96 protein-coding genes and 1 pseudogene (1 of these 97 running past the window's edge) are annotated in these 115343 nt (G+C 45.9%); 60 read left to right on the top strand and 37 right to left on the bottom strand.

Annotation, left to right across the window (positions count from 1 at the left end):
• The 3 genes from H8K55_RS08545 to H8K55_RS08555 all read left to right on the top strand — a co-directional run.
• A partial coding sequence (locus tag H8K55_RS08545) for a hypothetical protein (RefSeq protein WP_222612412.1) occupies positions 1 to 594 on the top strand: 594 nt, incomplete at its 5' end.
• A gap of 9 nt (positions 595 to 603) precedes the next feature.
• Positions 604 to 1086 (top strand): hypothetical protein, encoded by a 483-nt coding sequence (locus tag H8K55_RS08550; protein WP_186941675.1) that lies wholly within the window; start codon positions 604 to 606, stop codon positions 1084 to 1086.
• Positions 1087 to 1192: 106 nt separating this feature from the next.
• The gene (locus H8K55_RS08555; protein ID WP_186941676.1) at positions 1193 to 1540 is read left to right on the top strand and encodes a hypothetical protein; all 348 of its coding nucleotides are present in this window, start codon (positions 1193 to 1195) and stop codon (positions 1538 to 1540) included.
• A gap of 219 nt (positions 1541 to 1759) precedes the next feature.
• Here H8K55_RS08555 and H8K55_RS08560 read toward each other — a convergent pair whose 3' ends face one another.
• Positions 1760 to 2671, bottom strand: coding sequence for a DMT family transporter (locus tag H8K55_RS08560; RefSeq protein ID WP_186941677.1), 912 nt, complete (start codon positions 2669 to 2671; stop codon positions 1760 to 1762).
• A gap of 12 nt (positions 2672 to 2683) precedes the next feature.
• Positions 2684 to 3757 carry an MBL fold metallo-hydrolase gene (locus tag H8K55_RS08565; RefSeq protein WP_186941678.1) on the bottom strand — a complete coding sequence of 358 codons (1074 nt, stop codon included), beginning with the start codon at positions 3755 to 3757 and terminating at the stop codon, positions 2684 to 2686.
• 399 nt (positions 3758 to 4156) lie between these two features.
• On the opposite strand from H8K55_RS08565, the gene H8K55_RS08570 reads away from it, so the two are divergent.
• The 23 genes from H8K55_RS08570 to H8K55_RS08680 all read left to right on the top strand — a co-directional run bounded on the left by H8K55_RS08570 (position 4157) and on the right by H8K55_RS08680 (position 28468).
• A complete protein-coding gene (locus H8K55_RS08570; protein ID WP_186941679.1) occupies positions 4157 to 4561 on the top strand; it encodes a MerR family transcriptional regulator in 405 nt (134 codons plus the stop codon).
• Positions 4562 to 4843: 282 nt separating this feature from the next.
• Positions 4844 to 6028 carry an isovaleryl-CoA dehydrogenase gene (locus tag H8K55_RS08575; protein WP_186941680.1) on the top strand — a complete coding sequence of 395 codons (1185 nt, stop codon included), beginning with the start codon at positions 4844 to 4846 and terminating at the stop codon, positions 6026 to 6028.
• Between the two features lie 210 nt (positions 6029 to 6238).
• Entirely contained in the window at positions 6239 to 8005 is a 1767-nt protein-coding gene (aceK, locus tag H8K55_RS08580; RefSeq protein ID WP_186941681.1) for a bifunctional isocitrate dehydrogenase kinase/phosphatase, read from the top strand.
• A 156-nt stretch (positions 8006 to 8161) separates the two neighbouring features.
• Positions 8162 to 9343, top strand: coding sequence for an acetyl-CoA C-acetyltransferase (locus H8K55_RS08585; RefSeq protein WP_186941682.1), 1182 nt, complete (start codon positions 8162 to 8164; stop codon positions 9341 to 9343).
• A gap of 253 nt (positions 9344 to 9596) precedes the next feature.
• Entirely contained in the window at positions 9597 to 10265 is a 669-nt protein-coding gene (locus H8K55_RS08590; RefSeq protein ID WP_186941683.1) for an SDR family oxidoreductase, read from the top strand.
• Between the two features lie 137 nt (positions 10266 to 10402).
• The gene (locus H8K55_RS08595; RefSeq protein WP_186941684.1) at positions 10403 to 11536 is read left to right on the top strand and encodes an acyl-CoA dehydrogenase family protein; all 1134 of its coding nucleotides are present in this window, start codon (positions 10403 to 10405) and stop codon (positions 11534 to 11536) included.
• Between the two features lie 141 nt (positions 11537 to 11677).
• Positions 11678 to 12283, top strand: a complete 606-nt coding sequence (locus H8K55_RS08600) for a 2-hydroxychromene-2-carboxylate isomerase (protein ID WP_186941685.1) — start codon at positions 11678 to 11680, stop codon at positions 12281 to 12283.
• Between the two features lie 163 nt (positions 12284 to 12446).
• The gene (locus tag H8K55_RS08605; protein WP_186941686.1) at positions 12447 to 12845 is read left to right on the top strand and encodes a rhodanese-like domain-containing protein; all 399 of its coding nucleotides are present in this window, start codon (positions 12447 to 12449) and stop codon (positions 12843 to 12845) included.
• Positions 12846 to 12850: 5 nt separating this feature from the next.
• Positions 12851 to 13147 (top strand): DUF7660 family protein, encoded by a 297-nt coding sequence (locus tag H8K55_RS08610; RefSeq protein WP_186941687.1) that lies wholly within the window; start codon positions 12851 to 12853, stop codon positions 13145 to 13147.
• A gap of 187 nt (positions 13148 to 13334) precedes the next feature.
• Positions 13335 to 13712, top strand: coding sequence for a YchJ family protein (locus H8K55_RS08615; protein WP_186941688.1), 378 nt, complete (start codon positions 13335 to 13337; stop codon positions 13710 to 13712).
• 163 nt (positions 13713 to 13875) lie between these two features.
• The gene (locus H8K55_RS08620; protein WP_186941689.1) at positions 13876 to 15498 is read left to right on the top strand and encodes a carboxyl transferase domain-containing protein; all 1623 of its coding nucleotides are present in this window, start codon (positions 13876 to 13878) and stop codon (positions 15496 to 15498) included.
• Positions 15499 to 15664: 166 nt separating this feature from the next.
• Positions 15665 to 16447, top strand: coding sequence for an enoyl-CoA hydratase/isomerase family protein (locus H8K55_RS08625; protein ID WP_186941690.1), 783 nt, complete (start codon positions 15665 to 15667; stop codon positions 16445 to 16447).
• 361 nt (positions 16448 to 16808) lie between these two features.
• Complete coding sequence (locus tag H8K55_RS08630; protein WP_186941691.1) at positions 16809 to 17111, top strand: CPCC family cysteine-rich protein; 303 nt, start codon at positions 16809 to 16811, stop codon at positions 17109 to 17111.
• 86 nt (positions 17112 to 17197) lie between these two features.
• On the top strand, positions 17198 to 18565 hold the full coding sequence (gene bioA / locus H8K55_RS08635) for an adenosylmethionine--8-amino-7-oxononanoate transaminase (protein WP_222612413.1): 1368 nt from the start codon (positions 17198 to 17200) through the stop codon (positions 18563 to 18565).
• Entirely contained in the window at positions 18562 to 19746 is a 1185-nt protein-coding gene (gene bioF / locus H8K55_RS08640) for an 8-amino-7-oxononanoate synthase (RefSeq protein ID WP_186941692.1), read from the top strand. The genes bioA and bioF overlap by 4 nt, the downstream gene beginning before the upstream one ends.
• A 233-nt stretch (positions 19747 to 19979) precedes the next feature.
• A complete protein-coding gene (gene bioD, locus H8K55_RS08645; RefSeq protein WP_186941693.1) occupies positions 19980 to 20666 on the top strand; it encodes a dethiobiotin synthase in 687 nt (228 codons plus the stop codon).
• Between the two features lie 11 nt (positions 20667 to 20677).
• A complete protein-coding gene (gene bioB / locus H8K55_RS08650; RefSeq protein WP_186941694.1) occupies positions 20678 to 21727 on the top strand; it encodes a biotin synthase BioB in 1050 nt (349 codons plus the stop codon).
• A gap of 214 nt (positions 21728 to 21941) precedes the next feature.
• Positions 21942 to 23936: an acetyl/propionyl/methylcrotonyl-CoA carboxylase subunit alpha gene (locus H8K55_RS08655; RefSeq protein ID WP_186941695.1), complete on the top strand. Its 1995-nt coding sequence runs from the start codon at positions 21942 to 21944 to the stop codon at positions 23934 to 23936.
• A gap of 190 nt (positions 23937 to 24126) precedes the next feature.
• Positions 24127 to 24555, top strand: coding sequence for an endonuclease domain-containing protein (locus H8K55_RS08660; RefSeq protein ID WP_222612414.1), 429 nt, complete (start codon positions 24127 to 24129; stop codon positions 24553 to 24555).
• Positions 24556 to 24595: 40 nt separating this feature from the next.
• Positions 24596 to 25525 (top strand): 2-hydroxyacid dehydrogenase, encoded by a 930-nt coding sequence (locus H8K55_RS08665; protein WP_186941696.1) that lies wholly within the window; start codon positions 24596 to 24598, stop codon positions 25523 to 25525.
• A gap of 2 nt (positions 25526 to 25527) precedes the next feature.
• On the top strand, positions 25528 to 26460 hold the full coding sequence (locus H8K55_RS08670; RefSeq protein ID WP_186941697.1) for a hydroxymethylglutaryl-CoA lyase: 933 nt from the start codon (positions 25528 to 25530) through the stop codon (positions 26458 to 26460).
• Between the two features lie 8 nt (positions 26461 to 26468).
• Positions 26469 to 27524, top strand: a complete 1056-nt coding sequence (locus tag H8K55_RS08675) for an acyltransferase family protein (RefSeq protein WP_186941698.1) — start codon at positions 26469 to 26471, stop codon at positions 27522 to 27524.
• 152 nt (positions 27525 to 27676) lie between these two features.
• Positions 27677 to 28468 (top strand): TIGR00266 family protein, encoded by a 792-nt coding sequence (locus tag H8K55_RS08680; RefSeq protein ID WP_186941699.1) that lies wholly within the window; start codon positions 27677 to 27679, stop codon positions 28466 to 28468.
• Between the two features lie 86 nt (positions 28469 to 28554).
• On the opposite strand, the gene H8K55_RS08685 is transcribed toward H8K55_RS08680, so the two are convergent.
• The 9 genes from H8K55_RS08685 to H8K55_RS08725 form a co-directional block, all read right to left on the bottom strand.
• A complete protein-coding gene (locus tag H8K55_RS08685; protein WP_186941700.1) occupies positions 28555 to 39516 on the bottom strand; it encodes an Ig-like domain-containing protein in 10962 nt (3653 codons plus the stop codon).
• Between the two features lie 144 nt (positions 39517 to 39660).
• Entirely contained in the window at positions 39661 to 40236 is a 576-nt protein-coding gene (locus tag H8K55_RS08690) for a hypothetical protein (protein ID WP_186941701.1), read from the bottom strand.
• A gap of 74 nt (positions 40237 to 40310) precedes the next feature.
• Positions 40311 to 40832 carry a phage tail protein gene (locus H8K55_RS08695; RefSeq protein ID WP_186941702.1) on the bottom strand — a complete coding sequence of 174 codons (522 nt, stop codon included), beginning with the start codon at positions 40830 to 40832 and terminating at the stop codon, positions 40311 to 40313.
• Positions 40833 to 40841: 9 nt separating this feature from the next.
• Complete coding sequence (locus H8K55_RS08700) at positions 40842 to 41369, bottom strand: phage tail protein (protein WP_186941703.1); 528 nt, start codon at positions 41367 to 41369, stop codon at positions 40842 to 40844.
• Between the two features lie 12 nt (positions 41370 to 41381).
• The gene (locus H8K55_RS08705) at positions 41382 to 41897 is read right to left on the bottom strand and encodes a phage tail protein (RefSeq protein WP_186941704.1); all 516 of its coding nucleotides are present in this window, start codon (positions 41895 to 41897) and stop codon (positions 41382 to 41384) included.
• Between the two features lie 2 nt (positions 41898 to 41899).
• On the bottom strand, positions 41900 to 42484 hold the full coding sequence (locus H8K55_RS08710) for a GNAT family N-acetyltransferase (RefSeq protein WP_186941705.1): 585 nt from the start codon (positions 42482 to 42484) through the stop codon (positions 41900 to 41902).
• A complete protein-coding gene (locus tag H8K55_RS08715; protein WP_186941706.1) occupies positions 42485 to 42958 on the bottom strand; it encodes a DUF6916 family protein in 474 nt (157 codons plus the stop codon). It abuts the gene before it with no gap.
• An 18-nt stretch (positions 42959 to 42976) separates the two neighbouring features.
• Positions 42977 to 43285 (bottom strand): DUF6916 family protein, encoded by a 309-nt coding sequence (locus tag H8K55_RS08720; protein WP_186941707.1) that lies wholly within the window; start codon positions 43283 to 43285, stop codon positions 42977 to 42979.
• Between the two features lie 471 nt (positions 43286 to 43756).
• Positions 43757 to 44074, bottom strand: coding sequence for a DUF6916 family protein (locus H8K55_RS08725; RefSeq protein ID WP_186941708.1), 318 nt, complete (start codon positions 44072 to 44074; stop codon positions 43757 to 43759).
• Positions 44075 to 44465: 391 nt separating this feature from the next.
• On the opposite strand from H8K55_RS08725, the gene H8K55_RS08730 reads away from it, so the two are divergent.
• The 13 genes from H8K55_RS08730 to H8K55_RS08790 all read left to right on the top strand — a co-directional run bounded on the left by H8K55_RS08730 (position 44466) and on the right by H8K55_RS08790 (position 71946).
• The gene (locus H8K55_RS08730) at positions 44466 to 45179 is read left to right on the top strand and encodes an aspartyl/asparaginyl beta-hydroxylase domain-containing protein (RefSeq protein ID WP_186941709.1); all 714 of its coding nucleotides are present in this window, start codon (positions 44466 to 44468) and stop codon (positions 45177 to 45179) included.
• Positions 45180 to 45542: 363 nt separating this feature from the next.
• On the top strand, positions 45543 to 46220 hold the full coding sequence (locus H8K55_RS08735) for a phage tail protein (RefSeq protein WP_186941710.1): 678 nt from the start codon (positions 45543 to 45545) through the stop codon (positions 46218 to 46220).
• Positions 46221 to 46454: 234 nt separating this feature from the next.
• Positions 46455 to 48611: a peptidase domain-containing ABC transporter gene (locus H8K55_RS08740; protein WP_186941711.1), complete on the top strand. Its 2157-nt coding sequence runs from the start codon at positions 46455 to 46457 to the stop codon at positions 48609 to 48611.
• A gap of 70 nt (positions 48612 to 48681) precedes the next feature.
• Positions 48682 to 50112, top strand: a complete 1431-nt coding sequence (locus H8K55_RS08745; protein ID WP_186941712.1) for an HlyD family type I secretion periplasmic adaptor subunit — start codon at positions 48682 to 48684, stop codon at positions 50110 to 50112.
• A 49-nt stretch (positions 50113 to 50161) separates the two neighbouring features.
• Complete coding sequence (locus H8K55_RS08750; RefSeq protein WP_186941713.1) at positions 50162 to 50698, top strand: DUF4124 domain-containing protein; 537 nt, start codon at positions 50162 to 50164, stop codon at positions 50696 to 50698.
• A 283-nt stretch (positions 50699 to 50981) separates the two neighbouring features.
• A complete protein-coding gene (locus H8K55_RS08755) occupies positions 50982 to 51461 on the top strand; it encodes a CC0125/CC1285 family lipoprotein (protein WP_186941714.1) in 480 nt (159 codons plus the stop codon).
• Between the two features lie 103 nt (positions 51462 to 51564).
• Positions 51565 to 52953 carry a hypothetical protein gene (locus H8K55_RS08760; RefSeq protein ID WP_186941715.1) on the top strand — a complete coding sequence of 463 codons (1389 nt, stop codon included), beginning with the start codon at positions 51565 to 51567 and terminating at the stop codon, positions 52951 to 52953.
• Between the two features lie 60 nt (positions 52954 to 53013).
• Positions 53014 to 53625 carry a hypothetical protein gene (locus H8K55_RS08765; RefSeq protein WP_186941716.1) on the top strand — a complete coding sequence of 204 codons (612 nt, stop codon included), beginning with the start codon at positions 53014 to 53016 and terminating at the stop codon, positions 53623 to 53625.
• Between the two features lie 122 nt (positions 53626 to 53747).
• Positions 53748 to 53996, top strand: a complete 249-nt coding sequence (locus tag H8K55_RS08770; RefSeq protein WP_186941717.1) for a hypothetical protein — start codon at positions 53748 to 53750, stop codon at positions 53994 to 53996.
• Positions 53997 to 54301: 305 nt separating this feature from the next.
• Positions 54302 to 55285, top strand: a complete 984-nt coding sequence (locus H8K55_RS08775) for a hypothetical protein (RefSeq protein WP_186941718.1) — start codon at positions 54302 to 54304, stop codon at positions 55283 to 55285.
• A 48-nt stretch (positions 55286 to 55333) separates the two neighbouring features.
• Positions 55334 to 68578, top strand: a complete 13245-nt coding sequence (locus H8K55_RS08780; protein WP_186941719.1) for a calcium-binding protein — start codon at positions 55334 to 55336, stop codon at positions 68576 to 68578.
• Positions 68579 to 68859: 281 nt separating this feature from the next.
• A complete protein-coding gene (locus H8K55_RS08785) occupies positions 68860 to 71016 on the top strand; it encodes a DUF4214 domain-containing protein (protein ID WP_186941720.1) in 2157 nt (718 codons plus the stop codon).
• Between the two features lie 312 nt (positions 71017 to 71328).
• On the top strand, positions 71329 to 71946 hold the full coding sequence (locus tag H8K55_RS08790) for a DUF4124 domain-containing protein (RefSeq protein WP_186941721.1): 618 nt from the start codon (positions 71329 to 71331) through the stop codon (positions 71944 to 71946).
• A 53-nt stretch (positions 71947 to 71999) separates the two neighbouring features.
• On the opposite strand, the gene gshA is transcribed toward H8K55_RS08790, so the two are convergent.
• Entirely contained in the window at positions 72000 to 73622 is a 1623-nt protein-coding gene (gshA, locus tag H8K55_RS08795) for a glutamate--cysteine ligase (RefSeq protein WP_186941722.1), read from the bottom strand.
• A gap of 333 nt (positions 73623 to 73955) precedes the next feature.
• On the opposite strand from gshA, the gene H8K55_RS08800 reads away from it, so the two are divergent.
• Positions 73956 to 75233, top strand: a complete 1278-nt coding sequence (locus tag H8K55_RS08800; RefSeq protein ID WP_186941723.1) for an Hsp70 family protein — start codon at positions 73956 to 73958, stop codon at positions 75231 to 75233.
• Positions 75234 to 75385: 152 nt separating this feature from the next.
• Entirely contained in the window at positions 75386 to 77617 is a 2232-nt protein-coding gene (locus H8K55_RS08805) for a bifunctional diguanylate cyclase/phosphodiesterase (RefSeq protein ID WP_186941724.1), read from the top strand.
• 75 nt (positions 77618 to 77692) lie between these two features.
• Here H8K55_RS08805 and queC read toward each other — a convergent pair whose 3' ends face one another.
• The 3 genes from queC to H8K55_RS08820 are packed head-to-tail and all read right to left on the bottom strand — an operon-like array spanning position 77693 to position 80333.
• Positions 77693 to 78400: a 7-cyano-7-deazaguanine synthase QueC gene (gene queC, locus H8K55_RS08810; RefSeq protein ID WP_186941725.1), complete on the bottom strand. Its 708-nt coding sequence runs from the start codon at positions 78398 to 78400 to the stop codon at positions 77693 to 77695.
• Positions 78401 to 78457: 57 nt separating this feature from the next.
• Entirely contained in the window at positions 78458 to 79222 is a 765-nt protein-coding gene (locus H8K55_RS08815) for a DUF3108 domain-containing protein (RefSeq protein ID WP_222612415.1), read from the bottom strand.
• Positions 79212 to 80333, bottom strand: coding sequence for a DUF3108 domain-containing protein (locus tag H8K55_RS08820; RefSeq protein ID WP_186941727.1), 1122 nt, complete (start codon positions 80331 to 80333; stop codon positions 79212 to 79214). The genes H8K55_RS08815 and H8K55_RS08820 overlap by 11 nt, the downstream gene beginning before the upstream one ends.
• A 122-nt stretch (positions 80334 to 80455) precedes the next feature.
• Between H8K55_RS08820 and H8K55_RS08825 the strand changes: the two genes are divergently transcribed.
• Positions 80456 to 81316, top strand: coding sequence for a PhaM family polyhydroxyalkanoate granule multifunctional regulatory protein (locus tag H8K55_RS08825; protein WP_186941728.1), 861 nt, complete (start codon positions 80456 to 80458; stop codon positions 81314 to 81316).
• 120 nt (positions 81317 to 81436) lie between these two features.
• Here the strand turns inward: H8K55_RS08825 and H8K55_RS08830 are convergent, their stop codons facing one another.
• Entirely contained in the window at positions 81437 to 81997 is a 561-nt protein-coding gene (locus H8K55_RS08830) for a glutathione peroxidase (RefSeq protein ID WP_186941729.1), read from the bottom strand.
• Between the two features lie 188 nt (positions 81998 to 82185).
• On the opposite strand from H8K55_RS08830, the gene rfaE2 reads away from it, so the two are divergent.
• Positions 82186 to 82677, top strand: coding sequence for a D-glycero-beta-D-manno-heptose 1-phosphate adenylyltransferase (gene rfaE2, locus H8K55_RS08835; protein ID WP_186941730.1), 492 nt, complete (start codon positions 82186 to 82188; stop codon positions 82675 to 82677).
• Between the two features lie 109 nt (positions 82678 to 82786).
• Entirely contained in the window at positions 82787 to 83545 is a 759-nt protein-coding gene (locus tag H8K55_RS08840; protein ID WP_186941731.1) for a response regulator, read from the top strand.
• Between the two features lie 28 nt (positions 83546 to 83573).
• Here the strand turns inward: H8K55_RS08840 and H8K55_RS08845 are convergent, their stop codons facing one another.
• The 10 genes from H8K55_RS08845 to H8K55_RS08890 form a co-directional block, all read right to left on the bottom strand.
• Positions 83574 to 84662: a protein-glutamate methylesterase/protein-glutamine glutaminase gene (locus H8K55_RS08845; protein WP_230408541.1), complete on the bottom strand. Its 1089-nt coding sequence runs from the start codon at positions 84660 to 84662 to the stop codon at positions 83574 to 83576.
• Positions 84662 to 85153 (bottom strand): chemotaxis protein CheD, encoded by a 492-nt coding sequence (locus H8K55_RS08850; RefSeq protein ID WP_186941732.1) that lies wholly within the window; start codon positions 85151 to 85153, stop codon positions 84662 to 84664. The genes H8K55_RS08845 and H8K55_RS08850 overlap by 1 nt, the downstream gene beginning before the upstream one ends.
• A 43-nt stretch (positions 85154 to 85196) precedes the next feature.
• Positions 85197 to 86030: a CheR family methyltransferase gene (locus tag H8K55_RS08855; protein ID WP_186941733.1), complete on the bottom strand. Its 834-nt coding sequence runs from the start codon at positions 86028 to 86030 to the stop codon at positions 85197 to 85199.
• Positions 86020 to 86595 (bottom strand): chemotaxis protein CheW, encoded by a 576-nt coding sequence (locus H8K55_RS08860; RefSeq protein ID WP_186941734.1) that lies wholly within the window; start codon positions 86593 to 86595, stop codon positions 86020 to 86022. The genes H8K55_RS08855 and H8K55_RS08860 overlap by 11 nt, the downstream gene beginning before the upstream one ends.
• A 9-nt stretch (positions 86596 to 86604) precedes the next feature.
• Positions 86605 to 89787 carry a methyl-accepting chemotaxis protein gene (locus tag H8K55_RS22290; protein ID WP_186941735.1) on the bottom strand — a complete coding sequence of 1061 codons (3183 nt, stop codon included), beginning with the start codon at positions 89785 to 89787 and terminating at the stop codon, positions 86605 to 86607.
• Between the two features lie 204 nt (positions 89788 to 89991).
• A complete protein-coding gene (locus H8K55_RS08870; RefSeq protein WP_186941736.1) occupies positions 89992 to 92199 on the bottom strand; it encodes a chemotaxis protein CheA in 2208 nt (735 codons plus the stop codon).
• 35 nt (positions 92200 to 92234) lie between these two features.
• Entirely contained in the window at positions 92235 to 92516 is a 282-nt protein-coding gene (locus tag H8K55_RS08875; protein WP_186941737.1) for an STAS domain-containing protein, read from the bottom strand.
• A 10-nt stretch (positions 92517 to 92526) separates the two neighbouring features.
• Positions 92527 to 92895 carry a response regulator gene (locus tag H8K55_RS08880; protein ID WP_186941738.1) on the bottom strand — a complete coding sequence of 123 codons (369 nt, stop codon included), beginning with the start codon at positions 92893 to 92895 and terminating at the stop codon, positions 92527 to 92529.
• Positions 92896 to 93648: 753 nt separating this feature from the next.
• Positions 93649 to 94119: a tRNA (uridine(34)/cytosine(34)/5-carboxymethylaminomethyluridine(34)-2'-O)-methyltransferase TrmL gene (trmL, locus tag H8K55_RS08885; protein WP_186941739.1), complete on the bottom strand. Its 471-nt coding sequence runs from the start codon at positions 94117 to 94119 to the stop codon at positions 93649 to 93651.
• A gap of 132 nt (positions 94120 to 94251) precedes the next feature.
• Complete coding sequence (locus tag H8K55_RS08890) at positions 94252 to 94962, bottom strand: ComF family protein (RefSeq protein ID WP_186941740.1); 711 nt, start codon at positions 94960 to 94962, stop codon at positions 94252 to 94254.
• 162 nt (positions 94963 to 95124) lie between these two features.
• Between H8K55_RS08890 and H8K55_RS08895 the strand changes: the two genes are divergently transcribed.
• The 7 genes from H8K55_RS08895 (at position 95125) to H8K55_RS08920 (ending at position 101029) form a co-directional block, all read left to right on the top strand.
• Positions 95125 to 96036: a methyltransferase domain-containing protein gene (locus H8K55_RS08895; RefSeq protein ID WP_186941741.1), complete on the top strand. Its 912-nt coding sequence runs from the start codon at positions 95125 to 95127 to the stop codon at positions 96034 to 96036.
• Between the two features lie 217 nt (positions 96037 to 96253).
• On the top strand, positions 96254 to 97444 hold the full coding sequence (gene coxB, locus H8K55_RS08900) for a cytochrome c oxidase subunit II (RefSeq protein ID WP_186941742.1): 1191 nt from the start codon (positions 96254 to 96256) through the stop codon (positions 97442 to 97444).
• 17 nt (positions 97445 to 97461) lie between these two features.
• Positions 97462 to 99075 (top strand): cytochrome c oxidase subunit I, encoded by a 1614-nt coding sequence (gene ctaD, locus H8K55_RS08905; protein ID WP_186941743.1) that lies wholly within the window; start codon positions 97462 to 97464, stop codon positions 99073 to 99075.
• A gap of 41 nt (positions 99076 to 99116) precedes the next feature.
• Positions 99117 to 99221 carry a cytochrome oxidase small assembly protein gene (locus H8K55_RS21585; RefSeq protein ID WP_222612416.1) on the top strand — a complete coding sequence of 35 codons (105 nt, stop codon included), beginning with the start codon at positions 99117 to 99119 and terminating at the stop codon, positions 99219 to 99221.
• Positions 99222 to 99238: 17 nt separating this feature from the next.
• Positions 99239 to 99877, top strand: a complete 639-nt coding sequence (locus tag H8K55_RS08910) for a cytochrome c oxidase assembly protein (RefSeq protein WP_186941744.1) — start codon at positions 99239 to 99241, stop codon at positions 99875 to 99877.
• 12 nt (positions 99878 to 99889) lie between these two features.
• A complete protein-coding gene (locus H8K55_RS08915; RefSeq protein WP_186941745.1) occupies positions 99890 to 100120 on the top strand; it encodes a DUF2970 domain-containing protein in 231 nt (76 codons plus the stop codon).
• 48 nt (positions 100121 to 100168) lie between these two features.
• A complete protein-coding gene (locus H8K55_RS08920; RefSeq protein WP_186941746.1) occupies positions 100169 to 101029 on the top strand; it encodes a cytochrome c oxidase subunit 3 in 861 nt (286 codons plus the stop codon).
• Between the two features lie 97 nt (positions 101030 to 101126).
• Here H8K55_RS08920 and H8K55_RS08925 read toward each other — a convergent pair whose 3' ends face one another.
• Positions 101127 to 101327, bottom strand: a complete 201-nt coding sequence (locus H8K55_RS08925; protein WP_186941747.1) for a twin transmembrane helix small protein — start codon at positions 101325 to 101327, stop codon at positions 101127 to 101129.
• 32 nt (positions 101328 to 101359) lie between these two features.
• Here H8K55_RS08925 and H8K55_RS08930 point away from each other — a divergent pair, with 32 nt between their 5' ends.
• The 5 genes from H8K55_RS08930 (at position 101360) to H8K55_RS08950 (ending at position 105243) form a co-directional block, all read left to right on the top strand.
• Complete coding sequence (locus H8K55_RS08930) at positions 101360 to 102079, top strand: SURF1 family protein (protein ID WP_186941748.1); 720 nt, start codon at positions 101360 to 101362, stop codon at positions 102077 to 102079.
• Positions 102060 to 102659 carry an SCO family protein gene (locus tag H8K55_RS08935; protein ID WP_329605013.1) on the top strand — a complete coding sequence of 200 codons (600 nt, stop codon included), beginning with the start codon at positions 102060 to 102062 and terminating at the stop codon, positions 102657 to 102659. The genes H8K55_RS08930 and H8K55_RS08935 overlap by 20 nt, the downstream gene beginning before the upstream one ends.
• 9 nt (positions 102660 to 102668) lie before the next feature.
• Complete coding sequence (locus H8K55_RS08940) at positions 102669 to 103733, top strand: COX15/CtaA family protein (protein ID WP_186941750.1); 1065 nt, start codon at positions 102669 to 102671, stop codon at positions 103731 to 103733.
• Positions 103734 to 103742: 9 nt separating this feature from the next.
• Complete coding sequence (gene cyoE, locus H8K55_RS08945) at positions 103743 to 104627, top strand: heme o synthase (protein ID WP_186941751.1); 885 nt, start codon at positions 103743 to 103745, stop codon at positions 104625 to 104627.
• Between the two features lie 73 nt (positions 104628 to 104700).
• A complete protein-coding gene (locus tag H8K55_RS08950) occupies positions 104701 to 105243 on the top strand; it encodes an SCO family protein (RefSeq protein ID WP_230408549.1) in 543 nt (180 codons plus the stop codon).
• Between the two features lie 130 nt (positions 105244 to 105373).
• On the opposite strand, the gene rpoH is transcribed toward H8K55_RS08950, so the two are convergent.
• From rpoH to ftsY, 4 genes are all read right to left on the bottom strand, one after another.
• Positions 105374 to 106273 carry an RNA polymerase sigma factor RpoH gene (gene rpoH, locus H8K55_RS08955; RefSeq protein WP_186941753.1) on the bottom strand — a complete coding sequence of 300 codons (900 nt, stop codon included), beginning with the start codon at positions 106271 to 106273 and terminating at the stop codon, positions 105374 to 105376.
• A 262-nt stretch (positions 106274 to 106535) separates the two neighbouring features.
• Entirely contained in the window at positions 106536 to 107453 is a 918-nt protein-coding gene (locus H8K55_RS08960) for a cell division protein FtsX (RefSeq protein WP_186941754.1), read from the bottom strand.
• A 27-nt stretch (positions 107454 to 107480) separates the two neighbouring features.
• A complete protein-coding gene (locus H8K55_RS08965) occupies positions 107481 to 108179 on the bottom strand; it encodes a cell division ATP-binding protein FtsE (protein WP_186941755.1) in 699 nt (232 codons plus the stop codon).
• 32 nt (positions 108180 to 108211) lie between these two features.
• The gene (gene ftsY / locus H8K55_RS08970; protein ID WP_186941756.1) at positions 108212 to 109324 is read right to left on the bottom strand and encodes a signal recognition particle-docking protein FtsY; all 1113 of its coding nucleotides are present in this window, start codon (positions 109322 to 109324) and stop codon (positions 108212 to 108214) included.
• A gap of 170 nt (positions 109325 to 109494) precedes the next feature.
• On the opposite strand from ftsY, the gene rsmD reads away from it, so the two are divergent.
• The 3 genes from rsmD (at position 109495) to H8K55_RS08985 (ending at position 111147) form a co-directional block, all read left to right on the top strand.
• Positions 109495 to 110166, top strand: coding sequence for a 16S rRNA (guanine(966)-N(2))-methyltransferase RsmD (gene rsmD, locus H8K55_RS08975; protein WP_186941757.1), 672 nt, complete (start codon positions 109495 to 109497; stop codon positions 110164 to 110166).
• Positions 110167 to 110268: 102 nt separating this feature from the next.
• Entirely contained in the window at positions 110269 to 110757 is a 489-nt protein-coding gene (coaD, locus tag H8K55_RS08980; protein ID WP_186917029.1) for a pantetheine-phosphate adenylyltransferase, read from the top strand.
• A gap of 129 nt (positions 110758 to 110886) precedes the next feature.
• On the top strand, positions 110887 to 111147 hold the full coding sequence (locus H8K55_RS08985) for a YfhL family 4Fe-4S dicluster ferredoxin (RefSeq protein WP_186941758.1): 261 nt from the start codon (positions 110887 to 110889) through the stop codon (positions 111145 to 111147).
• Between the two features lie 12 nt (positions 111148 to 111159).
• Here the strand turns inward: H8K55_RS08985 and H8K55_RS08990 are convergent, their stop codons facing one another.
• Positions 111160 to 112293, bottom strand: a complete 1134-nt coding sequence (locus H8K55_RS08990) for a GGDEF domain-containing protein (RefSeq protein ID WP_230408542.1) — start codon at positions 112291 to 112293, stop codon at positions 111160 to 111162.
• A gap of 240 nt (positions 112294 to 112533) precedes the next feature.
• On the opposite strand from H8K55_RS08990, the gene H8K55_RS08995 reads away from it, so the two are divergent.
• Positions 112534 to 113403, top strand: a complete 870-nt coding sequence (locus H8K55_RS08995; RefSeq protein ID WP_186941759.1) for a hypothetical protein — start codon at positions 112534 to 112536, stop codon at positions 113401 to 113403.
• 239 nt (positions 113404 to 113642) lie between these two features.
• Here H8K55_RS08995 and H8K55_RS09000 read toward each other — a convergent pair whose 3' ends face one another.
• From H8K55_RS09000 to H8K55_RS09015, 5 genes and pseudogenes are all read right to left on the bottom strand, one after another.
• A complete protein-coding gene (locus tag H8K55_RS09000; RefSeq protein ID WP_186941760.1) occupies positions 113643 to 114209 on the bottom strand; it encodes a type II secretion system protein in 567 nt (188 codons plus the stop codon).
• Positions 114199 to 114633: a type II secretion system protein gene (locus tag H8K55_RS09005; protein ID WP_186941761.1), complete on the bottom strand. Its 435-nt coding sequence runs from the start codon at positions 114631 to 114633 to the stop codon at positions 114199 to 114201. Before H8K55_RS09005 ends, H8K55_RS09000 begins: the two co-directional genes overlap by 11 nt.
• 5 nt (positions 114634 to 114638) lie before the next feature.
• Positions 114639 to 115013, bottom strand: coding sequence for a hypothetical protein (locus H8K55_RS09010; RefSeq protein ID WP_408057964.1), 375 nt, complete (start codon positions 115011 to 115013; stop codon positions 114639 to 114641).
• 24 nt (positions 115014 to 115037) lie between these two features.
• Positions 115038 to 115142 (bottom strand): annotated as a pseudogene (locus H8K55_RS22295) (pilus assembly FimT family protein); the annotation flags it as partial.
• Positions 115143 to 115150: 8 nt separating this feature from the next.
• On the bottom strand, positions 115151 to 115343 hold the final stretch of the coding sequence (locus H8K55_RS09015) for a cohesin domain-containing protein (protein ID WP_222612417.1). 2201 nt of this gene lie beyond the right edge of the window; only the last 193 of its 2394 coding nucleotides appear in the window; the start codon falls outside the window, past its right edge — the gene reads right to left on this strand; it ends in the stop codon at positions 115151 to 115153.

A 115343-nucleotide genomic window follows, 5' to 3' on the forward strand; every position in this document is an offset into this window, starting at 1 on the left:
CCAATTGATCCGGTGAAGGGGCCGAGTCATACGGGCGAAACAAAATCACGTCCGCGAAGTCGGCCAGTGCTTGAAGGAAAGCCGATAGATAGACCGGACGCGGATTCTGGCGTTCTTGTGAATCCGGTCAGCAAGCCCGAGGGAAATAATATTATTGCGACGCCGATCCAGCCGCATGTTGGGCTTGGTATAGTAATGTCTGAGAAAAATGAAAGTGGAGAGGTTCTCGCAAAAGTGAATAAAGGAAGAAGTCCAAATTCAGAAATCAATGCCACTATTGCTGAACTAAACGGATATCAACAAAGTATTGAAAATGGACGTCTTGGGATTATTAAGCCTGGCAAAGCCTCAGCGCGAGGTGTGGACTATGCAACATATGACCCAGAAGAGGGAATTGTCTATATTACCGACTCAAAATATAGAGCTTCTGGTGGTAGCTTTCCTCGTACTATTCCACAGAAGAAAGTGAAGTCGTGGACTGAAGAAGTTCAAAATACGGTTCAGAACTGGCCTGACAGTCCATATAAATCGAAAATATTGGAGACGATTAAGAATGGTAACGTCAGACCCGAAATATTTAAGTGGCCGAAATAGGGGAAACTCATGAATTGGAATGACATTTTAAACTTGCGTGTTTGGACGCCACTTTCGGCTATTGGCGATTATGGAGATCCTATTATTGACGGTATTTTTGAAATTGAAACTAATACTTATGTGAAAACACAGACACATAACAGAAATTTTGAGCTAGGAGATCCAAATGCACCGTTCATTACGAAAGTCTTCTGGGCAACTAACTTAGACGCTCTAAAAAGGCATTTATTTGGAGACCCAGCCTTAGGAAAGGATGCTCCTAAAAATGTACCACCTAGTAACTTACTGAATGGCACAACTGGAAAATATGTTGATATATTGAATCAAACACGACAAGAGGGGAAGGTTGCCATTGAGCGTGCTGTCTATTCAAATAGTGGTGAATTTCTCTATAAAGCAATAAGTATCGGACGAGTAAATTATTGTTTTCTAAATCCACAAGAAGATGAGCAGGAACAAGTTTTTTTAGTCGATTTAGCTCTTGTTAGATAGCAATCTTATCAGTAGTCGGATACGTATTATGGACCTTATCTTTCATCCACCGTCAAGATTTGGGAAGCTTATTGCAGGAATGCCTAGGTCTAATGCGAGAGCTGTCATGAATCTCGAATTTAGAGAATTTAAGAAAACTGAAGATTCAATCAATACGACTGATGCATTCAGATCAGTGGGAGTTCATATTTACCACGACGCGAACGATCAAGTGGATGGTGTTGAAGTATTTAGGCACAGTCAAGTTTTTTTGAGTGGGGTGCAACTTGTTCGCAGAGTTTTATCTGAAGTTGTCAGTGAGTTGAGCACCATTGGATTAATACCAAAGCTTGAGGACTGGGGATATAGTTTTCTTGATGATACGCTTAGGATTGGATCAGAAGATTTTGGAATTGATCCAGATCCAGTGGTTAGTTCCATATACGTTGCTCTGAAAACACCGAAAGACTTCTAAGCCGTTATTGAAAGAGCTTGAGGAAGCTGGAATTCTTTTTAAAGTGGGAAAATAAATATAAATGCTAGTTATCGAAAACAGTGATAAGTTTGAATATTGGCTCGCGGATAAGGGTGTTTTTCTTTGAATGTGTCGATAGTAGGTCAACACGCCCTAGATACTGAAAAAATATTCGCTCTTAAATTGGTACCGCGGCAGATCAGCGTGGGATAATTTACGCTATGTACTCTGGCTTGACGATACCCGATTCGTCAATGACACACCTGCTATCACCAGCAATCCACCCAGCACCATAGAAATCAACACAGGTTCGTTCAGCATGATGCTGCTGAGTGCAACGCCGAATACTGGTACCAAATTATTGAACACTGCCGTGCGTGCAGGGCCTATGGCTTTGACGCCTTCGTAGTACCAGACAAAACCGATCACCGTGCCGAAAATGCCGAGGAAAATGATTGCGCTGATGACTTGCCAAGTCAGTTTGCTGGTATCTAATAGAGGCAATTGATTGAGTGCGCCCATGCTGAGTAAGAGTAATCCCCACAGAGAAGCATAAGTAGTTGCTGCAATCGGTGTCAAACCCTTGAGCGCGTGCTTGCCGAGTATGGTGTAAGCGGTCCAGGAGCCAACTGCACCTAGCATGAATAATTCACCCACACCCATAGAGCTGGAAATGTCATGAACAACGGCGAATACATCGCCACGCGTCAGCACGATAGTTGCGCCGACGAAGGCGATAGCAATGCCTAACCATTTAAGTCCACCTAAACGCTCGCGAAATAAGGCTGCCATGCTCAATGCAGTGACGATGGGACTGAGTGAAACAAATAGCGCGCTACGACCTGCGGGCATGCGCTCTAAGGCCGCGAGAAAACAAATGTTGTACAGAAAAATACCAGTTGCACCGAGGCCAAAGGTCGCATGTTTTTGTTGTCTCGTGAGTTTAGGCAAGCCACCTTCTACACGCCATGCGAGCAACAATAAAAACACGCAGGCGACCAGAAAACGTCCAGTGGCTGCGATCATGTGTGGAATTTCAGTCGACACGATGCGACCCGCGATAAACGTACCACCCCAGAATAGAGCGACACAAACGAGCTTCAGGTAAACCGATAAAGGTGGCTTGTTCATAGTGTTGCCAGATCAGTTAGTCGAACTGCGAACAAAGCGATAGACATCATCAGCATCTAAACGGCGCTTCAATTTGCCTTCAAACCACAGGTGGTGGCAATGTGCCAACGCCTCGCCCAGTGCGAACGTCAGCTGATGTGCATCGAGCGGGCGTTTGAACATGATCGGTACGATATCGTGCGCCGACAAAGGTGTGGTGCAGGCATCCAACACTTCTTGCAAACGTTCCGCGTGATGATCTCGCAATTGTTGGATGCGTGTATGGAGGCCGGTGAAAGGCTTGCCATGCGATGGCAGCACTAAGACATCTGCTGGCAGATCCGCGTACTTGCTTAAAGAATCCAGATATTGCTTTACTGGGTTGGCTTCTGGTTCTGCAGCAAATACCGAGACATTGGTTGAAATACGCGGCAACACCATATCGCCTGAGATCAGGCAATTTAACGCTGCGCAATACAGAGATACGTGTTCGGGCGAATGTCCAAAACCGGTAATGATGCGCCACGCATGTTGGCCTATCGTGATGTCCTGTCCATCTTGCAAGCGGTGATAGGAAGTTGGTACGGTCGGTACTAAGCGTGTGTAATAAGTTTTGCGTTCTTGAATTTTTTCCTGCATGTCGGCAGTGACCATGCCATGTTTGCGGAAGTGCGGGAACATCGCTGAGCCATCGACCCCCGGCAAGCCAGCTGACATCATGCGTGCAAAGGCGTATTCACCCGTGCTCATGTAGAGCGGTGCATTCCACAAAGTGCACAGCCAATCTGCGCTGCCGACATGGTCTGGATGGCAGTGGGTGGCGATCACACGCACGATCGGCAAACCTTTGAGATGCGAGGCAAATAAAATTTCCCAAGCATCGCGCGTGGCATCGCTATTGATGCCGCAATCGACCACAGTCCAACCGTGCGCGGGACCCGCATCGGTTTGGTAGATGTCTTCGATCAACCATAAGTTGATGTGATTGAGCGCAAACGGCAAGCCCATTCTGATCCACAACACGCCGGGGGCAATTTCTATGGTTTGACCCGCCTCTGGTAGTTTGTCATTGAGAGGGTAATGCAATGCTTGTTCTTGATGATTCATGGCTATGTGTATGTGGCGCAACAGTGTATTGAACCCAGATTTTCCATTAGGCGCACCTACGGTGCTATTTGCGTGCTGACAGCGCATTTTCGGCCATTTTTGTTGCTCTTCGTTGCCAATAGCAAGCTATTGGCGCCTCATTCGCATCAAAACTGTCTCGAAAAGTGCATCTGTCATCATCGCAAATCCTAATGGAAAATCTGGGTTGATGCAGAGTTTTAGGCGCATAATGTAAATTGACGTTTACGTTAACTGCGTTTCAGGTAAGATTCTAAGTTCAAAACGCAATTGATGTTGGTCTTATCGCGATTTTTGCGAGAATTCACCGAGATTTTTTGGGTGTTTTTAAGATAACTTTCTTGTGTCGCATACAGAAAAAACTTTGAAAAAATTCTAGCAATGGCAACTTATACAATTACCGAATTGGCAAAAGAGTTCGATATTACGCCCCGTGCAATTCGCTTTTACGAAGATCAGGGCTTGATCAGTCCTAGCCGTGAAGGTCCCAGTGGACGCAATCGCGTGTACTCAGCACGTGAGCGCACACACCTGAAATTGACTTTACGTGGCAAGCGTTTGGGTTTGAGCTTGTCCGAAATCAAACACCTGGTGACGATGTATGACTCACCCAAAGACACCGAAGTTCAGCTTAAAAGTTTCTTGGACGTATTGGCGAAGCACCGTGCTTCTTTGGAGCAACAGCGTGAAGACATTGAAGTCATGCTAGACGAAATCACCGCGCACGAAGAAGAAAGCCAGCGCTTGTTGGGAATTGTTAATAAGACAAAATCGAGCTCGCAATAAGTAATTACAAATAGTTTGAATTGACGTTTACGTTAACGTCAATTAGAAGTATCATTTTTTGTGTTTGAAATTATCAATATTAATCGCTTTAACTTATCGCAATAAATAGTACTGCGGGTGTAATCTAAAACCCCTCAACGCCGAGGCACCGAGACGCTGAGTAAAACCTTAAAAGAGAGGTTTTCTCTGTTTTCGATTTTTCCGCGTCTCTGCGCCTCGGCGTTGAGAGGTTTTAAAATGCATTAAATCTGCGCTCTATTTTTTCTACAAATCGAGGACACTATGCTGCACTTACTAGGTTTAACTTTTGATCATGGCGAAGACATCGCCGCTTTGCGCGAAGCTGTTCAGCAATTTGCTGCGGCCGAAATCGCACCACTCGCTGCGGAAATGGACAGAACCGATCAATTCCCTATGCATCTTTGGAAAAAAATCGGCGACATGGGTTTGCATGGTATGACGGTCTCCGAAGAATACGGTGGCGCGAATATGGGTTACCTCGCGCACATCATCGCGATGGAAGAAATCTCCCGTGCTTCTGCTTCCGTTGGTTTGTCATACGGCGCGCATTCTAATCTATGCGTGAATCAAATTAACCGTAATGGCAATGCAGAACAAAAAGCGAAATATTTACCAAAATTGATTTCCGGCGATCACGTCGGTGCTCTCGCGATGTCTGAGCCAAATGCCGGTTCTGACGTAGTTAGTATGAAGTTACGCGCTGATTTAAAAGGCGATCGCTATGTTTTGAACGGTTCCAAAATGTGGATCACGAATGGTCCTGATGCGGATACTTTGGTGGTGTACGCGAAGACTGATCTGGAAGCTGGACCACGTGGCATGACAGCGTTCATCATCGAAAAAGGCTATAAAGGTTTCAGCATTGCGCAGAAACTCGACAAGCTAGGTATGCGCGGTTCCCACACCGGTGAATTGGTTTTCCAAGATTGCGAAGTGCCAGTAGAAAACGTATTGGGTGGCGTAGGCAAGGGTGTGAATGTATTGATGTCTGGTCTCGACTTTGAACGTACCGTCTTGTCCGGCGGCCCACTCGGCATCATGCAAGCTTGTATGGATGAAGTGGTTCCCTACATCCATGACCGTAAACAATTCGGTCAAGCCATCGGTGAATTCCAATTAATGCAAGGCAAACTCGCGGATATGTATTCCACCATGATGGCATGCAAGGCTTACGTCTATGCAGTTGGTCAAGCTTGTGACCGTGCGAAAACACCAGAGGCAGTACGTGCTTTGCGCAAAGACGCGGCTGGTGCGATTTTGTATTCAGCAGAAAAAGCGACTTGGATGGCGGGTGAAGCGATTCAGACTTTGGGTGGTAATGGTTACATCAACGAATATCCAGTTGGCCGCTTGTGGCGTGATGCGAAGTTGTATGAGATTGGTGCCGGTACGAGCGAAATTCGCCGTATGCTGATAGGTCGCGAGCTGTTCGCTGAGACACTTTGATATCGATATATCCGATTCTCCGATGCATTCCGTTGTTGCCCCGTCCTCGCAATATCGACATATTGCTGCGGGTGGCGCCTAGGACTGCATTCGGATAATCGAATATCTCGACATCAAAGCCTAAATGAATACGTGTAGTACGTTAAAAAGAATCGCCGAACCGGTGATGTCGCTAGTTTGTATTGAGAGATTTTGAAACGGTTGACGCGCATGCCCCAAATCGCCTTCCCTAAATTATTGTCTTCGCAAATTGCATTCGACATTGCAAGGACGATACTCGACGGCTTCGATAAGCACTATCGAGTATTTCGGGCGACGACGCAGGCGGCAAAGCAGCGTTTTGAACGTGGTGATTGGAAAGCGGCGCAAGATGATGCGCGTGAGCGGATTGCTTATTACGATACGCGCGTTAAGGAATGCGTACTAATTCTGGAGGATGAATACGAAAGTGAAGATCTGACCGATGAGGTGTGGCGTGAAGTGAAGCTGCATTACATGGGTTTGCTGATTGATCATCTGCGTCCCGAGTTGGCAGAGACATTTTTTAACACCGTCTGCACCAAGCTCTTGCATCGTACTTATTTTCACAATGACTTTATTTTTGTGCGTCCGGCGACAGCCACAGATTACATAGAACGTGAAGATACGCCAGCGACTTATCGCGTGTATTACCCCTCCGCTGATGGCCTGAGTTTTAGTCTGAAGCGCATAGTCACGAACTTTCAATTGCAAACACCGTTTGCGCATCTGGATGTGGATATTGCCAAAGTCGAAGCGCGTTTATTGGAACAGTTTGGCGATACGCGCTTTGAGCCGAATCACCAATTACAGGTGTTGGCGAATTTGTTCTTCCGCAATAAGACCGCTTACATCATCGGCAAGAGCATCAACGGCAATCAAGAAATGCCGTTCGTGATTCCTATCATTCATAATAAAAATCGTGAATTAATTTTGGATACTGTGCTGTTTGATAACATGCACATCACGGTCTTGTTCTCATTTACGCGTGCCTACTTTATGGTTGATATGGATGTGCCTTCGGCTTACGTCCAATTTATCCGCAGCATCTTACCGCGCAAGCCGCGTAGTGAAATCTACACCATGCTGGGTTTGCAAAAGCATGGCAAGAATTTGTTCTACCGTGACTTCTTACACCATCTAAAGTATTCGTCAGACATGATAGAAGCGGCACCCGGTATTCGTGGCCTGGTGATGCTGGTGTTTGCACTGCCGTCTTTCCCGTATGTGTTTAAGTTAATCAAAGACAGCTTCCCTCCACCGAAGGAAACCAGCAAAGCTTTAATCAAAGAAAAATATTTGCTGGTGAAAAACCATGATCGCGTAGGTCGCCTCGCAGATACTTTGGAATATTCTGACGTGGCGTTTCCACGCGCTCGTTTTTCCGAAGATTTACTCGCAGAAATTCGTCGTTATGCGCCGTCGATACTTGAGGTGAATGAAGACGAAGTCATCATTAAACATCTGTACATAGAACGTCGCATGACGCCTCTCAATATTTGGCTGACTGAGGCGGAGCAAAGAGGTGATGACGCCGCGCTGGAACACGCGATAGTTGAATACGGCAATGCGATCAAAGAGCTGGTTGGTGCAAATATTTTCCCCGGCGATATGCTGTATAAAAACTTCGGCGTAACGCGTCATAAACGTGTCGTTTTCTATGACTACGATGAGATAGAAACCATTGTTGATTGTAATTTCAGAACGATACCTTTACCACGCAATGAAGAAGATGAAATGTCGGCAGAACCTTGGTATCCAATAGGGAAGTACGATGTATTTCCTGAACAGTTTGGTACCTTCTTATTGGGCAATGCCAAGGTCAAAGAATATTTTATGAAACACCACGCCGACTTGCTGACAGCGCAATATTGGCAAGAGCGTAAAGAAAGAATTGTGAGAGGGAAAGTGGATGATGTTTTTCCTTATCCGCAGAATATAAGATTTATGAACATGTAAATTCGTTAAAACCCCTCAACGCCGAGGCGCCGAGACGCTGAGTAAAACCTTAGAAGAGAGGTTTTCTCTGTTTTCGATTTTCTCTGCGCCTCTGCGTCTCAGCGTTGAGGGGTTTAAAAAGTATTTTCGATAAACAACAAGTAACTGGAGAAAACCATGAATGATCCTATCGCAATCGTCGGCGCAGCTCGTACTCCTATGGGTGCGTTTCAAAGTGATTTCGCTTCTTTAACTGCGAGTCAACTCGGTGCAGTTGCCATCAAAGCGGCAGTTGAACGTGCCGGTGTGAAACCAGAACTCGTCGAAGAAGTGCTATTTGGTAACTGCTTGATGGCAGGTCAAGGACAAGCGCCAGCGCGCCAAGCTTTGTTGGCAGCAGGTTTGCCGTTTTCTACTGGTGCCGTCACTTTGTCTAAGATGTGTGGTTCCGCGATGAAGGCGACCATGATGGCTTACGATTCACTCTTGGCTGGTAGTAACGAGGTCTTGGTGACTGGCGGTATGGAGTCAATGACGAATGCCCCTTACATCATCCCGAAAGCTCGTGGCGGTTATCGTATTGGTCACGGCACGATCATGGATCATATGATGCTTGATGGTTTGGAAGATGCTTATGACAAAGGTCGTTCTATGGGCACTTTCGCAGAAGACTGTTCCGCTAAGTATGGTTTCACACGCGAAGCGCAAGATGCATTCGCCATCGCCTCAGTCACCCGCGCACAAAACGCAGCCAGCAGCGGCGCATTTTCTTGGGAAATCGCTCCGGTAACGGTTTCAGGTCGTAGTGGCGATGTCGTGATCGACAAGGACGAAGGTCCATTGAAAGCCAAGCTCGACAAGATTCCAAACTTGAAACCAGCCTTCAAAAAAGACGGCACGATTACAGCAGCATCATCTTCTTCGATTAACGACGGCGCAGCAGCATTAGTCTTGATGCGCGAATCAAAAGCCAAAGAATTAGGCTTGACCCCGATTGCAAAAATCCTCGGCCATGCAACCCATGCGCAAGAACCAGGTTGGTTCACCACTGCGCCAGTTGGCTCTATCGAAAAACTCTACAAAAAAATCGGTTGGACGACAGCGGACGTGGATTTGTTTGAAGTCAATGAAGCCTTCGCAGCAGTACCGATGGCAGCTATGCACGACCTCGGCATTTCGCACGATAAGATGAACGTACACGGTGGTGCATGTGCATTGGGTCATCCAATCGGCGCATCCGGTGCACGTATCATCGTGACCTTGATCGGTGCCTTGAAAGCACGTGGCGGTAAGCGTGGCGTGGCTTCTCTGTGTATCGGCGGTGGTGAAGCGACTGCGATGGCGATTGAGTTGGTGTAATTGCCCTTAGTTTTTTAGGGCGAAGTTATGCAAGACGGTATATGTCGGCTTCCCCTCCCCTTCAAGGGGAGGGCTAGGGTGGGGATGGGTGTTCGTTGATAAAGCTGCAAAGTTAATCGACCGAAACCCATCCCCATCCCAACCTTCCCCTTGAAGGGGAAGGAGTGAACAGGGCGTCACGACCTGCAGAAAATGAATAAAGAACAGCGTGTAATTTGCGCTTTTGGTAGAAGTAGATAACGGAGCAAAAGCAATGCCCACAGCCTTAATCATCGGAGCCTCGCGTGGTATTGGCCTCGAATTTGCGCGACAGTACAAAGCGGCAGGCTGGCGTGTAATCGCCACCGCACGCAAATCCGACGACCTCGCACAATTGACTGCTAATGGTTGTGAAGCCCTGCCTTTGGACGTGAATAGCTTGAACGATTGCGCGGGTTTGGCATGGCGTCTTGATGATGAAAAAATCGATGTCGCGATTTTAAACGCCGGTGTGTTTGGCACCAGAACTAGCGGTTTGCAGGCGCCAGAGCAAGGTGAATTTGATCAGGTGATGCACACCAATGTGCTAGCGGCGATGCGCTTGTTACCTTTGGTATTGCCTATGGTCGAAAATGCAAGTGGCAAGTTAGCGGTGTTGTCGTCCGGTATGGGTTCGATAAGCCTGCGTGAGAACGCCGTAGCATGGCTGTATCGCGCCAGCAAAGCGGCATTGAATTCCGTATTGAAAGATGTGTCGCTCAGTACGCAAAAGGCGACATGCATTGCCTTTCATCCGGGATGGGTGCAAACCGATATGGGCGGCGCAGGTGCAGAGATTAGCGTCGACGTCAGCGTGGCTGGAATGCGCGAAGTAATTGCGGAAAGTAGTCGTGCGCAGAATGGGCAATTTTTGAATTATGACGGAGAGTGCTTGGATTGGTGAGCGAAAACCCCTCAACGCCGAGACGCAGAGGCGCTGAGGAACACCTTAAAGAAGAGGTTTCTCTGTTTTCGATTTTCTCTGCGCCTCCGCGTCTCGGCGTTGAGGGGTTTAAAAAAATTTTTAGAAACGAGTAAGACATGCAACTAACATCAGAACACGAAATGATCCGCGACGCTGTGCGCAGCTTTGTGCAAGAGCGCATCACGCCAAATGCTGCACGTTGGGACAAAGAACATCACTTCCCCGCTGAAGAACTTAAAGAGTTAGCCGCGATGGGCGCGTATGGTGTGGCGGTGCCAGAAGAGCTCGGCGGCGCAGGTATGGATTATTTGTCGCTGGCTTTGGTGTTGGAAGAGATCGCTGCAGGTGACGGTGGCACCTCAACTGTGGTGTCAGTGAATAACTGCCCGGTATGCAGCATCGGTATGATGTATGCCAATGCAGAACAAAAAGAACAATGGCTGCGCCCATTAGCGCAAGGCGAGATGCTAGGTGCGTTTTGCTTAACTGAACCGCATGCAGGCAGTGATGCTTCTGATTTGCGTACGACTGCCAAGCGTGACGGCGATGAATACGTCTTGAACGGCGTGAAGCAATTCATCACCAGCGGCAAGCATGCTGACGTGGCGATCGTGATGGCAGTGACCGATAAAGCCGCAGGTAAAAAAGGCATCAGCGCATTTTGGGTTGATACCAAAACGCCGGGTTATATCGTCGCCAGCCTCGAACATAAAATGGGGCAACACTCATCCGATACCGCACAAATCCTGTTTGAAAATTGCCGCATCCCCGCTGCGAATTTGATAGGTGAAGAAGGTCAAGGCTACAAAATTGCTTTGTCTGGCTTAGAAGGTGGTCGTATCGGTATTGCTTCCCAATCCGTTGGTATGGCACGCGCCGCATTTGAAGCAGCATTAGCTTATGCGAAAGACCGCCGTACATTCGGTAAAGCGATTTTTGAACATCAGGCAGTGCAATTTCGCTTAGCGGATATGGCCACCCAAATCGAAGCTGCACGCCAATTGATCTGGCATGCAGCGAGCATGAAAGATGCTGGCAAACCATGTCTGAAAGAAGCGGCGATGGCAAAATTGTTTGCTTCTGAAATGGCGGAGAAAGTTTGCTCAGACGCGATACAAATTCACGGCGGTTATGGTTATGTCAGCGATTTCCCGGTTGAGCGTATTTATCGCGATGTGCGTGTGTGTCAGATTTATGAAGGTAGTTCGGATATTCAGAAAATTTTGATTGGCCGTGGCTTGTTGGATTAGTTTTGTCGTAAAACCTCTCGACGCCGAGACGCAGAGGCGCGGAGTAAAACCTTAAAACAGAGGTTTTCTCTCATCTCGATGTTCTCAGCGTCTCGGCGTTGAGGGGTTCTAAATCAATCGTATTTTTACTTGAGAACGAATATGAGCAATCGCATCGAATACTGGTTTGACTACGTTTCACCGTACGCCTATTTGACCACGCAAGTGATAGAAGAACTCGCGGCAAAATATGGACGCGAGATTGAGTGGAAACCTATGCTGTTAGGTGTCGTATTCAAGTCGACTAATTCCAGTCCATTAACGATGCGGCCACCTGTGATGGCGAATTATCACAAACATGATATGGAACGCTCAGCGCGTTACGCAGACTTGCCATTTGTGTTGCCGGAACCGTTTCCCATCAATACACAAAATACAGCAAGAGTCTGTTTGTGGATGAAAGAAGTCGCTCCCGAACGCGTCGGCGAATTCACGCGCGGTGTGACCAAAGCCTATTTTTCAGAGCCTTCAGGTTTGAATGATATCGCATGGTTATCCAATTATGTAATGCAGATGGGACTCGATGGCACTGCCGCAGCGGCGGCTTGCAATGATGAGCGTTACAAAGATCAACTACGTTCGGCCTGCGAAGAAGCAGTTAGCAAAGGTGTGTTTGGTGCGCCTTGGGTGATTGTGGATGGCGAGCCATTTTGGGGTAATGATCGCTTACCGCAATTAGAAAAGTGGTTAGCGAACGGCGGGTTTTGATTGAAAAATAAAACCCCTCAACGCCGAGGCGCTGAGTCGCAGAGAAATCTAAAACAGAGAAACCTCTCTTTTAAGGTTTTCCTCCGCGTCTCAGCGTCTCGGCGTTGAGGGGTGTTTAGAAATTGTGATAGATCCGCAGAGCTTGAAATTACTGAGATACAGAATGAAAAAAGGCTACAAACAATTAGTCGATGAAGCGACAGCGCAGATCAAAACTTATAGTGTGGCTGAGGCGCAAGCGAAATTGGGTGATCCGAATGTGCAATTTGTTGACGTGCGTGATATTCGTGAACTCGAACGTGAAGGTATCATTCCCGGCGCATTTCACGCACCACGCGGCATGATCGAATTTTGGGTTGATCCTGATTCGCCTTATTTCAAACCGGTGTTTGGCGAAGCTAAAGAATTTATTTTGTTTTGTGCAGCGGGTTGGCGTAGTGCGTTGACGACTAAGACTGTGCAGGATATGGGTTTGGAAAATGTGGCGCATATTGATGGTGGCTTTGGTGCTTGGAAAGCGGCGGGTGCGCTTACGGCGGTGAAAGAAAGTAAGAAGGTATAAGAATAATGGATGAAAAACTTCAGGAATTGCTGGGATTAGTTGATAGTGAAGAGTCGTTTGTGCGTTTCATTGAAGGCTTGTCTCAAGATTGGTACGACGCCGAAAGAAAAGAAGCTGAATCGCCGAGTTCGCCATATGGGCGTGGTCATAATGGATGGGAAAATGGAACGATCGGTGGATTTTTAGACTCCGCATCGGCTTGGGCTCAATCATCTAAGAATGACGCAGAGCTTTACAAGAAATCAGAAAATCCATGGCGTCGAGCTGCAGAGATCATTTATATGGGAAAAATTTACGAGTGAATCGAGTCAGCGTAGTCTGATTTGGTTTTAACTCCTTCCCCTTCAAGGGGAAGGTTGGGATGGGGATGGGTTTCAATCAATTTGCTAAGTACACTACTTGCTCAGCCAAAACCCATCCCCACCCTAGCCCTCCCCTTGAAGGGGAGGGAATGTACAGGTGCTGCACAGTTAGTGAAATAGGTAAAGTGTGAGTAAAACAATCTGCCCTTGTGGCTCAAACAAAGAATTTGCCAACTGCTGCGAGCGCTACATCAGCGGTAGAGATGCAGCGCCAACAGCAGAAGCCTTGATGCGTTCGCGTTACACTGCTTACACGCTCGATGACGAAGCCTATTTGCGTGCAACTTGGGATGAGCGCACTTGCCCCAAAGAACGCATCGTCGATGGTGGTGCGACGAAGTGGTTAGGTTTGGAAGTGAAGAAACACGAAGCACAAGAAAAAGAAGCGACAGTCGAATTCGTCGCACGTTACAAAATTGGTGGTAAAGCACATCGCCTACATGAGAAAAGTCGTTTCGTGCAGTTTGATGGAAAATGGTTTTATGTTGATGGAATTTATGAATAAAAACCTCTCAACACGGAGGCACAGAGACACAGAGAAAAAACGGAGAAGAGCGATTTCTTTTAAAGATATTTGATTTTCTCTTGTCTTTCTCAGTGTCTCCGTGTCTCTGTGTTGAGAGGTTTAAAAAATTGAGCAATTGCGTAGTAAGTAATCTGGAAAAATTATGACAACCCTAGAATCCAAATTAAACCCTCGCTCTGAGGACTTCAAAGCCAACACTGCAGCGATGCAATTAGTGGTTGACGACCTCAAACAAAAAGTCACTAAGATCGCTTTGGGTGGCGGCGAAGAAGCGCGCCAAAAGCATTTAGGTCGCGGCAAACTCTTGCCACGTGATCGCGTGCAAAACTTGCTCGATCCCGGCACACCCTTCCTTGAATTCTCGCAGCTCGCGGCCTTCAATATGTACAAAGAGAAGAACGATCTCGATGCAGCACCGAGCGCAGGCGTGATTACCGGTATCGGTCGCGTCGCTGGGCAAGAGTGTGTGATTGTCTGTAATGATGCGACGGTGAAGGGCGGTACCTATTATCCAATGACGGTGAAAAAGCACTTGCGTGCGCAAGAAATCGCCGAACAAAATAATCTGCCATGTATCTACCTGGTCGATAGCGGTGGTGCGAATTTGCCGAATCAAGATGATGTGTTCCCCGATCGTGATCACTTCGGACGTATTTTCTATAATCAAGCGAATATGTCGGCCAAAGGTATCCCGCAAATCGCTGTGGTAATGGGCTCCTGTACTGCTGGTGGTGCGTATGTGCCAGCGATGAGTGATGAGTCGATTATCGTCAAAAACCAAGGCACAATTTTTCTCGGTGGTCCTCCGTTGGTGAAAGCCGCAACAGGTGAGGTCGTGAGTGCCGAAGACCTTGGTGGTGGCGATGTACATACGCGTTTATCTGGCGTGGTCGATCATTTAGCGCAGAACGATACGCATGCCTTAGCGATGGCGCGTCAAATCGTGTCGAATCTAAATCGTCAAAAACCGCAAACCGTGGTGATGAAGGCGGTGGAAGAGCCGAAGTATCCAGCCAGTGAATTGTATGGCGTGATTCCGGTCGATACGCGTAAGCCATTTGATGTGCGTGAAGTGATTGCACGCGTGGTCGACGGCAGCCATTTTGACGAATTCAAAGCGCGTTATGGCACGACTTTGGTGTGCGGTTTTGCGCATATTCACGGTATGCCAGTCGGCATCATTGCCAATAACGGTATTTTGTTTTCCGAATCTGCATTGAAGGGCACGCATTTTATTGAGCTGTGCAGCCAGCGCAAAATTCCTCTCGTATTTTTGCAAAACATCACCGGCTTCATGGTGGGACGTAAATACGAAAACGAAGGTATTGCACGCAATGGCGCCAAGATGGTGACGGCGGTTGCAACTGCGAATGTGCCGAAGTTCACGGTGATTATCGGTGGCAGTTTCGGTGCTGGTAACTACGGCATGTGTGGTCGTGCTTATTCCCCACGCTTCATGTGGATGTGGCCGAATGCACGTATTTCTGTCATGGGCGGCGAACAAGCCGCAAGCGTATTAGCAACCGTGCGCCGCGATGGTATTGAAGGTAAAGGCGGTAGTTGGAGTGCGGAAGAAGAAGCTGCGTTCAAGCAACCGATCAAGGATCAATACGAACATCAAGGCCATCCTTACTATGCGTCTGCACGCTTGTGGGACGATGGTGTGATTGATCCTGCTGATACGCGTATGGTGTTGGGATTGGGATTATCGGCTGCGTTAAATGCACCGATACCAGATGCTAAATTTGGGATATTCCGCATGTAACGGTCGTCGCGCTAAATCCAATTCTCGGGCGCATTGCGGCGTCGCAAATCCTCGCAATATCGACATATTGCTCCGGTTTGCTTCTTGCACTGCATCCCGATAATTGAATTTTTCGCAGTGACCTTACCTCCAGAGAAGTTGTAGAAAATCGTAAGAAGGAAGTCTCATGTACCAAACCCTAACACTAAGCCGCGAGAACAAAGTCGCAACTGTGACTTTAAATCGCCCTGACGTGCGCAATGCGTTTAACGAAACGACGATTGCGGAGATCACGCAGGTGTTTAATGAATTGAGTAAGGATAGCAGTATCCGTGCAATTGTACTGGCAGCCAACGGCCCAGCATTTTGCGCGGGCGCTGATCTCAATTGGATGAAGAAAATGGCGGACTATACGCATGCCGAAAACCTTGCAGACGCAGGGCAATTGGCGGCGATGTTAGCGGCGATTTATACCTGCGCTAAACCTGTGGTGGCGCAAGTTCAAGGTGATTGCTATGCCGGCGGTATGGGCTTGGTCGCAGCTTGTGACGTGATTGTTTCGGTAGACACGGCGCAGTTTTGTTTGAGCGAAGTCAAGCTTGGTTTGATTCCGGCCACGATTTCACCGTATGTGATCAAGGCCATGGGCGAAAATGCCGCACGTCGTTATTTCTTAACTGCCGAACGCTTCGATGCCGTGCAAGCTTTGCGTATCGGATTTGTGCATGAGGTCGTGACCGCCGAGGTTTTGAGCGCGAAGGTTGCGGAGATTGTTAAGGCTTTAGTGACAAATAGCCCGAATGCAGTAGCGCAAGCCAAAGTATTGGTGCGCGATGTAGGTGGTCGTGAAATTACCCCTGAGTTGATTGCGAGTACCGTCGAAGGTATCGCTGTGATTCGTGCTTCAGAGGAGGGGCGTGAGGGCGTGCGTTCTTTCCTTGAGAAGCGTAAGCCGAGCTGGTTGGGGTGATCAAGTATAATGGCGGGTTTTGGTAAGATTGCAATTTTTGGGATTTTTACTCCCTTCTCCCGCAAGCGGGAGAAGAGCAGGGGATGAGGGGCGTTTAGAATACTGCTCTCGTAAATAGAGACTGTTTTTGAAGAATTAGCAGTTCAAATAAGCATTGCAGCTATCTCAAATACCCTCACCCTAACCCTCTCCCGCTTGCGGGAGAGGGGATTAAGAGCAAAATCGTAGGGCGGGTGCAACCCGCGCCGCCTAACGGTCGAACAACCGCGCGGGTTGCACCCGCCCTACAAAAAATGCGAAAAGTGGATCTCGTATCAGGTTCAATTTTTTATCAAGAATATTATGTGTATGAGCCAATAAAATGAAGTTGTATGAATTCGAAATTGGTACGCAACCCGTTCAATGCGGATGCTGTGATTATTATTCACTAGCAGAGCGAGGAAAATGCTTGGTGTGCCCTGTTTGCTTTTGGGAAGATGATTTCGACTGTGTTACTGATGAGGAAATTTATCTAGATAATCAGTCAGATATCAACCGAGATTTAACTCTTAGAGAAGCAAGAAATAATTTCAAAAAATACGGTGCATGGCTCAATGAATTTCGCGGAGTAGTTATAAGCAAAGAAGAACGAGATTCTTTGAAGTATGAGTCTAGAAACATATAACAAGTCAAATAACTACGCGCCTTCGGCGCCGGCCGCAGCAAAGCTGCGCCGGTAATTGAGGCGTTGAACTAAATTTTAGAATCGAATTGAACGCAGTGAATACATCAGGTAGTACATCCGATTGGGTAAATCGTAGTCTGCAAAGCGTGTGGCATCCGTGCACGCAAATGCAGCATCACGAGACTATGCCTTTGATTCCGGTGAGTCATGGCCGTGGTGCCTGGTTGGTGGATATGGATGGTAAACGCTATTTAGATGGCATCAGTTCATGGTGGGTTAACTTATTTGGTCACGCCAATCCGCGCATCAATGCGGCATTAAAACAGCAACTGGATCAATTGGAACATGCGATGCTGGCAGGTTTTACGCACGAGCCTGTCATTCGTTTATCAGAAAAACTTTCGACATTGACCGGCGGCGTACTCGGTCATTGTTTCTATGCTTCAGATGGTGCTTCGGCGACGGAAATTGCTTTGAAGATGAGTTTTCATTTTTGGCGTAATCAAGGTCAAACTGAAAAACAAGAATTCATTTGCCTCAAAGGTAGTTATCACGGCGAGACTATAGGTGCGTTGGCAGTAACGGATGTGGCTTTGTTCCGTGATGCCTACGGTCCAATGATACGTAATGCCCATGTAGTGATGTCACCTGATGCACGTCAGGCAGCCGAAGGTGAATCCGCTATCGATGTCGCGCGTCGTGCGGCTGCAGATATGGAACGTTGTTTGCAAGAGCGTACAGGCAAAATTGCCGCAGTGATTTTAGAACCTTTGGTGCAATGTGCGACTGGCTTCGCTATGCACGATCCAGAATATTTGCGTTTGGTGCGCGCCTTGTGTGATCAATATCAGGTGCATTTGATTGCCGATGAGATTGCGGTCGGATGTGGACGTAGTGGTACTTTCTTCGCCTGCGAAAATGCACAAATCTGGCCTGATTTCATTTGTCTGTCGAAGGGTATCAGTGGTGGTTATCTGCCCTTGTCTTTGGTGATGACGCGCGATGATATTTATCAAGGTTTTTATCATACGGATGTACGTCGTGGTTTCTTGCATTCACATTCTTATACCGGTAATCCTTTGGCTTGTCGCGCCGCATTGGCGACTTTAGAAATTTTTGAAAGCGATGACGTGCTGCTGCAAAATCGTGTGAAGGCAGCAGCCATCACGCAAGCTTTGCAACCGCTGGCGCAACACGCTCAAGTTAAACACTTCCGCCAACAGGGCATGATGTGGGCTTTTGATGCGGTGTTTGATAATGAAAAAGATGAATCTGCGGCTAAGACTTTTTCACGCCGCTTCTTCACTCAAGCTTTGCAAGAAGAATTATTGTTGCGGCCTATCGGTAACACCGTGTATTTGATGCCGCCGTATATTTTGAATCAAGAAGAGATTAGTTTAGTCGGTGAACGCATGCTGAAAGTCTTCAATCAGGTGATGGGAGAAACAGTGTGATTTTGCTCGATCAAATTCAAAACGAATTAGCAGTATTAGATAGCAAGAGTTTGCGTCGTCGCCGTCGTCATGCCGAGAGCCCCAGTGCACCGCGTGTCAAAGTCGATGGACAAGCCATGCTGGCGTTTTGCAGTAATGATTATCTCGGCCTGGCTGCACATCCTAAGATCATTGCGGCCTTGCAAGAAGGTGCGGATTTGTATGGCGTTGGTAGCGGTGCTTCGCATTTAATTAGTGGCCATAGTCGCGCTCATGCCATCCTGGAAGATAGGCTCGCTGAGTTCGTATCGCCGCATTTAGTCGATGCTCGCGCCTTGTATTTTTGCACTGGTTATATGGCGAACCTTGCGGTGTTGGCAGGCTTGGCTGCAGTGTCGGGTAAAGAAACAGAATTGTTTTCGGAATCGCTGAACCATGCTTCACTGATTGATGGTGCAAAACTCTCACGAGCGAAATTGCAGGTGTATCCGCATGGTGATGTGGCGAGTCTGCGAGCAATGTTGCAAGCATCGACAGCCGCCACAAAAATTGTCGTCAGCGATAGCGTATTTAGTATGGATGGCAATCTCGCGCCTGTACCTGAATTGCTCGCTTTGTGTGAAGAATTTAATGCATGGTTGGTCATCGACGATGCGCATGGTTTTGGCGCCTTGGGTGCATATGGTCGCGGCGTGTTAGAACATTTTGATTTGCATTCGCCTAACATCGTCTATATGGGAACCCTAGGCAAGTCCGCTGGCGTTGGCGGGGCCTTCGTTGCGGCGCATAAAGATGTGATTGAGTGGTTAGTGAATAAGGCGCGCCCTTACATTTATACCACCGCAGCACCACCAGCTTTAGCGCATGCTTTGTTGACGAGTTTGGACATCATTCAAGGTGAAGAAGGGCAAGCACGCCGCGCCCATCTGCAAATCTTGATTGCACAGTTGCGACGTGATTTAAAATTGAAGCGATGGACCTTGATGCCATCGGATACTGCTGTACAGCCTATCGTCATTGGCGATAACGCAGAAAGTTTACTAGCGGCTGCGAGCTTGTATGAACAAGGTTTTTGGGTGCCAGCGATACGTCCGCCGACGGTGCCTGTGGGAACTGCACGATTGCGAATTACTTTGTCGGCTGCGCATACAAGTGAAGATCTGGCTATGTTGATTGATGCTGTGAATGGTTTGGAAGTTTGATGTTGAATCTGAAAAAAATTGCAATGCAGAGGTGCAGAGTGAGGTTATTGACCCCTTCCCCTTCAAGGGGAAGGTTGGGATGGGGATGGGTTTTAGTCGATTATGTATGAGTATGACTATCCTACCGAACTGAAACCCATCCCCACCCTAGCCCTCCCCTTGAAGGGGAGGGAACGTAAAGATTGAATAGCACAGGTTGAAATCCGATGCAGTTTTAAGAAATTAGAAATCAGATGAACGAAAGAACAAACGACTATTTTATCACCGGCACTGATACCGAAATCGGCAAGACCTTCATCACGTCAGCATTGTTGCGTGCCTTAGGTGAAGCAGGTAAAAGCACTCTGGGCTTAAAACCAATCGCGTCTGGTGCAGATGAAATCAACGGTGTTTTGCATAATGAAGACGTAGATAGTTTGGTCGCTGCATCGACGGTAAAAGCACCACAAGAAATCGTCGTGCCTTATTTGATGCGAACGCCAGCGGCACCACATATCGTCGCAGCGATGGAAAATGTGAAGATGAACGTGCAGCACATTGCTAGTTGCTATCAACAGGCACAACATTTAGCAGATGTGGTCTTAGTCGAAGGTGTAGGTGGATTTTGCGTGCCCTTAGACGATGAAACGAGTACGGTAGATTTAGCGCAGGCATTGTCTTTGCCGGTGATTTTAGTAGTCGGCATGCGTTTGGGTTGCATTAATCATGCACTCTTGACGGCACAGGCTATCGCCGCGAGTGGATTGCGGTTGGCGGGATGGGTAGCGAATACCGTCGATACAGAAATGAAATTTTTTGAAGAGAATGTGCAGGCACTCAAGCAACGTTTAGACGCACCTTGTCTGGGTGTGATGCCACGTTTGGCAGCGGTTGATATCGTGCAAGCGAGCCAGTATTTAGATTTGAATTTATTGAAGTAAAGGGAATGAACATGGAACACATAGAACACGTGGCCGATAAAGATAGAGGTCAAGTTCAAGGCATACAATTTCACGCACCAGTGAAAGCCATAGAGGCAGAAACCTGGCCGATCGATGATGTAATGGCATTGTTCGATTTGCCTTTCAATGATTTGCTGTTCAAAGCGCAGGTTTTGCACCGCGAAAATTTCCCGAATGCGGATGTGGAATTAGCGACTTTGTTGTCGATTAAAACCGGTGGCTGCGAAGAAGACTGTGGCTATTGCCCACAAGCGGCACGCTACGATACTGGTGTTGAAGCTAAGAAATTGATGGATGTGCGCGAAGTCTTAAATGCCGCCAAAGCCGCACGTGAAAGTGGTGCTACGCGTTTCTGCATGGGTGCTGCATGGCGCTCGCCGAAAGATCGTGACATGGAAAAAGTCGAAACCATGGTGCGTGAAGTCAAAGCCATGGGTTTAGAAACTTGCGCGACTTTGGGTATGCTCAAAGAAGAACAAGCACAGCGTTTGAAAGACGCCGGGCTCGATTACTACAACCACAATCTCGATACTGCGCCAGAGTTCTACGACAACGTGATTTCCACGCGTGATTATCAAGACCGTCTCGATACGCTAGGTCACGTGCGTACCGCAGGGCTCAAAGTCTGCTGTGGGGGCATCGTCGGCATGGGCGAGACCCGCCGTCAACGCGCTGGCTTAATCGCGCAATTAGCGAACCTCAATCCTTATCCAGAATCGGTACCCGTCAATCATTTGGTACAAGTTGAAGGCACGCCTTTACATGGTCTAGATCCATTAGATCCTTTGGAATTCGTACGTACGATCGCCGTGGCCCGCATCACCATGCCGAAAGCACGCGTACGTCTATCCGCAGGCCGTCGTCAAATGGGTGAAGCAGTGCAAGCGATGTGTTTCTTGGCTGGCGCGAACTCGATTTTCTATGGCGATAAATTATTGACGACAGATAATCCAGAAGCAGAAGACGACAAAGTCTTGTTAGAAAAATTGGGTTTGAAAACGCGTGGTGTGGTGGAGAAGAAGGCCGGTGGTTGTAGTTGATTTTTTGGATCAAAACCCCTCAACACCGAGACGCGGAGACGCCGAGCAAAACCTTAGAAGAGAGGTTGGTGTGGAGTGGGAATCTTATTATCGACTTCGGAAGCGAAAATTTGTTGATTTTGCTTCCTCTGTTTTCGCAGTCCTCAGCGTCTCTGCGCCTCTGCGTTGAGGGGTTTAAAGATTTCAAGATTTTACAAATAGAAAGACAAAAATCATGTTTAGCAAAATCCTCATTGCCAATCGTGGCGAAATTGCTTGCCGTGTTGCTGCTACTGCCCGTCGTATGGGTATTAAAACAGTAGCGGTATATTCCGAAGCGGATGCCAATGCCAAGCACGTGGCGGTGTGTGATGAAGCGGTCTTGATTGGCCCTGCGCCAGCGAAAGAAAGTTATCTGCGCGCCGATAAAATTATCGAAGTCGCGTTGGCGACGGGCGCACAAGCGATCCATCCTGGCTATGGTTTCTTGTCCGAAAACAGTGAATTTGCGAATGCTTGTGCCAAAGCGGGGATCGCTTTCATAGGCCCACCAGCTTCAGCGATTGAAGCCATGGGTAGCAAATCTGCCGCGAAATCCTTGATGGAAAAGGCCAATGTACCTTTGGTGCCTGGCTATCACGGTGATAATCAAGATCCTGATTTCTTGCAAAATGAAGCGGATAGGATCGGTTATCCAGTGCTCTTGAAAGCCAGTGCTGGCGGCGGTGGTAAAGGCATGCGCGTGATTGAGAAGTCCGCAGATTTTAAAGATGGTTTGGCCTCGTGCAAACGCGAAGCGATCAATTCTTTTGGCGATGATAAAGTGCTGGCAGAAAAATATCTGCAACGTCCACGTCATATTGAAATTCAAGTATTTGCCGACACACATGGTAATTGCGTGTATTTGTTTGAACGTGATTGTTCAGTGCAGCGTCGTCATCAAAAAGTATTAGAAGAAGCACCAGCACCAGGCATGACACCAGAGCGTCGTGCAGCGATGGGCGAAGCGGCGGTTGCAGCGGCGAAAGCGGTTGGTTATGTCGGTGCAGGTACAGTTGAGTTTATCGCCAATCAAGATGGTTCTTTTTACTTCATGGAAATGAACACGCGTTTGCAGGTCGAACATCCAGTGACAGAAATGATCACGGGTACTGATCTGGTCGAATGGCAACTCCGTGTCGCAGCCGGTGAACAACTGCCTTTGCAACAATCTGAATTGCAAATTCACGGACATGCCATCGAAGCACGTGTGTATGCCGAAAATCCAGAAAAAGGTTTCTTACCGTCGATAGGCACTTTGCGTCATGCACGCACACCAGATGCGGTGAATTTTGAACTCGGTGGTTCGCCAAACCCGGCGGCTTTCCGCATCGATAGTGGCGTGCGTGAAGGTGATACGATTTCGCCTTTCTATGATCCTATGATCGCGAAAATGATCGTCTGGGGTAAGGACAGAACTGAAGCATTGGCACGTATGGCGCAGGCCTTGTCGCAATACCAAATCGTCGGCTTGAATTCGAATATCGCTTTCTTGTCACGTTTGATTACAAGTCCAGCGTTTTCCACTGCGGATTTGGATACGGGGTTAATTGAACGTAATCAAACCGCTTTGTTTCCGACACCTGCGCCAGCAAGCTTGAACGCCCTATCTTTTGCCGCAGTGTCATTGATGAGTGCAGAAAATACTGGTGGCAGCGACCCTTGGCAAAGCAATCAAGGCTGGCGTATGAATACGCAAATGCAACGTGGTTTGCAATTTGTGGAAGAACATCAAACGCATGCCGTGCAAGTGACTTATGTGCAGGATGCTTGGACGATTGCTGCAAATGGTGTCAGTCATGCTGTGCGATTGGTGCGACAACAAGGTAATGATTTTGTATTGGCAATCGCTGATCAAACGGTCACAGGAACAGTGGTGCGTGATGGCGAACACTTCCATGTATTTAGTCAGGGTGTGCATACCGATTTACATTACAACGACGTGTTGGCCCATGCCGGTGAAGCGGAAGCCGAAGGTGGCCGTTTGACCGCACCGATGCCAGGTAAGATTGTTGCTGTGTTAGTCAAGAACGGCCAAGAAGTTAAAAAAGGCGAGGCTCTATTGATCATGGAAGCGATGAAGATGGAACACACGATTTCCGCTCCGCATGATGGTGTGGTGGAGGAAGTGTTGTATGCGGTCGGTGATCAAGTGACCGAAGGTGCGCCTTTGTTGAACTTTAAGCAGTAAGTACTTTAGAACCCCTCGCCCGCAAGCGGGAGAGGGGCAGGGGTGAGGGTAGCTCAGATTAGCTGCATAGAATTAAAGTTAGATTAATTTTTTGAATGATATAAGAATTTCATATGATGTCCTTATCCAATCACCCTCACCCCCAACCCCTCTCCCGCTTGCGGGCGAGGGGAGTAACAGTGGAATTACTATGATGTTCATTTCTCCCCACCATCCGCAAAAGATCCCAGAAGATCTGAAAGCGTATGCGCGAGAAATGCGCAAGAAAATGCCAGATGCAGAGGAACTGCTTTGGTATTTAATTAGAAACAGAAAGGTAGCGGGAGCAAAGTTTCGCAGGCAGCATCCCGTAGGTCGTTATATTCTTGATTTTTATTGTGTTGAAAAAAAGCTAGCTGTAGAGCTGGATGGTGGTCAACATAGCGAGCAACAGACATATGATCAGACACGTGATGCTTACTTGAGCCAACAGGGCATTCATGTTTTGCGTTTCTGGAATAACCAAATGCTCTTGGAAACTGAGGTCGTCCTTGAGGCAATATACTTAAACCTATCGGATAATAACCCCTCTCTCGCAAGCGATGAGTTTCAAATGTTGGGCAGGGGTGAGGGTGGTTGAGTAAAGCTTCAATGATTTCTCTAAATTGGTAGATTGAAAAATGAACATAATTTATTACGCAGCAGGTGCCAATCCCGAAGTCTGGTTGAACGCTTTTCACCACTATTTACCCGAGGCGAACATCAGAATCTGGGAAGAGGGCGACAACGCACCAGCCGATTATGCGCTGGTGTGGAAACCACCAGCTGCTATGCTGCGTGGACGTACTGATCTGAAAGCGATCTTCAATCTTGGCGCAGGTGTCGATGCGATTTTGCAGTTGGGTGACGCGCTGCCAGCGGGTGTACCATTGATCCGTGTCGATGATGCGGGCATGGGTGTGCAGATGGCGGAATATGTTAGTCACGCAGTGTTGCGCCACTTCCGCCGTTTTGATGAATATGATGTTTTACAGGCTAACAAGCAATGGCGACCATTGCCGCCACATCGTAAAGAAGATTTTAGTGTGGGCATTTTGGGCCTCGGTGTTTTAGGCAATTGCATTATTGATGGTTTGCGTAGTTTTGGTTTCCCTTTGCTGGGTTGGAGTCGTTCTGCAAAACAAATTGAAAGTGTGCAGTGCTTTCATGGTGAAGATGGCCTCGATGCTTTCTTAAGTCAAACCAAAGTTTTGGTCTTGATTTTGCCGCTCACCACAGAGACGGAAAACCTGATGGATAAAACCAAGCTGGCAAAGTTAAAACAAGGTGCTTATGTCGTGAATGTCGCCCGTGGCGCACATATTGTGGAAGAAGATTTGTTAGCGCTGATTCAGCAAGGCCATATCGCTGGCGCCACGCTTGATGTGTTTCGCGAAGAACCTTTGCCACTCACTCATCCATTTTGGAGTGAAAAGCGTATCCATATCACACCGCATATTTCAGCATTAACTGTGCGTGAAGAGAGCGCGAAACAAATCGCTAATAAGATTGCGGCTTTACAGCGTGGTGAGTCAGTCATTGGCGTAGTTGATCAAAGTAAGGGATATTGAAAATGAATACGCAAGCGAACATACAAGCAAGCTTACCTAAGCAAGTCAAAATAGTCGAAGTCGGTCCACGTGATGGTTTGCAAAACGAGAAAGAAACGATCTCCGCCGAAGTCAAAATCGAGTTGGTGAATCGTTTAACGAATGCAGGGTTTGTCAATATAGAAGCTGCCTCGTTTGTCTCACCGAAGTGGGTGCCTCAAATGGCGACTTCGACAGAGGTCATGGCTGGTATTAGTCGTAAGCACGGTGTGATTTATTCTGCCTTAACACCTAACATGAAAGGCTTTGAATCTGCCTTGTTGGCAAGTGCTGATGAAGTGGTCATTTTTAGTTCAGCATCAGAAGCTTTTGCACAAAAAAATATCAACTGCTCGATTGCAGAGTCCATAGAGCGTTTTCGCGATGTGGCAGAAGCTGCGCAGCAAAATCAAATCCGCTTACGAGGCAGTATCTCTTGTGCGTTCGGTTGTCCATATCAAGGCGACGTTAGCCCAGAACAAGTCGCCGAAGTGGTCAAACTCATGCGTGATCTCGGCTGTGACGAAATCGATATCGCAGACACGATAGGTGTCGGCACGCCACGTCATGTGCAAACTGTGATGCAGCGCGTTGCGCAAGAATTTCCTATCGCGCAAATTTCTGGTCACTTCCACGATACTTACGGTCAGGCCTTAGCGAATATCTATGCCAGCATGGAAGTCGGTGTCAGTATTTTTCATTCCTCGGTAGCAGGTCTCGGTGGTTGCCCGTATGCCAAAGGCGCGACAGGCAATGTCGCTACCGAAGACGTGCTATTCATGATGCAAGGATTAGGTATTGAAACTGGAATTGATCTCAACGCCGTGGTCGATGCTGGTCAATTCATTTCACAACATCTGGGACGTAAAGCCGTCAGTCGTGCCGGTAACGCCATCGCTGCGAAACGTCTTGCATAAAATTTGATGTGCTGAAGTTTCTTTCTTCCTCTCCTACGCTGGGCGAACTCGCGGTCGGCAAAGACAATAATTTCAATTTATTGCGCTTGCTGGCGGCGTTCGCCGTCTTATTCAGTCATAGCTTTGCCATGCTCGGTCAACCTGAGCCTTTTGCCGCTAGCGTCGGCAAAAATTTGGGGGCGATGGCGGTCGACGTATTTTTTGTCACTAGCGGCTTCTTAGTTTGCGCGAGTTTGATGCGTAGTCGTAATGCCTTGGATTATTTGCGCGCCCGCGTACTTAGAATTTTTCCGGCGCTGTGGGTGATGCTAGTGCTTACCGTATTTGTCTTGGGCGCTTATGTTAGCCGACTTGATTTCGTGAGCTATTTGCGTGACGCGCAGACTTGGCACTATTTATTGAAAAATGCGCTGTTGATGGGTGACATAGAATTCTACTTGCGAGGTGTATTTGAACGTAATCATTTGAACGGGATAGTCAATGGCTCTTTGTGGAGTATGGTGTACGAACTCAATATGTATCTTATGTTGTTGCTCAGTTATTCAGTCTATTGCTACGTCGCGAAAATTCGGTCGCAAGTCATTGCATTGACGGTTGCTCTTGTGGTGTTAGTGGGCGCATGGTTCTTGTTGGATCGCTACTATTTATTGGTACATGCCCAGTTGTTGCGCTTCGTTTGGTTCTTTTTTATTGGTAGTTTCCTTTACTTGATCCGTCATCGTGTGCCGATGTCGGGCAGAATTATGACTGGCATAATCGCAGCTAGCATAATTGCCTTGAGTATCAGTGGGCATGCATTTCTGATCGTGTATTACCTGACCTTACCGTATGTGCTTTTTTATTTAGCCTACGTGCCAACAGGAAAAATCCGTGCATTTAATCGCCTTGGTGATTATTCCTATGGCGTGTATTTATATGCCTTCCCTTTGCAACAAGCTTTGGTCGCTAGTTATTCTGACTGGACGGTTTCTATGCTGGTGATTGGCGCTGGCGTCTTAACATTGATGTGTGCTATCTGCTCCTGGCATTGGATCGAGCGCCCTATACTAGCCCTCCGCAAGTAATCTTATTTGCCTACTTCGCTCGGTATTCACAGAAAATTTTTACCGGAAAAATTTTCTAATTTGTTGGAAAATTCTGGTTAAAATGCACAGCACTTTCTGCAATTTAAATCAATTCAGCAGAACTCTTTCAATCAAAAACAGAGGGAATCATCATGGCAATGGATGTAATCGATTATCAAATTTTTGGCGACGACATGCAATTCGTAGAGATCGAACTCGATCCGCGTGAAGCTGTGGTTGGTGAAGCTGGCTCTATGTTTTACATGGAAGACCAGATCCAGATGGAAACCATTTTTGGTGATGGTTCCGCTTCACAAGGTGGTTTGTTAGGTTCGTTGATGGGCGCCGGCAAACGCTTGTTGACTGGAGAATCTTTGTTCACCACGGTGTACACAAATCAAGGTTCGATTAAACGTAAAGTCGCGTTTGGTGCGCCCTATCCAGGCAGAATTATTCCTGTCCATTTGGATCAAGTAGGTGGCACTTTATTGTGCCAAAAAGATGCATTTCTGTGTGCTGCGAAAGGCGTGTCTTTGGGCATTGCATTTCAAAAACGTCTAGGTGCAGGTTTCTTTGGTGGCGAGGGTTTTATTCTGCAAAAACTCGAAGGTGATGGACTGGCGTTTGTACACGCAGGTGGTGCTTTGATAGAAAAGAATTTACAGCCAGGTGAAACATTGCGCGTCGATACTGGTTGCGTCGTCGCGTTCACTAGCAATGTCGATTTCGATATTCAATTTGTTGGTGGTGTGAAAACTGCTTTGTTTGGCGGTGAGGGTATTTTCTTTACGACTTTACGTGGTCCAGGCAAAGTGTGGTTGCAATCTCTGCCATTAGCACGCATGGCAAACCGCATAGTCGGCGCATCGAAAATTGGCGGTAGTCGCGGTGGAGAAGAAGGTTCGGTGCTCGGTGGATTAGGCAATCTGTTTGAGCGGGACTAAGATCTTCCAATAAAATTCTTTTTTTCGAATGAACAAATGGCCAGTCAAAAAAGACTGGCCATTTTTATTTCAGATGAGAAAATGAATCAAATTAGAAAAGATGAAGCGACTATTTCTGTTTGTACTCCAGTCAAAGTCAGGTCCAAAGACGTAAGAACCAGCGCTTGTACGTCAGTCACAGTATGGGCAGCATGTAAGGCATTGAGTGAGGCTTCAAACGCCTCGTCAGTCGCATCCACTTTGCTCAATAATAATTTCGCGGCATAGTAGGCCGCATCCTGATCCGATGCAGTTTGTGGATTACTATTGACGCCAAATTTCTGTACGAACTCCAGACCCAGATCAATTCGGTTCAGTAGGGCATTTTGACGCACGCTGGCAGCCAGATATTCAGCATCAGTTAAAGCATGTGTCTTATGTGCTGATACCAGATCGGCAGTGATACTCGCTAAGGCGAATTCGGCCAACATATCAGGGCGCGATTGTCCCTGATTGAGTTTACCAGCCCAGTAGCCAATGCCGCTGGCATCGCCCTGATTGCCTAAACCTTGCTGATACATGGTTTCGACAAACTGTTGGTTGCTCATGCTGGCATAGTCCGTCATAAAGCGGGCATTGCCAGCAAATGCACGAGAAATATCCGTCATGGTCTTGCCGTGCGCCATTTCGTCGAGCCAGTAATTTAAGCCACCTTGATCAGGTGCACGGTGATACATCAGCGTGTAGAGCGCAGCGATTTTCTCGCTATTGCTACGCGTGCCTATCTGACTCTCAATGAAATGCGGCGCGCTGATATCTACCGTACCGACAAGGGCACCGGAAGCACTCACAATATCGCTGGTAGTCTTGTTCAAATCTAAGGCTAGGCTTCCATCGCCGCTGAGGTGGTCTACCAAAACAAGATATTCACTATTTGATAGTTTCTCGATACCAGAGATCACCCCATTCGCATTGCCGCTCTTGATAAGTTTGAAATCACTGATGTCGACATGACTGACCGCATCCGAAAAAGTTACCTTGAAGTTCAGGCTCTCTGCGTTGCGTGGTGCGACTGTCGCCAGCACAGCTTTATCGAGATTAAGAGCTGTTGATTGCAAGAAGCCCGGTACACCAGGATCGACAATGCGGCCGTTGGCCAGGCCATCCAGATCAAATCGATCGCCGTCGGTCAGCGTGAAGGTAATCAGCGTATTGTTACCAGATGTCGTGATGCTATCGGCGATATTGACCAGATTGCCATTCACGTCTTTTTTCCAATAACCATTGATTGGCTTCGTGTCATTAATGAGCAGAGAAACCGTGGTCGATCCGCCAACCGCAAGGCCTTCGAAATTGAGTGACAGCCAGCCATATGGGAAGTCAATACCGGATGCTTGTACATTTGTATTGGTCTTCACATCCGATTGTGATGAGTGCGTGCTATTCCAGACCGTCACATAGGTAGGGTGTTGGCTTTGATCGCCGAATAGTAAAGAACTGACGTCGTTTTGCAAACTATCTTGTATGCTATCACCATTCCCATCGCCTGTGCCTTGACCGTTGCGGTTGGGAACTTGTGACTCAATGAAATCGGACACTTTATCCAGATCGACGTCTTTGCTGTACAGAGAACTATTCGCACTGCTTGCGAGGCTTCGTCCCGACAAATCTTTGATGCCATGTTGCGGTATTAAGTTAAGTTGCAGATTACCATTGCCGCTGATATTGCGAATGGTAACTAGATAACTGCTTGTATCGACGCTGGTAATGCTGTCCAAGCTTGCATTGATATTGCCGGTTTTGATCAAAGAGAAATCCGTTAAATCGATACCTGTTACAGGCTCACTAAAGCGAATCAGATAAGAGATTTTGTCATCGACACTTTGACTATTTTCAACATTAAATGACAGTATCGTTGGCGCGACAGTATCGATTGCTTCGATATTGAATGTACGCTCAAAACTTAATCCCCCTGCATCTGTACTACGAATTGTTATTGGGTAAGTGCCCGCCGCTAGTGTGGCGGGATTAATCGCACGTAGATGATTATCGACAATGCCAAACACGTTGACATACTCAGCACCTCTTACTATCGAGTAGCGATGGCTGTCAGCAGGATTGATGTCCAGCGTGCTCAAGTCGCCTATTGTGAAGTTATCGCCGGCTGATTGCGCCACCGTATAGCTGCTGAGATTGATGTCCGTCGGCGCAAGATTGACAGCAGTGGCCGCAACGTGCGTGTTGTTGTCGGTGGTGAGCGCGTAGCCATCATTGACCGACAGGGTAAATGTTGTACTCTCAGATTGACCGACTGCAACGCGCCCTTTAGCAGGTTGAAAAACTAAGGCGCGCAGCGCAGTTTGTATATTGGCAGGTGTGGTCGTTGCATGCGTATAAGTCGCGCCGCCGTCCGTCGTCACGAACCCTGATGCATTTAGGGAAGCATTTGTGAAAAGCCCCTTGGCCGCATTGTCGATATTGATCGTGACAGTGGACACGGCACCGGCGTCAGGATCAGTAATGACAATCTGACTAAATGGTGAGATCGTTGTATTGGCTAAAATCGCTTGATTGTTGAGGCTGCCACTGATTACAGGTACTGTGTTGACCGTATTGAGTACAAAATTGGGTGAGTTGATGACGACCGTTCCGGCGTTACCTGCGGCATCATTGACACCGCTGGTGTCGAGTGTAATCAAATTGCTGGTGTCGGCAATGCCAAAGCTTGGCGTATATGTTGCGGTCCAGGTGAGTCCGCCATTATTGGAAGAGACAGGGCTCAAGCTACCATTCGGAATGCTTAAGTCGGCATTACTAAATCCAGAGACCGCCTCACTGAAAGTAAAGGTAATCAGGCTAGTGTCGCCGATGATTAAGTAATCGTCGCTGATCGTGATGGTGGCCGTTGGTGCTCGGGTGTCGATGGCATAGTTGGTCGAATTGAGGCTGCCTGTACCTGCATTGCCGGGGATATCCTTCAGACCAGTGAGGTCTAAGCTCAATAGATTACTGGTATCGTCGATATTCGTTGTAGGGGTAAGCGTTGCGGTCCAATGTATTCCACCATCTGAGGTTCTCAAACCACTCAAAATTCCATTCGCTACTTCCACATCTGCGGTCGTAAAGGCAGTTACTGCTTCGTTAAAGGTGAACCCTACCGTCGCCGTCTCACCAGTTTTTAAGGCTGTATCAGAAATCGTGATCGCTGATGCCAGCGTAGGGCGTATCGTATCTATCGAGTAGTTGGTGGAATTACTGAGGGTATTTCCCGCATTGCCAGCTAGGTCGTTGACAGTCGCAGTATTGAGCGTGATTAGATTGCTGCTGTTGCTGACGTTCGCTGATGGCGTGAAGCTTGCGGTCCACGTCGTACCACCATCGGAGCTCGATACCGCGGTTAAACTACCATTAGCAATGCTGAGATCCGCATTGCTAAAGTCGGTCACTGGCTCAGAGAAGCTAATCGTTACCAAGGCCGTGTCACCGATAATCAAGTTGTTATCAGACAAGGTAATCGTTGCTGTTGGACGCAGGGTATCTATCGTGTAGTTGCCCGAGGTACTGCTGTCTATTCCGGCATTGCCTGCAAGATCTTGGATGCCAGCCTTGTTGAGCGTGATGAGATTGCTGGTATCTGTCACATTGGCATTTGCAGTTAAGGTCGCAGTCCAAGTAATGCCACCATTGCCTGACACTGGATTTGAGATTGTCGCATTCTCTACCGTGAGATCGGCACTGGTGAAATCGGTAATGGCTTCCGTAAATGTGAACGTGACAGTTGCCGTGTCGCCAATCTTTAAAGCTGTATCAGAAATCGTGATGGCCGATGCCAGATTGGGACGCACTGTTTCGATACCATAATTGGGCGAAAATGCGAGGTTGGTACCCGTATTTCCAGCCGTATCGGTAATGCCAGTCAGATTGATCGTGATCTTGTTACTGCTGTCAATGATATTCGCCGTGGCAATTAGGTTTGCAGTCCAAGTGATACCACCATCTGTAGAAACGAGATTGGAAATCTGCGCATTCTCCACAGTGAGGTCGGCTGTCGTGAAATCAGTAACTGCTTCCGTAAATGTAAATACGACGGTTGCGCTATCACCGATCTTCAATGCGGTATCAGAAATCGTGACGGCGGATGCCAGTGTTGGTCGCACATTATCAATGGCATAGTTGGGCGAACTGACCGTACCGACGCCAGCATTGCCGGCAATGTCGGCGAGACCTGCCAAGTTCAGCGTGATGAGGTTGGTGCTGTCAGTGACGTTCGCATTGGCAGTGAAAACGCCTGTCCAGGTGAGACCGCCATTGGCTGAAGCCAAATTAGAAACGACACCATTTTCAACACTCAGATCGGCGGTCGTGAAACCTGTGATGACTTCCGTAAAAGCGAACGTGACTGTCGCTGTTTCGCCAATTTTGAGCATTGTGTCTGACATCGTGATGGCAGAGGCGAGTGTCGGTGCTGTGGTATCGATTTTGTAAGCTTGTGAAGTCGTTGGCCCGGCATTGCCCGCAGTATCGAACAGGCGAATTTTTAAAGTGTTATTGCCACTCAGAATTTGTCCCGGGAGAGACCAGGTGTTAAGTCCTACGGTCGTGTTGGCGGTATTCCATGTGCTGCCATTGTTGAGGGAAACTTGTAATATTTCACCACTGAGCATGGCGTTATTGAGTTTTCCTGAAATAGTTTGTGTAGCAATATTGGTGATGAAATCACTGCTGGAATTGCCGCTATCTGCAGAGAGCGCCAGACTGGTGTTGGCGCCGGTTGGTGCGACTGTGTCTAGCGTATAGCTTTGGCTGTAGACTGGACCGACATTGCGGTAAGTATCAACGACGCGTACTTTGAAATTAGTCGTGCCATTCGACAAAGTAGCGCCGCTGAGCTGCCAGGTATTTTGACCAATCGTCGCATTTGCTGTGCTCCAGGACGTCCCATTATTCGTCGAGACTTCGACGGATTCTCCCGTCACCAAATTAGCACTGAGCGTGCCCATAATCGTTTGGTTGGCCGTGTTGGTGATGTAGTCACTCGACGATGTTCCTGTATCGGCTGAGAAACTCGTGGCGGTGATGCTGGTTGTCGGGGCGACACCTGTGACCGTGATAGGGTTGCTGAGCAAATCAGCAATGGTGACGCCTGATTCTGCACCAGCATTCCAATCTTCTAGCATGCTGATATTGTAGATCGTGTTATCAGTCGCTGCGCTACCGTTTTTATTCATTCTTAACGCCAACGCCGCTTTATCCGCCGCACTCATCGTGATGGTGAAGCTGGTATTGGACGTGACATCGACATTTGGGGTGTCGGTCAAGGTATAGCCAGTCGCACCTTGTCCGAATAAACGTATATGGTTGGCCAGGATATCGTTGGTAGCGCCGTTTGAGCTCAGGAAGTTATTTCCACTTACTAGCAAAACACCAGTGATGATGTTGTAAGTCGCTGACGTTACCGTTGGTGCAAGGACGTTCGATACGGTGATGGGATTGGCAGTCAGATCTGCAATCACGATAGCGCCGTCTGCGCCACCATTCCAGTCTTCTAAAGCAATTAGATTATAGTCACTCAAACTGGTCGAGCGGAGACCATTACTATTCATAATGAGATTCGCATTTGCTCTGTCAGTCGCACTTAAGGTGAGCGCAAATGAAGTCCCTGATGTAATCTCGACGTTGCTGGTGTTGGTCAAGGTATAGGATGCGCCACCTTCACCTTGCAGGCGAAACTTGTTGGCAGTGATGTCATTGTTAGCGCCACTGAGTTTGCTAAAGCCGGTACCAGTGACGGTAAGGATGCCAGTGATTGCATCGTAGCTGGAGGACGTGATAGTCGGCACTGGCACATTGCTAACACTGACGGCGGCCGTTGTGACGGCAATATTCGTGTTGCCGATGACGCTATTCCAATCGTCGGCGGCTGCTAGATTGTAGCTAGTGTTGCCAGTGGATGTGAAACCATTTTTGTTGAAAATAGTTTCGACCTGTGCACGATCCGTCGTATTTAAAGTGATGGAGAAACCGTTCGTATCGGTGACTTCGACATCGTCACTAGTAAGCGTATAAACAGTACCGCCTTCACCTCTCAAGCTTAATTTACTGACTGTGATGTCATTGTTGACGCCGGAGATGCCCACCAGATTATTGCCACTCACGCTCAATACATGGGTACTTGCATTGTAACTAGCTGAGCTTATCGTTGGCGTTGGAAGATTCGTTACCGTGACAGTATTGCTGACGGTATCGGCTGCAGAACCTATAGTGCTATCCCAGTTAATGGTGGCCGCCAGATTGAAGCTAGTGCCATCTACTGCGGTGTTACCATTTTTATTGAGTAAGCCGTTGATCGCCAATTTATCCGTGGTGTTGAGGCTCACTGAAAAACTGGTCGTGCTGCTAGCAGTCACGTTATTGCTAGTCAGGGTATAGCTGTCGCCGTTTTGCCCACTCAGGCTGAGTTTGCTGACGACGATGGTATCACCACTAACCATACCTTTTCCTGTCACTACTAAGATGCCCGTTGTTGCATCGTAGCTGGCAGTATGAATGGCTGGTTGATCCAGGGTGTAGATTTGACCGCTACTATAGCCGCCAGCGATCTGATTGCTGGCAGCATCAAGGATATTCGTATTCGCAGAATTTAAATCCAGACGTAAAGTGCCATCGCCGCTAATGCCGTTGACCGTCACTACATAAGAACTTCCACTTCCTGTAATGCCGGAAATACTACCGGTTGTAGTACCGGTTTTGGTTAAGGTGAAATCGCTGACGTCGACGCCTGTCACATTTTCACTAAACGACACAGCATAACTGACCGTGCTTGCATTAGTAGTGGCAACATTGGGTGTTTGGCGTGCTACATTGCTGATTGTAGGCAGCAATGTGTCGCCACTGATAGTCACATTGATGACACTTGCTAAGTTGTCTTCAAGCGCCGCATTCGTAAAGGTATTGGCAGCAATACTAATGGCACCACTTAAGGATTGCGTATCGGCAGTCGGTGTAAAGGTGGCGGTATAGATTTGGCTATTGCCGCCGTCAACGGTGACGGTGCTGAGGGTGCCGCCAGTCAGGGTGATATCGGCATTTGAAAATCCTAGAGGCGCTTCACTGAAAGTAAAAGTAATCGTCGCGCTCTCACCAGCTTTAAACGTATTGCTGCTACTGGTAATGCTGACCGTAGGATTGGTTATCACGCTTAAGGTCACACTGGCAATATTTGAATCTAGTGCGCCGTCGTTCAGCGTTATATTGACTACGCGATCACCCTGTGTGCCGGTCGCATCAAAGGTGATGTTTTGCAATAAGCTCGATACTCTGGCAGGCGTTGCTTGTGCAGTCAAATTGAGTATAAGGCTATCGCTGCCGCTGCCATTACCGTTGTTTGCAATCGTGCCGATGATCTGGCCGCCAACGCTAATGTTACTGGCGACATTGGTGCCGTTAGAAAGTGTTACGCCTGCACCGCTGAGGATGGACAAGACATCGCCACTGGCACGTCCTGAGGCTAGTGCGATCGTTAATGTGCCACCATTAAAATTTGCATTGTCAGTATCGCTCACACTTGCCAGTGTGCCCTGATCAATCAAAACAGCATTCCCAATGGCTGCCACGGTTTGATTGTCTGCTGCGGATAAGTTACTGATGACAGGGGCTTCGTTGACATTCGTCACGGTAATCGCGATGGCTTGAGTATCGGTCAATACTCCATCAGATGTCGTGACGACGAGATCATAGATGTTATCGCCGCCGCTATCGGCAGGGCTTTCAAAATTCGGTGCATTCTTAAAAGTGAGTACGCCAGTTGTGCTGTTGATTTCAAATAATGCGGCATCCGTGCCTGAGATACTGTAGCTGAGCGTTGTCGATGCATCAACATCAGCCGCTACTACTGTCGTGACTGCTGTTTGATTTTCTGCCACGCTGACGGATGCACTTGCGCCACCGCCGTTACTGCTGATGACGGGCGCTTCGTTGACGTTAGTCACCGTGATCGCAACGGCCTGTGTATCGCTCAATACGCCATCGGATACGCTGATTGTGAGATCGTAGGTATTGTCACTACCATTGTCAGCAGGGCTTTCAAAATTCGGCGCGTTTTTAAATGTCAGCACGCCGCTGGAACTATTAATGCTAAACAATGCCGCATCGGTGCCAGAAATACTGTAAGTGAGCGTGCTGCCTGCATCCACATCAGCAGCAACAGCGGTCGTGGTCGCTGTTTGATTTTCTGCGACGCTGAAAGCTGCGCTTGCACCACCACCATTGCTGTTGATCACAGGGGCTTCGTTAACATTGGTGACTGTAATGGCGATGGCTTGTGTATCTGTTAGCGCACCATCGGATGCTGTGACAATCACGTCGTAGACGTTATTGCCGCCGTTATCCGCTGGGCTTTCAAAATTCGGTGCATTCTTAAAGGTGAGTACGCCAGTAGTGCTGTTGATATCAAACAATGCCGCATCTGTACCGGAGACGCTGTAAGTTAAAGTCGTTCCTGCATCCACATCCGCGGCTACAACCGTAGTAATTGCGGTTTGATTTTCTGCTACGCTGATGGATGCACTGGCGCCACCACCGTTGCTGCTGATCACCGGAGCTTCATTGACATTTTGCACCGTAATGGTTAATACCTGGCTGTCTGAGAGCGTACCATCCGAGGCTGTTACCGTGACGTTGTAAACATTGTCGTGATTGGCATCAGCAGGCGCTTCAAAGTTCGGAGTGCTGATAAAAGTCAGTTGTCCGGTTGACGTATTCAAATTGAACAGCGCCGCATCCGTTCCTGATTTACTGTAAGTGATGGTTGGTGCAAAATCAGGATCTGTTGCATGCACCGTCGTGACAGCAGTCTGATTTTCGTCAGGGTTAATCGAGGCGCTGACACCGCCGCCATTGCTGTCAATGACTGGCGCATCGTTAATAGAAAGCGCAGTTTCATTGGTAAATGTATTCGCACGTCCCGTCCGGATTCCATCACTTGGTGTGATCGTGAAGGTGGTCAATACTGAGGCACCGGGAGTTACCTGATTCGCCGTCGGGTGGAAAATCAGATTGTGCAAATTGGATGACAAGCTCGCAAATGACGCGCCACCAACGTTAAGAACGTAATTGCCAGCGACACCTGTCAGTCCCGTTCCAGTCAACGTGCCGTTTGCTGAATTGTAAGTAATCGTGAGACTACCATTGACGCTATCAATGTCACTGACTGTGAGTCCGGCAAATGGCGCCGCAGTTGCATTGTCGTTGAGACTGCCGTTATTGACATAGCTTCCTGCAATTGTCGGTGGCATATCCGCAGCCAATGAATAGGCTGCGCTATAGGTGACCGTAGAAATGGTACCGTCAGTGATAAAGCCATTTTCTTGTGTTGTTGTACTGGTAGCCCAGGCACCTGTCACATCGCCGTCCGCGCCCAATGTGGGAGCGACGACTAACTTCGTAGGATCGTTGACGATACGGCTGGTAGTACCAGCTGAAGGATTAAAACCACTGACAGAATAGCCGTCAAAAACACTGGAGTCAGCACCACCAACGACGAAATAATCTCCAGATAAAGACAATTTTACTGACTTGATATAAGCAACTGAAACGACAGCTGAGATGACAAGGCTGAGACTGCCATCCAGCGCTAGCGATTGCACATAATAAGAGCTAGCGGTATTTCCAACCCCGGAACCAATGTCATTGCCGAATAAATCAAAGCCACCGCCATACATAGCGGTAACAACAGGCGATGTTTGATAAAAGGCGGTGTTATAGGTTCCCGTCAGAGTGTTCGACGAGTTCCATAACATGACTTGACTATGGGTGTACACATCGTTCGTACTGACTGGAATCGCCAGATTACCATTCGCATCTACCGCTGCACCTTGAATATTTGGTGTAGTGCTGGTGAATGTCGTCGCGATGGTGGAACCTACTTTCGTGCCACTACTGTTGTAGCGTTGAAAGTCTAATTCCTGATAATTATTTTTAGTCCAGAGCAAAATAAAGCCACCATCAGCAGTGGCAATTGCATAGGAATTTGGGTTGACGGACGAAGTGTAAGTCGCTGGCGCGCTAATATTTTGGCTAACGCCAGAATTATTGTACATCTGTACGCCATAGCCATCGTTGGAATAGCTGGTGACGACAAAGCCATTAGTCAGCGCGACAATATTTGCTCCGTCGTTAGTCTGCGTAAAGGAATTATCGTGAGTGTTACCACCATTATTATTGATGACCGTGGCGACTGTTCCGCTGAGAAAACTGGTGCTGACATTGCCGAGACTATCAACTGAGGCGATTTGCAAATAATCCAGATTCGCCATGCCGTAGTAATCTTCATGGGTATTGGCCAGTAGCACTACCCGTGTACCGTTCGACAGTTCTACCGCACCTTGCACATTGAGTGGCGCGGTCGCCGGTGTCGCTGATAAAAAATCGTGACCAGTGGCGACGGTGACATTCGAAGTGGCTGAAATTGCGGCCGCTAACAACGCATCGTAAGATTGTAATTGTGCGGCTACCGGTGTCACCGCGTCCGATAGAGAATTCTGAATCAAGTGACCGTTCGCATCAGCAGTGACTTCTAAATCCCAATCGCCACCCAAGCGACTCGCGCCAGTGGCGTCGTTGGATGCAGATACATTCAAATGCGTTAGTTGCGCCAAATTCTCAACAAAACTTAAGCCATCGCTACCTTGAGCGAGATCGCAGGCATAGATGAAAAGATTGCTATTGGTATTCAGGGCCGCACCGATTTGATCGAGTGCAGTTTGGTTCTCACTCCAGTTCAGTGTGTTGATATTCAAGTAGGAGGAGCCTAGCTGTAAACTTGCTTCGCTTCCATGTGAGAAAAGATGAACCGCATCAAAAGCAAGGTCAGTGCCATTGGTGTTGTTAGCTTTCAATGCATTCAATATGGTTTGCAGACCATTTGCGCTGCCATCTAGCAATACAACTTGCATTGTCGGTATGAGTCCAGCGACGATAGTTTCATAATTGCTCAATCGGATGTCGACGAAGGCAATTTGATGATTCTTAGTCGTTTTATTTGATGTTGCTGGGCTAAATTCTTGATTCATTTTTTGTCCAATACCGACGAGATATGCTAGTGTTAGCGCTCAATTTTAATTTTTGTATGCTTAGTTTTGTTTGCTTAGTGATGCGATTTCGTTATCGATACGAAGCTAATTAATTGCACCCATCATTTGGCAACTGTTCCATTGTTAGTGCCTGCTTGAAACCTTCAGATGAAGCCCACCAAATGAATTACTGTCCGGTACCGAGAATAGATGTAAATCGCCATCGACAACCGTGGCATCGTTCGCATTCTTTGCGATACGGCGCTCAAGCTCTATCGTATTAGTGGCGGTCTTAATGCCAATGTTGTACTGCGTGCCGCTCAAGTCCAATTTATCGGGATTGGAAATAATCGCTGAGGCCGAGAAGCCAACAAAATTGCTAGGTGAAATATTTGCCGGATTATTAAACGCAAAGGCATATTTCGCTTCCTTATTGCCTGTGAATCGGATAGAACAATCATCCGCAGAAATCGTGACGGGATAAGTCACACCCGTGGTCAATGGATTTCCTGCACCTGCTGTGAAGGCCGTGTCCACCGTGCCGGTATAAGTCCCTTTGATCGCCACGAATAAATCTTTGACCGCGCCGCTGCAACTGAGTCCTGGCGTTGAGGGCGTGCCGCTAGTAGCAACACTTCCCGAAGATGAACTACCACCGCATGCGCTCAGCCCCGTTACCAGTAAAGTGAGTGCGATTGTTTTTAAAGTTAAGTGATTCATAGTCTTATAAAAAAGTTTTACGATGAGGGGCGATAGGGTTAATTCGAGCAGGTCACAATCTCAAGATTTTGTGATTAACGAGGTGGAAATATGCCTTGTAAAGCGATGATAAAAGTCAGCGTCAAATACGGTTGCATATTATTGTGAGGCTGACTGCCGCCGCTAACCGCTAGTGTAGAGGCATGCATGGTGTCTGGAGATCCACTCGCCGGACCATACAAAGGCGTTCCTTTTGCCCCAACCGCAAGGGCAGTGCCAGAGGGTGAGTTCGTCGTACCTACGGTATGGGTGGTGTAGAGGCGATGATTGTGGCTGGGTATTTCTGAACTTAACAGAGTCACAGATTCGGTGCCGCCGACTTCTCCTAAGTCGTGCAAAGAAAGCCCTGGACCTTGCCCTGGATGCATGATCGCACTGCCTTGTAAATTAGGTAGCGCAAACGTGGACTCTCCATCTCCACCATAAGTGGTTCCTAATAATGCAAACAGCGCAGTATTTTGTGAAATCGGCAGTAATTGCCCATCACAAAATGCCCAACCTGTTGGCGCAAAATTGAAGGGAACCATACGAATTTCTGCTATAAATGGATTTGACACGACAGCTCCTTAATTTTGCGAAGGAAAAACACCAAATAATGAAATAATGAAGCTGATACAAACATAGGGCATCATATTTGTATGTGGTTGGCTTCCTCCCGTACTGTCAATTGCAGCAGCATTCATGAGCACCGTGGGTGACGGCGATGCGGTTGCAAATGCTTTGATAGATCCACTTGCTGGCATATTTGCCACGGGTGTTTGATGGGTGGCATTCCCTTGCGGTGCTGCGCCTGTAGCGGCTTTCCCAGTTAAAGTGTGTGTGTGGTTGGGAATTTGATTAACGGTTAATGTGATTTCTTCCGCACCACCGGTCTCAGCCAAGACATAGCCACTGCCGAAATGAATCGGCAGACGGCCACGCATATCAGGTAGCGCAAAGGTTGATTCACCATCTCCGCCATAAGTGGTTCCAATCAAATTGAACAAAGTTTCATTTTCTGAAATCGGAAGTAATTGACCTTCACAGAACATCCAGCCTGCGGGGGCGAAATTACCACCAAAGAGCCTGATTTCTCCAACATACGGTTGCGACATAGTATGGTTTCCTTAGTTTGCTGATGGGAATATGCCTTGCAGAGCAATGCAAATATTGAGTGTCAAGAATGGCTGCAAATTGAGATGTGCCTGTGAACCACCTACGCTGGTGACAGAGTTCTGCATGGCGACCGTACTTTCATAGACGTTACCAGGTGTGGTATCCGAAAAATTTGGTGTTGATGCTTTGGCGATCAATGCGTTATCGCCGATCAGTAAATTGGCGGCATCATTTGATGCCCTCACTAGGTGTGTATGTCCAGGTATTTGATTGATAGCGAGAGTGTTACTTGCAGAGCCGGCTGATTCGCCCAAGCTATGTCCGTTTCCCACGTGGATAGGTGTGCGTCCTTGCAAATTAGGTAGAGCAAAGGTGGTGCGTCCATCGCCACCATAAGTTGTACCCAATAAAGAGAACAAACCTTGATTTTGGTTAATCGGCAAAAACTGACCATTGCAAAATGCCCAACCGCGTGGAGCAAAAGAAAAGGTGAAGATGCGAATTTCGGATAAAAAAGGTGAGCTCATGATTAGCTTCTTTCGAGTTCTGTAGTTGTATGTTGAGTCTGGTGATGTTGATCGTCACTCGTTGGAGTGGGATCCTTCACAATCAAAAGATAGGGGCCATGCTGTTCCACTTCTATGAACCCCAAGCGTTGGTATAAACGACGCGCTGGATTATCTAGTTCCACATGGGCGGTCAAACATTTTTGAGCTGCCTTCGCTTCATCGATCAATTTGCTTAATAGGTAGCTGCCTATCCCACGTTGACAATGCGTAGCCAAAATTAAGATATCGATGATCAGTATTTCTTGTTGCCCACGCTCCACGTAGAGTCTGCCTATAGCTTCATCGTCTAATACAATGAGATCGTATGTGGCATCTGGATAGTGCGTTTGATAATGCTGATGCTGCGCATTAAATTGCATTTGTAAAAATTGTGCGCTTTGTTCCGGTGTGAACGGAAAAAGCTGCATTTCTTTAGCTCGCGAATCGGCATACATGGTTCTTAAGTGCGGCATGTCATCTGCAGTGATTGCACGCAAGCGCAATGAATTCACCAACGTAGTTTGATGCTCAGGTATTGCTGGTATGGATGAAGATAAGGCGCTCATTTATCCAAATACAACTTCGTAATATTGTGGTTGATTTGCTTGTGCATTGCCTATTTGATTGACCAAGACCTTAAATGAACCCATTACAGGATGAAAAAAATCTTGAATTTCGGAGCGAATGTTGACCCCATTTTTTGCGGCAAATTGCAAGCTAAAAGGTTCTTGACGACTGTCTGGCGGACGCTTGTCCGCAGGCCGTCGATGCGAGATCACGCTAACCAATTTCAAATGTGATGACGAGAGAAATCCTTGAACCTCAAACACTTGACCAACTAATGATTGAAAGTCGGCAAGTGAAAAATTTTGTAGGCAGTGGTTATCACTCAAGCTTAAATCGCAGGCATGGTTAGCTGCTTGATTTTCTATCGGTGGCATAGTAGCGGTAAGCTTGCTGGTAACTGCAGCAACCGCAACAGCGCTCGCCCCTCCGAACAACAAGAAACCACGGCGGGTCGAACCCGGTGTGCTAGACATAAAATCTCCAGTGCTGAATTAATTAAATATGGCTTCGTAGCGCATTTGATTGCGATCTCGTTCCGGGCCGATGGGAACAATAAAAATTGCTGTCTCACCTAATTGTGCATGCAAAAATTGATAAGTACCTTGAGGCAAAAAATTTTGCATATCACCTTCAAAAATCAAAGAAAAAGCTTGTTGATTTTGACTAGCGCTTTCTGGTGCGACGACTTCAAGTGCCGAAACTGTTTTCAACACTAATGAGGTGTCAGCCCCAGTATTTGAACGTACTTTGAAAGCACTATTAATGCATTCAAGAAACATGTTGTAGCGTGGTAATTTCATAGGTAAATATGGCATGAAACAAAGCAAAACATGGTATGGGGGCGAATGATGCAAGTCAAGGAAACAAATGTACAAATCCCGGTAAAGCATCAAATTTCTCACGGCGATTTTGTAAAATAGAATTTAAAAATACTAGCTATTATTGACATTTTTTGATGTGTTCAAAAACGAAAAGAATAGTGAACCAGTTTTGCCTATTTTTTGTTCAAGAACCCAGGCCTTAAAAGCGCTAGTTTTTGTGATGACGACTCCTATTCTAAGATGGATTGGATGCGTAAAGGCGAGTGCCAGCACATCAAGTCATATGACTGTTTTCTTCAATCTCATCAGTGGTGTGAGCGCTGCTCAAAACAGAAATCAAGATGTATGTAAAAGGATAGGATGTTTCAGATCTTGAAGAAGATCCTTACATGTAATTTACATGGCAGCATGAGGAATGTGAGTTGATTTCCTGTCGCGAATGTCGTCTACTTAATTAAATAGGACTTGATAAAACAAGAGTGGCTCATTGTTGACGGTCACCGGAGGATTGCGTGGTGGCTGTACCGGAGACATGGCCCAATATTGCCTTCCTAGTTGCGGATGATCGATGTGATAATTGTCTTGAGTTAGTACAGGCGAAGCAGGTGCGGAGAAAATTAATACCATAGGCATGCGGAATTCAGTCGGGATACCGCGTCCTGGAAGTTCACTGGCTTCAATCAAGCGAAGTTCGACGGTACCGACCGAGGTATGTGCGATAAAACTGGTATTGAGGATTTGCTGTGCTTGTGTAAACGTAAGTGACATAAAACATCCTTGTGGTCTGAGCTTAATTTTATGGATAGTAACAAAAATATGCTGTAATGATATTTATTGTGAGACATTTCCTATGCGTTTTGCAAGACCTGTGCCATCTTTGTAGAAAGAATGCTTTTTATTTTCTTCGTGACCATTGAGCCGCGCGTCGTTATATTAATTTCTCTGAGCGATTTAAAGACCCATAGGCTCTGAAAATTACTTAGCTGCTGTCTTGACAGTTTTCTATGGCATAAAATTAGCGTGTACTGTTAAATGCTGTCGCTGCAATGGATGTCGGCATATTTGTGCAAGCAGTGTAGTGCAGACATCCGTATCGTGAGCATCCGTAGTGTAGACATTGTATGTCGCTTAAGTGTTTTTTAAGAAGGAATAGAGATTAATGTCATCCGCAACACATTTAAAATTACCAATGTCATTTGATGTACAGCTGCTTCAGAAAGATCTTGCCCGCGCTGCTGAAACCAACTGGATACGTCATTTCAATACCCGTGATTATGAGAAAGAATGGTCTTGCATTCCTTTGCGCTCGGTTGATGGGCGTGACGATCATATTCTGCCGCTGGACAATGCTAATTTTCAAGACACCGAGATATTGCGGCAATGTCCGTATTTTCAGTATGTGATCGCACAATTTGCCTGCGAGAAGACATCGATACGGTTGATGTCACTGGAAGCCGGGGGGGAAATCAAAGAACATCGAGATCAGGGAACTTCTTTTGAGGATGGCATCACGCGTCTGCATATTCCGATTCAAACTACATCACAAGTATTGTTTCGTTTGGACGGAACGGATGTGCATTTTTCGGCAGGAGATACCTGGTATCTGAACGCGAATTGCTTGCACGGCGTGCGTAATCACAGTCCTCAGGCACGTGTTCATCTAATGCTCGATTGCATCAGCAATGATTGGTTGCATCAATTATTTCTAGACGCGGGATGGGTTGCTCCCGCCGCACCGCGTTATCCTGATCCAAATATTAACGATGCCAATGTGGCCGATGTGATTGCAGCTTTGCGTCGCAGCAGTCAAGCTTCTGCACTGACATTGGCGAACGAACTCGAAGCTATTGCTGCTAACACCATTCTCTCCTGAGTCTCTTGAGTGGTATCACATATTCACCCAAAGTTTCCTCGTCATTCATTTCCAGAAAAAGCTGGCATATCAATTGCTTAGTAAGCATTACTAAAAATCACATCGGTATTTAAAGTCAATTTAAAAATATCTTTTTTATATAAAAAGACATAAAATAAATTGATGTTTTTACTTGTATTTTTAGAAGTTAATGGCAATCATAGGACTTACGCAAAATTGCGCTGACTGGTTAGGTGCAGAGTTAAAGACAATACGATTGTACGGCGATGCGAAAACAACGATGTCGATGTCAGTTTTGTGTAATTTCTAAATCATTTGCGCAAAGCGCTTTTTTTGTAACATCACAAACACTAAGGAGATGAAATGGAAGCATTTATGGGAACAGTATTGCCGGTGGCGTTTAATTATCCACCACGCGGCTGGTTGTTTTGTAATGGACAAATTATTTCGATTGCTCAAAATTCAGCGATGTTTGCTTTGTTAGGGACAATGTACGGCGGCGATGGGCAAAATACTTTCGCTCTCCCTGACTTGCGCGGGCGCGTGGTGGTGGGCTCGCAAGGACAAGGTCCTGGCATTGCGAATGTGGGTCAAGGCGAAAAAGCTGGCGCCAATAACGTCACCGCGATCGCGAACGGGAATGTGTCATTTACACTTAATACTGCAAATTTACCTGCACATAATCATCCTGCTACTGTCAGTTTCAATCCGTTTAATGCATCGACACAAATTACAGTAGGAACAACAGCATCTGGTGGTTTGCCTGCCGTTGCCAATAACGGAGGCTTGACCATAACAGGCGCCGGTGCAAATGGTGCGGCGATTTATCTGCCAGCAGGAACTGCTCCAACAAATCCGGTTAATCTGGGTGGTGTTACTACTTCTGTGACCGGTAGCGGTACGGTCGCAACACAAAATACTGGTAGTGGTGCACCAGTGACGGCGCCATTCTCTAGTTCCAGTGTAGTATCGGTGATGCAACCTTACCTTGGTCTGAATTACATTATCGCGATGGAAGGAATTTTCCCGTCAAGAAATTAATTCCGCGGGAATTTTGAGAAAAAGCCGATGTTTTACGACATCGGCTTTTTTAATTTTTATCCCCAATTTTTAGGAAAGCTTAAGGTATTGAAGTAGCACTTTATGAAAAAAACGTAGCGAATATTAATACTTTTAAAATATTTTCTAGATAATGCTATATTGTTATTGATAAAAAATGACAATGCTATAACGTCACGCAAACAAATGTAACTAGTTGTAACGGACATCATAGCAATGAATTATCAAGAACTAAATCAGACGTCCTTCTTTTGGGCACTACAAGGCCTCTGTGCCCTACACCGTAAGCCATTTTCCTTAGAACTCGCGCAACAGCAATGCGCAGCGCCTTATAGTAATCAGGCCTTGCATCATGCTTTGGACGAAACGGGTTTATCAGCCAGCACCCACAAATGCGCTGCCAAAAAACTGCACCAAGAATCCTTTCCGCTCATTGCCTGGTGTCGTGCGCCGATGTCGTCAGAACTTGATAGCTGTACGGAAGCTAGTTCAGCCAATCTCATCTCACCGGCCTTAATCTTGCAAGCCGATGGCACGCACGTGTTGGTGGTAGAACAAACCGACAGTGCTCCACAAACCATCACGCTAGAGCAATTTCAATTACGCTATACAGGTCAAATCACCCGTGTCACCCCAAAGATCGATCCAGGCATCGATGCCGACAGTGCAGAACAAGAACGTCAAGCGCGACGATTTGGTTTTAGCTGGTTTATCCCCGAGCTCTTAAAACACAAAAAACTCTGGCAAGAAATTCTTCTGGCCTCCTTAGTCATTCAACTCATCGCACTAGCAACACCATTATTCACCCAAGCCATCATCGACAAAGTCGTCGTTCATCGCACTCAAAGCACCCTGATCGTGATTGCCATTGGCATGTTGGTATTTATGATCTTCTCTGCAGGTTTATCATGGTTGCGACAATACTTAGTGCTGCACACTGGCAATCGGGTCGATGCTGTTCTAGGTTCTGCCGTATTTGAACGTCTGTTTAAACTTCCCCCACTGTACTTTCAGCACCGTTCCACCGGTGTGATTGCTGCCCGTATGCACGGTGTAGAAACCATACGAGAATTCATCGCCAGTGCTGCGGTGACGATCATTCTCGATCTGCCGTTCTTATTGATCTTCGTGGCGATCATGTTCTATTACAGCGTGACCTTGACCTTGATCGTGTTAGCCATACTCGCGGTAATCGTGACGCTCAGCGCCATCGTGGCACCGATGTTTCAAGCCAAGTTACAACAACAATTTCAACTCGGTGCCCGCAATCAAGCCTTCATGACCGAATACATCGTCGGCTTAGAAACGGTCAAATCACTGCAACTAGAACCCCAATTGAATAGCAAATACAGCGGCTATCTAGCCAGCTATCTGCAAGCTGGTTTCGACACCAAACAACTCGCCAATACCTATAACACCATCTCCAATCTGCTAGAGCAAATCATGACCTTGCTTATCCTCGCGATAGGTGCCTACACCGTCATGCACAGCACCGAGTTCACCATCGGGATGCTGGTCGCTTTTCAAATGTTCTCAGGACGTTTATCACAACCCATGTTGCGCTTAGTCGGTTTATGGCAGCAGTTTCAACAAGCCCGTTTATCGGTGGATCGTTTAGGTGATTTGATGAATGCGCCGACAGAGCCTTATTCCATGGTGCCAAGCCGTGATGGTAAAAAGAGTGGAAAAGTTCAGATAGAACAAATTGCCTTCAAATACGCCGAAGAATTACCCTTGGTCTATGACAATCTCAGCCTGACAGTAGAACCAGGTCAAACCATCGGCATCATGGGACCATCCGGTTGTGGCAAAAGCACGCTCGCCAAACTACTACAAGGCTTCTACCAACCCACTGCTGGACGCATCCTGGTCGACGGTGTTGATATTCGCTATTTGTCCGCCAATGAATTACGCAGTCATTTTGGTGTTGTGCCCCAAGAGACGACCTTGTTCTCAGGAACGATTTACGACAATCTACAGATGGCCAGCCCAGACGCCAGTTTCGAACAAATCGCTGCCGCCTGCAAAATGGCCGAGATCCATCAAACCATAGAAGCACTCCCGAAAGGCTACCAAACCGAAATCGGCGAACGCGGTGCAGGTTTATCGGGTGGACAAAAACAACGCATCGCCATCGCCCGAGCCCTACTCAAACGTCCTAGCATCTTAGTCTTCGACGAAGCCACCAGTGCTTTAGATACCCACACGGCAGAACACTTCGCGCAAACCATCAACAGCCTGCACGGCAAGGTCACCATGCTCTTTATTACGCACGGCCTACCCAAAGGTTTACATGTTGATGCCGTGTACAGACTAGGTGAACAAGGTGCTCAACGCGTCGCATTAGCGCCAGCGGTTGGCAGCAATCCATAGTGCAGCGAATGAATCGCCACGCAGATAGACGCAAAGAGCACAACAAACACAAGAATCAATACAGCAAAAAATGAATCAAGCAAATACCAACAACCCAGCACCAGAAACGCCAGCAACACCAAGCGCCCAAGTCATCCAACTACACCCACCCACGCGCTGGCACGACCCGCTACAACTTATTCAAAACAATCCCCCCAGCCAAACAGGTCGCATTGTCCTTTGGTCGGTCTCGATACTAGTCTTTATCCTCATCATCTGGGCAGCCTTTGGCAAGCTCGACATCATTGCCAGTAGCGAAGGTAAATTAGTCCCGCAAACGCTAGTCAAAATCGTGCAACCCGCTGAATCCGGCATCATTAAAGAACTCTTAGTCAATGAAGGCGACAGCGTTAAAGCAGGCCAAGTCATCGCACGCTTGGATACCACCTTAGCCAACGCCGATCAAAGCAGCATCAGCAATGACCTGCACACCCAACAAATGCAAGTGCGCCGACTACAAGCTGAACTCAATGATCAAGCTATGCAAAGCAAAGCAGGCGACGACAACGCTCTCTTCAATCAAATCCATAACCAATACTTAGCACACAGAAAAACCTTACGCGATAATCTCGATCAAGAACTCTCTCTACTTCAAAAAGCCGAACACGAACGTAAAAGCGCGCTAGAGATTTTAAGTAAATACGAACAAATTTTACCTTCTCACAAAAAAACTGCTGACGCCTATACCGAGCTAGAAAAAGAAGGCATCGTCGCCAATTCACAAAGTGCAGAAAAACAGCGCGCCGCCATAGAAACACAAAAGAACCTCGACGCCCAACAAGCTACAGTCGCTGCACTTAACGCCACCATCAATGCCCAACAAAAACGCCTCGCCCAAATCAAAAGTACCTATCAATCCGAGTTACAAAAAGAACTCGCCGACCTTCAACAAAAGATCGGACAACTCCAACCCACACTTGATAAGAGCAATTACAAACAAGGCTTAATGGAACTCAAAGCCCCCCAAGACGGCACCATCAAAGACATCGCCACCACCACGGTTGGTGCAGTAGTACAACCCGGCAGTGTCGTCATGACGCTCGTTCCCAAAGGCGAACAACTGTATGCCGACGTCAGTATTAAAAATGAAGACATTGGCTTTGTCGAAGTCGGACAAATTGTGCAAATCAAAGTCGCGACTTATCCGTTTCAACGCTTCGGCATGCTAAGTGGCAAGCTGACTCATCTCAGTGCCGATGCCACGGAAGTCAACAAACCCAACGCAGCAGCTAACAACTCAAATGTTTCAGGTGCGAATGAAAACAATGCCAGCGTGACAGCCACCTACAAAGCACGCATTCAGTTGGATCAACAGAGTTTGATCGATGCACAAGGCAAGAAACATCAGCTCAATGCGGGTATGCAAATCGTGGCAGAGATCAATCAGGGACGGCGTAGTGTCTTGGAATATTTATTGTCCCCTGTGCAGAAGGCTGTGAATGAAGCGGGGCGGGAGAGATAGATTTAGTTAATCGTATTAAGTTGAATATTTTAAAGAACGGAGAGCGTTAATGACCAAATTAAATTATGTAGTCGCAGTGATGTTGGTAGCGTTTGTAGTATTGTCGCCAACTCACGCGCAACAAGTGAAAAAGTGGACAGATAAAGACGGTAAAGTCCATTACGGAGATGCAATGAACGCTCCGGCTAAGAGTGAGTCCGTACGTGTAGCAGCAAATAGTAATGGCTATTCAACGGACGTACCAAAAACATCAGAATCCAGCAAGAAAGCTGCCCCTGATATTAAAAAGAAAGGAGGCGAAATAGATGCTAAATTTGGGCTTCCTGTAGAAGCCATCAATCAGTGTATCGCTTATGCGAAAGAGTACGCGCGCGTTCCTCGTCAAGAGGGGAAGCTAGGTGATAGTAAGGCTACAGGTTTGATAGCGCAAATAAGTAAGTCATGTCCAAACGTCGAAATTTCATGCACGATCAAAACTCAATCACCTCAGGATGATCGATGCGAAGCGATCAAGCCGACATCGAAGAATAAAGTGTTTAGTGGCACGGTGGATAATATTCCTAGGGGATACATTTATGGGCAGTAGTGTTGAAAAATCTGCGAACAATTCAACACCCATGTAATTTGATTGGACGTGAAAAATCAAAGATACGATGAATACTCGGTAGTGGTGTCAAGGTAAGGAATATCAGTTCAATGTTGGGATGCAAATTGTGGAGGAGATTAATCAGGGTAGGCGTAGTGTGTTGGCGTATTTGTTGTCTCCCGTGCAGAAGGCGATGAATGAGGCTGGGCGGGGGCGTTGAGTAAATAGTAGTTCAAAGGTAAAAAAGAAATCTAATTAATAGCCATGGTAAAGAGGGTAAAAAATGAAGACCGTAAGAGTAAATCGTTTCGTAAGCGCAGTGGCTGCGTTGGCATTGATAGTCGGTACCGGAGGATGTGCCACTGTGTATCAGAAGTCGGAATTTTCGGGTATGGATGGCTACAGCAGTAAAGTCATCAGTGACGATACGGTCGAGATTCAATACATGGTAAGTCAACCTTGGAACTTCAGTAAGGTGTTGAATTTTTCTTTATATAGAGCGGCAGAAATGGCGACAGAGCGTGGCTATTTTAGTTTTAAATTGTTGGTGTTAAAAGAATATTCCGTAGGAACTAGCAAGATCGCAAAATGTACTGTGCAGTTTATTGATCCACCTGCAGCGGAAAGAATATTACCAGAAACGGCGGATCAACTTGCCACTTATGATTTGGTTGGTTTGGGAGTCTTTAAGCCTGGTGATGCGTTTGTGGCTTCTGAGTTGAAGAGAATGATTGATGTGAAATTGATTGATGTTAAAAAATAAATCGTATCTCGTAGTAGCTGCACCAGGAGTAATAGTAGTTAAGAATAATCTTTCAATTATGAGTGTCTAAATTTACTTTCGAAGTTTGAAGGAGAAAATATTAATGAATCAAAAAAAATTAGCATCGAATGCTAAAGTTCGTGAACATGTTCAGTGGCTTTTGCTGGCATCGGTCTTGTTAATCGCAATGACCATGAGTATGGGTGTTTTTGCTCAGAAACCTGTGCCATCACCTTCGAACAATGGTACTGAAAAATCAAATCGAAGTGATACCTATTTGAGTAAAAAACAAATGAGAAAGTCGCCAGAATGGCGACTGCAAATGAGCGAAATTCTTCTGGGTGATGGGAAATCTGCCGATGCAGATTGGCAATTGGCCGCTGCACAATTGCGTGTATTAAAGCCTGAAGTTGATATGCGTAAATTTGAGCGCTTTGCCATTCAAAGAATCGTGGTTGGAGACGTCGATTTTTCTATTTTTCATTGGTTAGAAGATATTAGGGAGAGTATGGGGGTCTATAAAACTGATCCACACTTTTTTTCTGGGACACCTCATAAGTTGTTGATGACGCGAAAGAAGGGGGAACTTGTGTTTAGCAAATATTTTGACGACATAGAGACCTTCGAATTTCCACAAGAAAGAGATCTACCTGCCAACGAGTCAAGGTTTTATCAGACCAAAGATGTTGAGTGGGAGCAGAAATGCAAACGATCAAATATTCGAAAAAATATGAATATGCATTCGGATAATTATCGTATTTGTCCGAGCTTTCTATTGGCAAAAAGTCGAGGTTATGAAGTCATTCTTTTTTCCACAATTCATAGCGAGGATTTGAATGCACGGTACTACAGTTTTGATCCCAAGACTGGCTTACTTGGCTCCATTTTAGAAGTGCATGCAAAATTTGGAAATAGTGATCTCAATTATGATAGGGCGACCAATACCATTTATGTTGAAAGTCATACGATGGAGGTATTACCAAAGGAAGCTCAAGAGTTGCCTACACTGAGACAAATACAAGCGCTCAAGGCGTTTTTGCAGAGTGGTTTGGGACACAGATTTTGTGAAATAAGACGTTGCATTCCCGGTAGCAGTCCATTGGGAAGTAGATCGGAAACTGTCCACAGGGTGGAATTAGGTGTAGAGGGTAGGTTTTATGAAAATCTTAAGGCGTTTTTAGGGCCTTATTTCTTGGAGCAAAATAATCGAGATGTATTGGAATGGCTACAGGGTGAAGATAATCGAATTCAAGAATTGGAAAATGAGTCATGGGAGTTTCGAGCGATCTGGATATGCAATTTTATGGGCACTTTCTCAGCAGTCAATGAATCGCAGCGAATATTAAAAGCTTGGGAAAAAATCCCTGTCAAAGCGAGACAAGAAATCATTCCTAGCGATATCGCTTTGTATTGGGCAGCGCTTGGCATGGAGGGATTGCTTAAAGCTTTTCCAAATTTACTTTTGGAAAATTTAGAGTTCCGCAAAGAGTAAGCGAAGTGCTGGAAAAATCGGATTAAACAGATTTTTGATTTTGAGATTATGGAAATAAAAATGAAATGGAATTTGTTGAAAAATATGATGAAGAGAACCCCTTTGGTTGGCGATACGAGATTTTCTTTGAATTCGATTTTTGTTTGCTTTGTGATGCTGAGTTTAAGCTCGTACGCACAAACTCTACAAAAAATCGATAGTTCTAAAGCTGTCGGAGCGGATGCAAAGTTGAGTGAAATTGAACAGCGACAAAAACTAGAACAGAGTTATCGTAGTTGCCCTAGTGGTTACCACAACGGCCCACGATTGGGACGTGTACGTTACACCAAGGATCCCTGGATATGGGTGGTGACACCTGAATTTGCGGCCAAGTATTGTATGCCAGAAGCTTTCATCGATCCCGAATTAAAAGGCGTAGAGGCAGTTGCGGTCAAGGTTCGTGAAGAACAAGATGAGGAGATTTGCGGATGGGGTGATCGAGTTGAAGTCTGCAATAAAGCAAGGTCGTTACGGTTCGAGATTTATGTCAAAGGTGAGGTTAAGTTACCGAAAGAAAATGATCTTTCATATTACATGCCAGCAATTTTGCCTAGTAGATTTTTAGTTTCAAATAGTCAGCATGATTTGGAAAAGATCCGGGAAAAAATCAACAAAATCCAAAACCTGGCGTGAAGCCTATCTTTAAAATATCTCAAGTCGGCTTGTATATGTTATCTGAAGATAAAACTACGGTTCAGTTGAGCGCACTTTATAACGAAAGTTTTTTTAGAGATATATTTGATGGAATTGATTTTATGTCATTCGATAGTATTACGGGCGTGTTCAAAAAAGTGAAAACTTCTGATCAGAATAATTTGAGGTTGGCAATCGCTTTTCGCTCAGTGAACGACAAAATTCCATTTGCACAACAACGCAAACTTGGTGATTTTGAGCATGTAATTTATCTGCCAAATCAATTTTCTCGGAAAGTCGCGGAGTTAGATGCACATGCTGGCGACGACATTCAGGAGCTGGCGAAGCGGGCGCTTGGATTGAAAAAATAATCAATCCAAAATTTACTAAGATTATTGAATGGAAAGGAATAGATTGGCATGGATTACCAAAAAGCCATGAAATATTTGCCCTTCACTAAAGGGGTATATGGTACCGGTAATAATACGAGTGCACATGATGTCCTAGGTGCGAATAAAGTTGAGATGAGTTTTACGGTCAAGCGTTGATTCTGGCTGTGTTTATCTTGAAAGATGATTAGGGGCAATTGAGAAAGATTCGCGAAGTAGTTAAGTAAGCGGCGTGGTGGAAAAATTGGATTAAACGGATTTTAGATTTTGAGATTGAGGAAATAAAAATGAAATGGAATTTGTTGAAAAATATGGTGAAGCGAAGCCGTTTGGTTGGCTGTATGCGATTTTCTTTGAATTTGATTTTTGTTTGTTTTGTGATACTGAGTTTAAGTTCGCATGCACAATCGCTACAAAAAATCAGTAGCTCTAAAGCTGTTGAAGTGGATACGAAGTTAAGTGAAGTTAAAGAGCGACAAAAATTGGAACAGAGTTATCGTAGTTGCCCTAGTGGTTATTACAACGGCCCAAGATTGGGACGTGTGCGTTATACCAAGGATCCTTGGATATGGGTGGTTACGCCAGAGTTCGCTAGAAGATATTGTATGCCAGAAGCTTTTATTGATCCCGAATTAAAAGGTGCAGAGGCTGTAGCGGTCAAAATCCGTGAAGAGCAAGACGAAGAGATTTGTGGATGGGGAGATCGAGTTGAAGTGTGTAATAAAGCAAGGTCTTTGCGATTTGAGATTTATATCAAAGGTGAGGTCAGGTTACCAAAAGAAAATGACCTTCCTTTTTATACGATTGATTCCTTACCCAGTGCGCGACTAATTTCGAGCACTCAAGATGAAATGGATAAGGTAGTGAAAAAATACAAGCAAAATCCAAAGCCAGGAGTTAAACGTATTTTTCAGAGAACTCAAGTGGGGCTATATGTGTTGAGTAAAGATAGAGCTATGATTCAATTGAGTGAGATTTATAACAAGAGTTTCTTTAGAGATTTATTTGACGGTGTAGATTTTATGGCGTTCGATAGTATTACTCGAACCACTAAAGACATAAAAACTGAAGGTGGAAATGTAGTTAATCTGCTGATCGCTTTCCGTCCAGTGAACGACAAAATTCCGTATACGCAGAAACGCAAACTTGGTGATTTTGAACACGTTATTTATCTGCCAAATTCATTTACTCGCAAAGTTGCCGAGTTAGATGCGCGTGCTGGTGACGACATTCAGGAGCTGGCGAAGCAGGCGCTTGGATTGAAAAAATAATCAATCCAAAATTTACTAAGATTATTGAATGGAAAGGGATAGATTGCCATGGATTACCAAAAAGTTCTAAAATATTTGCCCTTCACTAAAGGGGTATATGGTACTGGTAACAATACAAGTGCACTCAATATAGGTACATTTACTACTGTTGATATCCTAGGTGCAAATAAAGCCGAGGTGGGTTTTATGGGGGCACTGTATAAGGATGCTTCCGGTAAGTATGTTATGTCATTGGCAGGAACGAATGATCTAAAAATTAATGGTGATTTAGGTGCTGATGGAATTTTGGCCATACAAGAATATGTGGGGGCATGGCATCCGGAATTTCAGGCGGCTTTGAATTTTGCAAAAAATGTAATCATATTTATTTCAGGTGAGTTGGAAGACAAGCTCGGAAGAACTCCTACAATAAATGAAATCCGTGAAAAATTGGAAGTAACAGGGCATTCATTAGGTGGTGCCATGGCAGAGTTAGTGGCGAAGGTTTATGGGTTAGGCGGCCTAAATCTCGACGGACCCGGAGCTGTCACACTTGCTACTTTGCCTGAAGTCTCGGCATATAGACGAGAAATACAAACGATTATTCCCGACCTTGCTGATAACTATGAACTTGGAGGCACAATCGAATTTTCAGCCGAAGCATACTCTGTTGTTGGTATGGCAGCACCACATCATTCTGGTATGAAGTTTGATTATTTGCCAAGTGCGTTCTTGGCATTTAATGCAGCAATTGATTTAGCCGCATATTCGATTGGTGGTATCAATCTTCCATCTCTTTTGCTAGGGCTTACCACAGTCGGTACTGATGCCGGTTTATATCACCCAAGCGGAAGTATTTTGACTTTGGTCGAACGACAAATATCTTTAGTGGATACATCTCAATTACCAACGATATCATTTGGTATTTTTTCGAATGCTAAGAATCTCGAATTCTACCGTGAAAATAGTGCTAGCCCTACCGCATATGCCACAGCATTAGAATGGTATGCTCAGGTTTTAGCATCTAATGTCGCAGATGGATTATCACCGCATGGCGCTATGATCAATGGGGGTGGTCAAGTAATTAATGGAGTGATGGTTTATGCGACGCGAGAGCAAGGGGCAAATAGGATAGTTGAGCGAACATTGCCAGTTGATCCGTTGACAGGATTGCCTATTGGGACTAATCCGACCATAAGTGAGTTCGTCGTTACTGCGGAAGGACAAGTTGGCATTGTCGACGGAGATAGTATTAAATTTATTACTCGGGTTACAAGTTCAATAGGACAGGGGCATATTGAAACTGCAGGAGTGGGAATTACTACGCTTAAAAGCGATGGTGCAACTTTTGATGCAGTTTTTTCAAATGTTGGTTCTGGTCACGTGAGCTTTAATGCAGATTCTGCAAAGTATTTTTCGGGTGGTGAAGACATCCTGTCTTTTAAGGCTGACATTGCTGATCGTATTAATTTTAGTGGTGATTTTTACTCGTCTATTCCGAATGCAAATGTCACAGTAACTATTGATGAAAATGATGTCGAGGTGAAGACGTATACCTTTGAGAAGAATAATAAGGTAGAGGTTTATACGATAAAACGCAATTTAGAAACTGGGGAAGTGGAATTTTCATCTGGGAGCCAAACGGAGACCAAATTTTCAGCCACGTACTCGAAGGTTAACCAAAATGAATTTGTTAGATTGCGAACAAATATTGAGAATATCGAATTTAGTGCAAAATTGGTTTCTGATGGTAAAGGCGGCCTTAAATTTCTTTCAGTTGATGAAATAGATGGTGATCCGGTTGCTGACCAAAATCTTTTGGTTGAAGCGCTCAATGCTTCCAAATTTAATCCATTTTTTACAAATGACGATACTTCAATTTTTAATATGTTCGTATTTTCAGGGCAAAATACCCTAGATAAATTAAAGAAAATTCGCGAAGATAACTCATCCGGGAACTGGTGGAATGACCCCGACGTCCAAAAAATTGGTAACTCCCTATCCAGCATCCAAAATCTAATCGCGGCATTAAAGAGTGGTAATAGCTTAGGTGTCGCAACCGCATCTGCAAACTTGGCGACGATATGGTCTGATGGTGCGACCTCTGGTGTGAGTGACGCCCTCAATGCGTGGGGGGATGTCGTTAGCTTGAAAGCCGCGTTGAAACGTGGCGATCATACCTCGGTCTTAAAAAGTGGCCTTAGCCTGTCAAACAGTGTACTCAAGGTTTACCGTGCCCTCCTAGAGGATGAAGTAAAGCAAATTGCTTCGACCGCCGGACAAGCAGCAGCAAAAGCTTCACAAGCAAGTACCGATCTCGCTAATGTAACTAGTGCGATGGACAATATTAATACCATCATTTCGGTCATTAATATCATTTCTGATCTAAAAGAAGAGAATTATCTAGAGGTGATCGCCTCAATCGCCGCTTTAATGGGCTACCCTGTCATTGGTTGGGTACTGTCGGTAGGGAAGATACTTGCCGCCTTAATTGAACCAGACAAAATTTATTACGCCAAGTTAACATTGGGTCGTGCCAGTGATGGAACGTTTAGTTATAACTTTAATTCCGCGACAGATAAAGAGGCAAAGGCTTCAACAGAAGCCATGATGAAGGGGCTGTTGACACCCTTGCAAGAGATGCTCACGCATTTACCAGATGCGCGAATGATCGTTGATCGTATGCCTGTACTTGAGCTTGATCGTAAAAAGAGCGATACCTGGTTTTTAACGTACGAGGACGCAAGTACTGGACAAACAATGCGCTCGTACTTTGATGCGAAGGGACGCTTGTTATCGACCGGAACGCTCGCACAGCAAATTCAAGCAATTGATTCGGATGATTTTTTTAAGGACATCGGTCAGTTATTTATTGATGCCACCTTTAAAGCTGGTGCGATTGCACCAGTATGGGAGGCGGATAGTATTGCTGAGAAAAATCGAGTACGTCAAGGGATCGTTGAGAGCGCGAGGGAGCGTTGGGAGGCTAGAAGAACTAACGGTAATCGATTTGTCGCACCCGAAAACAATACAACGTTGAATTCAGTAGGATGGGCAAAGCATGATGGCCACTTGATTCTTGGAGCTGTCACTGGGCCAACCCAAGTTCTACGCCCGATTGTATTAGATCTGAATGGCGATGGAATTAAACTATTGAGTCGCGATGATGGCTACGGAGTTCTGTTTGATGTTGACAACGATGGCTACGCAGAAGAAACCGATTGGATTGATGCGCATGATGGTATTTTGGTGTCAGATTACGATGCCAATGGCGTCATCGATACTGGTACCGAACTGTTTAATAACATCAATATTGATGCGTTGAAACGTGGTTTGTTAGGCTTGAAAGAGTTCGATAACAATTGGGATATGTACATTAGTGCTGATGAGGCTCAGTTTTCAAAGCTTCGTGTTTGGCGTGACTTAAATCTCGATGGTATTGCAAGCCCACATGAATTAAAAACCATGAGCGAGCTGGGCATCAGTATGTTGAATTTGAGGAATGGTACGTTTATTCGAAATGGCGTGACGCATCAGTTGGGACAAGTCGCTCTGACTGCAGATTCTCAAGGCGTACTGACCGACATGTTTGACAATGTTCTGGTCGTGACCAATGAAGATGGTTCAGTCGAAACATTTGCGGCGGCGGTAGAGGATCAGACAAAATTGAGTTCAGCGGGTATCCATTTCGCCAAGAGTAGTGATGAAAAAATGATGGCTGGATATGACCGGATAAATGCAGTGGAAGATACGGCGATCATCGTTAATGCCGCGCAGCTACTTCTAAATGATGGCATTGTTGCGGTTGGTCTTGATCATGCTTCATTGAAAATTACTGCATTGAAAGACCCGGTCAATGGCAGCGTTTCTTATGAACCCGAGACTGGAAAAATCATATTCACGCCAACGGCAAATTTTACTGGTGATGGATATTTTAGTTATACCTTATCTGATGGTAGTGACCGTACTGCAGAGGGCATAGTACGCGTCAAAGTGCTTGCCGTGAATGATTTACCGGTTATCGAAAATCAGATTCTCTCCAATATCGTTCGTGAAGTTACTGGCAAAGTAAGTGCTCATGATGTTGAAAGTGGAACAGAGCTTACTTATACCATCGCACATCAAGGTTTGTACGGCAATGTGACCATAGATGCGACTACAGGTGCATGGACCTATACGCGTAATGCGGATGAGATGTCGGTGACTGGTGGATTCAAGCCGGATGCATTTGCGGTGAAAGTAACTGATAAAGACGGCGGAAGCAGCCTGTTAAAGATTCTGCCGTATAACGTTAGTCCGCAATCGACTACGCAGGTCAAGGCTGTTTCTAGTCCTACGACTCAAGAGGGTTCTGCATTGGATTTCAATGTTGTGTTGTCAGAGCCTACGAAAGATGTGACAGAGGTGACGCTGACCCCCGAGGATAAGAGCGCGCAGTTTAATGTTGATACTGGTGCGGGGGCTGTTTCGTTTGATGGGGGCGTATCTTATGCGCCATTTTCGGGTAATAAGGTGCAGGTACCTCAGGGGATTGTGACCTTTACGGTGAGATATCTCACCGTAACTGATGCCATTGCAGAAAGTTCAGAGAACCTAGTATTACGTGTGGCTACGCAGTTGAATACGACACCTGTTTTGGGTACGGGAACGATTGCTGAAAAGTCGGTATTTAGCATTCAGGGGGCAACAAGTGTTGCGGAGTCTGCCGGCAGTGTTGAATATATAGTGTCGTTGAGTCAAGCTAGTAGTAAGCCCAGTTCCGTTCGAATACATAGTGTCAGTAATAGTGCTGGCAATGCAGACTATATAGGATTAGTGTCACAGGTCATTACTTTCTTGCCGGGAGAGACCAGCAAAAAAGTCGTTGTTGGGATCAACCAAGATCGTTTGGTAGAAGGTTCAGAGTCTTTTGGTTTAATTCTGTCAGAGCCGATAGGTGAAGCCTTAATCGGAACGCCTGATTTGCAAGTATTGATCGTCGATGATGATGGGGGAAATCCAGGAGGAGAGCCCGGACCAGATTCAGGTTCAGGCTCAGGCAGACATGGTAACGGCCCAACAGGGGCTGGCCAGGCTGGCTTATCGGGAGCGGTTCAACCGCGTCGAGATCCTCTGGCTCTGGATCTAGATGGTGACGGTATTGAGACGAATAATACGGGGGGGAACGGGCAACCGATTCTCTTCGATCACGATGCTGATGGCGTTAAAACTGGCACTGGCTGGTTACGACCAGATGACGCTTGGCTAGCATTAGATATTAATGGTAATGGGAAGATTGATAATGGTCGCGAATTATTTGGTGTTGATACGCTATTGAAAAGCGGTACGTTTGCACAAAATGGCTTTGCTGCTTTGGCCGATAACGATGTAAATTTGGATGGAAAAATTGATCAGCTCGATCCAATCTTTGCCAACTTGAAAGTTTGGCGAGACCTTAATCAAGATGGCATTAGTCAAGTCAACGAATTAAGTAGTTTGGCACAGAATAAGATAGCGTCAATTTCTTTGGGGGCAAGGCAAGAATTTATAAACTTAGGGAATGGCAATGTACAAACGGCAGCGGGATCATTTACCCGTGAAGACGGGAGTGTTCAAGCTGCCGTTGAATTAAGTTCGACCATTGTTAATCTTGACCTACTTCAGAATACATTTTTTAGTGAGTTTGTTGACGCATTGCCTCTTGACGAAGATATCTTGGCGCTGCCAAATCTTAGTGGAAGCGGACGAGTGCGGGATTTGTCTGAAGCTATCGCTTTGTCAGGGCAACTTGGACTACTTGTTTACGATTATTCAGTAAAGACAAATCGGGTAGATCAGATTGCTATGCTCGATGATTTTGTAAGTCTATGGGCTTCGACTTCGACTTTTAAATCATTGCAAGAACAAGCCACGGCTTTAGCTGGTGCAGGAGTATCTGTAAACTATGCGCTTCCAATTGCGGCAGGTACGCCTGAGTATTTGAGCTTTTTGAAGAAAATTCAAATAGTTGAGAAGTTCATGGGGTTTACTTATGGCACCTCCACTGGCGGCGTGAGAACGACGGCGCTGGATGCCTCTGCCGGAGTATTTACGGTGAGTTTAGCACGAGATCAGGTGGCTAATATTCAGTTGGCCTATGATCGGTTTAAATCCTATATTTATGAGTCGTTATTATTCAAAACCATTTACCGTGATTTTCTTTCGATTGAGATTAAGAAATTACCTAATGGCGACTATGACGTGTCTGGTATAGAGAAATATTTTGATTCCAGTTTTGCGTCCGACCCCAATGCCGCAATCAAGTTGATTGAAATTATTGGTGCATGGGGTTTAAAGAATGCTCAATTAGTTGGGTGGGATGTTCAAGCCTATTTGCATAAGAAATATTCAGTTGCATCAAATCATGAAGCTTTTGAAATGGAGACTAAGGACTGGTATGCAAAGTTGTTTGGTGTAACAGAAACAGATTATAGAGCGATCTCTGAAAATAACTTTATTGTAGGAAATTCTAAAAATAATTCTATTCAGTTAAGTGGAGGAGAAAATTCGGCGTTTGGAGCGGGTGGAGATGACACACTTTTTGGATCGGTTGGAGGTGACATTCTCGATGGCGGTGATGGCATTGATCTTCTTCTGGGGTACGGTGGCAACGATACTTTATATGGAGGGGCGGGAAATGATCGCTTAGTCGGTGGCGATGGAAGTGACGTCTATATTTTCTCAAGGGGGGATGGGCTAGATAGCATTGATAATGAAGACGCCGATATGGTTGGTGTCAATCCCGATATGATTTCTTTCGGTGCAAATATTCTTCTGTCCGATATATCTTTTAGTCGGACGTATGACGATCTCGTGATGAAAATAAAGGGAACAGCGGATCAACTGATTGTAAACCGATATTTTGCGCAAAATGTTACGAGTTCTGCCGCAGTCGAGATAATTAAATTTTCTGATGGCACTTTGCTTGGTATTGCGGATATTAAGAATCTATTGTTGCAACCGACTGACGATAGCGACAGGTTGGTTGGGTACGACTCAGACGACATTATCTTTGGTGGGGCGGGCAATGATTACCTCTTTGGCGGCAATGGGAGTGACGTGCTGACTGGTGGTAGTGGGGCGGATATTTTGGCCGGAGAAAGTGGCAATGATAGATTATTTGGTGACGATGGGAACGATACGCTTTCCGGCGGAGACGGGAATGATAATCTTGAGGGCGGTGATGGAAACGATTCGCTCTATGGACAAGACGGTGATGACTTTCTAAAAGGTGGGTTGGGTGATGATTTTATTGATGGTGGTGTAGGGCACGACATTTATAGCTACGATTTAAATTCTGGTAACGATACATTTACTAGTCGACCAGATAGCCTACTGCAATTTGGCGAAGGTATTTTGGCGTCGAATGTAACTGTAAGAAATGATGGATATAGTAATTTAATTTTATCCTTTAACGGTAGCGCGAATATATTGACGATTGGCAATTATTTCCTCGCGAACCCAAATGAGTGGGCATTTTCTGCCATTAAATTTGCCACAGGAGAGGTGTGGCGTTATACCGATATCAAAGCAAAATCATTAGTGGATGCCAGAACACAAGGGGATGACCTTATTTTTGGCACTAGCGATAATGAAATTATTAGTGGTGATGCAGGGAATGATCGTATTTATGGACGTGCTGGCAATGACACGATTGATGGCGGTATTGGTGATGATTTTCTAGATGGAGGCACAGGTAGTGATGTCTATAAATTCGGAAGACATTCTGGCAATGATATCGTTTGGGATATTACATCATGGCAGGACAACACGTTACCTGCGCAGAATATCGACACCATTTTGCTTGATGCGGGAATTACGCTATCTGACATAAAATTATCTGTAGAAGGTCAGCAAGATTTGCTAGTTCACATATTGGGTACTGCGGCGACTCTTAGAATTAAAAATTATTATTTTGGCGGTGAAGTATCTAGTGATACGGTGGAGAGGATTCAGTTTGCAAATGGCACGGTTTGGGGAATGTCAGAAATTAATGCGCAATTAAATAAGGCGACTGAATTGAGCGACATTCTTTATGGAACCGCCGTCAATGATACCGTAGATGGTTTAGGTGGCTCTGATCAAATTTACGGTAAAGATGGAAATGACACTCTCTTTGGCGGTGTAGGAAGTGATTTCCTTTATGGAGAAAATGGCGATGACACGTTAAGTGGTGGTGCAGATGCAGATTATCTGAGTGGAGGTGATGGAGGAGATACACTCAATGGTGATGATGGCGATGATTCATTATATGGAGACGCGGGTAATGACGTTTTGAACGGTGGCAATGGGAATGACTACCTTTACGGAGAGAATGGTTCTGATTCCTATAAATTTGGTAGAGATTCTGGATACGACACACTTTTTGAGCGTGGTGAGAGTGGTGCTGATGTTGATGTCATTTTATTCGATGCTGGAATTGCGCCAACTGACATCACCGCGTCTCGTTTGGGTAATACTGATTTGGTGCTCAGGATTAATGGTAGTGAAAGTAAATTAGAAATACGTGATTATTTTCAGCCGAATTATGTCGATGCAAGTTACGTTCGTGCTATCGAAAAAATTCAATTTTCTGACGGTACCATTTGGGATTACGAAACCGTAAAAGCTTTGATGCTCAAAGGCACGCCTGGGTACGATAACATTATTGGATTTAGTACTGATGATCTGTTAAATGGTGGATTAGGAAATGATAGCTTGGCCGGTGGCGCCGGTTCGGATACCTATAAATTCGACTTGAATTTTGGTGATGACGTCATTTTTGAAGAACCAAGTGCGGACGCCAATAGAATTATCTTTGGTGCGGGCATTCTGCCTGGCGACATTCTTGTTGGTCGTGATTTTAATGCGAATGATTTGTGGATGGCCTATAAGGATACCTCTAATATTATTCACGTGAAGAATTATTTTTCAAATGAATTGAATGCCGAGGTTATTTCGACTATCAAATTTGCTGATAATACGATATGGAGTTTTAATGATATTAAGGCGAAAGTATTGATTGGTAATTCAAATAATCCTAATGCATATGTCACGGGCTTTGCGACGGACGACACGTTAAGTGGCGGCTCGGAGACAAATTATTTCAACGGTATGGGCGGATCTGATACTTATTTGTTTGGCCGCAATTCCGGTGACGATAATATTATTGAATCTGAAGATTTATTGCCGAGTGTTGACGTATTGTTGCTTGACGCAGGGATCACGCCAAATGATATTTTTGTGAAAGGAAGTGGCGTCAATTTGGAGTTAAGGATCAAAGGTGAATCATCAGTTTTACGTGTCGCTAATTTTTTTAACGAGTCATTCATTCAAAATGGATTCAATTCAAGTTCACTTGAAAAAATTCAATTTGCTGATGGCACTGTTTGGAATATTAATGAAGTAAAACGACGGGCGGTGCTTGGAACCGATGAAGCAGATATGATCATCGGATTGAGCGGAAATGATGTCATCGTCGGTGGTAAAGGTGATGATTATCTCGCTGGTAAGTCTGGCGACGATATTTACTTGTTCAATCGTGGTGATGGTATGGATGCCATCGAGAATCGTGATAGTGTCAATGCGATTGATACACTTAGATTCGGCGTGAATATACTTGAATCAGATGTAGTCGCGTATAAGACGATGTCAGGTGCGACAGGCAACCTTAATTTCAGGATTCGTGGATCCGATGATCAAATCATCATTTTGACTTATTACAGCCCGGATGAAACGATCAATGGGGAACTGACAAATGCCAAGATTGATCTCGTCGAATTTAGTGATGGCGTTAAGTGGGATGCTTCGAAGATTCAATTGGCTGTCGAAAACAGTTTGACTAATCATGCGCCGACCATTGGCACCGTACTACCTGCGACTGTCTCCGCCGCAGCGAATACGTTGTTCAAGTTTGTTGTTCCCGTCAATGCTATGGTTGATACAGATCCTAGTGATAGTATTAGGTATAGCTTCGATGATCCACAGAATGGTGTTTATTTGCCCGAAGGATGGTTTTTCGATCGAGTAACAAGAACGTTGTCTGCGCAACTTCCTAAAGATGCTTCTGGAAGTATGGCGCTGACATTGATTGCTAAAGATGATTATGGTGTTGCGACTACGCAATCGTTCACGCTCAATGTGACGCCTTATGTTAATCATGCACCAACATTAGTAACGGCAATTCCTGACCAAAATGTTCGGCCTAATGTGTCATTGAATTTTGTGATTCCTAGCAATACATTTGCAGATGTAGATTTTGGTGATGTATTAACTTATAAAGCGACGCTATCAAATGGAAGCGCTTTACCATCATGGTTGAAATTTGATGCAGTAAACAAGGTCTTCACTGGAAGTTCAGGTGTACTTGGAACTACAAGTGTTAAGGTTACTGCGAAGGATCAAAGCAATGCCACTGTCTCTGATGTATTTGATATTGTTATTGGCGTGCCAAATCAGACTTTAGTTGGAACGGCGGACGCTGATACACTTATTGGTGATCTAGGTAATGACATACTGACTGGCTTGACAGGTAACGATGCCTTATCTGGAGCAGGGGGGAATGATGTTTATATCTTCAATCGTGGTGATGGGCAAGATACGATTGATAACCTTGACCTATTGACCGCGACAGATACATTACGTTTTGCAACCGGGATTATTGATACTGATGTGCTGGCATTCAAGTCCGGTAATCATCTAGCGTTCAAATTAAAGAACAGTACCGATCAAGTCGTCATTAGTAATTACTACGCGGCTAACACCACCATCAACGGACAAGCAGCCGATTACAAAATCGATAAAGTTGAATTCTCTAATGCGGTCAGTTGGAGTCAAACCATGATACAAACCATGGTGGATCGTGCTACGAATAATAAGGCACCTACTTTGGGAACCGCCGTATCGAATCAAATCAGCAAAGTCAATATGGCTTATAGTTTTACCGTGCCTGCCAATACCATTGTCGATACGGATGTGGGCGACAGTGTTACGTATAGTCTGAAGATGCAAGATGGCTCGGCGTTACCAAGTTGGTTGAGCTTTAATGCGACGACACGTGTGATCTCGGGTACACCCGCTGTGAGCAATTTAGGTACGTTAAGTTTGACCTTGTGGGGCACCGATAATTACGGTTTAGCCTTAGGTCAAAACCTTACCATGACCGTCAATCCTGCTAATCGTGCACCCGTCTTGGCTGTCGCTTTGCCTGATCAGACTGCCACTCAAAGCACCGCATTTACTTATACGATCCCTAGCAGCAGTTTTACCGATCCGGATGCTGGCGATACCTTAAGCTATAGCGCCACTTTAGCCGATGGTTCTGTTTTGCCCGTTTGGTTGAGTTTTAATGCGACGACCCGTGTGTTTAGTGGTACGCCGACCAGCGCAGGTACAATCAGCGTCAAAGTCACAGCTAAAGATGCGGGTAATCTCAGTGTCTCTGATGTGTTCGATGTGGTCATCAACGTCGCTAATCTAACGCTCACAGGCACCAGCGGAGCTGATACGTTAGTAGGCGGCGCAGGTAATGACACCTTAAGCGGATTAGCTGGGAACGATAAGCTCACCGGCAACGCTGGTAACGATGTCCTAGATGGCGGCGCAGGCACAGACACCCTGATCGGTGGTTTAGGTGATGACACCTATGTGGTCGATGTTGCCACCGATGTCGTCACAGAAAACTTGAACGAAGGTATCGATACCGTCAAGAGTGGCGTTACCTTGACGTTACCTGCGAATGTCGAAAATCTCATTCTCACCGGGACTACCGCCATCAACGGCACAGGCAATGCATTATCCAACACTATTACAGGCAACAGCGCCATCAATACCTTAGACGGTGGTGCCGGTGCTGATACTTTAATTGGCGGTGCAGGCAACGACATTTACGTGATCGACAATATCGGCGACCTCATTACCGAAAACAGTGGAGAAGGCACCGATCAAGTCAATAGTAGTGTGTCGTACACGCTCGCTGCCAACGTAGAAAATCTGACTTTGACCGGAACGACAAGCATTAACGGAACAGGCAATGCGTTGGCTAACATACTCACGGGGAACGCGGGCAACAATATCCTAGATGGCGGCGCTGGCGCGGATACCATGACAGGCGGCGCAGGGGACGACATCTATATCGTAGACAATACAGCAGACGTAGTCACTGAGGCGGTGAGTGCTGGTACTGACCTCGTGCAAAGTAGTATCAGCTACATTCTCGGCACCAACATAGAGAATCTCACCTTAACTGGCAGCGCAGCAATTAATGCCACGGGCAATACCGTGGCGAATATCCTAGTCGGTAATAGCGGCAATAATATTCTCGATGGCGGCACAGGTGCGGATACCATGTCGGGTGGTGCGGGTAACGATATCTACCTCATCGATAACGCTAGCGATGTTGCGACAGAAAATACGGGCGAAGGTAATGATCAAGTCAAATCCTCAGTGACCTACACACTGATCGCCAACCTAGAAGCTTTGCTACTGACCGGCACAACGGCCATCAACGGCACTGGCAACGCCCTAGATAATCTGTTGACGGGAAACGCTGCAAATAACATTTTAAATGGTGCTAGCGGTAACGACATTTTGCAAGGCGTCGCAGGCGACGATACCTTGACCGACACTGCCGGCAATAATATCTTCGATGGCGGAGCAGGAATCGACGTCATTACCGCCGGCGTTGGCAATGACTTCATCGTCGGTGGCGTTGGTAACGATACGATTACGACGAGTACCGGAGCCGATGTGATCGCCTTTAATCGCGGAGACGGGATGGATGTTGTCAACGCCAGCACAGGTAAAGACAACACGCTATCGCTAGGCAAAGGGATTAAATACGCCGACTTATTGTTCAAGAAATCGGGCAATGACCTGATCTTAGTCACAGGCACGAGTGAACAGGTCACGATGAAAGACTGGTACGCCAACGTCAACAATCACAGCATCGCCAATTTACAGGTAGTGATTGAAGGCACGACGGACTATAACGCTGCATCGACTAATAAACTGAATAACAAAAAAATTGAGCAATTCAATTTTGATGGTTTGGTGACCAAGTTTGATCAGGCCAGAGCGGCGAATTCTTCATTGACCAGTTGGGCATTGTCTGCGTCGTTGTTGGAGTTTTATTTGAACAGTAGCGACACTGCTGCAATGGGTGGTGACCTTGCTTATCAATATGCGAAAATGGGCAACTTGTCCGGCTTCACGATGGCCCCTGCATTAAATCTCGTGTCAAATGCACAGTTTGGAACAGTGAACCAAACCTTGCAGCCTGTTGCTAATTTGAAGGATGCGACGGTTAGTTTGGTTTGATTTTGATTGAATCCGTAGATTGCTTCGTTTTATCGAGGCGATCTACGGAGTGAAACTTTGTCGTTTTTGAATTAAATGGGCAAGCAGAGTTTCGATATCTAAAACTGCTAATTTTTTCAAATTGCATCGCAGTAATCTAAATAATCAGATCAATGCAGTATTATTTTTTCATGAAAATTACTCTCAAATAAACGTATTTAGAAAAGATTTTGGAAAGTTTTATGTGAATACACAATCAAGCTAGGATTAAAATAAACGCTTTTAGTTAATCTGGAGCTTGCATGTTGCCCGTCAAAATAATGTTACCTCGCGACCTGTGTCGCTGGTTTTTAGCAATGCTGGCAGTAGGCGCTTTGCTTAGCTTGGCAGCCTGCGGTGGCAATCAGGAAGCTGGAAACAAGACCGTATTCGCTGCTATGCCGCCACAGGCAGCGCCTGCTATGACCGATGTGCAGATTGTTAATGGTAAGCGGGAAAACTATACTGTTTCAAAAATTAGTATTGGCTACATCATCACGGATATGCAAAATAATAGCGATATCGTAGTCGCCAAAAATAAAAAACAATTACGCTTTACTGACCTTACGGTGAATCTTGAAATCGGCGATTTAAGTACGCAAGTCAATGCAAATCAATTGCGTTCAATTATCGATTTGTATGTGGCATTTTTTAATCGTGTGCCGGATGCGGATGGTTTAGCTTACTGGTTGCAACAACTGAAAGCGGGTACTAGTTTAGATCAAATTTCAAATAGCTTCTATCGCGCCGCCATTCTCTATTCAGCGCAGACAGGTTATTCGTCTGAGATGAGCAATCAAGAATTTGTAAAGATTATTTATAAGAACGTTTTGGGGCGGTCGGGTAGTTTTGCACCGAGCGATGCGGAAGTGAATTATTGGGCCGGAGAGTTGGTGCGTGGCGTCAGTAAAGGGAGCATGATACAAGCGATGTTGAACTCCGCACGAACTTTCTATAACGATCCCAAATGGAGTTTTGTTCCTGCCTTACTAGACGGTAAATTACAGGTCGCAAAGTATTTTGCAGTGGAACATGGCTTGACTTATATCAGCCCTGAAGACTCCATCGTCAAGACAATGGCGATTGCCGCGGCAGTGACGCCATCGGATACGAACAATGCACGTGCCTTGGTTCCGGTGAAAGACCTTACAACCAATCTCGCAGCAGCCCCGAGCTTTGAGAATGTTGCTGGAATTTGTACCCCAGCCGCAGAACGAGCCTGGGCGCGTGGGCACTTAGATGATGTCTATCTCTGGTACAAAGACATCGCAGAAACGCCACAAAATAAACTCATGGATGCTTCTATTTATTTTGATAGCTTGTTAGTGCGGTCTAAGGATAGATTTAGTTTCGCGATACCTCAAAAGGAAATCGATGATTACTTTCAATCGGGTACCAGCTTTAGTTACGGCTATTCCTTGCAGCGTGAGGGGACACGTTTGCGGGTTCTTTTTGTTCAACCAGGGTCTCCAGCTGATTTAGCTGGCCTGAAACGTGGTGCTACTATTGCCAGCGTAGACAATACGTCGTTAGCGCAGCCTGCCAATGATGATCAATATGCGGCGCTATATCCAAGCAAGGCCGAAACCCATACATTTAGCATTGTTGACTTGGATGGCATTACTGCACGTAATGTGCAAATGACGGCAGCCTCGATTGTCGACTCGCCTGTGCTTGAGTCTAAGATTTTGGTCGATCAAGGGCGAAAGATTGGTTACATAATGTTTAACGATCATATCCGCACAGCTGAGCAAGCACTAATCAATTCAATCAACTCTTTCCGTGAAGCGAGAGTGAATGATGTGGTACTCGATGTTCGCTATAACGGCGGAGGGTATCTCTATATAGCGAATGAATTGTCCGCCATGATAGGCGGGTACAGGACTGCCGGCCACATCTTTGAAACTCTGACGTCTAACGATAAATATCAACAAAATGCTGACGAGTCCACCTCGTGGTTTTATTCTTACGATACTAAGAGTCAAGTATTGCCATGGTTGAATCTGCCGCGTGTTTTTGTCTTGACCAGCAGCCGTACCTGCTCTGCCAGCGAGTCGATCATTAACGGACTTTCACCGTTTTTAGAAGTGATCATCATTGGAGAAAACACATGTGGAAAACCATATGGTTTCTTTCAAACAAATAATTGCAATACTGCTTATTTCGCAATTGCTTTTTCTGGTGTGAACGAACTTGGTAAAGGCGATTACGTTAATGGATTCGCACCAACATGTCAGGTTGCCGATGATCTCGATCATTTATTAGGCGATCCGAATGAAAGGCGATTGAGTGCTGCTTTGCATTACGCAAGGACGGGTAATTGTCCAGCCCCTTCAGGTTTTAGCCGCCTGGCGATGCCACCGTCACAAGCGGGCGAGCGCGATCCTTATCCATGGCGCAGGATTCGTTTAGTGCAATAAACGTAGGCCAGAATGAACGCGGAGTTTTGTCTCCTGCCAGTCTATGCACATCGCATATTCGTTGGAGAAGGTGAAGAATTGATAGCAACTTATCACCTTTGGTGAGATGTCTCTCTTGCTAATTAAAAAGTCGTTTCATTAAATTAAGGCCACTTATCGCGACTGTGTAAAAGTACGACGGTCGTGAGTTAGGGAAATAACTAGTTGTACTAAGATCTAAGAATTCGTGTAAATTCCAAGTTAAATGTGTGCACAAGTGCAATTTTATTTCTTGTGTTGATCAAATAGCATACTTCTCAATTCAATTGTGAGATGGAAAAAACAAGCTTTTCTATTCTTGGTTTGCTGTGCGTGGTCGCGCTGAATGAGGCGAGGGCAGATATTTTTCGCTGTACGAATGCGCAAGGTAGGGTAGTGACTTCTGATCGACCGATTCCAGAATGTGTCAATCGTGGCATGAAAGTGTACTCTAACACCGGAAGATTTAAGAATGATGTCGCCCCGCCTCTGAGCACAGAGGAAAAGCAAAAAAATGCCGCGGAAGCCGAACGCAAAAAGCGCGAAGAGTCGGAAGAGCAAGAACGTAAAAAAGAAGAACGTTACTTATTAGCGCACTACCAGAGTGAAGCAGATGTCGAAGCAGCTCGACAGCGCGCAGTGGATTCTCTCAAAGAGAAAAAACGACTGGCAACTGAGCAATTAGATAGCTTGAGTCAACTCATCACGGGTTTGCAAGATGAACTAAATAAATCAAAAAAGACGACGCGAGAATTTGATTCGATTCGGCAGCGTGCTGACGATTTGTCCGCAAACGTGAGTAATACCCGCAGAGCGATCGCCTTTTACGAACAAGAAATTACCCGTACAAATCGTGATTACGACGAGACGCTCAAGCGATATCGTACTATCGTCAGTCGATCTCGCCGTTAATCCCTTTTGCGTGGATTAACCGGCGCACTTTGAGTAAGCGTAACGCTATTTCCCTAGCCACCCAAGCCATCGCAACAAATTTGACTCGATGTACGTGAACGATAATCTTCGATGAACTCATCAAAGCTTCCCGTTTGTGAGGATTCCATGTTCGCTTGTTCGGCGATTGAATTGGCCGCCAATTCTTCAAAATATTGCATGGTTTTTTTATCCGGCGGATTGCTCTTAAAGTGTTCTGCGAAATGATGACTTTGCGCAAGGGCAAATTGCGAAAATGAATTCTGATGCTGGCGCATTTCCAGCAAAACACGTGCTGATGGTGTTAACGCGGGATCGTGTAATTTTTCACGTTGCAGAGCTAGGCTTTCTTGATGTTCTGTCGTATGACTTTGTTGATCAAGCAAAATCGCCAGCGGCAAGATTTTTTCGAGCAGGCTATCACCCCAATCACGTAAGCTGATTTTCTCGCCCTTATTCTGTAGCATCAAACCAGGCTGACGACCGTATTTTACTGTTAGTGAAAAATTGTCAGTGTTTTCTTCACCTTCAGCAGGATTGGTTGGATCGCTTTCTTCTAATGCGCAAAATAATAGGAATGCATCCAGAAAACGCGAAGTCGATAGATTAATCCCCAGTGCTTCAAACGGATCAACATCCATGCAGCGTACTTCTATATATTGCACACCACGGGCGCACAAAGCTTCGACTGGACGTTCACCACTCTTAATCACGCGTTTAGGACGTATGGTCGCGTAAAACTCATTTTCAATTTGCAGTACATTGCTATTGATTTGCATCCACTCGCCATCTTTTTTGATGCCCAAATCAGCATACGGTGGATATGGTTTGCGCACCGCTAAGGACAGGCTGCGCATGTAGTCGAGTAGGGTGTTGTAGGGCGCTACCAAGCCATCTTGCACATTATTTTGATATCCTAAATCACTCATGCGCAAACTAGTCGCGTAGGGTAAGTACAGTGTGTCGTCCGATAATGTTTCTAAGTTGTGCTGACGATCGCGCAAGAAACTCTTCGATAGCGCAGGTGAGGCACCAAACAAGTACATCAATAACCAACTATAGCGATGGAAATTTCGAATTAATGCGATGTAGCTTTCGGATTGAAAATCACGGCTGCTGCGAGTATCGCCTTCCGCCTGCGCGATGAGCTTCCACAAATTTTCAGACAAAGAATAGTTGTAGTGTATGCCCGCGATACATTGCATGCTCTTACCGTAGCGTAGCGCCAAGCCGCGACGATAGACATGTTTGACCATCCCTATATGTGAGGTGCCATACCAAGCGATAGGAATCGCTGCCTCAGAAGGTAACTCGCAAGGGATGGAATTATTCCATAGCATTTCACCCTCAAATTTGGTATAGCTAAAGCGATGGATAGCATCTAGCTTCTCTAATGCAATCGAAATATCTTGTTCTGCTGGCGTAATAAATTCCAGCAAGGATTCCGAATAATCGGTTGTGATCAAGGGATTGGTTAATGCTGAACCCAATGCCGGTGGATGTGGACTCAACATGAGTTTGCCGTGCGGATCTACGCGCAAAGTCTCTCGCTCGATACCACGCAAGCCTTGCTGTAACAGTGGCAGATTCTCCGGAGTATTGATTAATTCTAGACGTTGTTTGAGTAAATCACTGATAGGGCTAGTCAAGGTAAGCATCCTTTGCTTGTGATGTTCTGAGAATGTTTTGGCTTAGAAAAAAATACTTGCCAGAAAAAGTTTGCATAGCATAGCCGAAATTTCGAAAACGCATATTTTCCTCTCAAATTTTCGATTCGTGTGGACGCATAGAATTGTCTTGCGTTAGCGCAAATGTTGTCGCCAAAAGCGGCAAGATGGGGGAAGTTTTTCTCTGCATCGAAGCTGTTCGTAGTTGCTGGACATGACTCTTGTCCGAATCGCAAGAATTCGTTTTATTGCGCACACTCTGCACCAACTAGTTTAAGATCTCAGCTTCGTAAAAATAGCTAGCATAGCGGGATAGGATGTTGAATGAATAATGTATGTGGTTTGGATTTTGGTACATCAAATTCAACAGTAGGTTTTCATGATGGCAGTCAAGTTAGATTGCTGAATTTAGAAGACGATAAAGTGACTTTTCCGTCGGTCATTTTTTTTAATGCAGACTTAGATGAAGTCACTTATGGGCGCGCGGCCTTAACTTCGTATCTGGATGGATATGAAGGTCGTTTGATGCGTTCGATGAAGAGTTTGCTCGGTACTTCATTAATTGATGGACAAACCGAAGTGCAAGGGCGACGTCTGGCCTATAAACAATTGTTGACGCAATACATTACCGAGTTAAAGCAGCGCGCTGAATCGAACGCACAAACGCAGTTTGAACATGTGGTATTTGGGCGCCCGGTGTTCTTCATCGATGATAATCCGGCTGCGGATCAAAAAGCAGAGCAGACTCTGCGTGAAATCGCCGAAGATGCAGGATTCAAAGACATCGCATTTCAATTTGAACCGATTGCTGCGGCCCTAGACTATGAGTCGCGTCTGACCCAAGAAGAATTGGTTTTGGTGGTGGATATTGGCGGCGGTACTGCTGATTTTTCAGTGATCCGATTGGCGCCAGAACGCCGTCAAAAAATTGACCGGCAAGCTGACATCTTGAGTAATACGGGCGTGCACATCGGCGGTACCGATTTTGATAAGTATCTGAGTTTGCAACAATTGATGCCTTTGTTCGGCATGGGTGGCTTGCTCAGTAGCGGTATGGAAATGCCATCGGCGAATTACTTCAATTTGGCAACCTGGCATACCATCAATCTGGTGTATTCGCAAAAAGTGGTGCGTGAGATTTTAGACGTTTGTCGCGATATTAATGACCCGGAATTGCGTTATCGCTGCGAATGTTTCTTGCACCTGATCGATCAACGCGATGGCCATTGGCTGGCATTGAAGGCAGAAGAAGCAAAAATTCGTTTGAGTGATGCGGAATCTGTCGACATCGCGTTGGAGCGCATCCGAAGCCGCGACGTGCGCTCACAGCAACATGCGTTGAGCATGAATCGGACTCAATTAGATGCTGCAATTGCACCATTATTTGTACAATTAAATCAAACTATTCACAATGCGATTAGCAATGCCGGCGTTCAGCCTGCGCAGATCGATACGGTGTTTTTTACCGGCGGTGCGAGTGGTATTCGTGGCCTGCGACAAGACCTGAAAAGCCTGTTGCCGAATGCAAAAATGGTGCAAGGCGATGTATTTGGCAGTATCGGTGCGGGGCTCGCCTGGGATGCGCAACGACGATTTAGTTGATTTCAGGGAAACCCGTAGAAATGGAGCGTTGTTTTCTTTATTCTTTGTCGGGTTTTGTCCCTGAGTTAGCGCCACTTTGTTGTTGCATGGAAAGGTAGTTGCGATATACTGAAAGTACTTGTTACTGTGAGTTTCCATTGATTGGGGGCGGCATGTCAGAACACCTGGATGACGACGAGATACTGATCGAGGAAGACCTCGATACAGATGCTTTAGCAAATATCTCGCAACGTACTTGGAAAATCGCCATTGTTGATGATGACGAAGATGTGCATCGCGCTACGGAGTTTTCTCTGCTCGACGTAAAAATTCTGAATCGTCGCCTCGAATTCATCCACACCTATTCCAAAGCAGAAACTCACGAACGCTTTGCCGTTGAGTCAGACATCGCCGTAGTATTGCTGGATGTGGTCATGGAGACTGAGCATGCTGGTCTCGATCTGGTCTGTTTCATTCGCGATGAACTACAGTGGCGCGACACCCGCATTATCTTACGCACGGGGCAGCCAGGTTACGCACCAGAAGAAGATGCGATTCGTGACTACGATATCAATGATTACAAAACCAAGAATGAGCTGACGCGCAAGAAATTGCTGACGGCGCTCACTGCCGCGATCCGCTCTTACGATCAGTTACGCACGATAGAAGCCAGTCGGCGTGGCCTGCATCAAATTATTACTTCGAGTGCTGCCTTTTCTATGCAAGATGGCATCGAAGGTTTTGCCTCGGGCGTGATTACGCAAATTGCCGCCTTGTGTGGCGTCCCATCCGAAGGTCTTTTGTGCGCGCAATGTGATGAGGCGCTGCAATTCGATAATAGTTTTCGCTATAGCGTGATTGCGTCCGCCGGGCATTATCGCAGCCTGATGAATCGCCCTATCGATGAGATCGATAATCCGATTATTCGCGATTCTTTACGGCGCGCCTTGTCAGAGCGCATCTCCTTGTTCGAAGAACATAACATGACCTTGTATTTTTCGGGGCGTGGTAAGCGGGCGATCGCGGCATTCATAGAATTGCCCTATGCTCTATCGTCGATAGATCAACAACTGCTAGAAATATTTTGTTTTAATCTCGGCGTATGTCTCGATAATTTGGGCTTGGTCAGTCAGCTCAAGAGTTATGCCTTCCGTGATCAACTATTAATGCTGCCGAATCGCTTGCGCTTTATCGAGCAAATCGGTACTGCGATTGAAAACCGTACGCCGGATCAAATGGTGGTGTTAATCGATATAGATGACTTCGCAGAGATCAATGACGTATTGGGTCATCGTTATGGTGATTTGCTGTTGCGCGCAGTCGCCACTCGTTTGCAGAAGGCTTTGGGCGAACAAGCCTATCTGGCACGCATAGGCGGCGATGTGTTTGGCTTGCTCGGCAATAGCATGGTTTTGCAACCGGCAGATTTGCAGAAAATATTTGTCGACCCCTTCATTATTGACGACACGACCCATGCTGTTTCTATGTCGATGGGGATGGTGGCATTGGATTCCTATGCACAGTCGGGTGCAGATGTCTTGAAAGACGCCAGCATCGCCTTGAAGAGAACCAAGGGATATCAACGCGGCTCACATACTTTGTTCACGCGTGAAATGGGGATTGCGATTCGCGAACGTGCAATGTTGATGCAACACCTGCACAAAGCTTTTGATGCAGAGCGCCTGTATTTAATGTACCAGCCACAAGTTGAATTAATCAACCGCCGAGTGCTCGGATTTGAGGCCTTATTGCGCTGGCGCACTGATGATGGCCGTATGATACCGCCGACGGATTTTATTCCTTTGGCCGAACACTCTGGTTTGATTATTAGTTTAGGTGCATGGGTATTGCGTACCTCGTGTTTTATGATGCGACAGTTACTCGACAAAGGTTATCAATTAGAGCGTATTGCCGTGAATGTGTCGGTGATTCAATTCCGTCAGCCAGAATTTATTGAATTGGTGGAAAGTGCTTTGCGCGACAGTGGATTGCCAGCGCACTTTTTGGAATTGGAAATTACCGAATCGGTGACGATGAATGGTGCGGGCATGTTTGAAGAGTCACTCGCGCATCTGAAATCTTTGGGGATACAAATCGCGATTGATGACTTTGGTACCGGCTTTTCGTCTCTCAGTTATCTTGATAAATTGCCGGTTGATAGACTTAAAATTGATCGTGCATTTGTGATGCAAATCGATACCGCAGATGGACCAAGGATCGCCGAATTGATCACGCAATTAGGCAAGAAATTAGGTTTGAAAATTATCGCCGAAGGCATAGAAAGCGACTTGCATTGGAATGTATTACAGAAACTTGGCTGTGATGAAGGCCAAGGTTTTTTAATTGCACGACCAATGTTAGAAAGCGCCATCGAACCCTGGTTGCGTGATTGGAAAACAAGTTAGTGCTTGGCGTGATATCGCCGCATGTGACTCGCGGCGATGACTAATCGATGCTAGTGAATTCAACTGCTGTTTGCTTTAGCTTTTTGCGATAAATTCGTGATAGCCATTGGCGCGCAATTCACACGCTGGGCAAGTACCGCAACCATGTCCCCAAACATGCATCTGACCACGCTCCCCCAGATAACAAGTGTGCGTATCTTCGCGAATTAATTCTATGAGCGCTGTGCCACCAAGGCTGGCAGCTAATCGCCAGGATTCCGCTTTGTCTATCCACATTAATGGTGTTTCAATATTCAGCCGACTCGCCATACCTAGATTGATTGCTACCTGTAGAGCCTTCAGACTGTCATCACGACAATCGGGATAACCAGAAAAATCAGTCTCACACATCCCGCCAACTAAGACGCCAAGTTGACGTCGATACGCGAGTGTTGCGGCGACCAGCATAAACATCAAATTGCGCCCTGGTACGAAAGTATTCGGCAGGCCATTTTCTTGCATTTGTATAGCAATATTTTCTGTCATTGCGGTGTGTGACAGCTGCGAGATCAACGATAAGTCTATCATGTGATCTTCACTCAAACGATTTGACCAATCGCTAGACAATGCCCGCATCTTTTTCAATAACTGTGGACGCATGCTGAGTTCGATTGCATGCCTTTGCCCGTAGTCAAACCCGATGGTCTCGACGTGTTCATAGCGGCTTAATGCCCATGCCAGGCAAGTGGTGGAATCCTGACCGCCACTAAATAAAACGAGGGCGCGTTGATTGGCTACTGTCATTGTTTTGCTCGACTGAAAAATGAAAAGAACGGGTAATATTTGATGGTTATTTGATAGTTATTTAAGCGGTTTGGTGATGGAAATAATTTTTTGTTCTAACTGATCACCATTGCTATCCTGAAAGCGTATCCAGACCGGATAATAATCGAAATTACTCGCTAGCCAAAGTTCCAGTTTTTGACCTTGTGCGTCTGGCGGCGGTGCTTTGACGATGTGCAAGACATCGAGTTCACCCAGCGCGGTTTTGATTTTGGTGTACTCCATTAAAGTAAATACCCAAGGATCGGCGTCACGCTGGCCTGCTACAAACATTTTCCACTCACGCCCCACTTTGTTTTGTTCCGCATGATTGCGCACCAGTGCGACCAATTGCCAAGTCGCACTTAAACGATCTTGCTCACCGCCTTGAATTGGGTAAGTCAGGTCGGATTCAGAAAAGTGAATTAATTTTCTGTCGCGGTCGAAATACGTCGTCGATTCGGCACGGCGAAATCGTTTTTCAATAAAACGATCTGGTGCCAAGCCAAAGTCCATAATGCTGCCGTTGCTGCTGCTCGTCAGAATTTTGCCGAATAAAGGGACTTTGGTTTCGGAAGACAATCGATAAAGTTTCGCTTGCGATTCGCTCTCAATCACTTGCCAGTTAATTCTAGCTTCACCACTAACCGGAATGCCTTTTTGACTTGATTTTAGGCTGTAAAGTAAGTCAGCCGACGGTGCCAATTTAAATTTTTCAGCGTAGCAGGATAAATGCCAACTCATACCTGACACGAGGATCAAGGTAGTGCAGATTTGCCGTATTCTAAATAGATTATTTTTCAAGATTAACTTTTTGTTTGAGTGCAATGACACGTTGATTTGTGACGGTACCGCTACTTTCGGTATTTCGAATTTGGACAGGATACCAACCTAGTGATGGCGCCAACCAAATGTCTAATTGCGAATTATAGAATCCTGGTTTGGGCGGACGCGTAATATGTATAGTCGGTAATTTGTTGGATTCAGGATTTAGGGCGCTATCGATTTCTTCTTCTCCTACCACCCGAAATAAAAACGGCGTCGCATCCTTCCCTTCGGCAACTTGTATTGAAAATTCTTTACCCACTGCCAATTGAGTCGGATCGGCATAGCCTATCGCCGCCAATTGGATTAAAACACTTGCCGCATCTTGTGCACCATTTTCCATTGGCATGACTTTGTTTGAAGCAGAAAAACTGATGCTCTTATTTTCATAGTTAAAATGGATCGCAGTTGCTGCACGCGTCTTGCGAATATCATTGCTGACAATAGGCATTAAGCCATAGACATCGATATTGCCTTCACTGGTGATGGTCAACAAATTCAGCGTTGTGATTAATAAATTGACTCCAGCTTCTATCGAGACCTTGTACTTGCCGTTATAACTTTCCCACAATATCCTACCAACGCCTGTCGTTGGGCTGGCGTTGACTTTGGTATTGGTAATTTCCAATTGCATTTCTGCGGATTCGGGAACTCGCAAGCTAAATTCTGGTGCTGCTGTTGTGGTCGAGACATCCTTGACTTCGGTTGCGGTGGCTGGCGACTCTGTCGTCACTGGGGCTGCCGCGATTTCTGCTGGGGTTTCTTGTTGTTTGGCGGGTTCTTCTTGCTTGCTCTTGGGAGCCACGGTGTCTGTTGGCGCCGTGCTTATTACCGACGGGCTTGGCGGCTTGGCTTTGCTTGCTGTCGGCTTTTCAATTGTTGTGTTTGTCGGTGGTAGTTCCGAAGCGACTGGCGTTAAACTGACAGTAATGTGCGGTATATCCTCGATGATTGGCTTGGGTGACCAATCTTTCCATGCGGATGACTCTAGCAAGAAGATATGCAGTAAGATACTTGCCAGTATGAATAGCCAAGTGCTCCACTTGGTGAATGCGTGTAAGGTGGGGGCCGAAAAAGAATGCTTGCTCATAACGATAGTGTAATCGTTCTGAGTTAGTCTTGCGATAAGTCTTGTGATTGGTCGTCTGTGTCGGACTAAATTTTCATTGTTTGATCATTTCTAAATTGATACTGGTATAAGGAGAAGTGCATATGCAAAATCCCTTTCAACAAGCAACAGGTGCTAATTTGAATGATCCCTTAGCGTTCGTTAAGAAACTCTGGGGCGACATGCAATTACCCGGTATGGTGACGCCAACCCTATCGGTCGATGAACTAGACAAGCAGATAAAAGATCTGAAAACGGTGGAGTCCTGGCTAAATGTCAATATGAATATGTTGAAAGGCACGATACAAGCCTTAGAGGTTCAACGTGCCACGATTTCGGCATTAAAAACCATGGGCGAAAGTTTTGCGCAAGCAGGAAATGTTTCCTCATCTTCGGCATCTGCTGCATCGGCACAGGCAGCGAATAGCAATCATACGAGTTGGCCTATGCACGGCAATAGCCACAGTGCGAGTACAACTGCGGTACCAGAGCCCAGCGTTGAAGAAAATGAAGAAGAGGAACTGCCTGAAGATGAGGCGGAACCTGATGCGGAACTAGCGCAGGAGCAAGAACAAAGACCAAAACCAAAAGCGGAACCAAGAGCAGAACAGACAAATCCTGCCAGCACGACGTCACAAGAACAAAGCGCATTTCATAATCCAGCAGCGTGGTGGACAGTATTGCAAGATCAATTCAAGCAAGCATTAAGTCATGCGATGAAAGATGAAGAGACAACTGCCAGTGACGAGCAGCCCAAGCAAACACAGGCCAAGCGCGTTGCAAAAACTTCCACTGCTAAAGCCGGCACGGGTACCAAGCCACGTGCCACGCCAGCGAAATCAGCAGCTGTAAAAGCAAAAGCCACGTCGTCGCCTGCAAGCAAGGGTAAGTCGGTCGCCAAAAAGGCAAGCAAAGTACCGACAAAAAGCACTGTGAAAAATACCGCTAAAACCAGGTTAATTTAATCTAAATCGCTAAATCGCTAAATCGCTAAATCCAAATCCCTAAAACCAAAACAGGCCGACATATTTCAATGCCAGCCCGTTTCTTGAGGGCAGTTTCGAGAGGTTCAACAACGCAGCTAGTTAGTTGCCGAGCGCCTTTTCTATCGCAGCGACGAGACCTTTGTTGTCTGGTGTCGTGGTGCTCGCATAGGCGCTCAGCACTTTACCATTGCGATCGATCAGATATTTATAGAAGTTCCATTTTGGCGTTGTATTGGTAGCCTTAATCAATTGTGCATAAAACGGGTTGACGTCATCGCCATGCACTGAGGATTTTGCGAACATGGGGAATTTGACACCATAAGTGTTGAAGCAAAAGTCAGCGATTTCTTTAGCGGTGCCTGGTTCTTGTTTGCCAAAATCGTTCGATGGAAAACCTAATACGACTAAACCGCGGTCTTTGTATTTTGCATAGAGTGCTTCTAAACCTTCATACTGTTTGGTGAAGCCGCAATAGCTGGCGGTATTCACGACCAGTGTCACTTTGCCTTTGTATTGACACAGGTTTTGAGGGGCATCATCTTGCAAGCGATTAAAGCTATGTTGCAGAACTTCTGGACAAGCTTCAGTTTGCGCCTGTGCGCTCAAGGAGAAACAGGATAACAGGGCGGCAAACGTGAACAATTTAGATAGCGTAGACATGGTGACTCCTTCTGATGGGGTTTAAAATTTTTCTTTGAAATAGGAAACAAGGAATCATCTTAGCGCAATTTTTACAGACCTGCTGCCAGTTGCCGATTATGTCGTCGCACGTTAAAGTATTACCTATGCCTGCTTAGGTGACGCCGTTGTCATGAGCGTTTTATTTACATGAAAGTCATTGAGTTTTTATGCCAGATTTCGAATCAAAGTTGTGTGAAATAGATCAGTTGCCCGCCAGAGCAAAAGATTTGCCGCATCCAGTAGTGTTGACAAATGGTGTTTTTGATTTGTTACATCGAGGGCATGTTACCTATTTAGCGCAAGCTAAAGCGTTAGGGGCATCATTGATTGTGGCAGTGAACACGGATGCATCAGTTCGCCGACTGGGCAAGGGTGATGATAGACCGATCAATACTTGCGCTGACCGCATGGCGGTACTCGCCGCCTTGGCATCGGTCGACTTGGTGGTCGCATTCGCAGAAGATACTGCACTCGAGACAGTTGAGTTGGCACGACCAGATATTTATGTAAAAGGTGGCGACTACGATATGCATAGTATTCCTGAGGGGAAAGCAGTGCTGGCGTATGGCGGGCAAGTCCAGGCGATTAATTTTGAGCATGATCGATCGACCACGAAGACATTAAATAAATTACGTCAGAAAAAAATTGATAAGGACTGAAAAAAGATCAAGTAAAGCCGCAAAAAAGCCCGAAAAAAGCATGAAAAAATCCAATTCCCCGCATAGTTCAGTCGAATAAACAATTTCAATACAATTTGAAGAGTCAGCTATGGAAAAGGTAAAAGCACTATTAGCAGAACTACGCGAAAATTACTTGCGTGATCTACCTAATCATATTGACGAGATTGAGCAGCTAGTATTGGAGTTGGAGCGCACGGGTTTTCATTTGAACTTGTGCCAAGAATTATATCGTGAGGTACATAGCCTCAAAGGTAGTGGTGGTACTTATGGGATGAGTCTGATCAGCGATATTTGCCATCCTCTGGAGGATCTGTTGAGCCAGTTGATTGAACACCCGCAAAGCCTACAAGGGTTTGGTGGAAAGGCTCTGGCGTTTATCGATTTGCTACGCAAAGCTTGTTTTAGTTACACAGCACGGCTTGAGCCTTCGGTCGAATTAAAATCGGCTTTACATATTTTGCGGCAAAGTGTTTCCAGTACTTTGTATTCTGCACTTATCGTTGAATCTTCGGAAGTCGTTATCGGTATATTGCGAGATATCTTGGTCGCATCTGGTTTTCGGGTTGAAATTGTTCAAGATGGATATCTAGCTTTAGGTCGTATGTTATCTGAGCCGTTTGACGTGCTGATCACTAGTTTGGAGATACCGCGATTGAACGGTATTGCGTTGATTAGTGCGGTACAAAAATCGGGAAATCGCGGTGGCAAATCCCAAACAATTTTGTTGACGACTTCTGAACATTTGGATGACCAGGTGCATCCTGATTACGTCTTGCACAAAAATTCGGATCTGAAAAACAATTTCCGTGCTTGTCTTTCCGACGTGATTACCAAGCGACACCACTGATCGTACGATAGAGAAAACCTTTCCTGCATTATTTTTTTCCGTAACTCTCAATTAGACCAGGGATGGCCTCGAGTGGGACAATTTTGTCGACGGCACCTAATTTAACGGCCTCTTTAGGCATACCATATACCACGCAGGTCCTCTCATCTTGAGCGATAGTTTCGGCTCCTGCGTCATGCATGTCACGCATCCCTAGTGCACCATCATCACCCATGCCGGTCATGATGATGCCTAAAGAGTTTCTACCTGCGCACTTGGCGACTGATCGAAAAAGTACGTCGACCGATGGGCGATGACGATTCACCGGCGGTGCATCCAATATCTCCACATGATATTGCGCACCGCTACGTTTTACTTGCATGTGTCGACCACCAGGGGCTACTAAAGCTCGCCCTGGAATTACGCGATCGCCATTTTTGGCTTCCAAGACTTCTAGTGCACAAATACGATTGAGGCGATCTGCGAATGCTTCGGTAAATTTTTCCGGCATATGTTGCACTATAACAATGCCGGGGGCGGTTTTTGATAGCCTTGAGAGTACTGCTTCCAAAGCTTGCGTGCCCCCGGTTGAGGTGCCAATGGCGACCAACTTGTCGGTTGTGACCGCCATCGCACTTGTTAAACTCGCGTCGAGCGCTGGCATTACTTCATCGATTTTGAGTTTGGCTGTTGGAACGAGAGGTGCGACCCCCATATTGCGAATAGGGCGTAAATTTGCCGTTGCAGCCATTTTTACTGCTTGTACGATATCTCCAGCATCTGCCTCAAGAAAGTTTTTTAGCCCGGCTTTCGGTTTGGTGACAATAGCAACTGCACCTGAAGCTAAGGCTTGCATTGAGGTCGCAGCACCTTTTTCTGTTAATGTGGAGCAGATAATGACGGGGGTAGGGCGTATCGCCATGATCTGCTTGAGAAAGGTGATGCCATCCATTCTCGGCATTTCAACGTCGAGGACAATAACGTCGGGCCAATTCGAATTCATTTTGTCCATCGCAAAGATGGGATCAGAAGCGGAAGCGATGACTTCGATATCATTATCTTTGCCTAGAAGCGCAGATAACACTTGCCTGACTACAGCAGAGTCATCGACCAACATAACTTTGATTTTTGATTTCATTATTCCATAATCTTATCTACATGTTTAACCCACACGTCTCCAGACCACAGGTCAAACATAATATTGCGATGGCCGTTGCCGCCTAAATGCTCTGATTTAATTTTAAATCCATGGTGTGCTAATAATTCGCGGCCGATGTTTACATTTTGCTCTGACACAGAAAATACGCGACGATCTTGTCCCGGAAATTGATTGCCGCCACCAAAAATCTTGACTTCGTAATCATGGGCGGAAGTGTGCGCTCCTTTTATCTCATGTAGGAACAAACGTATAGTATCTTCCGCATATTTACCATCCATACCAGGATTATGTGGTGCGCGTTTATTTTTTGGCAGCATATAGTGACACATACCTCCTATCCGTTTGATCGGATGCCACATCGTAATTGACACACACGAACCTAAAATTGTGCGTATGCGTGTCTCATGATCACCGAAGTAGAATTCGCCCGGTTGCAAGAAAATATCTATAAAAAAACTGGGCTCACTCATACGATATACCAAGAAAAAAATAAAATGAGAAATTCATCTTGGTTTAGGTAGTTTTTTGATAAATGGAAGGTGCGACTAATTTAAGTGCAGAATCCAAGCCATTTAAAGTCTCAGAATGGCTAATAATCAAGTATCCCCCGGAACGCAATTTCGCACTGATTTTTTCAACTAAGCGCGTTTTCGTATCTCGATCAAAATAGATCATTACATTACGTAAAAAAATGATTTCAAACAGTCCCAAATCAGGCAAGGGATCGATGAGATTGGCAATGCTAAAGTGAACACGTTGGCGAATTGCAGATTCTAGCAAGAAAAAATCTTCGAATTCTTCGCGCCCTTTCAAACAGTATTTTTTGAGAAGCGGCGTAGGTATTTTTTCTGCAGCTAACATGGGATATAACCCGCGCTGCGCTTTTTCGACCATGCGCGTCGAAATATCCGTGCCAATGACTTCCCAGTCGTTGCTATGAAAATATTCTGCCAATGTCATCGCAATGGTATAGGCTTCTTCTCCACTAGAACTTGCCGCACTCCAGATGCGTATATGACGTTGTTTCTGATATTGAGGAAATGCTTTTTTTTGTAAAAATTCAAAGTGCTTAGGCTCACGAAAAAAATAGGTTTCATTTGTCGTCAGCAAATCAATTGCCACCGTCGTTTCGTTTTCGTAGCCAGGACGGCCGAGCAAAGCAAAATATTCGCTGTAGGAATTCAGGCTTCGACTACGCAAACGCTTGTCTAAGCGCCCCATAACCAAAGCTTGCTTTCCTTCATTTAACGCGATTCCGGTACGGTCATACAAGAAGCGTGATATCCACTCGAATTCACTTTTTTGTATCGTGATTGGATTCGTTGCCCGCGCCGCTTTAGTGTTCATGCTCCGACTCTGAAGTAAGCGCGAGTGGTTGATCGATCGATTGACCCAAGGCCAGCATTTCGTCGATGGACAGCACTTGGTCTAAATTTAATACGATAATAAAGCGTCCGTTCTTTTTTGCCATGCCACTAATGAAATCAGGGCGGATTTTTGCCCCAAACGAGGGTGGTGGTTCAATATCTGCGTTCGGAATTTCAATCACTTCATTCACTGCGTCAACCACAATCCCTATGCTTTGGGCTTCGATTTGATCGCTCTGTTCCATCTCGATAATCACAATGCTGGTGCGGCGTGAAATGCTGGTGGTGCCGCGATTAAAGCGCGCCGTTAAATCGACAACGGGTACCACACGTCCACGTAAATTGATGACGCCTCGGATGAAATTGGGCATCATCGGAACTTCCGTTAAATCACCGTATTGAATAATTTCTTTGATATTCAAAATGCCGAGTGCAAACATTTCCCCACCAAGAACAAAAGTCAAAAATTGACCTGACTCGGGTGACTGTTTGTCCTGCTTAGCGGCAAGTGAATTCTTGTTACTGGCTGTGCTGATCGCGCTCATCTCAGTCTCCTAAAACCTTTCGAACTTCGCTTCATCAACGCCATTTAAACTAAAATTTTGTTTGACGCGCTTAGGGGCTGAACGAGCTGGAGTCCGCTCGTTATGGGATACAGGTGCTACTGTTTGATTACTTTGTCCAAGATGGAAGAAACTGACGAGTTCGAGCAACTGTTCGGCTTGACTAGTCATTTCTTCTGCTGTTGCAGCTAACTCCTCGCTGGACGATGCATTTTGTTGGGTGATTTGGTTCATTTGATTCATCGCGGTATTGATCTGCCCTACACCAGCAGACTGCTCTTGCGATGCCGCAGCGATTTCCTGTACTAAATCCGAAGTGCGCCCGATGCCAGGGACAATTTCATCAATTAAATCACCAGCTCGTTCTGCAGTTTTCACGCTTCCACTAGCGAGATCGCCAATTTCTTTAGCTGCAATTTGACTACGTTCGGCCAATTTTCGGACTTCTGCCGCGACTACCGCAAATCCTTTACCATGTTCACCCGCTCTGGCTGCTTCGATGGCGGCATTGAGTGCCAGCATATTGGTCTGATAAGCGATATCGTCGATAATGCCGATTTTGGAGGCAATTTCTTTCATGGCGGACACGGTTTGTTTAACTGCTTCACCGCCTTCTATCGCTTCTTTTGAGGCTTTTCCTGCGATGCCATCAGTGACTTTGGCATTTTCCGCATTTTGATTAATGCCGGCAGCCATTTGTTCGATACTTGCGCTGGTTTCTTCGACACTAGCGGCTTGTTCGCTAGCCGCCTGCGACAAGGCTTGCGACGTTGCACTCACTTGTTCGGATGCATTTGATAGCGCATCTGTGGCATTGATAACATCGGTCACAATACTGGCGAGCTTATCGACTGTCTCATTGCTCGCGGTTTTAAGAGCGCCGAAGGTACCTGAATATTCTTTATCAATAGATTGCGTCAGGTCGCCCTGTGCCAGAGCGGCTAACACGCGCAATACTTCATTCAACCCTGTCTCACTTGTCTCCATCAAACGATTAACATCGTTACTGAGTTTGGCAAAGAAACCTGTCTTGCCTTCTTCATTGATACGGTTGGTGAAGTTGCCGTTCACCGCACCTTCAACGATAGCTCCTACTTCTTTTTCGACCACGACTTCTGCCGTGCGATCTGCCCATTCGACGACAGTGCCAACGCGCTCACCTTTGTCATCGAGTACTGGATTTGCGATCAAACCAAAATATAATGTTCCGACCTGAATTTGGGTACGATAGCTTGTTTTAAGTGACGCCAGCATGCTGCGTTGGTGGCTTGGATTTTTGTGAAATACGTCAATGTTCTCGCCGATTAATTGACGTGAATTGAAATTCGGAAGGACTTTACGTAATTCAGTTTCATTGCGTTGCATCATCGCAGTGACAGTTTCATTCATGTAGATAATGTGGTTGTTTGCGTCGGCGATCATCACATTTGTGGTGCACTTATCCAGAGCATTTTTGATCCGGGCATTTTCCGCTGCCGCTTTGACTTCGATTTCACGTGCAGCCAGCGCTGCCGTCATGTCCAACCACTCCACCACATAGCCTAAGCGTGCGCCTTTATCATCATTGATAGGATTAACGGTCAGACCAAAGGTGCGCCCCCCCAGTTTCAACTGGGTTTTATGGGTGCTATTCAAGTTTTGTAGCATGCCGCGTTGATGCGCAGGATTTTTATGGAAACCGTCTATGTTTGCGCCAATTATTTTGCTTGCGTTGAAGGCCGGAAGTTCTTTGCGAATATCCGCTTCTGCAATTCTCAACATGTCATTGAGCGAAGTGTTGGCATACACGATATTGAATTGTTCGTCTGCCAGCATCACATTGACTGCGACGTTTTCTAATCCGCCCAAAGCACGTAAGGTGAAGGACGCACGTACCGTTGCGGCAGTCACATCGGTGGCAAATTTTACGACTTTAAATGGTTTGCCATTCATATCCATAATTGGATTGTAGCTAGCCTCCAACCAAACCTCGCGGCCGCCTTTAGCGACCCGTTTATAGCGACCAGTTTCGAATTCGCCGCGCCCCAAACGATCCCAAAATTGACGATACTCAATGCTGGCACTTACGCCAGGTTCTGCAAACATACTATGATGTTTTCCCCTAATTTCTTCTAGGGTATAACCCATGGTTTGCAGAAAATTCTCATTCGCACCGACGATCGTGCCATCGAGCTTGAATTCAATAACGGCTTGGGCTTTACTGACGGCTTTTAGTTGCCCTTCATAATCTGCCGCACGAAGCTTTGCATCGGTGATGTCGGTCGCAAATTTGATGACCTTAGTCGGCTTTCCGTTGGCGTCGAAGATTGGGCTGTAGTTCGCTTCTAACCAGACTTCCCGTCCACCTTTCGCCACGCGTTTGAATTGTCCTGCTTCGAAATCGCCACGACCTAGTTTGTCCCAAAACTGACGATACTCAAAAGAGCCGCTGACTCCGGCCTCTGCAAACATGCTGTGGTGTTTGCCTTTGATTTCGTCCAGTGTATAACCCATAGTTCTCAAAAAATTATCATTGGCGGTGACGATGGTTCCATCCAGCTTAAATTCAATCATCGCCTGTGCTTTGTTCAGTGCATCAAGCTCAGCCTTGCTGGTTTGTAATTGCGATTGCAGATCGGTCATCGCAGCGACTTGCATGTCGCGTTCAGTCAGTTGGCGACGCAAGCGATTGATTTCTTCATTTTGTTGTTCTAACTGTTCACCGCTGAATATCTTTGAAAGAAAAGATGGTTGCTTTTGACTCATTGCATTACTCCTTGGTGGTAAGTGTGATGCTGATGCACGCATCATTGTGTCCGAGATAATTCCATAAACTTCCGTCCATGCGGTGCGCACAAGTGGTGTGAAAGCTGTCCCCAAACCTTGTTCTAAGGTCTTGAGCAACGCGGCACCGACTATCGAATAATGCGCATCTAAGACGCCATAGCTAGCATGACGTTGTCCTAGTGATTCTAATATGGGAACTAGGCTATTTAAGTCATCAAGTTTGGCGACTGCCGCACTGATCATTAATAGCAATTTTTTTCCCTGCGCCTGCATATCGCCTTTGAACAGATGTCTTAGTGACGGGTCTGCTTCAAATAGATTTTTGTAAAATAGCTGCGCGGCCTCGGGCCCAAGTTTTGCCACTTCTTTCCAAGAGCTCTGCACTAATTGAATCGTTTCTTGTTTCACTAATTTTCCCCTTGTCCTGATTGTGACCTTGGTAAAACTTGAAATGTCGTATTCGTTATGGCCTACGCTCGCAATCATAGATCTCGAACATCATGAGGATCTTCTGCAAAATGAATTGATTGACGATCAACTCGCTCCATTTGCATGAACCTGATTGCTCTAATTTGCTCAAATTAAATCATTATCTTCACTGCGCTAACTATGCTAACTATTGCTGGGATTGGCTAGTTGCAAATTCTGTTGATGTGCCCGGCGTGTACAGTTCTTGATGAGCGCATTAACACTCAAAATCAGCGCCACCTCGCCACTTCCTAAAATGGTAGAGCCGCCGATGCCTTCCAGATGAACAAATAATTTTCCCAGTGGTTTGATCACGGTTTGAAATTCTCCCAACAAGCGGTCCACCACCAAGCCAGCTCTGTATTCGCCGTATCCGACTACGACGACATTTTGGCGGCGCGGTACTTCACCCTGAATGTCAAACAATTCTCGAAGACGGATGAAAGGTAAGACCTCTCCGCGTAAATCCATAAAATCGTGATCGCCACAATTCGTTGGAAGTTCCAAACATTCAATCACGTTATCCAATGGCACGACAAAAGATGAATGTCCCACGCTGACCAAAAAACCGTCGATGATCGCTAGTGTTAGCGGCATGCGAATGCGCATCGTGGCACCAACACCAATTTCACTGTCAATATCAATACTGCCGCGCAAAGACGTGACATTTCTCTTGACTACATCCATGCCAACACCGCGGCCAGAAAGATTGGATACCTGGTCTGCGGTTGAAAATCCAGGCTCAAAAATTAAAGCATAAATTTCTTTGTCACTGAGCAAAATACCGGCCTGGACTAAGCCTTTTTCGATCGCTTTGGCGAGTATCTTGTCACGATTTAGTCCACCACCGTCATCACTTACCTCAATCACGATACTGCCCGATTCGTGGTAAGCGTTCAGTCGCAAACTACCTTGTGCTGGTTTGCCGCGCGCGAGTCTGACTGCCGCCGCCTCAATGCCGTGATCCATAGAGTTGCGCACCAAATGCATTAAGGGATCACCAATTTTATCAACGACGGATTTGTCCACCTCGGTATCGCCACCAGATATTTCCAACACAATATCTTTACCCAACTCGATACTGACATCACGCACCACGCGCTGAAAGCGGCTAAAAGTCGTGCCGATAGGGACCATACGTAATTGCAGCGCACTATCGCGCACTTCTTCGACCAAACGCATGACTTCACCCGTTGCCTCGAGTAGGGCGATGTCGTTGGATTTGTTGGCTCTTAAATTGGCGCCAGCGCCAGCAATGACTAACTCCCCGACTAAATCAATGAGTCTATCGAGTCGATCCGCATCAACTCGAATATTTTGTTTTTCTCGGGCTTTCGTATCCTTAACTTGTTGCTGCTTTTGCAGTGCTGCATTGAGAATGGGTTCCTGCAACATTTCTTGGCTGACTAAAATTTCGCCAATTGGTGCCTCATGATTTGTACTGTCTTTTTGGTCGTGCGTCTGCCTCTGCAACTTCAAACATGCATCTAATTCATGTTTCGTTAGCACTCCACTCTTGATGAGGATTTCACCCAGCAATTCGTCGTCGTCAGGAAGGTTATTGATGATGGTAATGTATTCATCGATTTTGCTACGCGGCGGCACAATACGAATCACACTGTCTTCACGCACAAATTCAAATACATTTTCGATGGATTCTTTGCTCGCGCTACTTTTCAGAACAACTTCAAATCCCAAATAGCAACTTTCCGCATCCATTTGCTCGATTGCTGGGATATTGTCAGTGATTGTAATGAGATGAATTACATCGCCCAATGTGCTCAGGTAACGTATGAAAGAGAGTGGATCCATACCGTTGCGCAAACAATCTTGACCAAATCGCAGAGATAAGTACCAGTTTCCTGAGTCGACCACGCCACCGCCAGAGGATTGTGCTTGGTGTTGGTCTTGCTGCGTAATCACGTCAGAGCGCAAATCGGCATGTTCACCTTGCATCAGGCTGTGCAATTGTTGATGAAGAAGATTGCCCGCTATTTTTTCTTCTGGTGTTTCTTCCATATTGCCAACGGCAATACCGTCAATCAAAGTACTGATGTGATCGCGACAAGGCAGGAGCACTGCGACCAATGCGGAAGAAACAGGGATCTCTTCGTTGCGCAACATATCTAAAAGACTTTCCACTACATGAGTGAATTGAACGATATGTTCGAGTCCAAATAAGCCAGCAGATCCCTTGATCGTGTGCGCGGCTCGAAAAATTGCACCGATAGAATCGCTAGGGTGTTCGTCCTGTTCCAAACCTAACAGTCCGTCTTCCATGTCTTGTAGTAATTCGCGGCTCTCAACGACAAAAGTGTCTAGCGCCGCTTTCATTTCGTCTTCGAAACTCATACCTGCCCTTCCGCTATTGCGCTGGGGAGAGTGATTCAGGTCAAGATGACCTGGTCGCCAAAAGCTGCCGTCAAGTTGCACATTTCCAAAACCTCCAGCACGGCTTTGCTGTGCATGGAGTAGCGCAATTTTTTATGTTGCCGCGCGGCTTCTTGTTTCATCAGGATTAGCACTTGCAATCCGGCACTGTCCATTTCTGAAACTTGTGAGAGATCGAGCTCCAGCTCATCGCCTGATTCTAGAAATGCTTGTAGCTGCTGTTTTTCGTGGGCCGCCGTGTAGATGGTCAACTCGCCAGAAATCGCATGTGCATTCACAGTCCACCTCTTAAGGTAAGATCAGTTTAGATACCGCAGCGAGCATTTGCGCTGGTTGAAATGGTTTGACTACCCAAGCTTTTGCACCAGCTGCTTGGCCTTGCAGCTTCTTCCCCTCTTGGGATTCGGTGGTAAGCATAATTATCGGTGTGAATTTGTACAGTGGGAGCTTCTTGACTTCCTGTACAAAGGTTATACCGTCCATATTGGGCATATTCACGTCAGAAATAATCAAATGCACTTTTTGGCCAGTTAGTTTTCCGAGTGCATCGCGTCCATCGACGCCTTCAATTACTTCATATCCTGCGCCGCGTAGTGCTAACCCAACTACCTGCCTGACCGATGCGGAATCATCTACGACTAATACTGTTTTTGGCATTTCATACCTCATTGATTAAACGTTCTAGAAAACGACTAAATAAATCAAAGAATTTTAGAAAAGGAATTGGTGCGTCAGGCGTCAATCAAGCTAGGAATAGCAACTTCGGTGAGTTGCTAAAAAATTGTGCTGATTGTTTGATTTGATTGTGGAAGTTAGGTGTCGCTGAAAAAACGACAGAGGCGCGGAGATAATTTTGCTTGCAATACAGTGAAGCGCGTTTGCACCACATGTGAAGCTTATACAGACTGAGGAATTGATAAAATTCATAGTCTTCATTTCTCCAGATTGACATCAAACAGAGTCTTGAATATCGCGAAATTCAAGCATGTCTTACAACAGTGTTGAGACCTCTTGCAGCTTTTTTGACTGTGACGCAAAACGCATTTTGTTGCCTTGTAGATATAGCTTAGCATGCTTCTAATCGAACTTGTTGCAATTATCAACAAGTCTGTGGTGTTTTTTAGCATTAAAAAAGTCAAACCAAGCTGGCAGAAATTGAGATCGCTTAGGAAATTGTCATAAACTTGATCTGGATCAATATTTTGTGATTAAGTTGGTGCCGCGGAAGCTTGGCTTCGAGTTTGTGAGTCACGTATTCTGCTAGACGTGAGTCCGACAGACCTACGCTCTGTTGGGCAAGTTCTGTTTGAATGCTATTGCTGATGGCGTGTTTCGATCAGTGGGCGTGTTCTATGGCCTGTAGGAGGAAATATTCGCCGTCGCTTTACTATTTTCTTGGCTTGTCAATTTCTACGCACCGCCTGCATAATCATTTTGACGCCAGGCTTCGTAAACCACGATCGCCACGGTGTTGGATAAGTTCAAACTTCGATTTTCGGGACGCATAGGCAAGCGTATGCGCTGATTTAATGGAAACGATTCGCGTAGTTCTTTGGCCAGGCCGCGAGTTTCTGCGCCGAAAACGAAATAGTCTCCCGGTTGAAACGCAATGCTGGAAAACGTTGAGGAGCCGTGTGTAGTCATGGCAAATAATCGTTCAGCAGGCGGTTGTTCGCTGTCAATAAATGCTTGCCAATTCTTGTGTACTTTCATTTTTGCGTATTCGTGATAATCGAGACCCGCACGCTTTAATTTGCTGTCTTCCAATGGAAAACCCAAAGGCTCTATCAAATGAAGTTGCACACCCGCGTTCGCGCATAGGCGAATGATATTGCCGGTATTGGGTGGGATTTCTGGTTCGACTAAAACGACGTTAAACAAAGCGATTCCTTGAAGTTGCGCAAATTGAGCATGATAGCGCAATCTTCTTCATCTATTCTCGAAATCCGTTGAAATCTTAGACGTAATTTTGCTGCAATTTTTTGGCCACCGTTTTGGCTGTATTTCGTCAGTTTAATGTCGATTGGTTCTGGCAAAGACAAAATTAGATACACGTGCCGCGCCGTAGCGTTTCAGCGTTTTTGCGATTTCATTCAAGGTCGTACCAGTCGTTATCACATCATCGATGACAGCGATATGACGACCATGGATTGCAGTATGCCAAACAGGATTGACGGTGAACGCACCTTGTATATTTTTGTGACGAGCATCGGGATGTAAGCTGCTCTGCTGTAAAGTCTCTTTGGTACGCCAAAGTAAATCTGCTTGTAGTGGAATGCCCAATCGACGGCTCAAAGGTCGACTTATTTCTAATGCTTGATTAAAGCCACGGTTGGCTAGCCGGCCTCGGCTCAGTGGCACTGGACAAAGGAGACTTGGCAGTACCGGACTGAGCGTGCTTTGGCGCAAAATAGCGTCTGCAAGTTGTTGTGCAATGATTCCAGCGTAATTCAATTTCGCACCAAACTTGAGTCCCAGGACTAGGCTGTCAACTGGCGCGTCATACTGTACGGCTACGAGTGTGGTGTCGAAGTCGGGCGTATCTTTCAGGCAGGTGCCACAGCGTTTATCACCAAGTGCAGTCAGTGGCAATGCGCATTGTTGACAACGATGCGCAGTGTTTAGCATGTAGTCCTGTAAACACCCATCGCAAATGCTGGTCTTCGAACGCATTTTGCAGAGCGCGCAAGAGCCAGGTAGCAGGTATTCAAGCAGTGTTTGCATAGTTTGATGTGTGTTCTTCGTCAGGATGTCGGCTTATCTTGGCTCTACTAATTTTTCAAAATTCGGCAAATTGTGTGTTGAGCGGTTAAACTCCCGCCAAAATCACATTATTTCAACCGCTCAAGCCAGTAAGTGTAAACTTGAAAATTCTTTTTTGAAACCATGCAAAGTGCTCCAATTCATTTGCCTTTAGTGCGCCGCCTGTTCGCAAGGCCATCTCGTCTGCAAGAAGCGGAATTCTTACGTCGTGAAATTGCCGACAGAATGGCGGAGAAGTTAGATCTGATCAAAATTGATGCGAAGCATATTGTCGATGCTGGTTGTGGTGAAGGCTCCGATTTGCCGCGTTTGATGACGCGCTTCCCTCAAGCTAAATCGATCATGGGGATGGATGCTTCGTGGCAGGCGTTAATGCGATCTGAATTTTTTGACGCACAAATAAAAAGTTCACAAAATTCACTATTTCAGCGTCTTTTCCATTTAAAGTCGTCTAATTCCGCAAGTGTGAATTTGTTGTGTGGTGATTTTGCAGCCATGCCCTTGGCGCCGAATAATGTCGACGTTTTATGGTCAAATTTGGCGTTGCACTGGCATCCTCAGCCCGATCAAGTTTTGCGTGAGTGGTTTCGGGTGTTAGCTCGCAATGGCATCGTGATGTTTTCCAGTTTTGGACCAGATACGTTTATCGAATTGAAACAAGCGTTTTCAAGAGTCGATGCTTTTCCTCACACTTTGCCTTTCGTCGATATGCATGATTTTGGCGATATGTTGGTAGCCGCGGGGTTTGCCACTCCAGTGATGGATGTCGAAAGAATTACGTTGCGTTATCAGGATGCCCGGCAATTACTGAAAGATGTACGTGCGCTAGGCGGCAATCCTTTGGCGACTCGACGCCAAGCTTTGCTGGGTAAAACTGCATTTGCGCGTCTGTTGTCGGAGTTGGAACAAATGCGTGGAAGTGATGGCCGAATTCCTTTGACAATTGAGGTTATTTTTGGACACGCTTTTAAACCTGTGCCGACAAAACTTGCCAGCGGGGAATCCATTATTCGTTTTGATTTCCCGAAAAAATAATTAAGTTTTTAAATATTTTTTATGTTCAAAGAAAAAGCAGACTCGGCTTTTTTCGCTAGCAAAAATCTTGCCTGTCAATATGATTTTACGCAGATGTACCATGATTTCTTCTTGATATAGCTCAGCTTTACGCTTTATACTCTCGCAGTTGTGGAAGTTGTCGGCGTAATTTTATGGCAACTTCTGTTGAAAATTCTAATAGGTTTTTGGGGAAATCATGAAACATGCTATGCGATTAAAGTCGAGAACGCTTGGCGCCTCTTTGGTGCTCGGTGCTTCGCTTTTGGCTGCTGGGATGCCAGCTTGGGCCATTAAAGATAGCCCAGGTGGTCCTGCCGTCAAGCAGTTAAACCTGCAAACACCCGTGACACAAATCGCGGAGCAAATCTACTCCATTCATAACCTCATGCTGTATATCTGTCTGGCAATTTTTGTCGCAGTTTTCGGCGTGATGTTTTATTCCATCTTGAAACACCGCAAGTCTTTGGGTCATAAGCCAGCTACTTTCCACGAAAGTACAACGGTAGAGATTCTGTGGACTATCGTGCCTTTCTTTATCGTTATTGGTATGGCGTTGCCTGCAACTAAAACTGTCGTGGCAATGAAAGATACTTCTAATGCCGACATTACGATCAAGGCGACAGGTATGCAGTGGAAATGGGGTTACGATTACCTCAAAGGCGAAGGCGAAGGCATTTCTTTCTTGTCGACTTTGTCCACGCCACGTACTCAAGTTGGTGCACCTGGCTTGGCTCCAAGCGAAGCACGCGGTGTGAACTATTTATTGGAAGTCGATAATGAAGTTGTCGTTCCAGTCAACAAAAAAGTTCGCATTATCACCACTGCAAATGACGTCATTCATGGTTGGACTATTCCAGCTTTCGGCGTGAAACAAGATGCGATCCCAGGTTTTGTTCGCGATACATGGTTCAAGGCTGAAAAAATCGGCACATATCGCGGTCAGTGCGTTGAATTGTGCGGTAAAGAACATGCATTCATGCCTATCGTGGTGCGCGTTGTTTCCGATGCAGATTACACCGCATGGGTCGATGGTAAGAAAAAAGAAATGGCAGCGAAAGCTGATGATCCAAGCAAAGTCTGGACCGTCGATGAATTGAAGCAACGTGGTGAAAGCGTTTACGCAGCAAACTGCGTCGCTTGTCATCAGGCAAATGGTAAAGGTGTTCCTGGCTCATTCCCAGCATTGGATGGCTCTGCAGTTGTCACTGGACCGAAAGCTGCTCAAGTGAATGTTGTCTTGAACGGTATTCGTGGCATGCCAGCTTGGAAAGCTACTTTGTCTGATACAGAAATTGCCGCGGTAATTACTTATACCCGTAATAGCTGGTCGAATAAGTCCGCAGAAAATATCGTCCAGCCAGCCGAAGTTGTGGCTGCGCGTAAGTAATTGAACAGGAGATAGAGATGAGTAATACAGCAGTTGATCACGCACACGATCACTCTCATGGTCATGACGACCACGCCCACGATCACCACGATCATCCGCACGGCTGGCGTCGTTATTTATTCGCGACTAACCACAAAGATATCGGTAACTTGTATCTGTGGTTCGCATTCACGATGTTGATGGCCGGTGGTGTGATGGCCTTGTTGATCCGTAGTGAATTGTTTCAACCCGGTCTGCAATTGATGCAACCAGAGTTCTTTAATCAATTGACCACCATGCACGGTTTGGTGATGGTTTTCGGTGCGATTATGCCGGCCTTCGTTGGCTTTGCTAACTGGATGATCCCTTTGCAAATCGGTGCTTCCGATATGGCTTTCGCCCGTATGAATAACTTCTCATTCTGGTTAATGCCACCTGCAGCGATCTTGTTGATGGCTTCCTTCTGGGTACCAGGTGGTGCGACTGCAGCGGGTTGGACTTTGTATGCCCCATTGTCAACACAAATGGGACCAGGTATGGATATGGCGATTTTCGCTGTGCATATCATGGGTGCTTCTTCCATCATGGGTTCGATCAACATCATCACAACCATCTTGAACATGCGCGCTCCTGGCATGACGTTGATGAAGATGCCAATGTTTTGCTGGACATGGTTGATTACTGCTTATTTGTTGATCGCTGTGATGCCAGTGTTGGCGGGCGCGATTACCATGACTTTGACTGATCGTCATTTCGGTACTTCCTTCTTTAATGCAGCTGGTGGCGGTGATCCAGTCATGTACCAACACATTTTCTGGTTCTTCGGACATCCAGAGGTGTACATCATGATTTTGCCAGCTTTTGGTATCGTTTCTCAAATCATCCCTGCGTTTGCCCGTAAGCCTTTGTTTGGTTATGCATCGATGGTGTATGCAACTGCTTCTATCGCGATTTTGTCTTTCATCGTTTGGGCGCATCACATGTTTACAACTGGTATGCCAGTTACGGCACAGTTGTTCTTCATGTATGCAACGATGTTGATTTCGATTCCAACTGGCGTGAAAGTGTTTAACTGGATTGCAACGATGTGGAAAGGTTCGATGACTTTCGAAACACCTATGTTGTTCGCAGTTGGTTTCATCTTCGTATTTACTATGGGTGGTTTCACTGGTTTGATTTTGGCGGTAACACCGATTGATATCCAGCTGCAAGATACTTACTACGTGGTTGCGCACTTCCACTATGTATTGGTGGCGGGTTCTTTGTTTGCCTTGTTCGCTGGCTTCTACTACTGGGGACCAAAATGGACAGGATTCATGTACAACGAAACACGCGGTAAGATCCATTTCTGGTTGTCATTGATTTTCTTTAATGTGACTTTCTTCCCTATGCATTTCTTGGGATTGGCAGGGATGCCACGTCGTTATGCTGATTATCCTGCACAATTTGCAGACTTTAATCAGATCGCTTCTGTCGGTGCGTTTGGCTTTGGTTTGATGCAAGTGTATTTCATGTTGTTCGTGGTCATTCCATCGATTAAAGGCGGTAAGCCTGCTGATGCAAAACCATGGGAAGGCGCGGAAGGTTTGGAATGGACAGTACCAAGTCCAGCACCATTCCACACATTCGAAGAACCACCTGTCGTTAAATAAATATGGAAATTGACCCCGGCGCAAGTCGGGGTTGCGCGAAAATGAAAAACCAAAAGAAAAGTAATCTCACCACAGCATTGATTTTGGCTTCTGTCGTGCTGGTGTTTTTCATTGGTATCTTTGTAAAGCAAACTTTGTTTCGTTAAGGCTGAATCGGATTACCATGTCGGATGAACTAAAGCAGGAAGCAAAGCAAAAAGCAGAGCAATCAGTAGCGCAAGAAAATAGTCAAGCAACTGTCGAAGAAGTGACCGAGAATAAAAAACTGAATTTCTTGATGTTAAAGAAATTACTGGTTATCGCGGTCATGATGTTTGGTTTTGGTTACGCTTTGATTCCGCTGTACAAGCAGATCTGTGAAATTACTGGCATCAATATTTTGACGCCCAAAGATATTTCTGCTGATGCAGTAGTGAATTCGCAAATCGATAAAAGTCGTTTGGTCACTGTTGAGTTTGACGCGAATACACAAGGACCATGGAGGTTTCGACCAACTGTGGCTAGCATGCAAGTGCATCCGGGTGAGATGGCGCAAGTAGTGTATGAAGTCGTGAATAAGCAATCCTATAAAATGGATGCCCAAGCGATTCCAAGCTACGCACCGCAACAAGCCGCGGCATTTTTCAAGAAGATGGAATGTTTTTGTTTTAAGCAGCAGACTTTAGAAGCAAATGAAGCACGTCAAATGCCCGTATCATTTTTTATTGATCCTGCATTGCCGAAAGAAGTGAAGACTATTACTTTGTCTTACACGTTTTTTGAAGTCGGCTTAAAGCCTGAGGCAAGCAAAACGGGTTCTTAAAGATTGGTAAAAATGGACGACCTAAAGCAAGCAAGTTTAAAGCATGCAGCAAAACGCAAAGCATCGTTTTTGGCAACAATGAAGGCGGTATTGTGGTCGTTCTTGGGAATACGCAAAAGAAGTGCTTATGAAAAAGATGCTGCGCAATTGAACCCTATTCATGTGATCATTGCGGGCTTGATAGGTGCGGCGATTTTCATCACGATCTTGATCGTGATTGTGAAAAACGTCGTAGCAAAATAAAGAAATTAGTTGTCAACTGAATTTAAAAAATTGTATCGGGAGATGGAAATGAGTTCTCACAACGCTAGTGCACCTTACTATTTCGTGCCAGGTCCTTCACAGTGGCCAGTTTTAGGTGGCACAACATTATTGCTGACTATGCTTGGCGCATCCGCATGGGTGAATGGCGCAACTTGGGGCGCCTACATGAATTTTGCAGGTATTTTCCTGACATTAGTTGTTTTGTATAAATGGTTTGGCGACGCGATCGCTGAATCAGAAGGTGGTAAATACAATGCTCGTATCGATACTTCTTTCCGTTGGAGTATGAGCTGGTTCATTTTCTCTGAAGTGATGTTCTTCGGTGCGTTTTTTGGCGCATTGTTTTACGCACGTAGCATTACTATGCCTTGGTTGGCTGATTTGGATCACAAAGTATTGTGGCCGGATTTCGCTGCGCATTGGGGCAATATAGGCCCAGCTGGTACAGTGGAAGCATTTAAGACTATGGGGCCATTCCCAATTCCAACAATCAATACGGCATTGTTGTTGGCATCGGGCGTGACTTTGACGATTTCACATCACGCATTGCGCGAAGGCCATCGTTCAAAGACAGCATTCTGGTTGTTTGCCACGATTTTGTTGGGCGCAGTTTTCATGGGCTTCCAAGCTTATGAATATATGCATGCATACAGTGAATTGAACTTGAAATTGACTTCAGGTATTTACGGTTCTACTTTCTTTATGTTGACGGGTTTCCATGGCTTCCACGTCACGATGGGTGCGATCATGTTGTCAGTAGTCTTGTATCGTTTGATGAAAGGTCATTTCACAGCAGATCATCATTTCGCATTTGAAGGCGCGGCTTGGTACTGGCACTTTGTTGACGTAGTGTGGTTGGGCCTGTACGTTGTTGTGTACTGGCTGTAATCGACTGAATTGAACTGAACAAAAAGCCGCACACAGTGCGGCTTTTTGTTCATTCAGCGAAATGCTTTGAATCTTAATGGGCTGCTGTCGGAGTAAGTTAGCGTATGCCAGTCGGTTGAATTAATCCATAATGGTTGGCGACCAAAATCAGAATAAACAGGCTGATAGAAAAGCCGACGCGAAACGCTAAAGCTTTAACTGTACGATTACTTTTTCCTTTGTCTTTCATTAAATAGACTAAGGCGGAACCCAAGCTGACAAAAATCAGGATGAAGGCAATGGCGACCAGAATTTTCATGTTAATCACTTATCTGCAAAAGAGCTATTGTAATGCTTAAGTCGATATTGACTCGCATCTTACCGTTTGTGGCAACGGCTTTATTGTGCGTTGTGGGAATTTTGTTGGGTAACTGGCAAACCAGACGAGCACTGGAAAAAGAGGAAATGGCTACGGTGATTCAGGAACAAATGCGCCAGCCTGCGCTAAACATCCATACACAAGTCGAATTTGCTCAGCTCAGAGCTTTTCACAAGGTCAAACTGAAAGGGCAATTTGTACACAATTGGCCGCTCTATTTAGATAACCGACCCTTGTATGGTGTTGCTGGATTTTATGTCTTGATGCCATTCAAAATGCTAGGCAGTGAACAAGCGATTCTGATCGCGCGCGGGTGGTTGCAACGCGATGTCGCGGATCGCACTAAAATACCGCTTTTGTTGACCGACGAGTCGGTAATAGAAATAGAAGGCGTCGTACGCGATCAATTGGATCGTACTATGCAGCTAGGGAAAGCCCCAGCCTTAAAAGCGGGCGCTATAGTACAAAGTGTATTGCTCGACGATCTGCGCCAGCAGAGTGGAATAAAGTTCGCCGATAAAATTGTGGAACAAACCTCGGATAGTGGTGATGGCTTGATTCGTGATTGGCCAAAACCATCGGCGGGAGCAGATAAACATCGAGCTTATGCATTTCAATGGTATGGACTGGCCTTAATGGCAGCCATCTTTTTTGTTGTTACAGGAATTCGTCGTGGAAAAAGTAGAAAATAAAAAAGCAGCAGGTCGTTGGAAATTATTTGCGGTGTTGGCGGTTTGTGCGTCGCCTATGATTGCTTCTTACTTCACCTACTATGTGATTCAACCGGGGGCAAAAAATAATTACGGGACTTTATTAGACCCGCGTAATTATCCTATGCCAAACCTGAATCTTCAAAGTGTAGACGGTAAGCCGTCTGAATTGACTGCACTCAAAGGCAAATGGGTCATGTTGCAAATTGATGAAGCAAGCTGTGCCGAAACGTGTCAGCGTAAGTTGTTGGAGATGCGTCAGTTACGTCTAGTACAAGGCAAAGAAATGGACAGAATTGAACGGGTCTGGTTGATCTCCGATCAGCAACCAGTCGCTGAGCAAATCAAACCTGGGATCGCAGGTACGCATCTGCTGCGCGCGGATAAAGCGACATTGGAGAAGTGGTTGCCTACTGATATCGCCGCGGGTACAAGCTTGTATGACCATATCTATTTGATTGACCCATTGGGCAACTTGATGATGCGTTTTCCCAAAGATGCTGACCCCAATAAAGTGAAGAAAGATTTGAGCCGCTTATTGAAAGCGTCGGCGATAGGTTGAGTCAAAATTATGCTGATCCAACTTGCTATTATCGGGCTGCTGTTTGCGGTGTTTCCGCTGGCCTTAGTACTCATTTCTAAAGAGCAGAACAAGTTTCGCAAGTTAATTGCAGTCACTTTGTTTTTGACTTTTGACCTGATTATTTTCGGCGCATTTACCCGCCTGACCGACTCAGGACTCGGTTGTCCGGATTGGCCGGGATGCTATGGCGAAGCCAACCCATTTCAAGCACACAGCGAGATCAAAGCAGCGGAAACTTTGCTACCGACCGGGCCAGTTACCGTTGCTAAAGCTTGGATAGAAATGATCCACCGTTATTTGGCAATGAGTGTTGGCGTGCTAATTATTTTGCAGATGGGAATCGCTTGGTGGAAACGTAAATCCATGCGCCATAGCCCTTGGCTTCCGACCATCTTGTTTGTACTGGTAGGAATTCAAGGGGCCTTTGGAAAATGGACTGTCACCATGAAATTGCAGCCCATCATTGTGACTATCCACTTGATGCTGGCACTGACGATACTGGGTATGCTGGTGTGGGCGTGGCAACGTGAAGCGACGCAGCTTGTGTTAAAACTCCCGCCATTGTTACCACGCTTATTGCCTTTTGCATTTGTGATCTTGGTATTGCAAATCGCGCTCGGGGGTTGGGTCAGCACTAATTACGCAGCGCTTGCTTGCCATGATTATCCTTTGTGTAATGGCGAGGTAGTTCCACAGCTTGATTTTGAACATGCTTACACCTTGTGGCGCGAATTAGGACGAACTGGTAGCGGCGATTTCTTGCCGTTTTCGGCCTTGATTACAATACACTGGGTGCATCGTAGTTTCGCATGGGTCGTGTTTGCACTGCTTGCCAGTGTTGCTTGGCTGAGCCGACAACAAGCTGAAACGAAGCAATTGGGTAATGCAATATTTGCCGTATTGTTAATGCAATTCATGACAGGCGTGGCGACGATCTACTTTTCTTGGCCGTTGGCGATTGCCGTTTTGCATAACGCCGGAGCAGCGCTGCTCGTGCTGATCTTGAGCGTGTTAAACTATCGGGTTCGCTCCAGCGCCGTTCCAGTTTCTTAAGCACATATAATGACCAAGCCTCGTATTTTGATTAATCGCCTCTCGCAGTATGTAGCGCTGACTAAGCCGCGTGTTACCCAGTTAGCGGTATTCTGTGCTGTGATAGGCATGTTTTTGGCGACTCCCGGATTGCCCGACTGGCGTATTGTGGTGGCTGCGACTATTGGTATCTGGTTATTAGCCGGTGCCGCATTTGCGGTGAATTGTCTGGTCGAGCGTGAAATCGATGCACGTATGGCACGTACGGCTCGCCGTCCGAGTGCGCAAGGTGAAATGACCACCCAGCAAATTTTGCTGTTTTCAGGCGTGATTGGTGGCGCTGGCATGTGGATTCTCTATGCCTTAGTTAATCCTTTGACGATGTGGCTGACGTTTGTGACTTTTGTCGGCTATGCGGTGATTTATACAATTATCCTGAAGCCGGCAACGCCACAAAATATCGTGATTGGTGGCTTGTCAGGTGCGATGCCTCCTGCACTGGGTTGGGCGGCGATTGCCAATGAAGTGCCGATGCAAGCATGGTTGTTAGTGCTAATTATTTTTGTCTGGACACCACCGCATTTCTGGGCATTGGCGATGTATAGACGTGATGACTATGCGAAGTCGGGTTTGCCTATGCTTCCTATTACGCATGGTCCTGAATTTACCCGTTTTCATATCTGGCTGTACACAATCGCTTTATTCGCAACGACTTTATTGCCGTATGCAGTCAAGATGAGCGGCTTAATTTATCTGGTCAGCGCAATCATTTTGGGCTTGGGTTTCTTGTGGTATGCATGGCGAATTTACCGCCACTATGATGACGTATTGGCGCGCAAGACTTTCACGTTTTCTATCGTCTATCTGTCGCTCTTATTCGCCGCTTTATTGATCGATCATTACATCAAATTCTGATATGAAAACTCTTTCTCTGCACTCGCGTTCGAATCGCTCGATTTGGCTGACATTGACGATTTTGCTGAGCTTGATGCTTGGTGCTTGTACTAAGCCGGCTGAAAAATTTGTGAATACAGATTTAACTGGATTGGAATACGCCAAAGACTTTTCCCTGATTGATCAAAATGGTCAGCCACGTACTTTGGCTGACTTCAAGGGTAAGGCGGTCGTGCTGTTTTTTGGTTATACCCAATGCCCAGATGTCTGCCCGACGACAATGTTCGAGATGTCCAAAGTCATGACGCAACTCGGTCCTTTGGCAGATCGTGTACAAGTCTTGTTTGTAACTGTTGATCCTGAACGCGACACGCAAGAGCTATTGGCGGCTTACGTGCCAAATTTCGACAAGCGTTTCCTCGGTCTATATGGGAATGCAGAAGCAACGGCGAAGGTCGCGAAAGAGTTCAAAGTGTTCTATCAAAAGAGCCCGGGTAAAACACCAGATAGTTACACGATGGATCACACTGCAGCGAGCTATGTATTCGATCCTGAAGGAAGAATTCGTTTGTACGTTCAGTATGGACAAAAGACCGACGCGATTGTGCATGACTTGAAGATACTGCTGCAGCAGTAATCGATCTTGATAGGCAAGTATTGCTAATCGGTACTTCAGCAAAACAAAATAAAATAAAACAAAAGGCACTCTATGAGTGCCTTTTTTGTGAGTGCTAAGCTTGAAGCTTGGCGTATTCGGGTGACCTGAATTAAGCGTATTCGCTCAATGCACCTTTCATCTTCTTCAACGCTGCGCTTTCGATTTGACGGATGCGTTCGGCCGAGACGCCATATTCATCTGCCAGTTCATGCAAAGTCGCACCTGAGCCATCATCGTTTTGTAACCAACGTGATTCTATGATACGACGTGAACGTGGATCGAGTTTCGCTAAAGCGGATTCCAAACCTTCACCTTGCAAGCGATCGTATTGCTGAGCTTCAATCACATTACTTGGTTCACCAGCTTCAGTTTTTAAGTAGGCGATAGGTGCGAATTTTTCATCTTCATCGTCACTTGATCCATCCAAAGCAACATCACGACCAGACAGACGCATTTCCATCTCAATGACATCTTCGCGCTTGACGTCTAATTTACTTGCCAGATTGTCGATTTGTGAAGGTGTCATGGAATCCAGACCTTCTTTATTCGAACGCAGATTAAAGAACAACTTTCGTTGTGCCTTAGTCGTAGCCACTTTCACCAAGCGCCAGTTTTTCAAGATGTATTCATGCATCTCGGCTTTAATCCAATGCATCGCATACGAAACCAAGCGTACGCCTTGATCGGGATCGAAACGCTTAACTGCTTTCATCAAGCCGATATTGCCTTCTTGAATCAAATCTGCATGTGGCAAACCGTAGCCCAAGTAACCGCGTGCAATAGAGACGACCAGACGCAAGTGCGACATAACTAATTGTTGCGCAGCGTTCAAATCGTTGTGCAGTTTTAATTTAGTCGCGAGATCAATTTCTTCTTCGTGCGTTAACATAGGCAAACGATTGACCGCAGAAATATAGGCATCAATATTGCCCAATGTGCCGGTAAACCCCAGTGCTAAAGCGGTGCTGTCCGAAGAGCGCAAAATGCCTTGTGCTGATGTTTGTGTCATGTTTCCTCCTGATGTCAAATCAGATTGTATCTATAGAGCCCTACCTAAATTTTTTAGGTATCTTCAAGTTCTAATATTAGCACTCAATCGGCATGAGTGCTAATAATCTGTTTGTTTTGTCGAATTTCAAGTGCTTCGCTATAAAAAAATTAATTTTTTAGCGTTTTTTCTGCTTATTTTGCTGCTTACTTTACTGTTTAATTAGCAATTTAGACCGTGAAATATCAAGAAAGTTGCATCTGAGAATTCAAATCGATTCTGCTCAATGCGGAATTTTTGATAATTGGCGGCGTACAGAGAGGTAAGCGCCACTCAAACCTAGTAACTTACTGATGATAATTAAACCCAGGCTAGGTAATATACCAAGCGGGCTGAGGTGGAATTCAGATGCATACAACTTGGCAAATTCTGCGATTGCCTGATTTAATGGCTGCAAAGATAAGGCAACCAGCCCCAAAGCGAGGCCACCAGCGAGCACGCCTAACATCGCTCCTGTGTAGTAATACGGCTTATGGATGAAACTATTGGTTGCGCCCAACATCCGGCTGACGCTAATTTCAGCTTGATGCGAGATGACTTGCAAGCGCGTCGCATTGAAAATGACGACGATCACGACGACAGCCAAAGTGCCAGCCAAGAATAACAAGGCCATCTGTGCTACATGCAGTAATGCTGCCAGACGTTTAACCCACTCGGAATCCACTTGCACTACATCGACATGATCAAGCCCGCGCAAAGCCGTAGTAAGTTGCTCTAGCTTGTCGCTGTCAGAATTGGAAAGAGACAAGACAAAGGCGTCGGGCAAGGGATTGCCTCCCAATGTGGCTAATACCTCCGCCAGACTATTTGTTCCTTCCATTGCAGCCAATGCTTTGTCTTTGGCGACGAAGCGCAATTTGGCATTAATTTGCAGGTCTTTGAGTGTTTTTTTGATGGGAGCTTGTAAGTTTGCCGCATCGGCGCTAGCCATTTCTGGCTTCAGAAAAACACTTACCTCGGGTTCTATCGACAGTTGTGACGCAACTGGACGGATGTTTTCTAAAATGGTTAAGCCTGCAATCGGTAGTGATAAGGCGATCGCTACTACCAGTACGTTAAAAAGAAAATTGCCCGGCGCAGCGCGCAAGTGGGTGAGTGCGCTACGCAAAGCATAAGCATGTTGGCGGAACCAGTTGGTCATGATTTTTGTATCCTAGCGAATTCTATGTTAGGCGGCAATGTCCGCGCTGTTGGTCGAACTGACCGAAGAAGTCCATGAATCCTTAACCTCTCCCTTGCTCAGATAAATCACGCGATTAGCTTGATCGAGGAATTGCTCATCATGGCTGGAAATAATGCAAGTCACACCTGAGCGTTGAAAAGCTTTCAAAGCATTAATGACGATGATGGTATTGTCGCGATCAAGATAGGCGCTTGGTTCATCAGCCAGAATGATTTGCGGACGATTTACAATCGCACGCGCAATCGCTACGCGTTGCTGTTCGCCTCCAGAGAGCGCAAGTGGAGATGCGTTTGCTTTGTCCAACATATTGAGTCTATCCAAAGCCGCACGGGCGCGAGTTTCCGCCTCACTGACAGATTCGCCAACGACGATCATCGGCAGCATGACGTTCGCCAGCACGCTGCGATCAAGTAATAAGCCCTGTCCCTGCAAGATCAAGCCTAATTTGCGCCGCAAATAGGGCAGGCTGCCAGCTTTTAATTTGCTGATGTTTTGACCGTTCATCATGACTGTGCCACTGCTAGGTTTTTCCAGTCCGGCAATCATGCGTAGCAAGGTCGATTTGCCCGCGCCAGAAGGTCCCGCCAAAAACACTAATTCACCATCGCCAATACTCAAGGACACGTCGCGTAGGGCGTACACATCATTCGCATAAGCTTTGCTTACATGTTGAAATTCGATCATCGCAAACTTTCGTCGTTTTAGACCAATGAAGATTACTGCAACAAGGCATCTACAAATTCTTGGGCATTGAAGGCTTGTAAGTCTTCAATTTGCTCACCCACGCCAATGAAGTACACGGGAATAGGGCGGGTTTTGGCAATTGCAGCCAATACGCCACCTTTAGCGGTGCCATCCAGTTTGGTAATGATCAATCCCGTCAATTGTAGAGCGTCATCAAAAGCCTTGACTTGCGCCAACGCGTTTTGCCCCGTATTTCCGTCAATCACCAACAAGACTTCTTGTGGCGCGCCGTCCATGCCTTTGGCGATCACTCGTTTAATTTTTTTGAGTTCTTCCATCAGATGCAATTGCGTCGGTAAGCGACCTGCAGTATCGACCATCACGACATTCGTACCACGTGCTTTGGCCGAGGCGACTGCATCAAAAGCAACCGCCGCCGGGTCACCGGATTCCTGTGCAATAACCGTAATATTATTGCGCTCGCCCCAGACCATTAATTGTTCGCGGGCTGCGGCGCGGAAGGTATCGCCCGCAGCCAAGACCACGGATTGATTATGCACTTGCATATGTTTGGCGAGCTTACCGATGGTCGTCGTTTTACCTGCGCCATTGACACCTGCAATCATCATGACTAAGGGTTGATAGCGGCCAAGTTCAAATGGCTTTTGCAAAGGGTTTAGCAAGTCTAATAACAACACTTTCAATGCTGCTTTGACTTGCTCTGCCTCGGTCAGTTTTTCTTCTTTGACTTTGCGCTTTAAATTTTCCAGTAAATGCATGGTGGCTTCGACACCAGCATCTGCAGTGAGCAAAGCAGCTTCTAATTCATCGTATAAATCATCGTCAATACGAGCACCGATAAACAATGTCGTCAGATTCGATGAAGTCTTTGCCAAGCCTTGTTTCAGACGGGCGATCCAGGATAGTTTCGCTGGTGCTGCAACTGGTTCTGCAACTGATTCCGCAACTGGCTCAATAATTGATTCCGTAGCGCGATGATTGATTTCGCCCGTGATCGCTTGAGTTTGAGTGCTGGTTTCTGTTGCAGAATCAGAAGGCGGATTAACTGACTGATGTTCTTGGATTTCTGCGCTAGCTGGCGTGGATACAGGCTCTGGCGTTTTTTTTCTGAAAAAGCTAAACATTGATGAAATTTTACGTTAAGAGTGGTGTTGAGATTGTTCGCTGTCGGTGCAAAATGCGGATGCCGTCAGGAAAATACGTATCGCAAGGCAGACAATTGCGGTGTTATGGCGAAAAACCTTTAGAATGCTGCCATTCTAACAGAGCAGACCGTCGATTTTCCGCCCCCGCTATGAATCACAACAAGAATCGCCAGAATCCATCGCCGCCGCCAGCGCCGCGTGCAAATCACCGCCAGGCCAGTCATCAGGTCAGAATCATAGGCGGACTCTGGAAGCGTACGCCTTTGACGGTGATTAGTGCCGATGGTTTGAGACCGACACCTGACCGCGTGCGTGAAACGGTGTTTAATTGGTTGCATCATTTGCATAATGGTCAGTGGAATAACATTTCCTGTCTTGATATGTTTGCCGGTAGTGGTGCATTGGGATTTGAAGCGGCCAGTCGGGGGGCAAGTCAGGTCACGATGTTTGAGGCATTTCCACCCGCCTATAAGCAATTAGAGCAAACTAAACAGAAATTACGGGCAGAACAGGTGCATTTACTGCGTGGTGATGCGCTTTTATTGGTCAAAAATCTCTTGGTCAAGCAACAGAAGTTTGACCTGATCTTTCTTGACCCACCTTTTAATCTGGGATTTTTAGAAAAAATTTTGCCGCTCTGCACTGATTTGCTGACGCCAACGGGAATTTTATATGTTGAGTCTGAACAAGCGCTGATGCTCGATTCGGTACCCGCGACAGCAGCTTGCGAACCGACTTGGCGCATTTTGCGTCAGGATAAGGCTGGTAGCGTGTACTTTCATTTGTTGCAACGCAACACCGAGTCGGGTGAAGCTGTATAAAATCTGGGATAATGCGCGTCTAATATAAAAAGCTAAGTCGAATATTGCATAAGAACTTAGTAAAAACAAAATCACAAACACCATTCCACCAAGGGAAATGTCATGGTTACAGCAGTTTATCCGGGAACATTTGATCCGCTGACGCGCGGACATGAAGACTTAGTGCGTCGTGCTTCTGGCTTGTTTGACACCTTGATTGTTGGGGTTGCTGACAGCAAAAATAAGAAACCTTTTTTCTCTTTGGAAGAGCGCCTTAGTATTGCGAATGAAGTGCTGGGACATTATCCGAATGTCAGAGTCGAGAGTTTTTCTGGGCTGTTGAAAGACTTTGTTCGTAAGAACGATGCGCGTGTGATTGTGCGTGGCCTGCGTGCAGTATCCGACTTCGAGTATGAGTTTCAGATGGCAGGGATGAATCGTTATTTATTGCCTGATGTAGAAACGATGTTCTTGACGCCATCTGATCAATATCAATTTATTTCCGGCACGATCGTGCGTGAAATTGCGCAATTTGGCGGCGATGTTTCAAAATTTGTTTTCCCTTCAGTTGATGCTTGGTTGAAGAAGAAAATTGCAGAGCAAAATAAGTGAAGTTCGGTGCGCAGTGTGTGCTGAACTGATAGCAAGTGAGCAGCAAATAAGCAGCGATGTAAGCAACAACGTAAGCTGCAAATAAGTAGAAAATTAGCGCGTCAGCCGACGCCAGTAAAAAGTGAAATTATGGCCTTATTAATTACCGACGATTGCATCAATTGTGATGTATGTGAACCTGAATGCCCCAATGAAGCGATTTATATGGGGCCAGAGATTTACGAAATCGATCCGAATAAATGTACAGAATGCGTTGGTCATTACGACGAGCCGCAATGTCAGCAAGTCTGTCCGGTGAGCTGCATTCCATTTAATCCAGCTTGGCGCGAGAGCAAAGAGCAGCTAATGGCAAAATACGAAATGCTGCAGGCAGCAGCCAAGAAAAACTAAGCTCGTCCGAATTCAAGCATCTGGCGCTTCGCATACGCAGTTGCGCCCTTTTTCTTTCGCATCATACAAAGCGCGATCCGCTCTTAATAATAGAGCTTGCGCAGTGTTTTCAATTTCCCCAGAATTATGATTGTCGGATAAGGTCGCGATTCCTATCGACAGACTGACATCGCATAATCCCGTCATGCTCAGTAAAAAGGATTTATCGGCGATGCTTTTTCGTATCCGTTCTGCGACGTGTTTGGCATTGTCGTGACTGGTATTGATCAGCAAGACGACAAATTCTTCACCACCAAAACGTCCTATAGTGTCGCTCAATCGTAGCTCAGCTTTGATGCGTTTCGCGGCTTCTTTCAGCACTTCGTCACCACCTTGATGACCATGGTGATCATTGATTTTTTTAAAGTGATCTATGTCCAGATACATGCAGGCAATGCTGTAATGCTGACGCCGCGCACGCGCAATTTCTTCCAGCATGCGTTGCTCCACGCAACGACGGTTGCTGACATTGGTGAGAGCATCAGTTAAGCCAATTTGCGTCAGACGCTCACTGTTGATCACATTTTCCAAGCAGATAGCGATGATAGAAGCCAAGCGCTCTATGAAGTCGGTGCCCATGTCACTGACAAAGCGCTCTGGCGATGCGCTACCTAAATTTAAGCTGCCGATTAATTTGCTTTGTCGGATTAAAGGAATAATCGCAACGCTGACGGGCTGTTCAAAACAACACGCAAACAAAGACTGATGTATGGTCTGATCGAATTCGCCGAGCACCGGTTTTTTCAAAGGTTGACCGGCAAGCTGCAAATCTGTTTCAGTTTGCGCGAACAAAAGAAAAGGAAATTCTTCCTTGTCGATTTTCAGATCTGCCAACATTTCTTGTAAATTGTGCTGCGTATTTACTAGGCTCAAGCTGACTTGATCGAGTTCACAAATCTCCGCTAAGGTGACAAAAATATGCTGCAGTAATTCGCGAAAACTATGTGCCCCTATCAGTTGCAAATCCAAGCTTTGATGGCGATTCAAAATCGCTTGATTGTGGCGCGCTTCGTTGATGAGATCTTGTAGCTGTGCACGCACAATATGTACTTCATTATGCATAGCATCACCAAGATGAGTGCTACTGGTGGTGAATGAATTATCCATAGAGTTTTCATGCCAAGATGAGAAGGGGCGACGATATGCAACGTTGGCATTACTGTATCATAGGCCAGCTTTGCCAGACACTAACTCACATTCTTTAACAAGTGAGAAAGTGTGTAAGGCCGAACGCAAGGGGGTGATCTGTCGTCGAGATGCGACATTGTTTCTCTAGAGGATGAAAACGATGATTGCGTTTGCTTGCTGAGTGGAAATAAATAATCAGAAATAGTGGGAATAAATTCGATGAAAAAAAATTTGCGTCATGTCGTATTGCTCAACATTTATCTTGGCATCGCGATATTAAGCTGTATGTCAAACTTCACGCTAAGCGCACAAGAAAATCCCCCTAAGCAGGAGCTGGAGCATGTGAAGGAACGGGTGAGTGAGCAGGTGAGGGAGCCAGCGACACCAGATCAAACGGTAGAAATTAGCAGTACAAAAGATCCTGATTGGAAATCATATCGTGTGATGTTGAAAGGTCTGGATGCTTTTGAAAAATATCATGCACATGCACCACAAGCATCGCCTCAATTCATATTGAAACCGCGTCGTCTGGATGTGAGTTTGTCGGGCGTAAATTTACGTTTGGCTAGTGATGAATCGAGCCGCACAATACCGCTCGCCAGTGATGGTAGCTTCGTACTTCCTCGCGATGAACAGGCGGCCTCTCAACGCGCCGAATTGATGATCAATCGAAAGAAGGAAATGTTTCGCTGGTGGCCGTTGGTGAAAAGTCCAGGTGTCGCTACACAACATCGACGCTTAGGTGATTTACGACTTGAATGTGAAATGTTTTGGGCAATTCATTACGATGACCTGCCATTTGTCGCGCGTAATTTGATGCGTACAGTTGGAGGCCCTTGTCAGACCAAGAAAGTGATTTTGAGTTTTCCTGCGGAGTGGATGGGTTTGCAGGCGGCGACTTTGGTACAGGGCGAACGCCGTATGAATCTGGCAGTAGACAAAGACAGATCAACTTATTCCATCACTTTGTACAATCCCGATTTTAGTGACGATGCCTTGATTGAGCTTCAATTTGACGCAGATGTTGTGACTCAACCAGATAAAAAAATACGTAACGTCAATGGTTTGAATGTGGTCGTGAAATTGTGATCACGGATGCGATGGGGTAGCGACCCCACTGACGTCAAAAAAATTCCCGACTTCAGTTTGATTTGAATTATTTTATTAACTTGTTAAAGTTTGTTCGCATGATTCCCTTGTTTTTCGTGGGCTTAATTGGCTTATAACGCCGTCGGTCGTTGAGGTATCATTTTTGTTGCTTTTTATGTGATTACTTTATTTTGTCTATGACTTGATTTTTCAAACATGCTACAAAATATTAGCTAATTCTAACGGACGCTTTGACCGGATAAAGTATTAGGATAACTTTCGGAACCCACCGCGTATAACGATGGATTGAAAAAAATCCATTCTCGATAAGAAGACTTGTTTTTGAATTGGGAGAATTGTAGTGAGAAATTTCCGATTTTGATTGGTTTTTGATCCGATAGGCTATAAATCCCAATGATTCCGTTATTGTCTTTTGCATAAATCAGGCCCCAGGTGTTTTTTCCAGTGAGTGGGTCGTCATAAATACGACGTAAATGTCGAGTTATCTTTGGATAGCGAGGATCTTTGATTAAATCATTTAGTGACTGAGGCGATGACCTTTGCCCGTTGATGGTCGCATTGGCGTAGCTCACCATCGCGCGTTGATATTCTGCTCCAATGTCGAGCAATGCTTCCTCGGCGCTTCTTCGTTGAAGGATGCTTCCGACTTGTATGGTGGCTACACTAACCACACCAAGAAGTGCAATCACAATGAGCAAGCCTATGTAAGTAAACCCCGTACTTTTGTGTCGGTTGTGATAATTAGGTGATGAACTAGACTGGCGGAGCTGCACGCTAATACTCACGATACGGTTTGCCGTGACGGTCGTTGCCGTTGGCTGTGCTTTTAATATTGTACACATTGCCTTTGTTATCGCCTTCTGGTGCAATGAGTTCCCAAGTGGTGCTGTTTTCGTTGATGGGGTCGAAGGGGGGGGCACGTAAGTATTTTTTCTCTACAAGTTCTTCAAGTGATTCCGGATAACGACCAGTGTCACCATAGAATTTGTCGATGGTCTCTCGAGTTACTCGAAGAGTATCGGCGAGCACCGTTTCTTTTGCTGTGTCTATATTCTGGAAATATCGCGGTACTGAGAGCGTCGCCAGTAATGCAATGATGGCGAGTACCACCAGCAGTTCAATGAGCGTAAATCCTGTGCAAAATAGGCATTTCTTGTCAGCGTGCCTGTAGTCGCTGTTGTGCGTTGAAAGTGATTGGCGTAGCGGCATACCGATTACCATTTTTTGTAGGGGATACTATTAAGCCCGATTTCGCGGGAGGTGCTGTAGACATCAAAGACATCGAGACCTTCTTGGGGATCATCGGCTTCGCTAGTATAGCTGCGTTTACCCCATGTTTCCCCATCTTCCAGTTGTGAGTTGCTATTGAAAGGATCACGCGGAATTCGGCGTAGAAAATAAATATTCTGACGTTTTGGGTCGCGCTGATCTGCAATTCCATTGACTAAGATCTCCAAGTTTTTTGGATAGCCAGAGCTACCAAACTGCTTGGCTAATCTACCTTCATCACTTGCACGTTTGTATGCATCAATTGCATGCCGGATTTCGCGTAGAGCGAGTCTTAGTTCCTGTTCTTTTGTGCGCTGCACAGCAATTTGCGTTATTGGGATTACGCTAGTAGCCAGTACCGCGAGAATCGCAAGGGTTACCAATAGTTCGATTAAGGTAAACCCTAGCGTATTTCTATTGTACCTATGAGACGAGTTATATATTCCCATAAGATCAGCTATGGCAAAATCTTGATGCTAAATGGAGTCGGTAGTGCTGTACTCACGATTTGCCCAATAGCAGTGGTCGGTGTGACGCTGAGTACTTGGACAGTGCTGGCCTCACTTGTTGCGATCGCTTTGAAATTAATAATCATGACAATACCATTGCTTGTCGCTGAACCATCACCCAGACGTGTTGTTGAGATGAAG

It is taken from the genome of Affinundibacterium flavidum (assembly GCF_014284175.1).
Taxonomy (GTDB): Bacteria; Pseudomonadota; Gammaproteobacteria; order Burkholderiales; family Burkholderiaceae_D; genus Undibacterium; species Undibacterium flavidum.

Excerpts from the sequence above, each read along its gene's own strand:
- H8K55_RS08770 (WP_186941717.1), top strand. The coding sequence starts at position 53,748 with ATGTCATTCGATAGTATTACGGGCGTGTTCAAAAAAGTGAAAACTTCT.
- H8K55_RS08705 (WP_186941704.1), bottom strand. The coding sequence starts at position 41,897 with ATGAGCTCACCTTTTTTATCCGAAATTCGCATCTTCACCTTTTCTTTT.
- ctaD (WP_186941743.1), top strand. The coding sequence starts at position 97,462 with ATGAGTAATACAGCAGTTGATCACGCACACGATCACTCTCATGGTCAT.
- H8K55_RS08680 (WP_186941699.1), top strand. The coding sequence starts at position 27,677 with ATGGCAATGGATGTAATCGATTATCAAATTTTTGGCGACGACATGCAA.
- H8K55_RS08555 (WP_186941676.1), top strand. The coding sequence starts at position 1,193 with ATGAATCTCGAATTTAGAGAATTTAAGAAAACTGAAGATTCAATCAAT.
- H8K55_RS08785 (WP_186941720.1), top strand. The coding sequence starts at position 68,860 with ATGTTGCCCGTCAAAATAATGTTACCTCGCGACCTGTGTCGCTGGTTT.
- H8K55_RS08940 (WP_186941750.1), top strand. The coding sequence starts at position 102,669 with ATGCTGATCCAACTTGCTATTATCGGGCTGCTGTTTGCGGTGTTTCCG.
- H8K55_RS08575 (WP_186941680.1), top strand. The coding sequence starts at position 4,844 with ATGCTGCACTTACTAGGTTTAACTTTTGATCATGGCGAAGACATCGCC.
- H8K55_RS08925 (WP_186941747.1), bottom strand. The coding sequence starts at position 101,327 with ATGAAAATTCTGGTCGCCATTGCCTTCATCCTGATTTTTGTCAGCTTG.
- H8K55_RS08755 (WP_186941714.1), top strand. The coding sequence starts at position 50,982 with ATGAAGACCGTAAGAGTAAATCGTTTCGTAAGCGCAGTGGCTGCGTTG.
- H8K55_RS08830 (WP_186941729.1), bottom strand. The coding sequence starts at position 81,997 with ATGTCTACGCTATCTAAATTGTTCACGTTTGCCGCCCTGTTATCCTGT.
- rpoH (WP_186941753.1), bottom strand. The coding sequence starts at position 106,273 with ATGACACAAACATCAGCACAAGGCATTTTGCGCTCTTCGGACAGCACC.
- H8K55_RS08995 (WP_186941759.1), top strand. The coding sequence starts at position 112,534 with ATGAAAAAAAATTTGCGTCATGTCGTATTGCTCAACATTTATCTTGGC.
- H8K55_RS08895 (WP_186941741.1), top strand. The coding sequence starts at position 95,125 with ATGCAAAGTGCTCCAATTCATTTGCCTTTAGTGCGCCGCCTGTTCGCA.
- H8K55_RS08990 (WP_230408542.1), bottom strand. The coding sequence starts at position 112,293 with ATGGATAATTCATTCACCACCAGTAGCACTCATCTTGGTGATGCTATG.
- H8K55_RS08570 (WP_186941679.1), top strand. The coding sequence starts at position 4,157 with ATGGCAACTTATACAATTACCGAATTGGCAAAAGAGTTCGATATTACG.
- H8K55_RS08855 (WP_186941733.1), bottom strand. The coding sequence starts at position 86,030 with ATGAACACTAAAGCGGCGCGGGCAACGAATCCAATCACGATACAAAAA.
- H8K55_RS08585 (WP_186941682.1), top strand. The coding sequence starts at position 8,162 with ATGAATGATCCTATCGCAATCGTCGGCGCAGCTCGTACTCCTATGGGT.
- H8K55_RS08595 (WP_186941684.1), top strand. The coding sequence starts at position 10,403 with ATGCAACTAACATCAGAACACGAAATGATCCGCGACGCTGTGCGCAGC.
- gshA (WP_186941722.1), bottom strand. The coding sequence starts at position 73,622 with ATGCTTACCTTGACTAGCCCTATCAGTGATTTACTCAAACAACGTCTA.
- H8K55_RS08620 (WP_186941689.1), top strand. The coding sequence starts at position 13,876 with ATGACAACCCTAGAATCCAAATTAAACCCTCGCTCTGAGGACTTCAAA.
- H8K55_RS08655 (WP_186941695.1), top strand. The coding sequence starts at position 21,942 with ATGTTTAGCAAAATCCTCATTGCCAATCGTGGCGAAATTGCTTGCCGT.
- H8K55_RS08660 (WP_222612414.1), top strand. The coding sequence starts at position 24,127 with ATGATGTTCATTTCTCCCCACCATCCGCAAAAGATCCCAGAAGATCTG.
- H8K55_RS08730 (WP_186941709.1), top strand. The coding sequence starts at position 44,466 with ATGTCATCCGCAACACATTTAAAATTACCAATGTCATTTGATGTACAG.
- H8K55_RS08965 (WP_186941755.1), bottom strand. The coding sequence starts at position 108,179 with ATGATCGAATTTCAACATGTAAGCAAAGCTTATGCGAATGATGTGTAC.
- aceK (WP_186941681.1), top strand. The coding sequence starts at position 6,239 with ATGCCCCAAATCGCCTTCCCTAAATTATTGTCTTCGCAAATTGCATTC.
- H8K55_RS08690 (WP_186941701.1), bottom strand. The coding sequence starts at position 40,236 with ATGAATCACTTAACTTTAAAAACAATCGCACTCACTTTACTGGTAACG.
- H8K55_RS08745 (WP_186941712.1), top strand. The coding sequence starts at position 48,682 with ATGAATCAAGCAAATACCAACAACCCAGCACCAGAAACGCCAGCAACA.
- H8K55_RS08985 (WP_186941758.1), top strand. The coding sequence starts at position 110,887 with ATGGCCTTATTAATTACCGACGATTGCATCAATTGTGATGTATGTGAA.
- H8K55_RS08735 (WP_186941710.1), top strand. The coding sequence starts at position 45,543 with ATGGAAGCATTTATGGGAACAGTATTGCCGGTGGCGTTTAATTATCCA.
- H8K55_RS08775 (WP_186941718.1), top strand. The coding sequence starts at position 54,302 with ATGAAATGGAATTTGTTGAAAAATATGGTGAAGCGAAGCCGTTTGGTT.
- H8K55_RS08915 (WP_186941745.1), top strand. The coding sequence starts at position 99,890 with ATGGACGACCTAAAGCAAGCAAGTTTAAAGCATGCAGCAAAACGCAAA.
- H8K55_RS08750 (WP_186941713.1), top strand. The coding sequence starts at position 50,162 with ATGACCAAATTAAATTATGTAGTCGCAGTGATGTTGGTAGCGTTTGTA.
- rfaE2 (WP_186941730.1), top strand. The coding sequence starts at position 82,186 with ATGCCAGATTTCGAATCAAAGTTGTGTGAAATAGATCAGTTGCCCGCC.
- H8K55_RS08920 (WP_186941746.1), top strand. The coding sequence starts at position 100,169 with ATGAGTTCTCACAACGCTAGTGCACCTTACTATTTCGTGCCAGGTCCT.
- ftsY (WP_186941756.1), bottom strand. The coding sequence starts at position 109,324 with ATGTTTAGCTTTTTCAGAAAAAAAACGCCAGAGCCTGTATCCACGCCA.
- coaD (WP_186917029.1), top strand. The coding sequence starts at position 110,269 with ATGGTTACAGCAGTTTATCCGGGAACATTTGATCCGCTGACGCGCGGA.
- H8K55_RS21585 (WP_222612416.1), top strand. The coding sequence starts at position 99,117 with ATGAAAAACCAAAAGAAAAGTAATCTCACCACAGCATTGATTTTGGCT.
- bioB (WP_186941694.1), top strand. The coding sequence starts at position 20,678 with ATGGAACACATAGAACACGTGGCCGATAAAGATAGAGGTCAAGTTCAA.
- H8K55_RS08605 (WP_186941686.1), top strand. The coding sequence starts at position 12,447 with ATGAAAAAAGGCTACAAACAATTAGTCGATGAAGCGACAGCGCAGATC.
- H8K55_RS09005 (WP_186941761.1), bottom strand. The coding sequence starts at position 114,633 with ATGCCGCTACGCCAATCACTTTCAACGCACAACAGCGACTACAGGCAC.
- H8K55_RS08630 (WP_186941691.1), top strand. The coding sequence starts at position 16,809 with ATGAAGTTGTATGAATTCGAAATTGGTACGCAACCCGTTCAATGCGGA.
- H8K55_RS08840 (WP_186941731.1), top strand. The coding sequence starts at position 82,787 with ATGGAAAAGGTAAAAGCACTATTAGCAGAACTACGCGAAAATTACTTG.
- coxB (WP_186941742.1), top strand. The coding sequence starts at position 96,254 with ATGAAACATGCTATGCGATTAAAGTCGAGAACGCTTGGCGCCTCTTTG.
- H8K55_RS08760 (WP_186941715.1), top strand. The coding sequence starts at position 51,565 with ATGAATCAAAAAAAATTAGCATCGAATGCTAAAGTTCGTGAACATGTT.
- H8K55_RS08565 (WP_186941678.1), bottom strand. The coding sequence starts at position 3,757 with ATGAATCATCAAGAACAAGCATTGCATTACCCTCTCAATGACAAACTA.
- queC (WP_186941725.1), bottom strand. The coding sequence starts at position 78,400 with ATGACAGTAGCCAATCAACGCGCCCTCGTTTTATTTAGTGGCGGTCAG.
- H8K55_RS08850 (WP_186941732.1), bottom strand. The coding sequence starts at position 85,153 with ATGAGTGAGCCCAGTTTTTTTATAGATATTTTCTTGCAACCGGGCGAA.
- H8K55_RS08550 (WP_186941675.1), top strand. The coding sequence starts at position 604 with ATGAATTGGAATGACATTTTAAACTTGCGTGTTTGGACGCCACTTTCG.
- H8K55_RS08870 (WP_186941736.1), bottom strand. The coding sequence starts at position 92,199 with ATGAGTTTCGAAGACGAAATGAAAGCGGCGCTAGACACTTTTGTCGTT.
- H8K55_RS08670 (WP_186941697.1), top strand. The coding sequence starts at position 25,528 with ATGAATACGCAAGCGAACATACAAGCAAGCTTACCTAAGCAAGTCAAA.
- H8K55_RS08860 (WP_186941734.1), bottom strand. The coding sequence starts at position 86,595 with ATGAGCGCGATCAGCACAGCCAGTAACAAGAATTCACTTGCCGCTAAG.
- H8K55_RS08700 (WP_186941703.1), bottom strand. The coding sequence starts at position 41,369 with ATGTCGCAACCGTATGTTGGAGAAATCAGGCTCTTTGGTGGTAATTTC.
- H8K55_RS08950 (WP_230408549.1), top strand. The coding sequence starts at position 104,701 with ATGCTTGGTGCTTGTACTAAGCCGGCTGAAAAATTTGTGAATACAGAT.
- cyoE (WP_186941751.1), top strand. The coding sequence starts at position 103,743 with ATGACCAAGCCTCGTATTTTGATTAATCGCCTCTCGCAGTATGTAGCG.
- H8K55_RS08740 (WP_186941711.1), top strand. The coding sequence starts at position 46,455 with ATGAATTATCAAGAACTAAATCAGACGTCCTTCTTTTGGGCACTACAA.
- H8K55_RS08930 (WP_186941748.1), top strand. The coding sequence starts at position 101,360 with ATGCTTAAGTCGATATTGACTCGCATCTTACCGTTTGTGGCAACGGCT.
- H8K55_RS08790 (WP_186941721.1), top strand. The coding sequence starts at position 71,329 with ATGGAAAAAACAAGCTTTTCTATTCTTGGTTTGCTGTGCGTGGTCGCG.
- H8K55_RS08625 (WP_186941690.1), top strand. The coding sequence starts at position 15,665 with ATGTACCAAACCCTAACACTAAGCCGCGAGAACAAAGTCGCAACTGTG.
- H8K55_RS08610 (WP_186941687.1), top strand. The coding sequence starts at position 12,851 with ATGGATGAAAAACTTCAGGAATTGCTGGGATTAGTTGATAGTGAAGAG.
- H8K55_RS08820 (WP_186941727.1), bottom strand. The coding sequence starts at position 80,333 with ATGAGCAAGCATTCTTTTTCGGCCCCCACCTTACACGCATTCACCAAG.
- H8K55_RS08665 (WP_186941696.1), top strand. The coding sequence starts at position 24,596 with ATGAACATAATTTATTACGCAGCAGGTGCCAATCCCGAAGTCTGGTTG.
- H8K55_RS08720 (WP_186941707.1), bottom strand. The coding sequence starts at position 43,285 with ATGAAATTACCACGCTACAACATGTTTCTTGAATGCATTAATAGTGCT.
- H8K55_RS08825 (WP_186941728.1), top strand. The coding sequence starts at position 80,456 with ATGCAAAATCCCTTTCAACAAGCAACAGGTGCTAATTTGAATGATCCC.
- H8K55_RS08710 (WP_186941705.1), bottom strand. The coding sequence starts at position 42,484 with ATGAGCGCCTTATCTTCATCCATACCAGCAATACCTGAGCATCAAACT.
- H8K55_RS08880 (WP_186941738.1), bottom strand. The coding sequence starts at position 92,895 with ATGCCAAAAACAGTATTAGTCGTAGATGATTCCGCATCGGTCAGGCAG.
- H8K55_RS08845 (WP_230408541.1), bottom strand. The coding sequence starts at position 84,662 with ATGAAATCAAAAATCAAAGTTATGTTGGTCGATGACTCTGCTGTAGTC.
- H8K55_RS08560 (WP_186941677.1), bottom strand. The coding sequence starts at position 2,671 with ATGAACAAGCCACCTTTATCGGTTTACCTGAAGCTCGTTTGTGTCGCT.
- H8K55_RS08590 (WP_186941683.1), top strand. The coding sequence starts at position 9,597 with ATGCCCACAGCCTTAATCATCGGAGCCTCGCGTGGTATTGGCCTCGAA.
- H8K55_RS08960 (WP_186941754.1), bottom strand. The coding sequence starts at position 107,453 with ATGACCAACTGGTTCCGCCAACATGCTTATGCTTTGCGTAGCGCACTC.
- H8K55_RS08800 (WP_186941723.1), top strand. The coding sequence starts at position 73,956 with ATGAATAATGTATGTGGTTTGGATTTTGGTACATCAAATTCAACAGTA.
- H8K55_RS08890 (WP_186941740.1), bottom strand. The coding sequence starts at position 94,962 with ATGCAAACACTGCTTGAATACCTGCTACCTGGCTCTTGCGCGCTCTGC.
- H8K55_RS08780 (WP_186941719.1), top strand. The coding sequence starts at position 55,334 with ATGGATTACCAAAAAGTTCTAAAATATTTGCCCTTCACTAAAGGGGTA.
- H8K55_RS08910 (WP_186941744.1), top strand. The coding sequence starts at position 99,239 with ATGTCGGATGAACTAAAGCAGGAAGCAAAGCAAAAAGCAGAGCAATCA.
- H8K55_RS08685 (WP_186941700.1), bottom strand. The coding sequence starts at position 39,516 with ATGAATCAAGAATTTAGCCCAGCAACATCAAATAAAACGACTAAGAAT.
- rsmD (WP_186941757.1), top strand. The coding sequence starts at position 109,495 with ATGAATCACAACAAGAATCGCCAGAATCCATCGCCGCCGCCAGCGCCG.
- bioD (WP_186941693.1), top strand. The coding sequence starts at position 19,980 with ATGAACGAAAGAACAAACGACTATTTTATCACCGGCACTGATACCGAA.
- H8K55_RS08600 (WP_186941685.1), top strand. The coding sequence starts at position 11,678 with ATGAGCAATCGCATCGAATACTGGTTTGACTACGTTTCACCGTACGCC.
- H8K55_RS08765 (WP_186941716.1), top strand. The coding sequence starts at position 53,014 with ATGAAATGGAATTTGTTGAAAAATATGATGAAGAGAACCCCTTTGGTT.
- H8K55_RS08725 (WP_186941708.1), bottom strand. The coding sequence starts at position 44,074 with ATGTCACTTACGTTTACACAAGCACAGCAAATCCTCAATACCAGTTTT.
- H8K55_RS08805 (WP_186941724.1), top strand. The coding sequence starts at position 75,386 with ATGTCAGAACACCTGGATGACGACGAGATACTGATCGAGGAAGACCTC.
- H8K55_RS08715 (WP_186941706.1), bottom strand. The coding sequence starts at position 42,958 with ATGTCTAGCACACCGGGTTCGACCCGCCGTGGTTTCTTGTTGTTCGGA.